97 protein-coding genes, 13 tRNA genes, 7 pseudogenes and 2 CRISPR repeat arrays (2 of these 119 only partly in view) are annotated in these 115,343 nt (G+C 41.7%); of the genes and pseudogenes, 87 read left to right on the top strand and 30 right to left on the bottom strand.

What is annotated here, in order from left to right; all coding sequences use genetic code 11:
* From bshB1 to GRQ40_RS11610, 15 genes are all read left to right on the top strand, one after another.
* Positions 1-550, top strand: partial view of a bacillithiol biosynthesis deacetylase BshB1 gene (bshB1, locus tag GRQ40_RS11680; RefSeq protein ID WP_159720050.1) — the 3' portion only. It extends 164 nt beyond the left edge of the window; the window shows 550 of its 714 coding nt (coding positions 165-714); the start codon falls outside the window, past its left edge; it ends in the stop codon at positions 548-550.
* Positions 547-1,683, top strand: a complete 1,137-nt coding sequence (gene bshA, locus GRQ40_RS11675; protein WP_159720049.1) for an N-acetyl-alpha-D-glucosaminyl L-malate synthase BshA — start codon at positions 547-549, stop codon at positions 1,681-1,683. Before bshB1 ends, bshA begins: the two co-directional genes overlap by 4 nt.
* The gene (locus tag GRQ40_RS11670; protein ID WP_159720048.1) at positions 1,680-2,897 is read left to right on the top strand and encodes a CCA tRNA nucleotidyltransferase; all 1,218 of its coding nucleotides are present in this window, start codon (positions 1,680-1,682) and stop codon (positions 2,895-2,897) included. The genes bshA and GRQ40_RS11670 overlap by 4 nt, the downstream gene beginning before the upstream one ends.
* On the top strand, positions 2,855-3,844 hold the full coding sequence (locus GRQ40_RS11665) for a biotin--[acetyl-CoA-carboxylase] ligase (protein ID WP_159720047.1): 990 nt from the start codon (positions 2,855-2,857) through the stop codon (positions 3,842-3,844). The genes GRQ40_RS11670 and GRQ40_RS11665 overlap by 43 nt, the downstream gene beginning before the upstream one ends.
* Before the next feature lie 241 nt (positions 3,845-4,085).
* Entirely contained in the window at positions 4,086-4,922 is an 837-nt protein-coding gene (panB, locus tag GRQ40_RS11660; RefSeq protein WP_066145391.1) for a 3-methyl-2-oxobutanoate hydroxymethyltransferase, read from the top strand.
* The gene (gene panC, locus GRQ40_RS11655; protein ID WP_066145387.1) at positions 4,922-5,773 is read left to right on the top strand and encodes a pantoate--beta-alanine ligase; all 852 of its coding nucleotides are present in this window, start codon (positions 4,922-4,924) and stop codon (positions 5,771-5,773) included. The genes panB and panC overlap by 1 nt, the downstream gene beginning before the upstream one ends.
* 16 nt (positions 5,774-5,789) lie before the next feature.
* Positions 5,790-6,173 (top strand): aspartate 1-decarboxylase, encoded by a 384-nt coding sequence (gene panD, locus GRQ40_RS11650; protein ID WP_044742285.1) that lies wholly within the window; start codon positions 5,790-5,792, stop codon positions 6,171-6,173.
* 229 nt (positions 6,174-6,402) lie between these two features.
* Entirely contained in the window at positions 6,403-9,117 is a 2,715-nt protein-coding gene (gene dinG, locus GRQ40_RS11645; RefSeq protein ID WP_159720046.1) for an ATP-dependent DNA helicase DinG, read from the top strand.
* Between the two features lie 575 nt (positions 9,118-9,692).
* A complete protein-coding gene (locus tag GRQ40_RS11640) occupies positions 9,693-9,863 on the top strand; it encodes a YpmA family protein (protein WP_080862420.1) in 171 nt (56 codons plus the stop codon).
* 14 nt (positions 9,864-9,877) lie between these two features.
* Complete coding sequence (locus GRQ40_RS11635) at positions 9,878-10,357, top strand: cell wall elongation regulator TseB-like domain-containing protein (RefSeq protein ID WP_080862421.1); 480 nt, start codon at positions 9,878-9,880, stop codon at positions 10,355-10,357.
* Between the two features lie 15 nt (positions 10,358-10,372).
* Positions 10,373-11,563 (top strand): pyridoxal phosphate-dependent aminotransferase, encoded by a 1,191-nt coding sequence (locus tag GRQ40_RS11630; RefSeq protein WP_066145378.1) that lies wholly within the window; start codon positions 10,373-10,375, stop codon positions 11,561-11,563.
* Between the two features lie 121 nt (positions 11,564-11,684).
* Positions 11,685-12,977 (top strand): asparagine--tRNA ligase, encoded by a 1,293-nt coding sequence (gene asnS / locus GRQ40_RS11625; RefSeq protein WP_159720045.1) that lies wholly within the window; start codon positions 11,685-11,687, stop codon positions 12,975-12,977.
* Positions 12,978-13,451: 474 nt separating this feature from the next.
* Positions 13,452-14,150: a DnaD domain-containing protein gene (locus GRQ40_RS11620; protein ID WP_066145373.1), complete on the top strand. Its 699-nt coding sequence runs from the start codon at positions 13,452-13,454 to the stop codon at positions 14,148-14,150.
* A gap of 210 nt (positions 14,151-14,360) precedes the next feature.
* Positions 14,361-15,029 (top strand): endonuclease III, encoded by a 669-nt coding sequence (gene nth / locus GRQ40_RS11615; RefSeq protein WP_066145370.1) that lies wholly within the window; start codon positions 14,361-14,363, stop codon positions 15,027-15,029.
* Entirely contained in the window at positions 15,019-15,522 is a 504-nt protein-coding gene (locus GRQ40_RS11610) for a YpoC family protein (RefSeq protein ID WP_236546302.1), read from the top strand. Before nth ends, GRQ40_RS11610 begins: the two co-directional genes overlap by 11 nt.
* A gap of 30 nt (positions 15,523-15,552) precedes the next feature.
* On the opposite strand, the gene GRQ40_RS11605 is transcribed toward GRQ40_RS11610, so the two are convergent.
* Positions 15,553-18,243, bottom strand: a complete 2,691-nt coding sequence (locus GRQ40_RS11605; protein ID WP_159720044.1) for a PBP1A family penicillin-binding protein — start codon at positions 18,241-18,243, stop codon at positions 15,553-15,555.
* 51 nt (positions 18,244-18,294) lie between these two features.
* The gene (gene recU / locus GRQ40_RS11600) at positions 18,295-18,891 is read right to left on the bottom strand and encodes a Holliday junction resolvase RecU (protein WP_066145361.1); all 597 of its coding nucleotides are present in this window, start codon (positions 18,889-18,891) and stop codon (positions 18,295-18,297) included.
* Positions 18,892-19,094: 203 nt separating this feature from the next.
* On the opposite strand from recU, the gene GRQ40_RS11595 reads away from it, so the two are divergent.
* A complete protein-coding gene (locus GRQ40_RS11595) occupies positions 19,095-19,328 on the top strand; it encodes a hypothetical protein (RefSeq protein WP_044742295.1) in 234 nt (77 codons plus the stop codon).
* Between the two features lie 27 nt (positions 19,329-19,355).
* Positions 19,356-19,724, top strand: coding sequence for a YppE family protein (locus GRQ40_RS11590; RefSeq protein ID WP_044742296.1), 369 nt, complete (start codon positions 19,356-19,358; stop codon positions 19,722-19,724).
* Positions 19,725-20,146: 422 nt separating this feature from the next.
* Here the strand turns inward: GRQ40_RS11590 and GRQ40_RS11585 are convergent, their stop codons facing one another.
* The gene (locus GRQ40_RS11585) at positions 20,147-20,323 is read right to left on the bottom strand and encodes a YppF family protein (RefSeq protein WP_082063547.1); all 177 of its coding nucleotides are present in this window, start codon (positions 20,321-20,323) and stop codon (positions 20,147-20,149) included.
* Between the two features lie 413 nt (positions 20,324-20,736).
* Between GRQ40_RS11585 and GRQ40_RS11580 the strand changes: the two genes are divergently transcribed.
* Positions 20,737-21,144: a YppG family protein gene (locus tag GRQ40_RS11580; RefSeq protein WP_044742298.1), complete on the top strand. Its 408-nt coding sequence runs from the start codon at positions 20,737-20,739 to the stop codon at positions 21,142-21,144.
* A 254-nt stretch (positions 21,145-21,398) separates the two neighbouring features.
* Here GRQ40_RS11580 and GRQ40_RS11575 read toward each other — a convergent pair whose 3' ends face one another.
* Together GRQ40_RS11575 and GRQ40_RS11570 are read right to left on the bottom strand one after the other, a co-directional pair.
* Positions 21,399-21,653: a sigma-G-dependent sporulation-specific acid-soluble spore protein CsgA gene (locus GRQ40_RS11575; RefSeq protein WP_159720043.1), complete on the bottom strand. Its 255-nt coding sequence runs from the start codon at positions 21,651-21,653 to the stop codon at positions 21,399-21,401.
* A gap of 260 nt (positions 21,654-21,913) precedes the next feature.
* Positions 21,914-22,381: an Hsp20/alpha crystallin family protein gene (locus tag GRQ40_RS11570; RefSeq protein ID WP_080862429.1), complete on the bottom strand. Its 468-nt coding sequence runs from the start codon at positions 22,379-22,381 to the stop codon at positions 21,914-21,916.
* 925 nt (positions 22,382-23,306) lie between these two features.
* Between GRQ40_RS11570 and GRQ40_RS11565 the strand changes: the two genes are divergently transcribed.
* From GRQ40_RS11565 to GRQ40_RS11550, 5 genes are all read left to right on the top strand, one after another.
* The gene (locus GRQ40_RS11565; protein WP_159720042.1) at positions 23,307-23,981 is read left to right on the top strand and encodes a response regulator transcription factor; all 675 of its coding nucleotides are present in this window, start codon (positions 23,307-23,309) and stop codon (positions 23,979-23,981) included.
* Positions 23,978-25,378 (top strand): HAMP domain-containing sensor histidine kinase, encoded by a 1,401-nt coding sequence (locus GRQ40_RS11560; protein ID WP_044742302.1) that lies wholly within the window; start codon positions 23,978-23,980, stop codon positions 25,376-25,378. Before GRQ40_RS11565 ends, GRQ40_RS11560 begins: the two co-directional genes overlap by 4 nt.
* 35 nt (positions 25,379-25,413) lie before the next feature.
* Positions 25,414-25,581: a hypothetical protein gene (locus GRQ40_RS18330; protein ID WP_172798628.1), complete on the top strand. Its 168-nt coding sequence runs from the start codon at positions 25,414-25,416 to the stop codon at positions 25,579-25,581.
* Between the two features lie 18 nt (positions 25,582-25,599).
* The gene (locus tag GRQ40_RS11555) at positions 25,600-26,178 is read left to right on the top strand and encodes a glycerol-3-phosphate responsive antiterminator (protein ID WP_066145347.1); all 579 of its coding nucleotides are present in this window, start codon (positions 25,600-25,602) and stop codon (positions 26,176-26,178) included.
* A gap of 368 nt (positions 26,179-26,546) precedes the next feature.
* On the top strand, positions 26,547-28,751 hold the full coding sequence (locus tag GRQ40_RS11550) for an alpha-galactosidase (RefSeq protein WP_159720041.1): 2,205 nt from the start codon (positions 26,547-26,549) through the stop codon (positions 28,749-28,751).
* Between the two features lie 5 nt (positions 28,752-28,756).
* On the opposite strand, the gene GRQ40_RS11545 is transcribed toward GRQ40_RS11550, so the two are convergent.
* On the bottom strand, positions 28,757-29,539 hold the full coding sequence (locus tag GRQ40_RS11545) for an EcsC family protein (RefSeq protein ID WP_066145340.1): 783 nt from the start codon (positions 29,537-29,539) through the stop codon (positions 28,757-28,759).
* A 294-nt stretch (positions 29,540-29,833) separates the two neighbouring features.
* On the opposite strand from GRQ40_RS11545, the gene GRQ40_RS11540 reads away from it, so the two are divergent.
* Genes GRQ40_RS11540 through GRQ40_RS11525 form a run of 4 tightly spaced genes read left to right on the top strand, consistent with a single transcriptional unit; the run spans position 29,834 to position 34,562 of the window.
* Positions 29,834-31,015 (top strand): galactokinase, encoded by a 1,182-nt coding sequence (locus GRQ40_RS11540; RefSeq protein WP_159720040.1) that lies wholly within the window; start codon positions 29,834-29,836, stop codon positions 31,013-31,015.
* A complete protein-coding gene (galE, locus tag GRQ40_RS11535; RefSeq protein WP_159720039.1) occupies positions 31,015-32,001 on the top strand; it encodes a UDP-glucose 4-epimerase GalE in 987 nt (328 codons plus the stop codon). Before GRQ40_RS11540 ends, galE begins: the two co-directional genes overlap by 1 nt.
* Before the next feature lie 2 nt (positions 32,002-32,003).
* Positions 32,004-33,530 (top strand): UDP-glucose--hexose-1-phosphate uridylyltransferase, encoded by a 1,527-nt coding sequence (galT, locus tag GRQ40_RS11530; RefSeq protein ID WP_159720038.1) that lies wholly within the window; start codon positions 32,004-32,006, stop codon positions 33,528-33,530.
* Between the two features lie 12 nt (positions 33,531-33,542).
* A complete protein-coding gene (locus GRQ40_RS11525; RefSeq protein ID WP_159720037.1) occupies positions 33,543-34,562 on the top strand; it encodes a LacI family DNA-binding transcriptional regulator in 1,020 nt (339 codons plus the stop codon).
* Between the two features lie 65 nt (positions 34,563-34,627).
* Here the strand turns inward: GRQ40_RS11525 and GRQ40_RS11520 are convergent, their stop codons facing one another.
* Positions 34,628-35,065: an Hsp20/alpha crystallin family protein gene (locus tag GRQ40_RS11520; RefSeq protein ID WP_066145326.1), complete on the bottom strand. Its 438-nt coding sequence runs from the start codon at positions 35,063-35,065 to the stop codon at positions 34,628-34,630.
* A 132-nt stretch (positions 35,066-35,197) separates the two neighbouring features.
* On the opposite strand from GRQ40_RS11520, the gene GRQ40_RS11515 reads away from it, so the two are divergent.
* Entirely contained in the window at positions 35,198-37,501 is a 2,304-nt protein-coding gene (locus GRQ40_RS11515) for a putative bifunctional diguanylate cyclase/phosphodiesterase (RefSeq protein WP_159720036.1), read from the top strand.
* Positions 37,502-37,545: 44 nt separating this feature from the next.
* Here the strand turns inward: GRQ40_RS11515 and GRQ40_RS11510 are convergent, their stop codons facing one another.
* On the bottom strand, positions 37,546-37,827 hold the full coding sequence (locus GRQ40_RS11510; protein WP_066145315.1) for a hypothetical protein: 282 nt from the start codon (positions 37,825-37,827) through the stop codon (positions 37,546-37,548).
* Positions 37,828-38,121: 294 nt separating this feature from the next.
* Between GRQ40_RS11510 and GRQ40_RS11505 the strand changes: the two genes are divergently transcribed.
* From GRQ40_RS11505 to GRQ40_RS11445, 13 genes are all read left to right on the top strand, one after another.
* A tRNA-Gly gene (locus tag GRQ40_RS11505) sits at positions 38,122-38,193 on the top strand.
* A 50-nt stretch (positions 38,194-38,243) separates the two neighbouring features.
* Positions 38,244-38,320 (top strand) — tRNA-Pro (locus GRQ40_RS11500).
* Positions 38,321-38,331: 11 nt separating this feature from the next.
* Positions 38,332-38,404, top strand: a tRNA-Ala gene (locus tag GRQ40_RS11495).
* 6 nt (positions 38,405-38,410) lie between these two features.
* Positions 38,411-38,500, top strand: a tRNA-Ser gene (locus GRQ40_RS11490).
* Positions 38,501-38,792: 292 nt separating this feature from the next.
* Positions 38,793-38,865 (top strand) — tRNA-Phe (locus tag GRQ40_RS11485).
* 12 nt (positions 38,866-38,877) lie between these two features.
* Positions 38,878-38,962 (top strand) — tRNA-Tyr (locus GRQ40_RS11480).
* Between the two features lie 3 nt (positions 38,963-38,965).
* Positions 38,966-39,039 (top strand) — tRNA-Trp (locus GRQ40_RS11475).
* Between the two features lie 12 nt (positions 39,040-39,051).
* A tRNA-His gene (locus GRQ40_RS11470) sits at positions 39,052-39,124 on the top strand.
* Between the two features lie 21 nt (positions 39,125-39,145).
* Positions 39,146-39,220: transfer RNA gene (locus tag GRQ40_RS11465), tRNA-Gln, on the top strand.
* A 3-nt stretch (positions 39,221-39,223) separates the two neighbouring features.
* A tRNA-Gly gene (locus tag GRQ40_RS11460) sits at positions 39,224-39,295 on the top strand.
* Positions 39,296-39,300: 5 nt separating this feature from the next.
* Positions 39,301-39,371 (top strand) — tRNA-Cys (locus GRQ40_RS11455).
* Between the two features lie 5 nt (positions 39,372-39,376).
* Positions 39,377-39,474, top strand: a tRNA-Arg gene (locus GRQ40_RS11450).
* A 99-nt stretch (positions 39,475-39,573) separates the two neighbouring features.
* A tRNA-Arg gene (locus tag GRQ40_RS11445) sits at positions 39,574-39,647 on the top strand.
* Between the two features lie 219 nt (positions 39,648-39,866).
* On the opposite strand, the gene GRQ40_RS11440 is transcribed toward GRQ40_RS11445, so the two are convergent.
* Positions 39,867-41,372 (bottom strand): flavin monoamine oxidase family protein, encoded by a 1,506-nt coding sequence (locus tag GRQ40_RS11440; RefSeq protein ID WP_159720035.1) that lies wholly within the window; start codon positions 41,370-41,372, stop codon positions 39,867-39,869.
* 712 nt (positions 41,373-42,084) lie between these two features.
* Here GRQ40_RS11440 and cspD point away from each other — a divergent pair.
* Both cspD and GRQ40_RS11430 read left to right on the top strand, forming a co-directional pair.
* Positions 42,085-42,285, top strand: coding sequence for a cold-shock protein CspD (cspD, locus tag GRQ40_RS11435; RefSeq protein ID WP_080862438.1), 201 nt, complete (start codon positions 42,085-42,087; stop codon positions 42,283-42,285).
* A 249-nt stretch (positions 42,286-42,534) separates the two neighbouring features.
* A complete protein-coding gene (locus tag GRQ40_RS11430; RefSeq protein ID WP_080862439.1) occupies positions 42,535-42,807 on the top strand; it encodes a hypothetical protein in 273 nt (90 codons plus the stop codon).
* Positions 42,808-43,004: 197 nt separating this feature from the next.
* Here the strand turns inward: GRQ40_RS11430 and GRQ40_RS11425 are convergent, their stop codons facing one another.
* On the bottom strand, positions 43,005-44,246 hold the full coding sequence (locus tag GRQ40_RS11425; RefSeq protein WP_159720034.1) for an aminopeptidase: 1,242 nt from the start codon (positions 44,244-44,246) through the stop codon (positions 43,005-43,007).
* A 58-nt stretch (positions 44,247-44,304) separates the two neighbouring features.
* A complete protein-coding gene (locus GRQ40_RS11420) occupies positions 44,305-44,577 on the bottom strand; it encodes a winged helix-turn-helix transcriptional regulator (RefSeq protein WP_044745828.1) in 273 nt (90 codons plus the stop codon).
* A gap of 358 nt (positions 44,578-44,935) precedes the next feature.
* Between GRQ40_RS11420 and GRQ40_RS11415 the strand changes: the two genes are divergently transcribed.
* From GRQ40_RS11415 to GRQ40_RS11405, 3 genes are read left to right on the top strand one after another with little or no spacing between them, the layout of a single operon-like run.
* On the top strand, positions 44,936-45,214 hold the full coding sequence (locus tag GRQ40_RS11415) for an autorepressor SdpR family transcription factor (protein WP_044745815.1): 279 nt from the start codon (positions 44,936-44,938) through the stop codon (positions 45,212-45,214).
* On the top strand, positions 45,211-45,852 hold the full coding sequence (locus GRQ40_RS11410) for an SdpI family protein (RefSeq protein WP_159720033.1): 642 nt from the start codon (positions 45,211-45,213) through the stop codon (positions 45,850-45,852). The genes GRQ40_RS11415 and GRQ40_RS11410 overlap by 4 nt, the downstream gene beginning before the upstream one ends.
* 35 nt (positions 45,853-45,887) lie before the next feature.
* The gene (locus tag GRQ40_RS11405; protein ID WP_159720032.1) at positions 45,888-46,676 is read left to right on the top strand and encodes a YhfC family intramembrane metalloprotease; all 789 of its coding nucleotides are present in this window, start codon (positions 45,888-45,890) and stop codon (positions 46,674-46,676) included.
* Positions 46,677-47,231: 555 nt separating this feature from the next.
* On the opposite strand, the gene GRQ40_RS11400 is transcribed toward GRQ40_RS11405, so the two are convergent.
* Positions 47,232-47,705, bottom strand: a complete 474-nt coding sequence (locus GRQ40_RS11400) for a CBO0543 family protein (RefSeq protein ID WP_159720031.1) — start codon at positions 47,703-47,705, stop codon at positions 47,232-47,234.
* Positions 47,706-48,123: 418 nt separating this feature from the next.
* Complete coding sequence (locus GRQ40_RS18590; protein ID WP_236546300.1) at positions 48,124-48,498, bottom strand: hypothetical protein; 375 nt, start codon at positions 48,496-48,498, stop codon at positions 48,124-48,126.
* A 245-nt stretch (positions 48,499-48,743) separates the two neighbouring features.
* On the opposite strand from GRQ40_RS18590, the gene GRQ40_RS11390 reads away from it, so the two are divergent.
* The 3 genes from GRQ40_RS11390 (at position 48,744) to GRQ40_RS11380 (ending at position 51,607) form a co-directional block, all read left to right on the top strand.
* Positions 48,744-50,591, top strand: a complete 1,848-nt coding sequence (locus tag GRQ40_RS11390) for a monovalent cation:proton antiporter family protein (protein WP_066150295.1) — start codon at positions 48,744-48,746, stop codon at positions 50,589-50,591.
* A 184-nt stretch (positions 50,592-50,775) separates the two neighbouring features.
* Positions 50,776-50,928, top strand: coding sequence for a hypothetical protein (locus GRQ40_RS11385; protein ID WP_159720030.1), 153 nt, complete (start codon positions 50,776-50,778; stop codon positions 50,926-50,928).
* A gap of 16 nt (positions 50,929-50,944) precedes the next feature.
* Complete coding sequence (locus GRQ40_RS11380) at positions 50,945-51,607, top strand: DUF975 family protein (protein ID WP_066150298.1); 663 nt, start codon at positions 50,945-50,947, stop codon at positions 51,605-51,607.
* Positions 51,608-51,940: 333 nt separating this feature from the next.
* On the opposite strand, the gene GRQ40_RS11375 is transcribed toward GRQ40_RS11380, so the two are convergent.
* Positions 51,941-54,031 carry a glycosyltransferase family 39 protein gene (locus GRQ40_RS11375; RefSeq protein WP_159720029.1) on the bottom strand — a complete coding sequence of 697 codons (2,091 nt, stop codon included), beginning with the start codon at positions 54,029-54,031 and terminating at the stop codon, positions 51,941-51,943.
* Positions 54,032-54,425: 394 nt separating this feature from the next.
* Here GRQ40_RS11375 and GRQ40_RS11370 point away from each other — a divergent pair, with 394 nt between their 5' ends.
* Complete coding sequence (locus GRQ40_RS11370) at positions 54,426-55,397, top strand: glycosyltransferase family 2 protein (protein ID WP_159720028.1); 972 nt, start codon at positions 54,426-54,428, stop codon at positions 55,395-55,397.
* Entirely contained in the window at positions 55,378-55,794 is a 417-nt protein-coding gene (locus tag GRQ40_RS11365) for a GtrA family protein (protein WP_236546298.1), read from the top strand. The genes GRQ40_RS11370 and GRQ40_RS11365 overlap by 20 nt, the downstream gene beginning before the upstream one ends.
* A 307-nt stretch (positions 55,795-56,101) precedes the next feature.
* Here GRQ40_RS11365 and GRQ40_RS11360 read toward each other — a convergent pair whose 3' ends face one another.
* Entirely contained in the window at positions 56,102-57,292 is a 1,191-nt protein-coding gene (locus tag GRQ40_RS11360; RefSeq protein ID WP_159720027.1) for an MFS transporter, read from the bottom strand.
* A 123-nt stretch (positions 57,293-57,415) separates the two neighbouring features.
* Here GRQ40_RS11360 and GRQ40_RS11355 point away from each other — a divergent pair, with 123 nt between their 5' ends.
* Positions 57,416-58,300 carry a LysR family transcriptional regulator gene (locus tag GRQ40_RS11355; protein ID WP_159720026.1) on the top strand — a complete coding sequence of 295 codons (885 nt, stop codon included), beginning with the start codon at positions 57,416-57,418 and terminating at the stop codon, positions 58,298-58,300.
* Between the two features lie 291 nt (positions 58,301-58,591).
* On the opposite strand, the pseudogene GRQ40_RS19045 reads toward GRQ40_RS11355, so the two are convergent.
* Positions 58,592-58,998, bottom strand: a pseudogene (locus GRQ40_RS19045) (zinc-ribbon domain-containing protein).
* 365 nt (positions 58,999-59,363) lie between these two features.
* Between GRQ40_RS19045 and GRQ40_RS11345 the strand changes: the two are divergent.
* Positions 59,364-59,567, top strand: a complete 204-nt coding sequence (locus GRQ40_RS11345; protein ID WP_159720025.1) for a hypothetical protein — start codon at positions 59,364-59,366, stop codon at positions 59,565-59,567.
* Positions 59,568-59,858: 291 nt separating this feature from the next.
* On the opposite strand, the pseudogene GRQ40_RS11340 reads toward GRQ40_RS11345, so the two are convergent.
* A pseudogene (locus GRQ40_RS11340) lies at positions 59,859-61,028 on the bottom strand (ISL3 family transposase).
* A gap of 336 nt (positions 61,029-61,364) precedes the next feature.
* Here GRQ40_RS11340 and GRQ40_RS11335 point away from each other — a divergent pair.
* Positions 61,365-61,790: an NUDIX domain-containing protein gene (locus tag GRQ40_RS11335; protein WP_159720024.1), complete on the top strand. Its 426-nt coding sequence runs from the start codon at positions 61,365-61,367 to the stop codon at positions 61,788-61,790.
* 595 nt (positions 61,791-62,385) lie between these two features.
* A CRISPR array of direct repeats spans positions 62,386-66,286; the repeat unit is 30 nt; unit sequence GTTTTTATCTTAACTATGAGGAATTGAAAC.
* A 92-nt stretch (positions 66,287-66,378) separates the two neighbouring features.
* Here the strand turns inward: GRQ40_RS11335 and GRQ40_RS18575 are convergent.
* The 4 genes and pseudogenes from GRQ40_RS18575 to GRQ40_RS18795 all read right to left on the bottom strand — a co-directional run.
* Positions 66,379-66,519 (bottom strand): annotated as a pseudogene (locus GRQ40_RS18575) (IS256 family transposase); the annotation flags it as partial.
* A gap of 41 nt (positions 66,520-66,560) precedes the next feature.
* A protein-coding gene (locus tag GRQ40_RS11330; protein ID WP_201295956.1) for an IS3 family transposase occupies positions 66,561-67,711 on the bottom strand; the annotation gives its coding sequence in 2 pieces (ribosomal slippage) (positions 66,561-67,456 and positions 67,456-67,711; 1,152 coding nt in all).
* Positions 67,712-67,783: 72 nt separating this feature from the next.
* Positions 67,784-68,623, bottom strand: a pseudogene (locus GRQ40_RS11325) (IS256 family transposase).
* Between the two features lie 65 nt (positions 68,624-68,688).
* Entirely contained in the window at positions 68,689-68,823 is a 135-nt protein-coding gene (locus GRQ40_RS18795) for a hypothetical protein (RefSeq protein WP_255458137.1), read from the bottom strand.
* A 556-nt stretch (positions 68,824-69,379) separates the two neighbouring features.
* Here GRQ40_RS18795 and GRQ40_RS11320 point away from each other — a divergent pair.
* The 6 genes and pseudogenes from GRQ40_RS11320 to GRQ40_RS11295 all read left to right on the top strand — a co-directional run bounded on the left by GRQ40_RS11320 (position 69,380) and on the right by GRQ40_RS11295 (position 75,398).
* Positions 69,380-70,216 carry a D-alanine--D-alanine ligase family protein gene (locus tag GRQ40_RS11320; protein ID WP_159720023.1) on the top strand — a complete coding sequence of 279 codons (837 nt, stop codon included), beginning with the start codon at positions 69,380-69,382 and terminating at the stop codon, positions 70,214-70,216.
* Positions 70,213-71,436, top strand: a complete 1,224-nt coding sequence (locus GRQ40_RS11315) for an MFS transporter (protein ID WP_159720022.1) — start codon at positions 70,213-70,215, stop codon at positions 71,434-71,436. Before GRQ40_RS11320 ends, GRQ40_RS11315 begins: the two co-directional genes overlap by 4 nt.
* A gap of 4 nt (positions 71,437-71,440) precedes the next feature.
* Positions 71,441-72,709 carry an ATP-grasp domain-containing protein gene (locus tag GRQ40_RS11310; protein ID WP_159720021.1) on the top strand — a complete coding sequence of 423 codons (1,269 nt, stop codon included), beginning with the start codon at positions 71,441-71,443 and terminating at the stop codon, positions 72,707-72,709.
* Positions 72,678-73,340, top strand: coding sequence for a cysteine peptidase family C39 domain-containing protein (locus GRQ40_RS11305; protein ID WP_159720020.1), 663 nt, complete (start codon positions 72,678-72,680; stop codon positions 73,338-73,340). Before GRQ40_RS11310 ends, GRQ40_RS11305 begins: the two co-directional genes overlap by 32 nt.
* Before the next feature lie 146 nt (positions 73,341-73,486).
* Positions 73,487-74,678 (top strand): annotated as a pseudogene (locus GRQ40_RS11300) (IS1182 family transposase).
* Positions 74,679-74,969: 291 nt separating this feature from the next.
* Positions 74,970-75,398: a restriction endonuclease gene (locus GRQ40_RS11295; RefSeq protein WP_236546295.1), complete on the top strand. Its 429-nt coding sequence runs from the start codon at positions 74,970-74,972 to the stop codon at positions 75,396-75,398.
* Between the two features lie 269 nt (positions 75,399-75,667).
* Here GRQ40_RS11295 and GRQ40_RS11290 read toward each other — a convergent pair whose 3' ends face one another.
* From GRQ40_RS11290 to GRQ40_RS18850, 5 genes are all read right to left on the bottom strand, one after another.
* Positions 75,668-75,904 (bottom strand): hypothetical protein, encoded by a 237-nt coding sequence (locus GRQ40_RS11290; protein WP_159720019.1) that lies wholly within the window; start codon positions 75,902-75,904, stop codon positions 75,668-75,670.
* Positions 75,905-76,011: 107 nt separating this feature from the next.
* Positions 76,012-76,212 carry a hypothetical protein gene (locus tag GRQ40_RS11285; RefSeq protein ID WP_044746314.1) on the bottom strand — a complete coding sequence of 67 codons (201 nt, stop codon included), beginning with the start codon at positions 76,210-76,212 and terminating at the stop codon, positions 76,012-76,014.
* 18 nt (positions 76,213-76,230) lie between these two features.
* Positions 76,231-76,776 carry a type II toxin-antitoxin system death-on-curing family toxin gene (locus tag GRQ40_RS11280; RefSeq protein WP_255363070.1) on the bottom strand — a complete coding sequence of 182 codons (546 nt, stop codon included), beginning with the start codon at positions 76,774-76,776 and terminating at the stop codon, positions 76,231-76,233.
* Between the two features lie 11 nt (positions 76,777-76,787).
* Positions 76,788-76,931 carry a hypothetical protein gene (locus tag GRQ40_RS11275; protein WP_156487491.1) on the bottom strand — a complete coding sequence of 48 codons (144 nt, stop codon included), beginning with the start codon at positions 76,929-76,931 and terminating at the stop codon, positions 76,788-76,790.
* A 128-nt stretch (positions 76,932-77,059) separates the two neighbouring features.
* Positions 77,060-77,269, bottom strand: coding sequence for an ATP-binding protein (locus GRQ40_RS18850; RefSeq protein WP_269465543.1), 210 nt, complete (start codon positions 77,267-77,269; stop codon positions 77,060-77,062).
* 256 nt (positions 77,270-77,525) lie between these two features.
* Between GRQ40_RS18850 and GRQ40_RS11270 the strand changes: the two genes are divergently transcribed.
* The 4 genes and pseudogenes from GRQ40_RS11270 to GRQ40_RS18560 form a co-directional block, all read left to right on the top strand.
* A protein-coding gene (locus tag GRQ40_RS11270) for an IS3 family transposase (RefSeq protein WP_201295955.1) occupies positions 77,526-78,676 on the top strand; the annotation gives its coding sequence in 2 pieces (ribosomal slippage) (positions 77,526-77,781 and positions 77,781-78,676; 1,152 coding nt in all).
* Positions 78,677-79,067: 391 nt separating this feature from the next.
* Positions 79,068-81,236 (top strand): Z1 domain-containing protein, encoded by a 2,169-nt coding sequence (locus GRQ40_RS11265; protein WP_236546293.1) that lies wholly within the window; start codon positions 79,068-79,070, stop codon positions 81,234-81,236.
* 323 nt (positions 81,237-81,559) lie between these two features.
* Positions 81,560-81,730, top strand: coding sequence for an N-6 DNA methylase (locus GRQ40_RS18565; protein WP_311975604.1), 171 nt, complete (start codon positions 81,560-81,562; stop codon positions 81,728-81,730).
* A gap of 300 nt (positions 81,731-82,030) precedes the next feature.
* A pseudogene (locus tag GRQ40_RS18560) lies at positions 82,031-82,432 on the top strand (transposase); the annotation flags it as partial.
* Between the two features lie 227 nt (positions 82,433-82,659).
* Here GRQ40_RS18560 and GRQ40_RS11255 read toward each other — a convergent pair.
* Positions 82,660-83,810 (bottom strand): IS3 family transposase gene (locus GRQ40_RS11255; RefSeq protein WP_201295951.1). Its coding sequence is split into 2 segments (ribosomal slippage): positions 82,660-83,555 and positions 83,555-83,810, totalling 1,152 coding nucleotides; the frame shifts between segments, so codons are not numbered across the junction.
* 306 nt (positions 83,811-84,116) lie between these two features.
* Here GRQ40_RS11255 and GRQ40_RS11250 point away from each other — a divergent pair.
* The 13 genes from GRQ40_RS11250 to GRQ40_RS11195 all read left to right on the top strand — a co-directional run bounded on the left by GRQ40_RS11250 (position 84,117) and on the right by GRQ40_RS11195 (position 100,027).
* A complete protein-coding gene (locus GRQ40_RS11250) occupies positions 84,117-86,129 on the top strand; it encodes a hypothetical protein (RefSeq protein WP_159720018.1) in 2,013 nt (670 codons plus the stop codon).
* A complete protein-coding gene (locus GRQ40_RS11245; RefSeq protein WP_201295954.1) occupies positions 86,119-87,078 on the top strand; it encodes a CRISPR-associated protein in 960 nt (319 codons plus the stop codon). Before GRQ40_RS11250 ends, GRQ40_RS11245 begins: the two co-directional genes overlap by 11 nt.
* Before the next feature lie 9 nt (positions 87,079-87,087).
* Positions 87,088-87,768 (top strand): type I-B CRISPR-associated protein Cas5b, encoded by a 681-nt coding sequence (gene cas5b / locus GRQ40_RS11240; RefSeq protein ID WP_159720017.1) that lies wholly within the window; start codon positions 87,088-87,090, stop codon positions 87,766-87,768.
* A complete protein-coding gene (cas3, locus tag GRQ40_RS11235; protein ID WP_159720016.1) occupies positions 87,756-90,074 on the top strand; it encodes a CRISPR-associated helicase Cas3' in 2,319 nt (772 codons plus the stop codon). The genes cas5b and cas3 overlap by 13 nt, the downstream gene beginning before the upstream one ends.
* Positions 90,075-91,157: 1,083 nt before the next feature.
* Positions 91,158-92,480, top strand: coding sequence for a DUF7281 domain-containing protein (locus tag GRQ40_RS11230; RefSeq protein WP_159720015.1), 1,323 nt, complete (start codon positions 91,158-91,160; stop codon positions 92,478-92,480).
* Positions 92,465-93,880 carry a hypothetical protein gene (locus tag GRQ40_RS11225; protein ID WP_201295994.1) on the top strand — a complete coding sequence of 472 codons (1,416 nt, stop codon included), beginning with the start codon at positions 92,465-92,467 and terminating at the stop codon, positions 93,878-93,880. Before GRQ40_RS11230 ends, GRQ40_RS11225 begins: the two co-directional genes overlap by 16 nt.
* Positions 93,881-93,884: 4 nt before the next feature.
* Positions 93,885-94,559 (top strand): hypothetical protein, encoded by a 675-nt coding sequence (locus tag GRQ40_RS11220; RefSeq protein ID WP_111646432.1) that lies wholly within the window; start codon positions 93,885-93,887, stop codon positions 94,557-94,559.
* The gene (locus tag GRQ40_RS11215) at positions 94,556-97,759 is read left to right on the top strand and encodes an AAA family ATPase (protein WP_159720013.1); all 3,204 of its coding nucleotides are present in this window, start codon (positions 94,556-94,558) and stop codon (positions 97,757-97,759) included. The genes GRQ40_RS11220 and GRQ40_RS11215 overlap by 4 nt, the downstream gene beginning before the upstream one ends.
* A gap of 601 nt (positions 97,760-98,360) precedes the next feature.
* Positions 98,361-98,687, top strand: a complete 327-nt coding sequence (locus GRQ40_RS11210) for an ImmA/IrrE family metallo-endopeptidase (RefSeq protein ID WP_236546284.1) — start codon at positions 98,361-98,363, stop codon at positions 98,685-98,687.
* A gap of 104 nt (positions 98,688-98,791) precedes the next feature.
* Complete coding sequence (locus GRQ40_RS18790; RefSeq protein WP_255458135.1) at positions 98,792-98,977, top strand: DUF4411 family protein; 186 nt, start codon at positions 98,792-98,794, stop codon at positions 98,975-98,977.
* Positions 98,978-99,068: 91 nt separating this feature from the next.
* Positions 99,069-99,287, top strand: coding sequence for a DUF4411 family protein (locus tag GRQ40_RS18785; RefSeq protein WP_338079027.1), 219 nt, complete (start codon positions 99,069-99,071; stop codon positions 99,285-99,287).
* A gap of 295 nt (positions 99,288-99,582) precedes the next feature.
* Positions 99,583-99,735 (top strand): hypothetical protein, encoded by a 153-nt coding sequence (locus GRQ40_RS11200; protein ID WP_159720012.1) that lies wholly within the window; start codon positions 99,583-99,585, stop codon positions 99,733-99,735.
* On the top strand, positions 99,722-100,027 hold the full coding sequence (locus GRQ40_RS11195) for a hypothetical protein (protein ID WP_159720011.1): 306 nt from the start codon (positions 99,722-99,724) through the stop codon (positions 100,025-100,027). Before GRQ40_RS11200 ends, GRQ40_RS11195 begins: the two co-directional genes overlap by 14 nt.
* 419 nt (positions 100,028-100,446) lie before the next feature.
* Here GRQ40_RS11195 and GRQ40_RS11190 read toward each other — a convergent pair whose 3' ends face one another.
* The gene (locus GRQ40_RS11190; RefSeq protein ID WP_159720010.1) at positions 100,447-102,144 is read right to left on the bottom strand and encodes a sigma-54 interaction domain-containing protein; all 1,698 of its coding nucleotides are present in this window, start codon (positions 102,142-102,144) and stop codon (positions 100,447-100,449) included.
* A 320-nt stretch (positions 102,145-102,464) separates the two neighbouring features.
* Here GRQ40_RS11190 and GRQ40_RS11185 point away from each other — a divergent pair, with 320 nt between their 5' ends.
* Both GRQ40_RS11185 and GRQ40_RS11180 read left to right on the top strand, forming a co-directional pair.
* Complete coding sequence (locus GRQ40_RS11185) at positions 102,465-103,313, top strand: AhlS family quorum-quenching N-acyl homoserine lactonase (RefSeq protein ID WP_159720009.1); 849 nt, start codon at positions 102,465-102,467, stop codon at positions 103,311-103,313.
* A 17-nt stretch (positions 103,314-103,330) separates the two neighbouring features.
* Positions 103,331-104,530, top strand: a complete 1,200-nt coding sequence (locus GRQ40_RS11180) for an iron-containing alcohol dehydrogenase (RefSeq protein ID WP_159720008.1) — start codon at positions 103,331-103,333, stop codon at positions 104,528-104,530.
* A 333-nt stretch (positions 104,531-104,863) separates the two neighbouring features.
* Here GRQ40_RS11180 and GRQ40_RS11175 read toward each other — a convergent pair whose 3' ends face one another.
* Positions 104,864-105,001 (bottom strand): hypothetical protein, encoded by a 138-nt coding sequence (locus tag GRQ40_RS11175; protein WP_159720007.1) that lies wholly within the window; start codon positions 104,999-105,001, stop codon positions 104,864-104,866.
* Positions 105,002-105,689: 688 nt separating this feature from the next.
* A CRISPR array of direct repeats spans positions 105,690-105,989; the repeat unit is 30 nt; unit sequence GTTTTTATCTTAACTATGAGGGATTGAAAC.
* Between the two features lie 19 nt (positions 105,990-106,008).
* Between GRQ40_RS11175 and GRQ40_RS11170 the strand changes: the two genes are divergently transcribed.
* From GRQ40_RS11170 to GRQ40_RS11160, 3 genes and pseudogenes are all read left to right on the top strand, one after another.
* The gene (locus GRQ40_RS11170; protein ID WP_080862449.1) at positions 106,009-106,599 is read left to right on the top strand and encodes a hypothetical protein; all 591 of its coding nucleotides are present in this window, start codon (positions 106,009-106,011) and stop codon (positions 106,597-106,599) included.
* Positions 106,600-107,132: 533 nt separating this feature from the next.
* Positions 107,133-107,303, top strand: coding sequence for a nucleotidyltransferase substrate binding protein (locus GRQ40_RS18555; protein WP_311975603.1), 171 nt, complete (start codon positions 107,133-107,135; stop codon positions 107,301-107,303).
* A pseudogene (locus GRQ40_RS11160) lies at positions 107,284-107,567 on the top strand (nucleotidyltransferase domain-containing protein). Before GRQ40_RS18555 ends, GRQ40_RS11160 begins: the two are co-directional and overlap by 20 nt.
* A gap of 934 nt (positions 107,568-108,501) precedes the next feature.
* On the opposite strand, the gene GRQ40_RS11155 reads toward GRQ40_RS11160, so the two are convergent.
* Positions 108,502-108,855 carry a DUF4395 family protein gene (locus tag GRQ40_RS11155; RefSeq protein ID WP_311975602.1) on the bottom strand — a complete coding sequence of 118 codons (354 nt, stop codon included), beginning with the start codon at positions 108,853-108,855 and terminating at the stop codon, positions 108,502-108,504.
* Between the two features lie 697 nt (positions 108,856-109,552).
* Between GRQ40_RS11155 and GRQ40_RS11150 the strand changes: the two genes are divergently transcribed.
* The 5 genes from GRQ40_RS11150 to GRQ40_RS11130 form a co-directional block, all read left to right on the top strand.
* Positions 109,553-110,887 (top strand): APC family permease, encoded by a 1,335-nt coding sequence (locus GRQ40_RS11150; protein WP_159720006.1) that lies wholly within the window; start codon positions 109,553-109,555, stop codon positions 110,885-110,887.
* Positions 110,888-111,111: 224 nt separating this feature from the next.
* Positions 111,112-111,561, top strand: coding sequence for a PH domain-containing protein (locus GRQ40_RS11145; RefSeq protein WP_159720005.1), 450 nt, complete (start codon positions 111,112-111,114; stop codon positions 111,559-111,561).
* Positions 111,562-111,924: 363 nt separating this feature from the next.
* Positions 111,925-112,977 carry an inositol 2-dehydrogenase gene (iolG, locus tag GRQ40_RS11140; RefSeq protein WP_159720004.1) on the top strand — a complete coding sequence of 351 codons (1,053 nt, stop codon included), beginning with the start codon at positions 111,925-111,927 and terminating at the stop codon, positions 112,975-112,977.
* 340 nt (positions 112,978-113,317) lie between these two features.
* Positions 113,318-114,826: a sugar ABC transporter ATP-binding protein gene (locus GRQ40_RS11135; RefSeq protein WP_159720003.1), complete on the top strand. Its 1,509-nt coding sequence runs from the start codon at positions 113,318-113,320 to the stop codon at positions 114,824-114,826.
* Between the two features lie 8 nt (positions 114,827-114,834).
* Positions 114,835-115,343, top strand: partial view of an ABC transporter permease gene (locus tag GRQ40_RS11130; protein WP_159720002.1) — the 5' portion only. Its footprint extends 487 nt past the window's final position; only the first 509 of its 996 coding nucleotides appear in the window; its start codon is at positions 114,835-114,837; its stop codon lies off the right edge, out of view.

The following is a 115,343-nucleotide window of genomic DNA, read 5'->3' as shown; positions in this document are numbered from 1 at the left end:
GCAAAAAGAAGCGCAAAAAGCAGCTGAGCTGCTCGGAGTTGCGGCAAGAATCAATCTTCATCTGCCCGATCGGGGCTTATATAAAACAGAAGAGGCTATTCGCTGTATTGCCGCTGTTATTCGCCAGTATCGTCCACGAGTCATCTTTGCACCGTATTGGGTAGATCGTCATCCCGATCATGGAAATTGTGCTTTTCTTGTCGAAGAAGCGATGTTTTCAGCTGGGATTCGCCGTTATGAGGCAGGAGGGCTGCCGGCACATCGTGTGTTATCGCTTTATTACTACATGATTAATAGTTATGAACGGCCACATTTTGTTGTTGATATTAGCCATACGATGGAAACAAAGCTGGCGAGTCTGAGAGCTTATGCAAGTCAATTTCAAAAAACAGCTCAGTCGGTTGATACGCCGTTAACCAATGGCTATATCGAAACCGTTGAAAGCCGCGAGCGGTTATGGGGAAAGCAAGTCGGAGTGCTGTTTGCCGAAGGATTTATGACGAAACAGCCGCTCGTCATTTCAAATGATTTGCTAGGAGAGAAACAATGAAGCTAAAAATAGGAATTGTCTGTTACCCAACGGTTGGCGGATCCGGTGTTGTCGCCACAGAATTGGGAAAATTGCTGGCGGAAAAAGGACATGAAATTCATTTTATTTCTTCAAGCATGCCCTTTCGCCTAAATAAAGTATATTGCAATATTTATTATCATGAAGTAACAGTCAATCAGTATTCCGTGTTTCAGTATCCGCCATATGATTTGGCATTAGCAAGTAAAATTGCTGAAGTAGCCAAACGGGAAAAGCTGGATGTGCTGCATGTTCATTATGCGATTCCACATGCGGTTTGTGCGGTATTAGCCAAGCAAATGGTTGGATACGATGTGAAAATTGTGACGACGCTTCACGGGACGGATATTACTGTTCTCGGATATGATCCGTCGTTAAGCGATATGATAAAATTTGGAATTGAACAATCCGATTTGGTTACGGCTGTGTCAAATGCGCTTGTTAAGCAAACTTACGAGCTACTTGATGTTCAAAAGGATATTCATACCATTTATAATTTTGTTGATGAACGCGTGTATCATAAAAAAGATGTTAAGCATTTAAAACAACAATATGGAATAACAGAACAAGAAAAGGTCATTATCCATGTGTCCAATTTTCGCAAGGTGAAGCGTGTTCAAGATGTTGTGCATGCCTTTCTGCATGTTCGCAGCCAAATTTCTGCTAAACTACTGCTCGTTGGTGATGGACCAGAAATGACCGTTGTGTGCAGATTAGTGCGGCAACTAGGATTAACAGAAGACGTTCTTTTCTTAGGAAAACAAGAAAATTTAGAAGAACTTTATTCGATGAGTGATGTCAAATGGCTTTTATCGGAAAAAGAAAGCTTTGGACTTGTTTTGCTTGAAGCAATGGCTTGCGGAGTTCCGTGTGTGGGCACAAACATTGGCGGCATTCCTGAAGTGATTGAAGATGGCAAGACAGGGTTTCTATGCGAGCTTGGCAATATCGAAGAAGTAGCTGAAAAAACGCTACAAATGCTGACAAACGAAGATTTGCATACATATATGGCTGAACAAGCGCTTAAAGCTGTTTATGAAAAATTTCATTCGCAGCACATCTTACAGCAATACGAAGATGTTTATTTTTCGTTGATAAAAGAGGTGAAGCGATGAAAGAACCGTTTCAACGCGCGCTTGGCATTATTCGTAAACTGAAGCAACATGGATATGAAGCTTATTTCGTAGGCGGTGCGGTTCGCGACTATTTGCTAAATCGTCCGCTTGGCGACATTGATATTGCCACATCCGCTCTTCCCGAAGAAGTGATCAAGCTTTTCCCAAAAACGATTCCCGTTGGTTTAAAGCATGGAACCGTTGTTGTGTTAAACGACGGTATTCCATATGAAGTGACAACCTTTCGAACGGAAGGTACGTATGAAAATTATCGTCGTCCCGAGTCTGTGACATTTGTCCGTTCCCTGCGCGAAGACTTGCAAAGGCGCGACTTTACGATGAATGCCATTGCGATGGACGATCATGGAACACTATACGATCCGTTTCATGGGCAGCGGGCGATTTCTGCTAAAATCATTTGTACCGTTGGAAAGGCGAGCGAGCGTTTTTCTGAAGATGCTCTTCGCATGATGCGGGCGATTCGGTTTGTCAGTCAGCTCGGTTTTGCGTTAGAAATGGAGACGAAGCAGGCGATTATTGAACATGCTTCGCTGTTGGCGCATATTTCGGTGGAAAGAATAACAGCCGAGTTTGAGAAATTGATGGCGGGCCCATTTGCAGAGAAGGCTTTCTCACTGTTAGAGGAAACAGGATTATATGTGTATTTGCCGGGACTTCGTGAAAAAAAAGAGCCGTTAAAAAAGTTGGCGCAATATGATTGGAAAGCGTTGTCCTCTTCGATGGAGCGCTGGGGATTTTTGTGCTATTTGCTGTTAAGCGATCAAGAATCTTCCGCTTTTTTGCGACTTTGGAAGCTGCCTAACCGGCTAATGAAGGATGTGCAACATATTTTGCGCATTCTGCCCCTCATTCGCTCACATGATGATTGGAAAAAAGAGCAGTTGTATGAGTTTGGGCTTGATTATGCTTTAGCGGCAGAAACCATTCGTTCCCTTATTGATATGGAAGATGCTTATAGCAATCGCCAACGGCTCGTCGCTCTCTTTGCTCAATTGCCCATTAAAAGCAGAAGTGATTTAGCTATTACCGGAAAAGATATCATGGGATGGATGGGACGTCCGGGCGGTCCGTGGCTGGCAAATATTCTGAAGAAAGTGGAGCAGGCGGTGATTCAAGGAAAAGTAGAAAATGACAAAGAGCGGATAAAGGAGTGGCTCATTTCATGCAATCTGACACAAGAAAAAAATTGCTAGAATTATTTTCTGAGGCCAATGGCGATTTTATTTCCGGACAAAAAATCAGCGATATTCTCGGCTGTTCGAGAACCGCCGTTTGGAAGCATATTGAAGATTTGCGGAAGGAAGGATTTGAGCTTGAAGCGGTGCGCCGCCTTGGATACAGAATTGTGAGTACGCCTGACAAAATTACAGCCAATGAAATCCGCCTTGGTTTAAAAACAGAGGTGTTTGGACAAACGATTTATTTTGAAGAAGAAGTGACCTCTACACAAAAAATGGCTCATCAGTTGGCACATGAAGGAGCAAAAGAGGGGACGATTGTTGTCGCTGAATTGCAGACGGCAGGGCGCGGCCGAATGGATCGAAAATGGTTTTCGCCAAAAGGGACAGGAATTTGGATGAGTTTAATTTTAAGACCGCCGATTCCGCCGCAAAAGACGCCACAGCTGACGTTGCTGACAGCTGTCGCTATTGTTCAAGCTATTCAGGAAGTGGCGGGGCTTGTTCCTGATATTAAATGGCCGAATGATATTTTAATCAACGGCAAAAAATGTGTCGGCATTTTAACGGAGCTGCAGGCTGATCCTGATCGCGTTCATTCTGTTACGATTGGAATGGGAGTGAACGTCAATCATGAACGCGATCAATTTCCTGAAGATCTTCGCGGCATTGCCACATCATTGGCGATTGAAAAGGGAGAAAAAATAAAACGAGCTCGTCTCATCCAGGAAGTACTATTAAAAATGGAAACATTGTATCGGCAATATTTGCAGCATGGTTTTTTGCCGATCAAGCTGCTATGGGAAGGATACGCTATAAGCATTGGTAAAGAAATTACCGCTCGCACCTTGAACGGAACGATCCGTGGTTTCGCGCGCGGCATTACAGATGAAGGCGTATTAATCCTGGAAGACCATGATGGAACGATTCATTACATTCATTCCGCCGATATTTCATTGTAGCAAAAGTGTTCGAATTTTGTTAAAATATAGATGGATGTACAAGGGCAGTATCTTTTAGCGAAGAACTGCACCATGAAAAATGTGTCAGTGTTGTCAATGTGATCTGCCTTGATCCGCTAAAGGACTGGGACAGAGGGATGAACTCGGCCGATACAATCAACATCCTTCTTCTCAAGGTGGGGAAGAAGGTTTTTTTATTCGGAGATTCATCTCCTCTGCAAACAAGGAGGAGGGATATGCCATGAAAACAACCAGTGATTTTTTGAAGATGAAGAAGACAAACGAGCCGATTGTGATGCTGACAGCGTATGATTTTCCGTCAGCAAAGCTTGCGGAAGCTGCTGGAGTAGACATGATTCTTGTCGGCGATTCGCTTGGGATGGTTGTGCTCGGATATGATTCCACCATTCCGGTAACAGTGGAGGACATGATTCATCATACGAAGGCAGTGCGGCGTGGAGCCATGAACACGTTCATTGTCACGGACATGCCGTTTATGTCTTACCATCTGTCGAGGGAAGAAGCACTTCGCAATGCTCAGCGCATCATGCAGCAGTCTGGAGCTCATGCCGTAAAAGTTGAAGGGGCCGGCGAAGTCATAGAGGTCATTCGTGCCCTGACTGAAGCAGGTGTTCCAGTTGTTGCCCATTTAGGTTTAACTCCGCAATCTGTCGGGGTGCTTGGTGGATATAAAGTGCAAGCGAAAGACGCTGAAAGCGCTCGCAAACTTTTACAAGATGCAAAATGGTGCGAGGAGGCCGGAGCGGTCGCTTTAGTTCTCGAATGCGTGCCAAAGCAGATTGCCGCCGAAATTACTAAGCAATTAACCATTCCCACTATTGGAATAGGAGCAGGTAATGAAGTAGATGGACAGGTGCTTGTCTATCATGATGTGCTCGGATATGGAGTAGAACGGGTACCTAAGTTTGTTAAAAAATATGCCAATATTGAAGAAACGATGCAGCATGCCTTGACAAGCTATGTGACGGAGGTAAAGCTTCGGCAGTTTCCTGAACGTGAGCATATGTTTACGATGAAAGAAGAAGAATGGATTGCACTATATGGAGGAAAGCAGTAATGATGATCATTCAAACGATCCAAGAAATGCAGCAAAAAACAGCCCAATACCGTCAGCAAGGAAAGTCCATTGGCTTTGTACCGACAATGGGGTATTTGCATGAAGGCCATGCTGCCTTGCTGAAAAAAGCGCGAGAGGAAAATGATATTGTTGTATTAAGCGTGTTTGTTAATCCATTGCAGTTTGGGCCAAATGAAGATTTCGACCGATATCCGCGCGATATGGAGAGAGATGAAAAGATCGCCAAAGCGTCAGGGGTGGATCTATTGTTTTATCCATCCGTGACAGAAATGTATCCGCGGCCATTAAGCGTGCAGGTGGCCGTCAAGGAGCGCGTTGATGTATTATGCGGAAAATCAAGACCGGGGCATTTTGATGGCGTGGCTACGGTATTAACGAAACTATTTCATATTGTCATGCCGACCCGTGCTTACTTCGGGATGAAAGATGCGCAGCAGGTAGCAGTGGTTGATGGACTTATTCGCGATTTCCATTTTCCGATCGAGCTTGTTCCAGTTCCGACTGTTCGCGAAGCGGACGGGCTAGCGAAAAGCTCGCGCAATGTGTATTTATCTCCGGAAGAGCGAAAAGAAGCTCCTGCCCTGTACGCGGCATTGCAAAAAGCGAAGCGGGCGATTGAAAATGGCGAGCGCAATCCATCGGCTATTTGTGCTCTTGTTGAAGATTATATTCAAACTTATACACATGGTATCATTGATTATGTTGAAGTATATTCTTATCCAGATTTGCAACCGCTTCAGAAAATATCTGGAAAAATCATCATTGCGCTTGCTGTCAGGTTTACAAATGCGCGACTCATTGATAATATAACTCTTGATGTGGAATCGTAATGTTGGGGGGACAATCATGTTTCGTACATTAATGAATGCAAAAATCCACCGTGCGCGTGTGACGGAAGCGAATTTAAATTATGTTGGAAGCATCACGATTGATGAAGATATTTTGGACGCGGTTGGCATGGTAGCAAATGAGAAAGTACAAATTGTTAATAACAATAACGGCGCACGTTTTGAAACATATATTATTCCAGGAGAACGGGGAAGCGGTGTATTTTGCTTAAATGGAGCGGCTGCTCGTCTTGTGCAAAAGGATGATGTCATCATCGTCATTTCCTATGCCCTTATCCCAGAGGAGAAAATTGCGGCGCATCGTCCGAAAATCGCGATTATGGACGAGCATAATCGAATTCAGCAATTAATGGTAGCCGAACCAGCTCATACAGTGATGTAAGATGAAGCTCAAGCTCAAGCTCAAGCTTTCTAAAGACAGAACCTCTCATGTTTAGGGAGAAAAGTAATGGTTCTGGCTTATTATAAATGTTTGGCCAGGATAGAGATTCGATCCGTTTGTATGGATATAAAAGCAGGGAGACGGGGATGCTACCGCTTTTCCTGTCATAAAAAAGGGGGCTGTTTCTCAGTAGAGAACGCCCCTATTATTGCGCGATTGAGGTGAAACGATGGATGAACGGTTTGTAGTCATAGACCTAGAAACAACAGGGAATTCAGTGAAAAAAGGGGATCGAATTATTCAAATCGGGCTCGTCGTTATTGAAAATAGACAAATAGTCAAACGGTTCTCCAGTTTTGTTAACCCGGAATGCAGCATTCCACCTTTTATCCAGCAATTGACGCAAATTGGTGAGCAAATGGTGCGCCATGCGCCGCTTTTTTCTGAACTTGCCCCGACAGTTGCTGCACTATTGAAGCAATCGTATTTTGTTGCCCATAATGTTGCATTTGATTGGCCGTTTTTGCAGGAGGAATTGAACAGAGCGGGAGTTTTTTTGCCGGAGCCGCCGATGATTGATACGGTTGAACTTTCTCGAATTTTATACCCGAGCATGGAAAGCTATAAATTAAGTGATATGGCGAAGGCATTGCATATTCCCCATCAGCATCCTCATCAGGCGGATAGCGATGCGGAGGTTACAGCCCAATTATGGCTCGCTTTACTTGATAAATTGGAGGCGCTGCCGGTCGCGACATTGCGGCAATTGTGCCGTTTATCGCGCGATATGAAAAGCGATGTCCATTCGATTATGGATGCGATGCTGGCCCAAAAAATAACATCCTTGCATGATGACCAATATAGTTACTACCAAGGAATCGCATTGCGAAAACCGTCTCCTCTTCCTCAAAAAATTGGAGAGTGTCCCGTTTCCTTTCGAGAATGGTTCACCCATACGGAGACGCTTCCTTTCCGTGATTACGAACATCGACAAGGACAATGGGACATGATGGAAATGGTTTATGAGGCCCTCGATACATCACAACATGCTTTAATTGAAGCAGGAACTGGAATTGGGAAATCGTTGGCCTATCTTATTCCGAGTCTTTACTTTGCTCGGCAATATCAAAAGCCTGTTGTGATTAGTACATATACGCTCCAGCTAGGCCAGCAGCTGATGGAGCGCGATATTCCATTGCTCCAAAGTATCGCGTCGTTTCCATTTCATGTCGCGCAATTAAAAGGGAAACGAAATTATCTTTCACTTGAAAAATTTGTTCACTTTTTGCATAAACCAAACAAAAACTACGATGAAGTGCTAACCAAATGCCAGCTGCTCGTTTGGTTAACAGAAACGGAGACAGGCGATGTTGATGAGCTTCAGCTATCTTCGGGCGGCCAACTGCTTTGGACCATGCTGCATATGGATGAGGAAAAAGAAGAAGCGGAGTATGATTTTTTCCAGAGGGCGCGCCAGCGAGCCAGTAAGGCCGACCTGATTATTACCAATCATGCGTTTTTATTGCAGGATCTGAATTCTGATAAGCCGCTGTTTCCGCCATATGAGCAGCTCATTGTTGATGAAGCACACCATCTTGAGGATGTTGCTTCTCAATACTTTGGCCAGAGCGTTGATTATGTAGCTGTTCGATTATTATTAACTCGCATCGGAAATGGTCATGATGAAGGATCCTTCTTTCAGCTTCGAAAACGGCTTGAACAACAAGCCTATTTTATGTATTTTCAGTCTGTGTTAAGCGACATTGAATTGGAATGTGATGAATGGTTTCGCATGATCCGGCAATACGTGCTGCGAAAACAAACGAATTCCAATGCCGTGCGGCTGCGCTATCGCTTTCATCCAAGCGAAGAGAAAGGGAGACATTGGAACGCTATTCGTGAGTTGCTTTGGCGGCTCTGTCATCACACCTCCGAGCTGGCAGAGAAGGCGGAACAGCTGAAAATGCTCGACCCTTCGCTTTCCTCCCTTTCGTTCTTTACAGATGTGACGGTACTGAACGACATGATTCATGGTCTGCGCTTTTTGCTTGAAGATACGGATTCGAAGGTGGTTCGCTGGATGGAGGCGGATGTGAAAGGGGCCGCTAATGCCACTGCTATTTATGCACAGCCGATTGAGCTTGAAGAATTTTTTGCTGAGCGGTTGTTTACAAGAAAGAAAAGTGTTATTTTGACATCGGCAACCTTAACAACGGACCATTCATTTGCTTATGCAATCTCACAGCTTGGGTTAGAGGATTTTTATCCCATTTGTCGCATGATTCCATCTCCATTTGATTATAAGCGCCAAGCAAAAATTATGATTCCAAGCGACTTACCGTCTATTGTAGATGTGTCGCTTCCAGAGTATGCCCATGCTGTAGCTGAACAATTGCTAGAAATTGAAAAGCAGGTCAAAGAGAAAATACTGGTATTGTTCACATCATATGAGCTTCTGCGAATGACGGCTGCCATTGTGAAAGAAAAAAATGAGGACGAAACACTGGTGTTGCTTGCTCAAGGAATTCAAGGAGGAAATGCGGCAAAGCTCACAAAGGCCTTTTTACAATTTGACCGTGCCATTTTATTTGGAACGAGCAGCTTTTGGGAAGGGATTGATTTACCTAGGGAGCAGCTATCTTTTATTGTCATGGTCCGCTTGCCATTTGCTCCGCCAGATGACCCTGTGATAGAAGCGAAAAGTGAGCGCATTCGCGCCAAAGGCGGACGGCCGTTTTATGATCTGTCGCTGCCTCAGGCGATCATTCGTTTTAAGCAAGGCTTTGGCCGCCTCATTCGTACAGCAACTGATTCCGGAGTGCTATTTGTATTGGATCGCCGTTTAACCACTGCTTCTTATGGAAAATATTTTGTAGGTTCGCTTCCCCCCGTATCTATTTATGAAGCACCGCTAGAGCAGCTTTTGCAAAGCTTGAAAAAATGACAATGCTAGATATGGGGTTCGGTTTATTTTCGCTCGTCAAATGGTTAAACAAGGTTGTTTAGGCCTGCGTTACATGGATACATCACGAAAAAATTTGAATGGTGATGGCCGTTAAAATAGTATACAGATAATGGATGAGTGTTGATCGTGTAAATAGAGAGCAAATGAGCAATCTATAGGTAGGATAGCGGAATAGAGCAGCGTCGCTGGATCTTGTCGCATGTAAGATGAAGAGGGCTTTTATAAAGATATGGTGAGGAACCATTGAAAGTTTTTTGATCGTTTGCTTTTCGATCATCAGATAACGAACACGGATGAAAGAGCATTTCCTTTGCCCAAAAAGATCGGGTAGCTTTAATGAGAGGAAGCCTAATTGTCATTTAAATCCCGCATCGTATATATACACGATGCGGGATCCATAAGATGTAGGTGGGGGAATTTTTTTATGAAATTGTCCAACGAACCTGTTATAATTATGGAAAGGTACAACACAAATTTGTTGTATGTATAGTGTAGCCACGCCGCTCTGTTCCTATGAGTAACAAAATTTGTGGCATGGAGGAGGAAAATGTGAAATGGAAAGTAAAATCGAGGTGTTAGCCACTGTCAAAATTCAGCACTCACCCGATTTATATAAAGTTGTTGACTGCTTGAATCGAACGCTGAAAAGGCAGAACTTAATGTTTGGATTGGCGCTTGATGAAAAAGATCAAAATAAAGCGGTTTTTACGATTTACCGTACATAGAGAAGTGGTTTGTTATGAAAAAGTGGGGTATTTTATGCTTTGTTGTGCTATGTATTTTCTTTTGGCAAGCTGCAAGCGTTTATCACACAGCGATCGGACAGAAGCAATCGCTGATGGAAACAGCAAGAAAGCGAGCGATTGAGAGAGTGGCCTTTGCGCGTATCGATCAAGTTTATACATATTACGGTGAAAAGACCTATATTGTATTTATGGGTGATGATCGTAAAGGAGCTCGCAAAATTGTTTGGGTTCCGGAGAAAAGTGGAAGCATCGTGGTGAAAGACGCCAAGAGCGGAATTACACAGGAAGAAGCCATCAAAAAGTTAACAGCGGAACGAAATCCGAAAAAGATTGTTTCCGCAAAGCTTGGCATGGAAAAAGGAGTGCCTCTTTGGGAGCTGACATATATTGATCAAAACAATCGTTATTCTTTTTACTACCTCAGCTTTAAAGACGGTGCTTTTTTGAAAAGATATAGCTTTCAACAATCATGAAGGGGGACATGGATCATGAAATTAGCAAAACGAGTGGCATCGCTCACGCCTTCTGCGACATTGGCGATTACGGCTAAAGCGAAAGAGCTGAAAGCAGCTGGATATGATGTCATCGGTTTAGGAGCAGGAGAGCCGGATTTTAATACACCGCAGCACATTATGGATGCGGCCGTTCAGGCGATGAATGAGGGACATACAAAATATACGCCTTCCGGTGGACTAGCGGGCTTAAAAACGGAAATTGTGAAAAAGTTTGAACGAGACCAAGGGCTTCGCTACGAGCCATCTGAAATAATCGTTTGCGTGGGAGCCAAACATGCGCTCTATACCTTATTTCAAGTCATTTTAGACGAAGGTGATGAGGTCGTTATTCCAACGCCATATTGGGTCAGCTATCCGGAACAAGTAAAGCTTGCTGGAGGAGTGCCTGTTTATGTCGAGGGGCTTGAGGAAAACGAATTTAAAATTACGCCTGAGCAATTAAAATCGGTTATTACTGATCGCACAAAGGCGGTTATTATTAATTCACCAAGTAACCCGACAGGAATGATTTATACGGAAGAAGAACTAAGAGCGCTTGGTGAAATTTGCTTGGAGCATGATGTATTCATTGTCTCGGACGAAATTTACGAAAAGCTGGTCTATGATGGACATCGCCATGTGTCCATTGCTCAATTGTCGCCAGAGTTAAAGGCGCAAACGGTAATCATTAATGGCTTGTCTAAATCGCATTCGATGACTGGCTGGCGGATTGGATATGCTGCAGGAAATAAAGAGATCATTCGGGCGATGACGGATCTTGCAAGCCACAGCACTTCAAATCCGACTTCCATCGCTCAATATGCCGCTATTGCTGCATACAGTGGGCCACAAGAGCCAGTGGAACAAATGCGGCAAGCCTTTGAACAACGGTTAAATATTATTTATGAAAAACTCATTCAAATTCCAGGATTTACGTGCGTTAAACCGCAAGGCGCATTTTATTTGTTCCCGAATGCGCGGCAGGCGGCCGCAATGGCTGGATATCACCATGTAGACGAATTTGTCACAGCTCTCTTAGAAGAAGCAAAGGTGGCGCTTGTTCCGGGTTCTGGCTTTGGTGCTCCCGATAATGTTCGCTTGTCTTATGCGACATCGCTTGATGTGCTAGAAACGGCGATGGAGCGCATTCAGCAATTTATGGAGCAACGCGCAAATCGTGTATAAGCTTCAAAAGCGGCTTTGTCGATGACAGAGCCGCTTCGTGTATTGCTTACATTTTGGCTGAAAGGTATAATATAAGTTATGCATACATAGTTTTTTGAACAAATGTTGGAGGGAATTTTCGGTGAAAGCAACAATTGCAGAAGTAAGCAAATATGTAGGACAAGAGGTGACGATCGGCGCATGGCTGGCAAATAAGCGTTCAAGCGGAAAAATCGCTTTTTTGCAGCTGCGCGATGGCACTGGTTTTATTCAAGGAGTAGTTGAAAAATCGCAAGTAGCGGAAGACGTCTTTAAAGCGGCAAAATCCATTACGCAAGAAACATCTTTATATGTGACAGGGATTGTTCGCGTGGATGAGCGCTCGCCATTTGGCTATGAATTATCGGTGACAAACATACAAACCATTCATGAAGCGGTTGATTATCCGATTACGCCAAAAGAGCATGGTGTCGAGTTTTTAATGGATCATCGCCATTTATGGCTGCGTTCAAAACGCCAGCATGCGATTATGAAAATTCGCAATGAAATCATCCGGGCAACCTATGAATTTTTTAATAACAACGGATTTGTCAAGGTAGATCCGCCGATTTTAACAGGAAGTGCACCAGAGGGAACAACGGAGTTATTCCATACAAAATATTTTGATGAAGATGCCTATCTTTCTCAAAGCGGTCAGCTTTATATGGAAGCAGCCGCAATGGCGCTTGGAAAAGTGTTCTCATTTGGTCCGACGTTCCGTGCGGAAAAATCGAAAACACGCCGCCATCTCATTGAGTTTTGGATGATCGAGCCGGAGATGGCCTTCTACGAATTTGAAGATAACTTAAAGATACAAGAAGAATATGTATCGTATATCGTTCAAGCGGTGTTGAAAAATTCCCAGCTTGAATTAAAAACTTTGGGACGTGACACATCAAAGCTTGAGCAGATTCAAGCTCCATTTCCGCGCATTACATATGATGAGGCGATTAAACTTCTCCATGACAAAGGATTTGATGATATTCAATGGGGAGATGATTTTGGAGCGCCGCATGAAACAGCGATTGCGGAGAGCTTTGACAAGCCAGTGTTCATTACCCACTATCCAACTGCGTTAAAGCCGTTTTACATGCAGCCTGATCCGAACCGTCCAGATGTGGTGCTTTGTGCGGATTTAATTGCACCGGAAGGGTACGGCGAAATTATTGGTGGGTCTGAACGGATTCACGACTACCATCTGCTTAAAGAGCGCTTAGAAGAGCATCATTTGCCAATTGAAGCGTATCAATGGTATTTAGAATTGCGTCAATACGGCTCTGTACCTCATTCAGGTTTCGGTTTAGGGTTAGAGCGTACAGTGGCTTGGATTTGCGGAGTCGAACATGTGCGTGAAACGATTCCGTTCCCACGGCTATTGAACCGATTATATCCATAATCGCACCAGTATTTTTATTGAATCCATGTTTTGTTTATCGTGTTGAATTAGCCCCCAAGCTTTTAGGGGGCTTTCTTATCTTCCTAATACGCAATGGCTTGATGATCGTGCTTATTACATGATTTAGACAAGTCGTGAGATTCTTTCGAATGTAGGTTTTGACAGACACCCGTTTTCAGTTGTATTTATATGCATAGATACAACGAGAATATTGAACTGATTATTTATTCAAAAGCAAACTTCTATTTTTTGACGGTCCAAGAAAAGTCAATAACTTTTCTGCTTATGCCTTAGCGTGGCACAGCACCGAACAACAGGCGGCTTACAGACCGATTGATGGGTCTGTAAGCCGTATTGTTCAGTCACACGACCGTCGACTTTATATCGACGCAACTGTTAAAGTGTCAAGTTATATCGATATAGATTATCTAATACTTAGCATCCATGTTATACTTATAGTTGAGGTGTATTCCAATGGACAAAGAAAAAATGGCGGAATGGCTGGCCCAAGGCAGCATTGCAATTCCAAAGCTGCTTTTGCAGCATTATAAACGTTTAGGTTTAACGGAAGTAGAATTTATGCTGCTTTTGCATTTGCATGCATTTATGGGAGAAGGGGTATGGTTTCCAACTCCAGATGAGCTGGCAGAAAGGATGACGTTAACGCCGGCACAATGTATGGAAGCATTACGGAAGCTTTTGCAAAAAGGATTTGTTTCTATTGAAGAACAGGTGGATGGAGCCATTTTGGGCGAAAAATACTCGCTTAAGCCGCTATGGGAAAAGTTAGTGCATCATTTAATTTCCGAGTCGATGAACGAACAAAAGAAAGAGCGCCAGGAAGAGGAACAAAGCTTGTATACGATGTTTGAACAAGAGTTTGGCCGACCGCTTTCGCCGTTTGAATGCGAGACGCTGGCGATGTGGATGGATCAAGACGGGCATGATCCAGCTATCATAAAAGCCGCGCTTCGCGAAGCGGTATTGTCCGGGAAATTAAATTTCCGTTATATTGATCGAATTTTGTTTGAGTGGAAAAAGAATGGGGTGCGTACGATTGAACAGGCGAAAGATTATGGCCAAAAATTTCGCAAGCATCAATCGAAAGCCAAGCCTGTATCACAGGAAGAGCATCGACAAACCGTTACATTTTATAATTGGCTAGAATCGTAAGCGAGAGGCCCCCCGTCTCTCGTTTTTCTATGATTGAGGCAGCCACTTTTTTAACATCATCCGCCGAGAAGTCTCCCACCTCTTAATGGAATGGAGATGGGGAAGGTTCATATAGGCCTATGTGACGAAACGTAATAGGACAAGCTTTGATGTGAGAAAGAATGGAATCGCTGCTACTGTTAGCGGCTGTAAAACGAAAGGAGAATTCTTATGCTGAATCGGCAACAAATTCGCATTTGTTTGGATCGAATGGGAGAGATGTTTCCGGACGCTCACTGCGAATTGATACACCGCAACCCTTTTGAATTGCTAATTGCGGTAGTTTTGTCGGCGCAATGCACGGATGCGCTCGTAAATAAAGTAACAAAACATTTATTTGCAAAATATCAAACGCCTGAAGATTATATATCGGTTCCGTTGGAAGAGCTTCAGCAAGATATCCGATCGATTGGACTGTATCGGAACAAAGCGAAAAATATTCAAAAGCTGTGCACCATGCTGCTCGAACAATATGGAGGAGAAGTGCCTTGTGATCGCGACGAATTGATGAAGCTGCCGGGGGTTGGGCGCAAGACGGCGAATGTGGTGGTTTCGGTCGCTTTTGGCGTCCCAGCGATCGCAGTGGATACACATGTGGAGAGAGTTAGCAAACGGCTTGGTTTTTGCCGTTGGAAGGACTCTGTGCTTGAAGTAGAAGAAACCCTGATGAGAAAGGTACCAAAAGAAGAGTGGTCGATTACCCATCACCGGATGATTTTTTTCGGGCGTTATCATTGCAAAGCCCAATCACCAAAATGCGAAATCTGTCCCCTGCTTGAACTATGTCGAGAAGGAAAGAAAAGAATGAAGGGCAGGGAGAAAATTGCAAGTGCCGATTGACTTTGTTCATCCGTTGTTTTTCCAAGAAGAAGAGATGATTGAGAAACAAGAAGAGGCTCCGTTCCCTTATGCACTTAAAACAGTGTATTTCTATTATGATATCGTAGATAGCGCTTATGTGCCTTGGGAAAAAGCAGAACAATCGATCCCTGCTTTACTGAAGCTGTGGAATGAGGAAAAAGCGCAGCTTCAGGCACTTTTTGCGGAAAGAAACCGAACGCTTGTCCAGAAGCCGATGATTCGCGGGTTATCTTATTTTATAATGCTTTTATTTTGGATGAATCAAAGCAAAGTCACCCAGCTTCGTATGTGGCAAAAAGCAGTGGAATCGCTGCCGCTTAAACCGATGAACTGTATGGAGCGCTTGCAATTCATTTTTCAGCGATGTGATACGTATCCTTCATTTGTTCAATTAAATGAATTGTTTGAGGAAGCGGCGAAGCTTTTTTATAAGAAGCGGGCGATTGTAAAAAAAGGGATGCCTCCATGTTGAGGCATCCTTTTTTCTAGCGGCATTAGGCCGTTAATGGGTTTGAGTTGAGTTATTAGGGCTGGTATTTTGGGTTGTTGGCGGTGTGCTTCCGCCAGAGCTGCCACCGTTGTTATTTTGTCCGCCGCTTCCACCATTTTCTGTATTGCCGCCAGTTCCGTTATTATTGTTGCCAGAATTGCCGCTGCCGTCATTCCCAGAATTATTATTGTTTCCATTCCCATTGTTCCCGTTATTGCCAGGAATTCCGTTATTGTTTCCATTTCCGTTGTTCCCGTTATTGCCAGGAATTCCGTTGTTGTTTCCATTCCCATTGTTTCCGTTGTTATTATTGTTGCCGTTTGGTTCCTCCTGTTCGTTGCCCGGAACATTGACAGTCGCCACGGCTGGATTGCTTCTGATTTGTCCGTCCTTGCTTACCGCATATACTTCAAACGTATAAACGGCTCCTGGAGTCGGATGATTAATGGTTAAAGAAGAGTTGGACGTTGGAATCACACTTGAGTCGCCTTTATCATTTTTGATACGCACTTCAAATGCCATGTCTCCATTTGAACCGTTGTCATATTTCCAAGAAAGGGAAATGGCATCTGTGGCAGCATCATAGACGGCTTGCAAATTCGCTGGTGCTGCTGGCGGCTCATCTTTTGCTGTTTCCGTCGGCTCTGTTCCTTTTATAAAGCATTCATACGTAATTTCGCTGGCTGGCGTATATTTGCTTGCCAGCTTCGGCGGATTGGAGCCTTTTTTAATTGGCAGCTTCTCTACGCTATTTGGCATTGGGAAATCTTTGCCGCCTTTATCTACATGGGCGATGACCTTTTTGAATAACAAGCGCGGCAGCTTTTGTTCATATGTCGATAAATCCGCTGTGCTGCTTCGTTTGCTAAAGCCGGTCCATACAGCCGCCGTATAATTTGGCGTATAGCCGACAAACCAGCTATCTGGGACCGCGCTGCTAGACAAGCCGTATTTACGGGCCGTATCTTTATCATAGTTGGTGGTTCCCGTCTTCCCAGCGATATGAAGACCCGGCACGTTCGCAAGCGTACCTGTTCCGGATTGCACGACTGATTTGAGCATGTCGGTAATCATATAAGCGGTATAATCCTTCATCGCTGTTTTCGGTTTTGGCGTCAAATTCATCTCTGTATTATCAGGAAAGACAATTTTAGTGACCGCATGCGGCTTGATATAGACCCCATTATTGCCAAAAGCGCTGTAAGCCCCAGCCATTTGCAGCGGCGATACGCCTTTTTCAAGACCGCCGATAGAATATGATTCATAAACGGTGTCAAATCCCATGCCAAGCTTATTGGCAAACTGTTTCGCACGTTCTCGACCAACAGCTTGAAATGCCTTCAAAGCAGGAATGTTGCGTGATTTGGCAAGAGCCGTCCGCATCGTCATCGCGCCTTCATAACTGCCATTCCAGTTTTTAATCGGCGTGCCATCTGAATATTGATATGGTTCATCAACAAGCTGATGGGCTGTCGACCATTTTAAATATTCAATGGCTGGACCGTAATCTAAAATTGGTTTAATGGTTGAACCAGGCTGCCCAACTGGCTGAATCGCGTAGTTGAAGCCGAATGTAACGTTCTCTGGATCGCGTCCGCCGCCAAGTGCACGGATTTCGCCAGTTTTTGTATCAATTAAAGCAATGGATGATTGTAAATCCTTTTTCTTTGTAAATAACTCATTAGAATTAAGCAAGTCTTCTACATAATCTTGGGCATTTGGATCGAGCGTCGTGTAAATTTTTAATCCATCTTCATATACGTTCACGTTCGCTTGATCTGTTACTTCTCTAATCACTTCGTCGATAAACGAATCATATGGAAGCGAGGCCGTGCCGCTGTTCTTTTTCCGATCGACGAGCATGGAGGAAATCGGCACTTTCTTCGCTTTTTCCGCTTCTTCTTTTGTAATAAATCCATGCTTGGCCATAAGCGATAACACGACGTCGCGCCGCTTTTTCGCCGCTTCCGGATGTTCGTACGGATTATAGTTGTTTGGGCTTTGCGGCAAGCCTGCGAGCAGGGCCGCTTCAGGGAGCGTTAAGTCTTTCAAATTGGTTTTGCCAAAATAAAACTCTGCCGCTTTAGCCACCCCATAAATACTGTTCGAATAATAAATTTTGTTTAAATACATCTCTAAAATTTCGTGTTTAGAATATTTTTGCTCAAGACGAAGGGCCAGCCACAGCTCTTGTGATTTGCGTTTGAGCGTTTTTTCGGATGAAAGGAAGGAGAGTTTAACCACTTGTTGAGTGATGGTGCTTCCTCCCTCCGCTCCAAACCCTTCTTTCACATTCGCCAGCACCGCGCCGCCAAGCCGGATAAAATCGACGCCGTGATGCTGATAGAACCGGGCATCCTCTGTTGCCAGCACCGCGTTTTCCAAGACTTTCGGAATGTCAGAATAGGAAACGTACGTTCGTTTTTGGCCATTCGCGCTGAGCTCAGCGATTTTATGACCATTCATATCGTAGACAGTCGATGATAAAGGGTCTTTAATTTTGGCTTCATCAAGCGGCGGTGTGCCCTTGACGAAATAGGCAAATGTCGCAATCCCTCCGACTAATCCGATTATGATTAACAACATAAGCGAGAGTGCGATTGTTTTCAATAACGAGTTGGCTTTTCGCTTTTTTTTCTTTTTTTGCTTTGGTTGTTTTGCTGCTTGCTTCCGTTCTGCACGAGAACGATATTCACCAGACATAAGCAAATCCTACCTTTCTAATCATTGTAAGAAATTGATTTGATTTCTTACTTAAAAGTAGATGTTTTCTACTACTCTAATATAATCAATTCGAGGTTGATAGCCAAGTGAAATGTGATGGCCATACTGTTCAATTTCTTGTTTGGTTAGCGATTTTCTACCGCCAGATTGCTGTCTTTCCCAAAAGGAAAGCAAATGCGAAGCATCCAGCAGGTACACTTCACCCAAGGAAGCGAAACGCAAAATAACGAAGCAAATGGCTCCATGCTGAAGCACCTGCCTCATGTGCTGAATTTGATGCTCGTGAAAATTTTTTAAAGGGAAAGAGGTTGTATTTCTCGTTTCCTTTGCCTCAAAATCAATATATTTACCGCGATAAACACCGTTATAGTCCGTTGTTGATGCTTGTTTAAAATAGGCCTCTTTAATGACAGCAGCGCTGCGCTTTGGATAGTCAACACGGACAATTTGAATCGGTGTCGGCTTTTTATGAATGATGGCAATGCCATGCTCGCGGTAATACTCATTGGTGGAATTTAAATCCTCTTCTAACGTCATCCCGCGGTTTCCATAATTTTGATGAAGGGGTTGAACGGCTTCTTCTGTTTCCTTCACTTTATATTGTCTGCCACCGGGATATTTGAACATCTTCTCCTCATCTCCTTTGAATGTTTTTTATTATACCATAGGAGAGCTGGAATAGGGGGAATAAAGAAAATGTCGAAATTGCACGAAGAAATAAAAAAGACGACTTTCTTTGCCGAAACGCTTCTAGTTTTGTCAAGTGTGAAGGGAGCACGCGGAAAACGGCGAATGTTTAAAAGCAAACGGGTAAGGGGGAGGATTCGCATATGCGGTGGGTGAGAAAAGAGGAAGTGGAAAAACAACTGGAAGAAATTTTGGAGTTGATGCAGCAAATTGATCAAAAAATGGATGAAATGATGGATGATCTCGTGAAAGAACAGCAGCGAAATCAGCAGTCGCAAATCAACGAGTTAGCTGCGCAGCTTGACCATGTAGAGAAGCAGCTGGATCACGAGGCTGAGAAGAAAGTGTTTGTCGCATCGAAGCTTCATTTTGTATAATGGTTTTCAAAAGGAGAGAAATGCGACATGTATGAACAGCTTAGACGTTTGACAAACGAGTTGCTCAAATATAATGATGAAATTTTACAAATAGCTGAAAAAGCCGTTAATAGCCATGAACAGCCTGATTTTTTCCAGCAGGTAAAGCCGTTTGCTGATGCTGTCAGTCAAACGGTAGAGAAATGGAGGCAGGAGGCGCTCGCTTGGATCCGCACAGAGCGGCCGCAGCATGTTCATTCGCAGCAAATCGAAGCAACAAGCGAAAATATCGAAAAAATTGTAGTCGAGGCGTTTTATCCTGCGGTCAAGCTTCGACGCTTGAAGCAATTTCATCAATCCATTGACTATACTCTTACTCTTGTCAGCGAACGATTGGAAATGAGATCAAATCAATAAAAGGCTATCCATCTGTTAAGGGATAGCCTTATTTATATTTGAGATGAAAGGAAAAGCCTGACCTCCTTTGTATTTGGGGGCATTTTTTCGTATATATCCGCTGTTTGCTTGAAAGGAGGGAGGCTGATCAGCATAGATTAGATGTTGAGTGTTCACTTTTTTTTCAAAAAAATAGGCCTGCTTTTTTCTGGCCTTCCTTTGCAAAGCCAGAAAGAAAAGCGGGCGCTTCAACATGCTTATCCATGGAACCCATCATTCAGTTTTCTAAGTAGAACATCTACAGAAAGAGGAATTAGTTCACTCGGCTTATGTTCAGGTTATACAGCTTAACCGATAACCGCGAACAGTGGATGTTTCGACCGGGTCGGATGAAATCATGAAAAAGCAGCGAGCCCGTCCTGTCTTCATGAATGATCCATCGGTTATTCAGGCTTATGAGCGCCTGCTAGCTCCAGCTGTCGGGTGAGATCGCGATATTCAGAAATCGTAAGCTCCCCGCGCAGGTATACTTGACGGGCAAAATCAAGCAGCTCGTTGATGCTGGCCGGTTCATAGTTTCTTTTCGCTATAAATTTCCCCTTTAATTCTGTCGTATTCATGATCGATGCCCCCTTTATCCATCTCCTCTTTTTGTTCATCTTATCATAAAAAATAATGGTTGATGTAAATTCGAAAAATTGAAACTTCCGACAACATATGACAATTCGTAAGGATGAAAATAGCCCGTTGCTGAACTTTTCCGTTCGCGCACATGGATAAATGAAGGATTTTCAGGATGGATGATGTACGGCTCCATTTTCACTTTTCGCCCATTCTATACATATAATGGTGTCAGCCTATAGAAATGTACTTAGCTTTTTTACAGGTGGAACTTTAGATGAAGTGCGTGTGGCTTTTCGGCGGCGGATGAATCGAATAACGGACTGCGTCATCGATCCATGAATTTTTGTTGTCTTGCCTTCGACCGTTGATTTTCAAGTTGCACGTATATCGAAAAGTGGGGGAGGATGTTATGTATCAATATCCGTATCGTGTTCCGCTTCCGCCGTCATCTCCGCAGTGGCCCTATCCAACAGGGGGATGGCATATGCCCTATTCTCAAGCGTTTTCGCATTGGCCAATCCATCAAGGATACCCAGTGGGAAATTCTATGAATCAGCAGCCTTATTTTATGCACGGCACTAATCCGCCTTATCCAGTAGGAAAAAACGCGGGAGCTCCGTATCCTGTGCCATACGCACCATCTGGTCCGGTGCTAAAGCCGCCTGCTTCAGGCCTTCCGTCGATTATGTCCCAATTTAAAAATTCCGATGGCACATACGATATCAATAAAATGATGAATACAATGGGACAAATGATTCAGACCGTCAATCAAATCGGTGGAGTGCTGAAAGGATTGGTCGGGGCATTTAAAGCATAATAAACGCCATCCTCCTATCTGTGTGAGGATGGCCGATGTTTAGCGATTCATCGTTTGTTTTTACTGTGAAGATAATATGAGCAAGAATCGTCTCATGAAAGCTTTTGGCGGAGTCCCTTTATGATGAAGAACGCCATTTTCTTAACCTTTCTCCAATGGAGAGACAAGACTCCTGATAGGATGCGGTGTTTCCTTATCACCATAAGGAAACGGCGCCGCATAAAGGCTTATTTTGGATCGCATGCTTTTTTCGGCTAAAGTAGCTGCTCGTATACTTCATTGAGTTGGTGAGCGCGCTTCATGTCTTGTTCGTTCATCGCATAATGAATTTCATACGGCAAAACATGGTTTAAAAAAGCGGCTTCTTTTTGCGATAAATGACGGACAAACTCTTCTTCGTCCGCGTAAGGCTTTTCCAGCAGTTTATGATAAATGTGACTTGGAATATCGTTATGGTAGTCCAGATAATTGGATAGCGCTTCCCGCAGATAAGCTAAGGTGGTTTCCATCTTCTTCATCTCCTTATCGTAAAAATTTTGGGGATTCCGCTGTTGACAGCAATGGGATATGATTAAGAACGGCGCTTCTCTCCTTTTTTCATAGAAAGTCCTTTCATTCATAGAGTCCGTCAGAACGTTAAAAAGTATGTATGGGCGCACACAAGTGTTGATGATTCCTTATTTTACATGAGCTTCTCCCACCTCCACTTCACATAGGGGTGGGAGACTTCTCGGTCGATGTGTTTAAGAAGGTGCTTTTTCTGCACCTTTTAGTTGATATCAATATATTTTTTCTTTTGTGGCAGGCGAATGACCAACTCTCCGTTTTCAAAGGAGGCTTGAATCTCTTTTTCGGTCACAGGATAAGGAAGTGGGATAGAACGGGTAGTACGGTGTTGCATGCGTCGTTTTTTGTAAATCTGCTTTTGTTCGTCTGTTGTCTCCAGTGTTTCATCACTATAGACGGTAAGCTGCAATACCTTTTCATGGAATTCTAATTGAATTTGCTGGCGGTTGACATTTGGGAGATAGGCGGTAATCACATATTCCGCAGCTGTTTCATGGATGTCGATTGGAATATAAGAGCGAGAGAAGGTTTCATGGAAGTATTCATCTAGTGTTTCAAACATTTTTCTGATCGGCTTTTCATCAAAAAATTGATCCACCATTTCACGGAGGCGTTGGAACGGTTCGTCGTCTCGTTTTTTTCGCATAGGTGGTTGAAAATGCTCGTTCATCATGTAGCTCTCCTTTCGCGTTAAAATTCTCTTCTTTAAATGTATTCTCGTTTCGCCAAAAAGGTCACTCCCCATTTTTTTAATGAAATTTCATTTGTTTTTAAGATTGATCCTTTATGATGGAAATGGATGATAAAAAATGCTAATAAAGCCGGAATAAGAGCAGCATTTCTTGAAATGAATCCACACATGAATCGAATGCTCATCCTTTCAACACAACGAACCCGGCATCACGAAGGAGGAGAGCATGTGAGAATGCTGATTACGCTTTTTTTCTCAGGAACGGCTTTATCGTTGCTTATGTATCAGCTTGTTGAAATCGTTCAAGCGTTTATGGATTTATTTGATCACCACTCTTGATAAAAAGACGACAGAATATCACTGGAAAATTGAACGGCCGGTTTTGGATAAGGGAGAGGTACCTTCGTTACACGAATGTAAAAAGCTTTATATAAAGATCCGCAGGTTGTGCAAAACTAAGCTCAGCTACATCATCGTTGCTGACCGTTTGAAGCGGTTGGCATTTCTTTTTGATATGATATATATGAAGTAACTCGTGGTGTCAAGTCCCATCGACTCACTGGCTGTCTTTGGGCTGTCATCATGATGGCGAATGAACGGCATCTGTCAACATTCATGTTCAGGCGGCCATTGAAAGCGGCTCATCGCCTGTTCACATAGCGGAGAAATATGGAGGGAGCAAGTTCAATCATCTATAAGCGTTGCATGCGATGCTCAGCTAGCATCACGGATATCAATGCCATTTTTTAATGGAGTGAATCACCGCTGGAAAATCCATGCGGCGGCCGGAGACAAGTTGTAGATTTTTAGTTAGGCTTAGCAAAGATCCAGCCACCGCCGCTTCTAGGCTCTTGACTGAGGCCTTGATCAAATAGAATGCGCTGATAGTAGGAGGGAGCAAAAAATGAACAAGCGGATTTTAATTATTGAAGATGAAACCAACCTGGCTCGTTTTATTGAACTAGACTTGCTCCATGAAGGATATGAAGTATGTGTATGTAATGATGGAAGGAAAGGCCTTGATCTTGCTTTATCGGAAGAGTGGGGGCTTATTTTGCTCGATTTGATGCTGCCGAGCCTCAATGGGATGGAAGTATGCCGGCGTTTAAGAGCGGTTAAGCAAACCCCAGTGATTATGATTACCGCAAGAGACAGTGTATTCGATCGCGTGATGGGGTTAGATAACGGTGCTGATGATTATATTGTCAAGCCATTTGCGATCGAGGAATTGCTTGCCCGTATTCGGGCGCTGTTCCGCCGCATTCAGCCTGCTTCTGAGCAGGAGTGCTTAGCATTTAAGGATCTGATTGTTGATGTCAAAGCGCGCATCGTGAAAAAAGAAGGGCAAATCATCGACTTGACAAAACGGGAATATGATTTACTTGTTACCTTTTTACAAAATATTGATATTGTCTTGACACGGGATATGCTTCTTGACAAAGTGTGGGGATTTGATACGGAGGTCGAAACGAACGTGGTCGATGTGTATGTTCGTTATTTGCGTCATAAACTGGATGAAAAAGATAAGGAGCGCTATATTCAAACAGTACGAGGTTCTGGATATGTGATGCGGTCATGAAACCTTTTCGTCTTGGAAACGTCTCATTAAAATGGAAGCTCACTTTTCTTTCAGGGTCCGTGATTTTTGTGATGTACTTTTTATTTACATGCCTGCAATATGAAGTTGTGAAGCAGTGGCTCCTGAATGAAGAAGAAAAAACAATGAAAAAAACAATTGAAGAAATTGAAACTTATTACGAGGAAAAACGTAATATATCTCGAGAGAGCATTCGTGAAGGTCAGCCGTTGCTTGAAAAATTGAACGAAAAATATCAGGTGATTCGCATTCTTGATGACAAAGGAAATGTGATGGTGTCCGTTTCTAATCATGCATCTGTTTCGTTGCTTCCTGCAGCGCAACCGAAACGATTAGAGATTGAATATCATTTGGTAAATGATGAACGCTCCATTGTGCTGCGCAAGCCGTTTCATTTCGGAACGGCGAGCGGGACCATTGAAATTATTCGTCATCTGGTCAAAGTCCAGCATATGACGAATATGCTGTTCATCATGATGACATGCATCGGCATTATTGCCATGGTCATGAGCGCATTGATTGGAATGTTCATTGCCCAGCATTTTGTCGGACGTCTGCAATCGGTAACGAAAACGATGATGGACATCAAAAATAAGGGATTTGAGCAGCGGATGGATGTCCCTGCTTCAAACGACGAGATGACCCAATTAATGATCATGTTTAATAAAATGATGGATGAGATTCAGGATTCGTTTGAACAGCAAAAGCAATTTGTTGAAGATGCTTCCCATGAATTGCGCACCCCTATCGCCATTTTGGAAGGACATCTTTCCTTATTAAATCGCTGGGGGAAAAATAATCGCGACATTTTAGAGGAATCGCTGCAAGCAGCATCTCAAGAAGTCGTGCGTTTGAAAAAGCTTGTGCTTGAGCTATTAGATTTATCAAAGGCGGAAGCGATTGCTGTTCCTCTTGATCTTCAGCCGATTTCGCCGAGCGAGGCGGCGGAGCAAGTTGTGAAAAACTTTCGTGTTCTTCATCCAAGTTTTCATTTTATCATTGATAACGAGCTTGAGGAAACGGTTCATGTTCGAATGGCCAAGCATCATTTAGAACAACTGTTGCTCATTTTAATGGATAACGCCGTAAAATATTCACAACAAAATAAGAAAATTATGGTTTGTTTAAAAGAAGAAGGAAAATATGTATCAATTTCGGTTGTAGATAAAGGAATTGGAATTCCCCGTGACGAATTAGAAAAGGTGTTTTTGCGTTTCTATCGTGTCGATAAGGTAAGAAGCCGCGAGAAAGGCGGAGCAGGGCTTGGCCTCGCGATCGCAAAGGAAATTGTGGATAAATATAGCGGACAGATTTCGATTCAAAGCGAGGTGGGCGCAGGAACAACAGTGGAACTGTTTATTCCTAAAGCTGTTTTATGAAAAATGACAGATCGAGGAAGAAAGGTGAGAAGAGAATGGAAGACCACTTGCATGGAGGAATCAATCACCAAAAGAAAGCCATTCAACATGTGATTGAAAAGTTTCAAAAGCGAGGCATTAAAATAAGTGCCTGCAAACCAAGAACGATGCTTTCGCTATCCTGCCTAACGATCATGGAGCCGGCAAAAAGCCACGAATCATAAAGAAAGCAGAAGAGAGGGATGATTTTGAATATCGAACAGCAAAAGATCATTCCTGCCATGAAAACAATGAAAGATTTTGATCGCTTTTTAAGCAGCCCATATCGGTATGGGGTGTTGCTGGAATTGCATATTTCGCAGTTGAAAAGCGTGTTTCGTTATGCGTGCCAGCATAAAAAAAGCTTAATCATTCATGCTGATTTAATTCAAGGGCTAAGCCATGACGAGTATGCGGCTGAATATTTGTGCCAAGAATTTAAGCCGTACGGATTGATTTCAACAAGGGGAAGCGTGATTATGAAGGCAAGACAAAAAAAGGTGCTGGCTATCCAACGCATTTTTCTGCTTGATTCTCACGCTTTGGAAAAAAGCTATCAGCTCATTGAAAAAACGAAGCCGGATTTTATCGAGGTGATGCCTGGGGCCATGCCTCATGTCATTCGCGAGGTGAAAGAGCGGACAGGCATTCCGATTTTTGCCGGGGGGCTGGTACGCACGATAGAGGATGTCGAACGTGCATTGAATGCAGGGGCATCAGCGATTACAACTTCCAATCAAGAACTGTTGGAATATTATAAAAAATATAACGAAATTCAATAGGCAGATCGGGTTTGTTTAAAAATAACGTGAATAAGGCGCCAGGAGATTAGGAGAGACCGCGCATGCATGATAAGCAGAACGCTTGTCGTGTTTGGTGTGGTCTCTTTTGTTTTTTACACGAGGAAAAGGGATGTATGTAGCGCCTGTGTTCGAGTATCCAACGCGATAAAGATGTGAAAAAGAAGAGAGGAGCGAAATATGATGTTAATGAGTAATCAACGAAAGATCTCCTGCTCACAAGGGACAGATGTTGACGCATCCGGTTTATTTATAATGTATAGCATGGCGTACCATCCCTATAGCACAACGAGTGCGTTCATTTTGGTTTGCACATTTTTTCGAATATATCATACGGAGGAGGAAAGCGGATGGCCATTTCATTTGATCCTGCGACAAGCCAGTTTCATTTGCAAACAAGCAAGGCAAGCTATGTCATGCAAATTGTTAAATCAGGCTACCTAGCTCATTTATATTGGGGAAAGCGGATTCGCAAAGCTTCTCTCTCAAGAAAGCTGCGGTTTCGGGGACGCGCCTTTTCTCCTAATCCTTTGCCGAACGATCGGTCGTTTTCTTTAGACACGCTGCCGCAAGAATATCCAGCATACGGCAATACCGATTTCCGCACTCCAGCCTATCAAGTGCAGCTTGAAAACGGATCGACGATTTCTGATTTGCGCTATCACATGCATCGAATTTATAAAGGAAAACCAACGATCAAAGGATTACCAGCAACATATGTAGAGAGCGAGGAGGAAGCAGAGACGCTTGAAATCGTCTTGGAGGATCGGCAAACGGGATTGCGAGCGATTTTATTATACACCGCATACGAGGAATTCGGCGCTATCACTCGTTCGGTTCGTTTGGAAAATCAAGGGACAGAGCGGATTAAACTATTACGGGCATTAAGCATGAATGTCGACTTTCACGACGCGGATTATGAGTGGATCCAGTTGTCGGGAGCTTGGGCGAGGGAACGGTCAGTGGTTCGAAGCAAACTGAGGGAGGGGATCCAATCGGTTGAGAGCCGTCGTGGAGCAAGCAGCCATCAGCATCATCCGTTTATCGCTTTATTGCGGGAAGCTGCAACTGAGGATCGTGGAGAAGTGTATGGACTGAGCTTTGTATATAGCGGAAATTTTCTTGCCCAAATAGAGGTTGACCAGTTTCGTACCGCCCGTGTCGCGATGGGCATCAATCCGTTCGATTTTGCCTGGTTATTGGAGTCGGGCGAATCGTTCCAAACGCCGGAAGTCGTCATGGTCTACTCTGATCAGGGACTGAACGGGATGTCGCAAACGTTCCACGAATTATATCGTGCCCGGCTTGCTCGCGGCGCGTTTCGAGACTGCGAACGTCCGATTTTGATCAATAGCTGGGAAGCTACGCACTTTGATTTTAATGAAGAAAGGATCATCCACATTGCAAAAACGGCTGCGGAGCTTGGCATTGAGTTGTTTGTGCTCGATGATGGCTGGTTTGGACATCGCGATAATGATAAAAGCTCATTAGGGGATTGGATCGTTGATAAACGCAAGCTTCCGAATGGATTAGAGGGACTGGCGAAGCAAATCCATGGAATGGGGCTGAGCTTTGGAATATGGATAGAACCGGAAATGGTTTCCGCTGATAGCGACCTGTATCGGAAGCATCCTGACTGGTGTCTGCATGTTCCCAATCGGCCTCGTTCGGAAGGAAGAAATCAGCTTGTTCTCGATTATGCCCGCAAGGAAGTATGTGATTATATGATTGAAGCGATCACATATGTGCTTGCCAACGCTCCTATTTCGTATGTAAAGTGGGATATGAACCGACATATGACAGAAATTGGCTCTCCTTCCTTGCCTCCGGAGCGACAGCGGGAAACAGCGCACCGATATATGCTCGGTCTATATCGAGTAATGGAAGAAATCATATCGCGATTTCCACAGATTTTGTTTGAAAGCTGTTCAGGAGGAGGGGGGCGCTTTGATCCGGGGATGCTTTATTACATGCCGCAAGCATGGACCAGTGACAATACAGATGCGGTTTCCCGCTTAGCCATTCAATACGGAACGAGCTTTGTGTATCCGGTTATATCGATGGGAGCGCACGTATCGGCCGTTCCGAATCGCCAAGTCCATCGAATCACCTCTTTGGATATGCGCGGCCATGTAGCGATGTCAGGAAATTTTGGCTATGAGCTCGATGTCACAAAATTGAGCGGCAAAGAGCGGGCAAAGATAAAGGAACAAGTCGCTTTTTACAAACAAATTCGCCGTCTTGTCCAGTTCGGAACGTTTTATCGCATTTTAAGCCCATTTGAAGGGAATGAAGCGGCTTGGATGTTCGTATCTGAAGATCAAACGGAAGCGTTCGTTGCTTACTTCAGGGTGCTAGCAGAAGCCAATCCGCCGCTCGCTTTTATTCGTCTGAAAGGGCTTGATCCACATAAAAATTACCGCATCATGGATAGCGGCGAAACATACGGAGGGGATGAGTTAATGTATGCTGGACTGAATGTGCCGGAACGATCGGGAGATTTTGTAAGTGTCATATGGCTGTTAAAAGCAAATCAAATAGAATCCACTGTCTAGTCAGGTTAGACAGCGGATTCTATTTGATGAATCTTTTCCAAAATTCTTCGTTTTCGATACAGCATTTTTCCTGTTTCTGCAATATCTTCGATAAACATTTTGTTAAACATGGATCCAAAAATAATTCCAACGATCGGAACGATCTGAAATAGTTTTTTCCATCCATATTGATCACGGAAGGTCATTAATACCTCGCGCCATCCTTGCAGCTGTGAAAAGACTTGCTGATGGTCGTTGGAAAATGAGGACAGCTGGTCAATAATCGCTTTTTTGCCAACGATATCGGCCGAAGTGAATTGCAGGCACTTGACAATGAAAATGCGTTCCTTTTTTTCTTTTGGATCATACCCATACGTGAGCGCGATTTCCTGTAAGGTTTTTAAAGCGAGCCCAAGAAGGACAGGGATATCAATAGCCAGTGTAAAAACGCCACCGATCCCGGTTGTTGCTCCTTGATATTGTGCAAAAGCGATTCGTGATTCAATGAACTCATCGCAAACGCGATCCATTTTTTCAAGCGGCAGATGAGATACTTCCTCAATCGATGACGCGGGAAATCTTTCAAGAACTTTTTCATTTTGCACAAGGTATTGCCCGCCTGTTTGGATATAGCTTCCAAGCTCATCTAAGAGCTGGCCCAGCTTTTTATGGATGATGGCTGGCGTGATCTTGTCCAACAGCTTGAACGGCAGGCGGCCTAGCTTTTCCCAAAACCATAAATCTTTTTGGTCTTTTTCCCATTGTTCGATTTTATGTAGTTCTCTTTCAAGATCAAATTTATTTTCCATGAACGAGCCCCCTTTATTCATAAGGTGGATATGTTTATGATTTGTTATACGTTCAAAGCGAAAAAATGTTTCAAAGCGCAAAATTTATCATTGTGATTAAGTAAAAACGATAGTAAAATTTTTAGTAAACATTAATATATATTTTACTGAAGGTTCTATTTGATAGATAGATACATCAACATTTGTTCTAAAGCGAGCAGATGATGATCCGACTTCGCTCAACTGTGGGGCTAAAGATTCGATTCGTTCTAGCAATAAAGATGGGAATAAAGCTAACCGGCAGGAGGCATGTAAATGATGAAAGAGTTAATGGATGATTTTGTTTCTTTATTTGGTAAGGGCAAAGGAGATATTCGCGTGTTTTTTGCGCCGGGACGCGTCAATTTGATCGGTGAGCATACGGATTATAACGGCGGACATGTCCTGCCGTGTGCGCTACATATCGGGACATATGCGCTTGCCCGAAAAAACGGCAGTTCATGGATTCGCCTGTTTTCGAAAAATTTTTTCGAACATGGAGTAGTGACTGTTTCGCTTGATGATTTAGCTTATCATCGAGAACATGGATGGGCGAATTATCCAAAAGGAATGATCGCTACCATGCAGTTAGCATGCTCAATAGACACCGGATTTGACGTTCTTTATTATGGAAATATTCCAAATGGAGCTGGTTTATCCTCTTCCGCTTCGATTGAACTGGCCACAGCTGTCCTGATCAATACGCTATTTGCTGGAAACATCGATATGCTTGAGCTTGTCAAATGGAGCCAACAGGTAGAAAATCAATATATCGGCGTGAATTGTGGCATCATGGATCCGTTCGCTATTGGAATGGCGAAGTTTAACCATGCGCTTCTATTAAACTGCCAAACACTAGCGTATCGCTATTTGCCATTAAGCTTTCAGGATTGTTCGATTGTGATCGCCAACACCAATAAACAACGGGGATTGGCCGATTCAGCGTATAATGAGCGGCGAGCGGCGTGTGAAGCCGCGCTTGCAAAGTTGCAGAAGGAGATCGACGTTCATTCCCTTGGAGAGATGACAAGCGAGCAGTTTGAGCGGTATGAACATCTTCTTTCTCCTAGCGAACAAAAACGAGTTCGCCATGCCGTTACCGAAAACGAGCGAACGATGGAGGCGGCGGAGGCGTTAGAACGAGGCGATCTAGCGCGCTTTGGCGAACTGATGCGGCAATCGCATGTCTCATTGCGTGACGATTATGAAGTGACATGTATAGAACTTGATACTCTTGTAGAAACAGCGTGGAAGCACGAAGGAACCATTGGCGCTCGCATGACGGGAGCCGGTTTTGGCGGCTGTACAGTGAATATTGTGAAAGACAAATATATCGCTTCATTCATTGAACGGGTCGGATGTGAATATAAGCAAAAAATTGGCTATGAAGCGAGCTTTTATGTGGCAAAAATCGGCGGCGGAGCGAGAGAAATAAAAGAAGAAAAGGAGATGGTATAATGATTCTTGTTTGCGGAGGAGCTGGCTATATTGGGAGCCATGCGGTGTATCGGTTCATTGAAAAAGGTGAAAAAGTCGTAGTCGTGGACAATTTGCAAACGGGACATCGTGAAGCGATCCATCCAGAAGCGATCTTTTGTCATGGAGACATTCGTGACCGCCGTTTCTTGCGGCATGTGTTTAGCAGCTATGACATTGATACGGTGATCCATTTCGCGGCTCATTCTCTTGTGGGCGAAAGCATGCAGGAGCCGCTAAAGTATTATGATAACAATGTGTATGGGACGCAAGTGCTGCTAGAGACGATGAATGAGTTTGATGTCAAACGCATCGTCTTTTCGTCGACGGCTGCCGTATATGGGGAACCGACGCAAATACCGATCTCTGAAACCAACCCAACAGTGCCGGAAAGCGCATATGGCGAAACGAAGCTAGCGATGGAACAAATGATGAAATGGGCCGACAAGGCTTACGGTATCCGTTATATTTCGCTGCGGTATTTTAATGTGGCTGGGGCATATGGCGCTTATTTAGGAGAGGATCATCATCCAGAAACGCATTTAATTCCGCTTATATTAAAAGTGGCGTTAGGACAGCGAAGCGAGATACAAATTTTTGGCGAAGACTACGACACGCATGATGGAACATGCATCCGTGACTACATCCATGTTCTTGACTTAGTCGATGCTCACCTATTAGCAGTAGAAAAATTGAGAAACGGTGGCACAAGCGACGTGTTCAACCTCGGAAATGGAAGCGGATTTTCTGTGAAGGAAGTGATTGAAGCCGCTCGTCGCGTGACGGGTCGCGACATTCCAGCGCTTGTAGCGCCAAGGCGTGCCGGCGATCCAGCGAGATTGGTCGCTTCTGCGGAAAAAGCGAAGCGGGAGCTTGGTTGGAAGCCAACGTATACGAACATCGATGACATCGTGGCCTCTGCTTGGGAGTGGCATCATGCAAAACCGAACGGGTACCGAGGTGTGTGAATGTGAACATTTATGAAGCAATTGAGCAGCTTGTTCAGTACGGGGTTGCCAAAGGGCTGATTCAGCGGGAAGATGTCATTTATGTGCGCAATCGGCTGCTTGCCACACTTGGGCTAGAAGAGTGGCACCCCTCTGAAGAGCTTCCGCCGCTTCCGTCCTCCCCCTCCCCGATTTTAGCAGCGATTCTCGATTGGGCATACGAGCAAAGGCGATTGCAAACCAACACGGTAACGGAGCGGGATATATGGGAAGCGAAGCTGATGAATTGTCTCATGCCGCGACCGTCAGAAGTCATTCGCGAGTTTTTGGCCAAATATCGAAACAGCCCGATGGAGGCGACCGGCTGGTTTTATTCATTGAGCTGCGCTTCTAACTATATTCAAATGGATCGGATTGCAAAAAATTGTAAGTGGAAGGTGAAAACGGAGTACGGGGATATTGATATTACCATTAATTTATCAAAACCGGAAAAAGATCCAAAGGATATTGCTCAATTAAAAGCGAAGCCGCCTTCGTCGTACCCGAAATGTGTGCTCTGTGCGGAAAATGAAGGATATGCGGGAACTTGGCATCATCCGGCGCGCGCCAATCATCGCATGATTCCGCTTTCGCTATTAGATGAACAGTGGTATTTTCAATATTCTCCTTATGTATACTACAACGAGCATTGCATCGTTCTTAGCGGTAAACATGTACCGATGAAAATGGAACGGAAGACATTTGCCCGCTTGCTCGATTTTATCGAACAATTTCCGCATTATTTCATCGGATCGAATGCTGATTTGCCAATTGTCGGCGGCTCCATTTTAGCGCATGACCATTTTCAAGGCGGGCGTTATGGATTCGCCATGGAGAAAGCGGCCATCGAGGAATCGATCCAGCTGCCATCTTATCCGTCATTAACCGTCGGCATGGTTCGCTGGCCGATGTCAGTCATCCGTTTGCGCGGCCAAAAATCCGAGGTGCTCAATGCGGCCGATCTGATTTACCAAACATGGCGAACCTATAGCGATGAAAGCGTCGGGATTCTCCATGAAACCGGCGGCACACCGCACAACACCGTGACACCCATTGCGCGTCGGCGTGGCGATTTATTTGAGATGGATATCGTTTTGCGCAACAATCGGACATCTGAAGAGCATCCGTACGGCATTTTCCACCCGCACGAAGAGTTGCATCATATTAAAAAGGAGAACATTGGACTGATTGAAGTAATGGGGCTTGCGGTTCTTCCGGGACGGCTCGCGGCCGAATTGGATGCGCTCAAGCAGTACCTTGTGCGCGATATTCCAACGGAACATTGGGCTGCGCCGCTGCGGAAGCACGCCGGTTGGATCGAACGGATGCGCGGTCGATACAACCGTTTTAGCGAGGAAAATGTGGAAGAGATGTTGCGCTATGAAGTCGGACAACGCTTTATTGTCGTGCTTGAACATGCGGGCGTGTTTAAACGGACGGAAGAAGGAAAGCGGGCGTTCCGGATGTTTTTGCGAAGGGTAGCAGAACAGGCGCATGTGGAAAGGAAGTGACATGTTTCATCCATGGCGACATTAAAAGAAATCGCAGAAAAAGCGGGAGTGTCGGTAGCGACAGTGTCACGCGTATTAAATTATGATCCAACGCTCTCTGTGTCAGAAGAAACGAGAAAGCGAATTTTTGAAATCGCACAAGAGCTAAATTATAAAACGATGCGTGAGCGCAGCCAACAAACGGCGAAAGAACGGTTGCGATTCGGCCTTGTCCATTGGTACTCTGAAGCTCAGGAATTAGGTGATCCTTATTATATGGCGATTCGCTTAGGGGTGGAAAAAGAATGTTTTCATCGCCAAATTGAACTTGTGAAATTGTTTAAGCAGGACGGTTCCTATGAGTCCGAATGGCTCTCAGGGCTCGATGGCATCATCGCGATCGGAAAATTCGGCCCAAAAGATATTGAGGTGTTTTCATCAAGCGCGGAACAAATAGTGTTTGTCGATTTTGCGCCTGATGAAAAGCGGTTTGATTCCGTTGTCGTCGATTTTCGCCAATCGATGATTGGCGTGCTCGATTACCTTCTCTCTCTCGGTCATAAACGTATTGGCTACATCGGCGGCCGGGAGTATATCGATGGAAAGACACCGATTAACGATGAACGGGAAGCGACGTTTTATGAATATTTATATGTAAAAGGAATCTATCGTCCGGATTATGTATTCACTGGACGCTTTACGGCGGAAGATGGATATATACTGATGAAACAAGCGCTAACGAGAAATGATCGTCCGACTGCTTTTTTCATTGCTAGCGACTCGATGGCGATCGGCGCCTTGCGAGCACTGCATGAAGCGGGTGTTCGTGTTCCAAAAGATATGTCACTGGTCGGATTTAATGACATTCCCACATCAGCGTTTGTCCAGCCGCCGCTGACAACCGTTAAAGTGCATACGGAGTTTATGGGGGAAACCGCCGTTGAACTGTTGGTTGAAAGGCTTTCCACCAAGCGGCATTTGTCAAAAAAAGTCGTCATCCCTACAGCCTTAGTTGTCCGTGAAAGCAGCGGTGTTTGTATAAAAAAGGATTAATTTTATGTATATGGAAAAACAGGGTGTTCTTGATTCAGGACACCCTGTTTTTATAGACAAACGGTTCAATGAAATTGAATATCGATCGATTTTCGTTGCTGATTATTTGTTTTCGGAACATGGATATTGAGGACGCCGTTTTTATAGGTTGCCCGAATTTGTTCAGCATCTGCGTCAGAAGGAAGCGGAATAGAACGATGAAAGCGGCCGAAAAAACGCTCGCGCCGATGCATTTGTTCTTCCTTGACGGATTCGTCTCGTTGAATGGTTCCGCTGATGTGAAGAGTTTGCTGATGAACATTGATATGAACATCTTCTTTGCGTTCGAGCCCCGGAAGATCGCAGGAAATCATATACTCCTTATCGGTTTCATGCATATCAACGCGCGGCATCATCGCTTCGCTATCGGGGAATAATGATGAAAAATCACGAGCAAATAAACGATTGAAATCGCGCCGCATCGTTTCTAAATGCCGAAATGGATCATAAGGCACTAACGGCATTAGTAATTCCTCCTTTTTTCTTCATGTCGACATATAGTATTTTTCTCTGCTTATTTTTTATGCGATGTGATCATTCATCCAGCTGCTTTTCTAGAAGCGGCATATGATAGAAAAGAAAGGAGGATGAAATAGATGGAAAATAAATGGAGATGGGTGTCCTTTAGCTTGATCTATCTTGCTCTATACTATTGCTGTCTTTTTTTCATTCGCCATCCCATTGTTCATATCTTGGTTGCTATATGTGGCACATCTGTCGTTTTGGTATGGATATGGCTAGCATATCGGCGTTTGCGGCCGAAACAGCGGCTGTTTTGGTTGCTGCTGTTGATCAGTCTGTCGACTTATTGGATTCGTGAAAGCATCTTGTTGTATGAAACGGCCGTTAAACAGACGGAATGGTTTTTATGGCAAACTAATGGATTGGATGAAATTTCTATGATTTTGTATTTTATCGCGCTTCTATCTTTGGCGGCGAAAGAAACTAGAGTCCATTTATTTCAGCAACTGCTCGATGTGTTGATTATCGTTTCCGTTGGGGCGTTAGTAGGCTCGATTGGTTTGAATCGGCTGTTCTCTCTTTCGTATTTATCCGTTTTCCACCTTTTTATGTTCTCTAGTATTTTTCTGTTAGAATTAGCGACTGCATATGTATTGGGCATTTTCTTTTTTTCTTCTAGTTCAGCGGCAAAACCTGTTTTGGCCTGGCATATAGCAGGGGCTATCCTTTTGATAGCAGCGGATGGGACGGATCGAGCAAGGACGCTGTTATTCGATTATTCCTCTCCAAGCCATTCTTTGGATTTTCTTATTTTTGCCGGTTTATTGATGATGGGGCTGTCAGCTGTATTTGCTGATAGGGAGATCTTTCTGTGCTTAAAAAATCAGAAAAGTCTCTTGTCATTTAAAGTTCTGTTCTTATATATGGCGTTCATTCCTTCGATTTTTTTCTTCATTTTGCATGAAGAAGCGCGTGAGGCTAGAGAGATTGCTGTGATTTTTATGGCTATTGGCGTCTTTGTTATAATGCGGCAGGCTGTTGCTTTGTATGAGAGTACGCGATTATTTAGGAGCATGCAGCTTTTAAATAGAGGATTGGAGCAAAAGCTGGTCAATCAGACAACGGAATCAGAAAGAAAGACCGAGGAATTGCTTTATTTGGCGAGGCATGATTGTTTAACACGTCTGCTCAATCGAAGTGCGTTTATTGCGGCGCTTGAGCAGGCGCTTCAGGAAGCGAAGCAACAGCATCATTTGCTCGCTGTTATATTCATTGATTTAGATCGTTTTAAGCAGGTAAATCATTATTTTGGCCATCGAGCGGGGGATGCTCTTATGGTGAAAATGACAGAATGGTTAAAGCAGTCACTTCGACCAACAGATGTCATCGGGCGACAGGGAGGCGATGAATTCGCCTTAATTGTTTCGCCGGTGTATAAGCTCCAACAGCTTCGTTCGATCGTTGAATCGATTTTATCTGTTTCTAAACAGCCTTTGCCGGTTAACGATCTGGAAATGCGTGTTTCTATGAGTATGGGAATCGCTGTTTTTCCATATGATGGAGAAACAGGAGAATCTCTGATGAAAAAGGCAGACATTGCGTTATCTCGCGCTAAAGAACAAGGAAAGAACCAATATCAATTTTTTAATGGCAAAATGGATCAAGGAATCATGCAAAAAACAATAATTGAAACAGCGATCTATCAGGCAATTGAACAGAGGGAATTTACTCTTTTTTATCAACCGCAACTTGATATCGCTACAGGTCAAATGATAGGCATGGAGGCGCTGATTCGTTGGCATCATCCGCAAATGGGCTTGATTCCTCCGCATATGTTTATTCCTGTTGCAGAAGAAACAGGGCAGATTATCGCCATTGGCGAGTGGGTGATGGAAGAAGCGTGCCGGCAAGTGAAGCAATGGAATGAGCAGACAGGACGAGCGCTCAGAATCAGTGTCAATATCTCGCCTAAGCAGTTTTTACAGGAAAAGCTGGTTGAACAGATTACGGCCATTTTGAAGAAAACAAATTTGACAGCAGACAGCGTGGATCTGGAAATCACAGAAGGAGTGGCCATTTTTAATGAGCAACACACGATTCAAAAGCTTAAACAGCTGAAAGCGTTAGGAGTTCATATTTCCATTGATGATTTTGGAACAGGTTATAGCTCTCTTAGCTATTTGCGTAAATTTCCGATTCATCGTTTAAAGATCGCCAAAGTATTTATTGATGGAATTGCGCAAACGGAGGAAGATCAAGCGATTGTCGCTTCCGTTATCGGTTTAGCGAAAAATTTGAAGCTGCGCGTGATTGCTGAAGGCGTGGAAACATTTCAACAGCTGCAAATTCTTCGTTCTCTTCATTGTGATGAAATTCAAGGATATGTTCTGGGAAAACCGTTAGCAAAGGAAGAATTTGAAAAAGTGTATTTAAAATAGCCTCCCCAAACAAAGGAAAGAGGGAGGCGATAGGGTGTCCAAGGCTATCGCTGAACGTATTCCATCACGTCTAAATGGAGTTCAATAAGCGCCAATTTTGTTTCATTGGCTAACGGCGAAGCCATAATGCGTTTAACAGCATAATGAAATTTCACCTCTGGAGCTTGACGAACGCGTGGATGAGTCATTTCATCTCTCAGCTCTTTTTCAATCGCTTCATGAATGAGCGCCTTACATCTTTCCTCTGTCAGCTCTTCCTCTTTGTTAAGCGAGCGATTGGACCAAAGTGATCGATAAGCTTCAAACAAATGCATAAATGCAGCCATAGAGATCCCCCTTTGTTGCGCAAAAGTACAAAATTCATTATACAACGATTGTATGATAAAATCATAAAAACAGATTATTCCGAATGTGAATGGCTCTAAGGCGTTAATTTAGGCAAAGGCTAGTGACGGTTGTTTTTGGCCGTTTTTCCTTAAAAAATATATTGACAAATTATTTGTATCGATATAAAATAAAAATCGTCGCTATTTAAATATAGATAGTGACGGCTTGAAAAAAATCATATTGACAATCTCACTTGTTTTATTATAATAATACTTGCTTACGTTTTTAAGCATGCGGAAGTAGTTCAGTGGTAGAACACCACCTTGCCAAGGTGGGGGTCGCGGGTTCGAGTCCCGTCTTCCGCTTCAAAAGGATCTTTGTAATCAGTGCTCATATGTGAACGGTTGCTTTAGAGCGGGAAGTAGCTCAGCTTGGTAGAGCACATGGTTCGGGTCCATGAGGTCGCAGGTTCAAATCCTGTCTTCCCGACCAGTTTCATTTTTGGGGCCTTAGCTCAGCTGGGAGAGCGCCTGCTTTGCACGCAGGAGGTCATCGGTTCGATCCCGATAGGCTCCATCGAATGGAGGAGTACCCAAGTCTGGCTGAAGGGGTCGGTTTCGAAAACCGATAGGGGTGTCACAGCCCGCGGGGGTTCGAATCCCTCCTCCTCCGTCCTATACATATCGCATGATTAGATGTCATACATATAAGTGATAGCGGAATCATAGAAGTTTTATTGCAATAATTTTAAAGACATACATATGTTTAACTGTTTTCGGTGAATTCGCTTTGTTGTATAGGAAAGTAAAGGGGATTTATGGTTAACTTATCTGGAATGTTTGATCAATGACCCGTCGCTGATGTCATATTGACAAAATAGCTGTTCTGCACCATGTTTTAATGTACGGATGCGAATGGAAAGAGAAAGGCGATATAAACATAGGACCAATATACATCGTATCATGGCTCGATAGCTCAGTCGGTAGAGCAAAGGACTGAAAATCCTTGTGTCGGCGGTTCGATTCCGTCTCGAGCCATTTTTTATAGCTGGAGGGGTAGCGAAGTGGCCAAACGCGGCGGACTGTAAATCCGCTCCCTGTGGGTTCGGCGGTTCGAATCCGTCCCCCTCCACCAGTTAGGGGCATAGTTTAATGGTAGAACAGAGGTCTCCAAAACCTCCGGTGTGGGTTCGATTCCTACTGCCCCTGCCATTTTCCAGCATGGCGGCTATGGCGAAGTGGTTAACGCACCAGATTGTGGCTCTGGCATTCGTGGGTTCGATTCCCACTAGTCGCCCCTTTTGAATATGAAGAGGATTGGGGTATAGCCAAGCGGTAAGGCAACGGACTTTGACTCCGTGATGCGTTGGTTCGAATCCAGCTACCCCAGCCAAATGCGGAAGTAGTTCAGTGGTAGAACACCACCTTGCCAAGGTGGGGGTCGCGGGTTCGAGTCCCGTCTTCCGCTTTGATGGCGGCATAGCCAAGTGGTAAGGCAGAGGTCTGCAAAACCTTTACCCCCGGTTCGAATCCGGGTGCCGCCTTTGTTGCGAGTGCAGTTTAGTGGCAAAACTTCAGCCACGAGCGATACGTCATTGAATATGTGACGAGTTGCTGATGTCGTGGGTTCGAGTCCCGTCACCCGCTTGTGGCGGTCCAATGGATCGACGAACCGTCTCATTACTCTGTTTTTCGAACAAATGAAAGAGGCATAGCAAATTGCTTGTGACAGAAGCTTAAGATGATGTCCCAGTAGCTCAGCAGGATAGAGCAGCGGCCTTCTAAGCCGTCGGTCGGGAGTTCGAATCTCTCCTGGGACGCTGAAAAAAGGGGTTTCCTATAAAAGGAACCCCCTTTTTTAATGAGCAAAAGCAGCTCTTTTGCTTCAGGTTAGTTCGATTGGTCTTTTGTAGTTGTTGCTTTAGATAGCTCTGAGTTCTGAAATCGTAACATGTTGAGCGATTTGAAGGGAAGTCGTATTTTTATTGAAGCTGCAGTTTGCGCGTTGGATCATTGGTTGCTTCTATATGGCCCCCTGATTATTTTAGCGTGGTTTGCGCTTCAAGGTAGGATTTTGGCACTTTATGGACTTCGTATGCTGTACAAATTCCCGACTCAATCGCCCCTTGGATCCACCCGTGAACCGTTGAAGCGTGTTCTCCTGCAAAATAGACTCTTCCTTCGGGAGAACCAATATATGGCGAAAGCTCAGTGACTTGCTCGGGCTTAAACATCGTAAACGCCCCTCCAGAATACGGATAACGAACCCAACTATGGCTAATTCCTGTTTCGAACTCATGATAAACCTGCTGTCCATGAATAACAGCCAAGTTTTTAAGGGTATACTCTAGCCGATTTTCATCACTTAAACTATCCCATGGTATCGTATCGTCTTCCCATGTGTAGCTGGCCAGTACAACTCCTGGACCAGAGCTTCCCAGTCCGTGGCTTGGATATTGCGTATAAGTAATTGGAAGATCAGAGATGGTTCGACCGCCAAACATTCCTTCTTTTTCCCAGAAACGATGTTTAAATTGAATACCAGTTTTCGTGGAACCGACATAGTGAAGCTCGCGAATCGCTTTCCACTTGTTTTGGGAAAAAGAGTTTCTTGGCTCGATCTCTACAAATTGTAAAATCGAAAATGGAATGGTCACAATGACGAGATCGCCTGTAATTTGAAATGGCTCTAAAATTTTGGTATGCACGGAATGGACGGTAACCTGATTTTGATTTTGTTCAATTTTTCGAACCTTTTGTCCATATAAAATATCATTTTGCAATTGTGGGACAAACGCTTTAGGAAGCTGATCGTTTCCGCCAGTAATCTCATAAAATTTAATGTTTGGGGTAAATAGCACCATTAATTCGCGCAGCATTTCCAAAAAAGAAAGCTCTGGAAATCCTTCTACTGTCTGAATGGATTTAATCATATCAATAGCGCCGCGGGACAGCCTCATTCCAAAAGGATTGTATCGCAAGTAAGTATCCAGTGAATATTTATCCAATTCACGAATGGCAATCGGCCAATTTTTGATTGGATTTTTCTGAATAAAATCGATGACGGGTTTAATAGCCATTTGCAACAGTTCAGTAGCAGTTTTTCCTCGCTCTTGTGGCCAAACAGGAAATCCGAAGATGCTTGGATCTTTTTCGTATGCTTTTAAACGAGCCTGCGTTCCCCGCAAGTAAAGCCAATCGTTAGGTGTGCTATTGATGAACGGATTGACAGGGAGCTTAAATTTTTTAATATATTCAAGCGTTAAATAATGAGTGTGCGGAATGCGCATGGCGCCTGCTTCGAGATATTGATCCTCTCCGCGAAAATTAGAGCGGATCGTGTATATTCTTCCGCCGACTCGTTCCGAGGCTTCAAGAATGGTGACCTGATGTCCAGCCTGCTTCAGCAAAGAAGCAGAAACAAGCCCCGCCATGCCCGCGCCGATCACAATGACTTTTTTAGGATCGTCCGTTTTTTTTAATCCGTTCCTAATAATGGAAATCATTTTTTCTGTGGATAGCTTTGGAAACACATAACTATACATACTTTCCCCCCTTTTTTATGGGAAATTCTCGCGCTGTTCATGAAGAAAAGCTTTATTACTTATCGTATTCGGAAGGAAAGTACATATATGATAAAAAAATGCACATGCCTATGCTCATCTTTGCTCAGGGATCGTGCGATTAACTCGTATTTTCAAACGGCGTTCCGTGTGTCTTCAATTGCTGGAAAGCGCATGGTTTTGCTGTTTGGGGGCAGAAGCGATTCAGTTAAAAGTATACAAGGAAGGATAGTGTGTCTGCATGGAATGACATATTCTTGCTATGTTAACATGGGCAGCAAAGGGAAGCTTGGGATGTTTTTAGCCGTCGGACGGTTGAACAACACCGCTTCACCGAAACATGAATGGAACTGAAAGCGGCGTTGTTTCATGTGTGAAAAACGCAGGCTTTATAGACGCCATTTATTCGGTCTTTAAGTGATAGAGGAGAGGGGGATGCTCGCTGCTTGAAGGAAACAGCAGTCATCAAGTGAAAAAGTTGGTAAAATGTTTTGCTTTTATATAAAAAGTGTGCTATATTAGTTTTAAGCCATTTTACTTTTAATACAATAGGGATTTAAACATGCTGTAGCTTCAAAGGGGATGGCAAGGTTAAATCTCCTCAGAGGTTGCAGTTTTTAATGTCTTTTTATTACTTGTGAAATGGTTAAAAATGGATATGTGCATTAAGGTACATTTTAGGAGGATTTTTTTTATGCAAAATGGTAAAGTAAAATGGTTTAACGCTGACAAAGGTTTTGGATTCATCGAGGTTGAAGGCGGTTCGGACGTATTTGTCCATTTCTCAGCGATCCAAGGCGAAGGCTTTAAATCTTTAGAGGAAGGCCAAGAAGTTACTTTTGAAGTGGAGCAAGGTAACCGTGGCCCTCAAGCGACGAACGTAAGAAAAAGCTAATTGAGATGCGAAAGGGTGGGCTGCTTTTTCTTTTTTTACAGCCCTCCTTTTTTATTTTCTTAAGTTTTACGTATTTGTTTGATAGGAACCGCCTTTCGGATCTGATGAAGAACAAGCGCGTTCAGCCAGCATTGACCAAAATCGGAAACAGCCATGACGGATATTGGTATAGTCTGTTGGATACGGATTTCCATCAGAAATGATGGAATGGGACCATAGCGAAGAAGGGCCAATTTTGGAGGTGGAGAGTTGAATAACAAAGCGGACGATGCGAAAAGTATGTTGATTAAGATGATGCGGGCTTATAAAACAAAAACAGTAAGAGAGACGGGACAAAAGCTTGTGACCATGAGGGAAGAAGTGAAGCAAGCGCTAAGAACGGGAAAAAGCCTAGAAGGAAAAGTGGTCACGCCGAGCCAGACGAAGGAGCTGCGAAAGCGTCTATTGCATTATCGGGAAGAACTAGAGAGGCTAAAGCTTTATCATAAAACTTACAAAGAAGAGAAACAAAACGGCAAATAAAAAGTGGCTGAATCATGACAGGGACTGCTTGGGGAAAGAAGCTCCCTTTTTATTTTGTATCTGTTAAAACGAGGAAAGAATCATTCGCCGCATAACATATAGACAGCCGCGACCTTTCGTATGAAAGGGCCGCGGCTTATATTTTTAGAGGAAGACAGAAATAAAAGCGTCATCCTATTTTGTATGGTATGGATTTTTTATTCTGGATTAAACGCCCAATTGCCGTTGCGGAAAATCGGTTCGCGCTTGCCATCTTTGGTGATGCCGTCGATGTTCAATTCGGCGGAGCCGATCATGAAATCTTCATGGATGAGGCTGTCATTGATGCCATGCACGGTCAGTTCTTCTCTCGCCATGGATGTTCCGCCTTGAATATTAGTCGGATAGGCTTTCCCGAGAGCGAGGTGGCAGGCCGCGTTTTCATCAAATAGTGTGTTATAAAAAATGAGATGAGAATCTGAAATCGGTGAACGGTGTGGAACGAGAGCCACTTCTCCGAGATGTCGTGCCCCGTCATCCGTCTCGAGCAAATGCTTTAATGTTTCATAGCCCGTTTCTGCTGAAAAATCGACGACTTTTCCATCTTTAAATGTAAGGGTAAATCCGTCAATGACGTTACCGCCGTAGTTCAACGGTTTTGTGTTTCGGACCGTTCCGTTTACGCCGTCTCTGTGCGGCATTGTAAATACTTCTTCAGTTGGGATGTTTGGATTAAAGCGAATGCCGCTTTCACTGGTTGACGCTCCGCCGTGCCAGATGTGGTTTTCGACAAGCTCAATCGTTAAATCCGTGCCTGGAGCTGTGTAGATCAGCTGTTTGTATTGCTTCTGATTTAAATAATCCACCATTTTGGCCAGCTTTTGATTATGCTTTTCCCAAGCTTGGATTGGATCTTCTTCGTGCACGCGTGTTACTTGAAAAATAACCTCCCACAGCTTGTCGATCGCCGCTTGCTCCGATAAATCAGGAAATATTTTTTTCGCCCAAGCTGCCGTTGGGACGGAGATAATGGACCAGCAGTTTTGGTCGGACATCAAAGCGCTGCGGTAATTTTGCAGTGCTTGGGAAGATGTTCTCGCAAATGTCGCGATGCGCTTCGGATCGACATCCTTTAATAGATCGGGATTAGGAGAATAAATGGAAAGAAAGGCTGCTCCTTCTCTCGCCATCTCTTCCATGCCTTGCGCCCGCCACATCGGATATTCGGAAAACGCTTCATCTGGTGCATGCTTATATTTAATATATTGCAATTCTTCGTCGCTCCATTCGACATATACGTGCTTGGCTCCGGCTTCATAGGCTTTTTTGGCGATTTTGCGAACAAGCGCGGCAGCATCGAGCGGAGCGTTAACAACGAGCGTTTGTCCTTTTTGAATATTGACGCCAATATGAACAGCAAGTGCCGCATATTTATCAAGAGATTGTTCCAAATGTTCCATAATCAAATCCTCCTCTTCACTTTAACAACAGATCGCAAGTTTGTATTACAATCCATCTTTAGTCTTTCTCCCAAGCTTGCGCCCACTGCTCGATAGCCTCAATGACGGGCTGCAACGCTTGTCCTTTTGCTGTCAATACATATTCAATGCGCACCGGAGTCTCGGGATAGACGTTGCGCTCGACAATACCGGCCTCTTCTAATTCTTTAAGCCGTTCCGATAGCAGCTTGCCGCTAATCGGCATAGCGGCTTCGATTTCCGAAAATCTTGTTTTCCCTTCTAATAATTGGCTAATAATTAAGCCAATCCACCGTTTGCTTAGTAACGTCATCGCGGCTTCAAACTTAGGGCAAAGGTTTGATGAGTGGCATGAACCCGTTTTCTTTTTAAGCCCTTTCAAAACTTTCACCTTCTATCCGTGCAAACGTTCTGCTTCTTCGTAGTATTTTCTCATAAATAGAGGATCTTATCAACTGAAAACAAGGGAAAAACATGGGAGAACGCTTTTGATTCCCCTCCGTTTATTCTTCGTTTAGAGACAGGAGGTTCCAGCTAAAAATGGTTCTTTACAAATATATACAAAATAGAATATAATTAAAATTAGAAGAATATCTAAATATTTTTTTTGTTTTATATTTAGATGTTTTTCTAAATATTGAATTACATCATATCGAAAGGTGATGTAACCATTGTCTTTTAACGAAGCATTTAAAGCAATCGCTGATCCGACGAGAAGACAAATTCTTACTTTGTTAAGAAAGGGGGACTTAACAGCTGGGGAGATTGCTTCTCATTTCGAAATGCAAAAGCCCAGCGTATCACATCATTTAAAAATTTTGAAGCAGGCCGATCTCGTTCAAGATAGACGGGTTGGGCAGCATATTTATTATTCTTTGAACACCACTGTGTTTCAAGATTTGATGAGCTGGTTTTACGATTTTTTTGATAAAGGAGGGAAGGGCTCATGAGGTCGAACCGGATTGCGGTCATCTTAACCGTTTTAAGTTATGTATTGAGCATTGCCGCTATTTTTTATTTACCTGACCAAGTCGCTATCCATTGGAACGCAGAGGGAGAAGTGGATGGCTACAGCAGCAAATGGTTTGGCGCCTTTCTGTCGCCGGTATTGATCACTGCTATTGTCATCTTAATGAACGTAATGCCAAAGATGGATCCAAAACGTAAAAATTATGAGAGTTTTAAAGGAAGCTACCAAGTGATTCTTGTTGTGCTTGTTCTTTTCTTTTTCGCTCTTCATGTTGTAACGCTTGCCTACAATCTCGGCTTCCCTGTCGATGTCAATTTGTTTGTGCCGCTTGGAATCGGCATGCTGTTTATTGTGCTAGGAAATTATATGCCGAAAATGAAGCCTAACTATTTTATTGGCATTCGGACACCTTGGACGTTAGCAAATGAAACTGTATGGAATAAAACCCATCGTTTAGGCGGGAAAGTATTTGTGCTGCTCGGCATGATTCTGACGATGACGGTGTTTATCGAAGGAGCGTGGCGCTCTTTCACGTTTATCATCGCGGTGATGGCTGGCGTCCTCTATTTGGTCATTCAGTCGTATTTGTATTTCCGAAAAGAACAAAGCGGCCATTGATGGTGGAAAAATAAGAGCAGGGAAGAGAGAGGAGTATGATCGTGGCAGGAAGTATAGCAGGGATTATTGTTCAATTTATTATTTCGGTGTTTATTCCAATTGGTCTAGTGATTTATGGGAGAAGAAAAGGCTGGCTGTCCTGGAAGCCTTTAGGTATAGGGATTCTCATCTTCATTTTGTTTTCGCAAATTCTAGAAAAATTGCTTCATGTTGCGGTGCTTGACCCTACTGGCCCATCGCTCAAATGGACGGACAATCCGTTTTTATTTGTAGTATACGCAACGTTGGCTGCCGGAATATTTGAAGAGATGGGGCGCTATCTCGGCTTTCGCTGGCTGTTGAAGAGACATCACGATTATCAGGATGGACTATCGTTTGGTATCGGACATGGCGGCATTGAAGCGATTCTTATTGGCGGAATAGGCGCAGTCAATGCTTGGATTTTGACCAACTTAATTCAATCAGGGGCCTTCGAGCAAGTGATCGCTGCTTCTTTATCAGCAGATCAGGCAGCGCTGCTGAAGCAGCAAGTACAGCAGACGACATTTGCTATGTATATGCTTGGCGGTTTTGAACGGCTTTTTGCTCTTTCCTTTCATATTGCGATGTCGCTTCTTGTGCTGTTCGGGGTGCGCAGACGTCAGTTTCGCTATGTGATTTATGCGATTTTGCTTCACGCACTGATGGATGTCGCTCCGGCACTGTATCAAGTGAAAGCTGTTACGAACATTTGGCTTGTTGAAGGTGTCGCGTTTATATTCGCTATCATTGCCCTGATCTGGACGAGAAGGGTGAAAACGCAGTTTGTAAAGGAACAAGGCTGATTGGAATTGAGGGAAGGCGATGATTGTGCTTAGTTTCTTGTGCCGCTGAAGCATGCTAATTTTAGCCGTGCTGCGCTTCCTCATAAGTTCGACGAATGAAAAACGGTGAAGAATATTTGCAAACACTTGTCAATCGAAGTAAAGCAGGATAAAACAAACGATAGGCAAAATATCCTGAAAATGGTGAAAGTGTGCAATTAATGGAGGTTAATAGTGGAGTATTTAGAATTTTGCGTGATTCGCTGCTGTTTTGAAATCGCGCTAAAACGGGCTGCAGACCAGACAAATGTTTGGAGCTCAGCCCATTTTATCAGGGAGAGGCAGAGAATCAGCGATGATATGGCAGGTGAAGTACTGTTTTTCTTTTCTATGCCTCTTCTTTAATACATGAAAAACGGTTGGTAGACGCTACTGTCTTCGCTCGTCCGCGTGTCTTGTCTGCCAAGGGCTTTCCAGACAGCGGAGGAAGTAGAAGCGAAATGACTGGAGCATTTATTGATTTCGCTCACAATCCCCCATACAGAACGATGGCTGGTATTCTCTCATCTTTTTCCTTTATTCCCTCGATAGTTTGTTATGGTCGACCCATAGCATAATGATTCGGACAAACATCGTTAATAAAAACATCGTCACAAATGAATACCACCATTTCCATGTGTAATATTCAATTAAATCCGTATATTTCTCACATAATACTTCAATCAAGGTCAAGGCTGTTGTATACAATAGGCTTTGACCGACCATTCCTAAAAATGATGAACGAAGCGATGTTTGATAAAAGTAAACACAAACAATAGGAAATAATACATATTCAAATAAAATGCTCGTATCGAAATACTCGGGTAAAAATCGGACAGGGTAGTCGAGAGTATGGGTTTCGACGACAATGACGCCAAAAAAGGTAGAAAAGTATGCTTTGATTAAAAAGGCAAGCAAAGAGTTTTTGATGAGCAAAGGTTTTCTGATAAAACTAAAGAGCAATAAGGCGATGCCAAGAAACAGCAATGCCCATAAAATCAGTTTGTCCATGGCATGCTTCTCTCCTAAAATCGTTTTGTCTTTGTTTAGTATGCCCGAGTTTGAAGAATTCATGAATATTTATAAACGATGGCTGCTATAGCCTTCGTATGATACGATCCATATACGAAATCTCCCTCCTCATTAACCGAGTGTCGGTTAAAGCAGGTTCATTGGAAATGGAGGAACGAATTAAAATATTGACGAAAAATATTTTTTGATATAATAAATTTTTAATTTGCTTAAAATTGATTTAAATATGATAAATCCTTATAGTGTAAGTACTTTTCATCATAAAAGAACAATTAGGAGGTTCATCTATGAGAGTAGAAAACGGGGTAGACATGCTGGAATTGACGGTTGAAGCTTTTAAAACTTGAAATGTGGTGGTCGACAAAGCCAAAACGGACATTGTCGATCACCATCATTTTTACTGGATATGAAAATGATGCTGCTGTAACGTAATTATCATTCGTTCTTTTGAAATTTTTTTGTCGTCGAATTCGACTTTGATTTCCCCATCAGCCGTATCGATTAATACTCTTTCAACGCCGTCAAGTGAGCTTAAAAGCTGTTCGATTTGCTGAATTGACTGCTGGGAAACTGCTTCTGTGACAAAAAAGGTTGCTTCAGACATACTCTTCTCCTTTAAATCCATAATTTCTTTTGTGGCATCCATACAAACTTGAAAATGGTTGAACCATTGCACCGCGGGAAGGCACGCCGCCGCCCCGTACTTCATGAAATCGTGCTGTGAAACGGCTGATCGGTTGTGAAGCACAACACAAATCCGGGATAAAGGCAAATGCCGCCACACACTAGTGTAACCAAACATTTGCAATTTTTATCCATAAAATGAACTCCGGCGTCTGACCAAGTCTAGGGTTTGAGCATTTTTTCGCAAAGAGTCAAGCGGAAAGGAAGCAAATGATAAAGAGCGAGCTTTTAGCTCAAAAAAGAGATCGTCCAATGGTTGGATAGGGACGGGAAAATTGTAAACTTCTTCGCGATTTTATATAATGGTGAAAACAAATGAAAGGAGGAACGATGATGGGGCAGCATTCATCGATTACATCTTTGCTCATTGTCATTGTTGTCGCATTTTTTACTCCGCTTTTCCTGCATCGTTTTCGCCTCCAAGTTATTCCGGTTGTTGTTGCTGAAACGGTTGTTGGAATTATGATCGGTAAAACGGGATTGAATATCGTTAAGTACGATATGTGGCTTGAAACATTGTCGACACTTGGTTTTCTCTTTCTGATGTTTTTAAGCGGATTGGAAATTGATTTTTCGGCATTTGCGCGTAAAACGAAAAAGAAGAAGGAGGACGAACCGAACACATTTGTTCTGGCCTCTACAGTGTTTGTCGGAATTTTTCTCGTATCACTTGGTCTGTCTTATTTATTTGTCTGGGCCGGCTACGTGGATAATGCCTTTTTAATGACGCTGATCATCTCGACGATCTCGCTTGGGGTGGTTGTGCCGACGTTGAAGGATGCCCAGCTGATGAAAACATCCGTTGGCCAGACGATTTTGCTGATTGCGGTCATTGCTGACTTAGTAACGATGGTGTTGTTGGCTGTTTTTGTTTCCGCAAATGAATCCAATAGCGGAAATACGTGGCTGCTTCTTGGCTTGTTTGTTGCTGGCGTTCTGTTTTATTTCGCCGGGAAACATTTTAAACGCCGTTCGTTTGTTGAAACGATGGCAAAGGGAACGATTCAAATCGGCACTCGCGCCGTCTTTACGCTTATTATTGTGCTGGTGGCTCTCTCGGAGTCGCTTGGAGCTGAAAATATTTTAGGCGCGTTTTTAGCTGGCGTTCTTGTTTCGTTGTTATCGCCCAATCCAGATTTTGTCCATAAGCTCGATTCCTTCGGCTATGGTTTTTTCATTCCGATCTTTTTTGTGATGGTTGGAGTGAACTTGGATTTGCGGCCGCTCTTTGCCGAACCGAAAATTTTATTGCTCATCCCGCTTCTCTTTCTCGCTCTTGTCATCTCGAAGGTGGTGCCTGTCTATTTGCTGCGTATTTGGTATGATTCCAGAACCACGCTTGCTTCGGGGTTTTTGCTCGTTTCCACACTGTCGCTTGTCATTGCCGCCGCGACCATTGCCGAACGTCTCGGGATGATTGATGAAAATATGAAAGGCGCGCTTATTTTAGTGGCCGTATTAACGAGCGTCGTTTCGCCGATCATGTTTAAGAAGCTATATAAGAAGCAGGTGGAGGAAACACCGAAAATGGCAGTGAAGCTGATTGGCACGAATCAGTTTACATTGGCGGCCGCCCGGGATTTAAACGCTCAGCAGTACGAGACGACCCTATACCATATTAAAGAAGAAAAGCTGGAGCTTTTGGCATTGGATCATGTGTTCCCGATTATTGATATTGAAGATTATTCATTTGCGGTATTAGAGGAAAACGGGGCATTTGCTGCGGATGTTGTAGTCGTTCTGACGGGCAATGAAGCAATTAATGCGCAAGTGGCTGCTTGGGCGAAGGAGCAGGGAGTTTCACGTGTCATCGCCTTTGTTGACTCGCCAAATACCGTTCAAGAATTGCAGGCAAAGGGAATTGAAACAGCTTCCATTGCTCTTTCGGCGGCTGCGGTCTTAAAGTCCTTCATTGTTTCGCCTCATATTGTCGATATGCTGACAGATAGCAACGCGGCGCTCCATGAAATCGAAATGAATCATTCCGCGTACCATGGGGTCTTGCTTCGTCAATTTCCATTCTTAGGAGATTGTATTATTGTCCGCATTTTCCGCGGCAACGAGTCGCTCATTCCTCATGGAGATACAGAATTGCGCATGGGCGACCGGCTGATTGTTACGGGCTCGGAAGAATATGTGTGGGAGCTAAAGGAACTGTTCGAATACGGGAAAGCATTGTGAAGCGAAAGAGCTGTTTTTTGCTTTTGATAGAAAAGAATCAGGTTTATCCATTAAATGAAATGATAGGTAATCCACACTAGTGAGAAAGAAGGAAGCGTTGTGCGAAAGAAGAACAACGCTTCTTTCTTTTGTATATAGAAGCCTGCCAAACGCAAGATGGTGAAGGAGTGAGGGGATTCGATCAATGTTGGAACGATTTTTGTTTTGCTTCATGACGACAAGCTTAAAAAAAGGTAATTTTTTACCATTATTTGTTATGAAAGGTGGAGATTTTATGAAATCTATGATAAATTGGAAACGAGCAGCGTATATTGGGACTGTAGGTGTTATTTTATGAACAAGGAGGAAGCATCATGAGTTTATCAGCATTGAAGCGTCAAGCAAGGCAGTCTCTTAAAGGAAAATGGGGCACAGCTGTTTTATTGATGATGATCTATTTTTTGGTGAGTGTGCTCATTCCGACGGTCATAGAGATCATCATAAGCGGGGGATGGGACGTATGGCTTGAGCAGGAGAACACGCCCGCTTCGGCCGATGTATTTAACATCCTGTACTCCCTTGCCGCGATTCCATTCAGTATCGTAGTATATTGGTTATTTTTAGAGGTATATAGAGGAAGCGATTTTAACATCGCCAACATCTTCACCATTTATGGAGAAGGGAAGCGTTCGCTTAAACTGATCGGCACCTCGATTTTGTTTGGCGTTTTCGTCTTGCTTTGGAGCCTATTGCTTATTATCCCTGGAATCATTAAATCATTGGCATATTCACAAACCTTCTTTTTATTGAAAGATCACCCGGAATACGGCGCTCTTCAAGCGATTACAGAAAGCCGCAAGCGGATGAAAGGGTATAAAGGGAAGCTGTTTTTATTATATTTGAGCTTTATCGGTTGGGGAATTTTAAGTATTTTCACCCTTGGCATCGGACTATTATGGCTTATTCCTTATGTTTATGCTTCACTTGCTGCCTTTTACGAAGAATTCATCCGCACGCAAGAAGAAAGCGTGGAATAATCAGGTACGATCGCTGCTCATCGCTGCATGCACCTCCCATCGCATGCGGAACAAGATAATGGCGGCCAGCGGATTGCCTCGTGATGGGCTTTCCGTTGCCGTCATTGCTTTTTGGACAAAAATTCCGATAGATTTTATGGGGAAAATCGGGATCAGTCAGATGCTTTGCTAGATTGAAAGGAAACGAACAATCGGCCTTGTGTTTGGATAAAGTGGATCGCAGGGAACCGGCCAAAAGCATTTGACAGGCCGGTTTCTCGATCGATGGATTGGATCGGCCAAAAGCAGCTAAAACTCCGATAGAAAGAGAGTATTGGCTGCTTTTTTGTTTGCTTATCCTTTGTATTCGTATAATGTTTGCTTGTTCATTCGGCCAAAGGCCCTTGGCTGATTCGTTGCAGAATCTTCAGCGGATTTCCATTCGCTGCTCGGCACCTCCACACAATTTTCTTGAATCCATTGGATGACTGAGTCATTTTCACCGGGTCCATCGCCGATCAAAAAGTATTTCACTTCTCCTTTTTTGGCCATGGCCGCTAGTTTTTCAGGAGTAAGAGCCGGATCTTGTCCGCCAAATCCGCCCATCGCCATTACCGCATAATTCGTATGCAGCATCATGGAGTAAGCGGACTGCGCGCGCTGTACCGCCAAAATCCACTTGGTTCCCTTAGCATGCTGTTCGAGGTAGGCAAGCAGTTTCGTATCAAGCTCTTCCTCGGGATCTCCGCTGCTTCGTCGTCCTCCCTGCTGCATGAATGACCGCTGAGGGGAAAACGTTCGGTCTGCGCCGTCCAATTGCTGTTGATCCGGGGCCTGCGCTTGCCGATTGGCTCCGGCCATTCCGCCAAATCCATTACTTGGCCCGGCAATCGGAGTCATGGCATTGCCTTCTTTATGAATGGTGATCCATGTCCAATACGCAGGAATCACAAGAAGGGCAAGCATTCCGGCGATTGCCAGTGAAAAGGAAATGGCTTCTTTCATTTTGATCGCCATGAGCGCGATAAAAAAGCCTAATCCTCCCGCGATGGCTCCAATGAACCAGCCTTGGGAAACCGCTTCTTTATTTTGATAAATAATCAAGGCTTCAAACAAAGAAGTGGCCAAAACAGAGATTGGAAGCAACCAGCTTCTCCAGCCCTTTTGTTCTTTATATTCGTTCCATAACACAGTCCAGCTGATTCCGACAAGAGCGGCAATGGCAGGTCCCATCATACTCAAATAGTATTGATGAAAAAACATGGCTACGCTAAAAAAGCCCATCATCGGAACAAGCCACGCCATCCAAAACAAAGTGAATGTTTGCTTCATGTCCCACTTCCGCTTTCTAACCCACTGCGCCACAAGCGGAATGATACCGAATAGAGCAAAAGGAAGCAAAAAGCTGATTTGCCCTGATAATTCTTTGGAAAAAAGGCGCAATCCCCCCGGCTCTCCTGTTCCGAACGCTCCTCCTGCATTCTGGTTTGATCGAAATCCGCCCGGCATGCCGTTCGAAGGGCCGTTTGACACAAACGGCGATGGGTCCCCCGCATTGACAGTTGGCGAGCCAGAAGGGGGATTTTCTTGCTGCTGCGCTCCCATTTGCGGCTCCCGCCATTGTCTTTCTCCCGGCTGGCCGCCTCCGCCAGGGCCGTTTTGTCCGGTTAAACGAGAGATACCGTTATAGCCAAGCGCCAGCTCAATCGCGGAATTGGTCTCGCTTCCCCCGATATAAGGGCGCTGATCCGCGGGCGTAAATTCCACGACAAGCGCCCATGAAAGGGAAACAGCAAGCAATACGCCGGTTGCCATGGCCAGATGGGCGATCCGTTTCGTCCATGCCGCTTTCATGGCTATCCAGTAAAATAAATAAAAAGCAGGCAGCACCATGTAAGCTTGCAGCATTTTGATATTAAAGCCCACGCCAATCAAGGCGGCACCCAGCATCAACCAGCCCGGCTTTTGTTTTTCTATGGATCGCATTAAAGCCCAAGTCGCGAGTAATAGGGCAAAAATGAGAATACTGTCCACATTATTGGTGCGGGCAACGGCCACAAAAATCGGCGAGCAGGCCAGCACGAGACTTGACAGCAAAGCAGCGGCGCGCCCGAATTTCGGCTTCACTAAAATATACATCAGCCAAACAGAGCCGACGCCTGCCAATGCTTCAGGCAAAAGAACGCTAAAATCGCTGAGGCCAAGCAAATACGCGCTGAGCGCTTGAATCCACAGCCCAACAGGAGGCTTATCGACGGTGATAAATCCGGCCGGATCAAACGAGGCGTAGAAAAAATTATGAAAGCTTGTCAGCATGCTTTTAACCGCCACCGTATAATAAGTGTTTGATCCTGCTTCCTTCAATTGATAAAAATGAAGAAAAAATGAAAGAATGATAATTCCTATTAAAAGGAAATCCACTTTTCGTTTGTTTTGCCTCTTCATCGTTTGTTTTTCCTCCCTTATGAACGAATGGGTATGATACAACCAACATAGCAAAGAATGATGAAAAATAGGTGAAAGAAAGGAATAGAATGGAAAACGGTGGCTCACCCTCATCCGTCCGTCATTTTGTGTATAAGCTGAAAAGGACAAGCCGCTGAACCGTCCTGATCTCTTTCCATAGAATTCGAGCTGCATTCTAAAAGAAAATAGGCGAATCATCACAAAAAAGCGGTGTTGCCATGTGATTTGGCCCGCCTTCGCCTGGCCGCATCCGCAAAAACCATGTAGCGAGGCGCTATTTTCGCTAGATTTTCACTATTGCTTTTTAAAATAAACATATCCATCCAGAAATCGGAGATCCATATTCCAAGCTAAAAAAGGGGAGGAAAGCAGAATGGTGAAATATTCGGTTATTATTCCGGTTTATAATGAAGAGCCTGTTATTCGCGAAACCTATAAACGGTTAAAAAAGGTAATGGAACAGGCGGACGGCCCGTATGAATTGTTGTTTGTCAATGATGGAAGCACCGACCGAACGATGACAATCATTAAGGAGCTGGCAGCGCAAGATCAGGCGGTCCATTTTTTGGATTTCTCGCGCAATTTTGGCCATCAAATTGCGATTACAGCCGGAATGGAGCATGCAGCGGGAGAAGCCATCGTCATTATCGATGCGGATTTGCAGGATCCTCCAGAGCTCATTTTAACGATGATTCGCAAATGGCAAGAAGGCTATGAAGTGGTCTATGCCAAACGGACGAAACGGAAAGGCGAAACCTTTTTTAAAAAACAAACCGCCCATTGGTTTTACCGGTTGTTGCGGGCAGTAACAGAGATTGAGATTCCGGTCGATACCGGAGATTTTCGCCTGATTGATCGAAAGGTGTGCGATGCGCTGATTCATATGAAGGAGCGAAATCGTTTTGTGCGGGGGCTTGTCAGCTGGGTTGGATTTAAACAAGCCGCGATAGAATATGAACGGGATGAACGTTTTGCGGGAGAAACGAAGTATCCGCTTAAAAAAATGCTTCGTTTTTCGATGGATGGCATTACGTCTTTTTCCTATAAGCCATTAAAACTAGCAAGCTTTTTAGGCCTCCTCCTTTCGATGGGAAGCGGGATCGGAATGCTGGTTGTGCTATACTTGAAGCTATTTACGGACTCAACTGTCGCCGGCTGGTCCTCTCTTTTATTAACAACGCTTTTCTTTAACGGGGTAATTCTGATTATATTGGGAGTCATCGGCGAATATATTGGCAGAATTTATGATGAAGCAAAAGGACGGCCGTTATATATTGTGCAAGAGAAGCATACAGCCGAGCGGGAGAAGGAAGCGTCAACCCATCATGCAAATGCAAGCTATTAAAGAACAAACGAAAACGGTGCTGCGGTTTTGTATCGTTGGAGCAGGGAACACCTTTATCGATTTCGAGGTGTTTTTTCTGCTTGCAACAGCAGGAGCCCCTTATCTTTTGGCGCAGGCTGTTTCTTATATGGCTGGCATGGCCAACAGCTATATATGGAATCGAATATGGACGTTTCAAGTGAAGAAAAAAGTGAATAGGCAAGAGATGTTTCGCTTTATCACGATAAATGCCGCTGCGGTCGGAGCCGCTTTTTTCCTTCTCTACCTGCTTAAAGAAACGGGACATGTTCCGCTCTTTTTGGGAAAAATCATGGCTACGCTTGGAGGAATGGCCATTACCTTTATCGGCAGCCGGCTTTGGGTCTTCCAAAACCCTATGGATCAAAAGGAGGCATGATCCATACGGCGCTGGCAGCGAAATGTTTGAAAACAGGGAAACAATGAAAAGCTATTGTCATGTTTGGCAAATGAACAACGATCAAAAGGATTCTTACCAATCGAAAAAACCCTATTTCCAATGAACGGGAATAGGGTTTTTTCGTGATAGCGAAATCTAGCTCAGAAGGAGGAGCGCCATCGCCTTGAGACGCTCCGTCCTACACTGCGGCGGCGACACGCTGAGTCCCATGGCCGCTGAGCGGTCTGCGCAGGGTCAAGCTTGGTTCGCGCGCTCTTCGGGGGCGCTTTTCTTATGGTTGGTACCATCAGCCTGTTTGGCGGACGGTTATGCCGGATTTGCCACCGCTTCGTTGGTCGAACCAATAATACAGCCCGATACCGGCAAGGATAAGAAACGTGCTGCCAAGATATAAAACGCTGTAGCCTGTTTTGGCAGCGACAAGCCCCACGAAAAAGGAACCCATGCCAAATCCGAAGTCGAAAATCGATAGAAACGTTGCCGTTGCCAAACCTCTGTTGGGCGGCGGAGCGACTTGAATCGCGATCGTTTGCAAACTCGGAAACGTCGTGCCCCAGCCAAGCCCAATGAGCCCGGCAGAAACAAGAAAAACAAGCGCGGTTGTCGCCGTGCTAAGCAAATAAGTGCCAAGCGCAAAGCAAACGATGGCCGGATAGATGATCACCTTCGCTCCGTAGCGGTCGAACCATTTTCCGGTGAACGGCCGTGAAATAAGGAGAACGGCTGCATAGATGATAAAAAAGTAGCTGGCTGCTCTTGAAAACCCTGCTTCCTTCGCGTAAATCGAAACAAAGGAAATGATTCCGGAATACGCCAGCCCAAAAAAAGCCGCCAAAAGGGAAACAGGAATGGCGGAGCGTTCCCAAAGCTTTCCGGCTGTTTTCTGCGCTTGGGCGGAGCGGCTGGCCGCGTTTTGCTTTGGCAAGCGGATGAATAGCCCGATGGCAATCGCTACGAGTGCGCATAAAGCGTTTATACTAAACATAGCGGCCGCCCCGTGCCGCATGACCGTTAAGCCGAGAAACGGGCCGATGACCATCGCGAGATTGACCGTTAAACCGAAATAGCCCATCCCTTCGCCTTTTCGCGAATCGGGAATTAGGTCAGCCACCATCGCGCCGTTAGCGGTCGTCGCCATGCCGAAACCGAGACCGTGAAAAAAGCGAAGCGCAAGCAAACCGACAAGCGAATGCGCGAAAAAATACAAAAGCGAAGCGGCGCCCATGATGCCCATCGCACTTAAAAAGATGACGTACTTCCCGGACTTTCCCATCCATTTTCCGGAAATTGGCCGCACCATAATGGCTGCGATGAGAAATATCGTCGTAATTAAGCCGATGGATGACGGGCTGCTATGTAGTTCTTGGACGGCATACACCGGCAGTGTGACAAGCAAATAATAAAAAATAAAAAATGTAAAAAAGTTCACAAAAGCGACGAGAATAAAATTTTTTGTCCATAGTGGCTGTTGCTGCATTTGTCTCTCCTTCCTGTTGGATCTTTGCGGTATTGCCTTCTCTAGCATATCATGTCTATAATTATATGTTAAATATCTATTAAATAGTTGAGATATACGTTTTACATATATAGGAGGATCGCCATGGACATTCGGCAATTGCGTTATTTTCTTGCGATTGTAGAAGAAGGACAAATCTCGCGGGCGGCTAAAAAGCTAAACATGGCCCAGCCGCCGCTAAGCCAGCAGCTGCGCCTAATGGAAGAAGAGCTTGGCGTAACGCTGCTTGAGAGACAGCGAAATAAAAAGAGCGTGGAATTGACGGAAGCCGGGAAAGTGTTGTATGAAAAAGCCCGGCACGTTTTACATGTGTTTGAAGAATCAATGCGGGAAGTCAAAGAAACAGGGGATGGAGTGCGGGGAGAACTGTCGCTCGGTGTCGCTTTATTGTGTGCATCTTATTTGCCGGAGAAGCTTCAGCGATTTCGCGAGCAATATCCGCATGTCTCATTTCGCTTGTGGGGAGGGGACCCGTTCAGCATTCGTGAGCGTTTAGAGCGGCGCGACATCGAATTGGCGATTGTCAGCCTTCCGATTGATGACAGCGGGCTTTCAATGGTTCGGCTTGGTACGGAGCCGTTTGTGTTGGTGGCTCCAACGTCTTGGGAAATGTTGAATGATCAAACCGCGGTGTCGATAACGGAATTGGCGGACGTTCCCCTTCTTCTCGTCCGACGCGAAAAGGGAGAAGGGCTATATGAGCAGCTGATGGCGGAATGGGAGCGTTTCGGTATTCGCCCTAATGTTGTATGCGAATGCCAAGATGTCCACATTGTGCTCTCGCTCGTCGCTTTCGGCATGGGGGCCAGCATCATGCCGCGGACGGCGATTCCGCCTTTCATTCGCAAGGAATTGCGAGTCCTTGAGATCATCGATACAGCATTATGCTCGGAGACGGCGTTAGTGTGGCTGAAAGACCGCTATTTATCAAAAGCGGCCCAGCGGTTGATAAAGATGTTGGCAGAATAGTGAGTTATTGTCATAGCGTTGAATCGTGAAAGAACGACGAGTTTTGGCGGCGAAAGAGAGAGGATTTCCGGCGGGGCTACCGATAAGTTTTTTTGTGTGGCCATCAGGCGCTCTTGCGGCTGATTCAATGGTACATGCGATAAATGAAACAAGATCGGCCCAAGCTCGCGGCTGAAGGGCAAGACGGCGGTATGTCCCAGCCTACCTAGAAGCGCTTTATCGCTATACAGTTTAGGAAGCGAGTAAAGCCCTCCTCGCCGCCGTAGCAGCCCGCAGGTGATGAAATACTCCCTAGGACTCACGCCAAGGGGGTAAAGCTTTCCCGCATCTCGGACAAAATTGAAAGTCGCGCTGCACTTGTTTTCCGCAATCGGGGCAATAGCGGCTCTCTTGCCGCTCCGGCCGCTGTTCATGGCCAAATCGAACGTTCAGCGGATCGGGTTCTTCGCGGCTGTCGACAATATCCAGCACGGACATGCGGTTTTTTCCCGTGGCGTTTTTGTAATGATAAACCGCTTGAAAAATACCAAGCCCGATAAAAATCAGGCCAAAAACGGAAAAAACCGGGTGGCTCCAAACGGTGAATCGCGCGTGATGGAAAACACCATCACCATCCAAAAAATTCCGAATACAACAGCGGCGATGCTCCCGACGAACCCTTGCAGCGAAGGTCCCCGGCCGGGTTTGATGCTTTTCATGCCAACCCCTCCCAATGAATGGATATAGAAATATTTAGGTGCTGTCATATTGAATTTAGAAACAAGTGCTGGAACGCAGTGGCTAGTTTGTAAGCCAAATATTTTCACGCTTCTTGCGGGGCCATCCCCGGCGAAGAGCATGCAAACGGAAGGAGGCAAGCAGCCAGGCATAAAGAATGGGAAGGGCGTTAAACAGGATAGCATCGTAACCGGGAGGGGGAGGCTGATTAAACCGCCACCTTCATCACTCAAAACGGCCAGCGCTTCCACAGAAAAACCAAGAGCATTTTTTTAGTGCCAAAACGGCTGTCTATTTTGTAAAATATGGGGGCGGGAGATCATAGAAAATTAGGAGCTTTACTTGCATGGTAGAAATGAAGCCTCTGAATATAAATTGGAGTTTAAAGCATATGTCAGCTTCTTTTATGGGGAGGGGGGGTGAGGACGGAATAAGAGAGCTTTTTTGGCAATACGAACCGTGTCTTGCCAAGATTGAGCGGACGACGATGACAAAAAGCTATAAAATGGTTGTATTGCAAGCGATGCTGGACCGCGGCCCGGTGCACTGACATGAGCCAATCATGCCAATTGAAGCCACGTCATTCTTTCATCAATTTTATGGATTATGGAAAAAGAATACCGACTGTGACTTATGTAGAGATAAACGTAGGGATTTTATTATTAACCTAGTAAAATTAAAGAAAGATTTGAAAAAAGGAATATAGTATTCATCACCTTTGTACCAAAAGACGATACACTTGAGAAGTTTTATGTATCCATAATCAATTAAAATAATGGTATTTAGAATGGATGTTTGATTAAATAGGGTTCATCACCAAAAGATGTACTTGATTTTTACATTAAAATGTGATTGATGTCTCTAAACGGACACGCAAAGTAAAACGTTGGATATTTCTGTAGCCATATCCTCGACGTTTCATCAGTTTGATTTTGTTGTTCGTCCCCTCCATCACCCCATTCGAGTAAGGAAAAACGATGCAAGAAAGCACCGCCTCTTTTCGGGTGATGAGTGCCTTGGCAATACTGCGTACGGCGGCACAGTTGCTAAAAAGGTACCGGTCAACCCATTGGGTCAAACGAGTTTTGGCTTGTTTTCTTGTTTGGCTTTTGGATACGTAACGGAAATGTTGAAGTGCTTGATAAACATCACGTAAATAAGCGCTTTCTTGGCACCATTGTCGAACTTCTTGTCTCTCTTCTTCTGTTCATTTTTCCGGATGTTGGCTTAACAATCGACATACGCGGCGAACGCTTCCGTGTTTGGTTCCGCCTTTGGCAAGGTATTGGCGACAACGTTCCAGTGCATTGGTGAATAACTGAATCACATGAAAGCGGTCGACAACGTGGATCGCTTTTGGGCATACCTTTTCAATGGCTTTTCTCATGGCAGGAGCCAGGTCGCTGACCACATACTTCACTTTGGAGGCGATGGGTTGAAGCACCTCCACAATGGCTTCTTCATTTTTTCCAGAAGCCATGGAAAGGACATTCCGAGTCTGTGCGTCCATCACCGCTACTCCATAATCATATCCTTTTCGGAAAGCGAATTCATCCACACATACTACGGTAGGATTCGATGTTGGTAAAAGAGTTGGGGCATGTTGATAAAACCAGCGTTCTACCGTTGTGTAGGCGAGTTGTAACAAGCGAGCGACTTCTTGAATCGTTTTTCCGATACATAACTGGGCAACCCAATATTGAAACGATTCCGTCGCGATACTGTGAGACGGAAACCCCGGATAGGAAACGGTAAATGTAAGGGAACAAGCTTGGCAGCGACGTCTTTCGATGGGAAGTTCAACCCAAAATAGACCGATGTGATTCGTATAGCCATGAATCCATTGTTTTCGTTTCGATGACATTTTTGTTGTTCGCCCGAAGCAAGTCGGGCAGATCGGACAATGAGGAGGGAGGGAAAGCTCAAAAATCCAGCGTTCTCCCTCTTTTCGTTCACCTTGAATAAGAAAGTCTGGTAAAGTGATCAATTCTTTGATAAACTGAGATGGCATGCGAAATTTCCTCCATGGTTGATGGTTTGGTCACCTTTACCATACAGGAATTTTCGCATTTTTTATACCCTTTGATCAGAAAACAACCTAATTGTCAAGTGCATTTTGTGGTGAAGATCCTTAAATAGATAAATATGTAAAATATTTACAGACGTAACATTAACTATTTTATAGTAGATGAACAAATTCGCTAACATAAAGAATTCACATCCCTTACTTTCAACAAAAACTTTTAGGAGTATGAAAGATTTTTTAAGGGATTCTATATTCGTGACAGCGCTGGTGAACCGGGGTGTATAATTGGATGAAGATCATAAAGACAAGAGGAGAAATTCAATGAGAATTCGTAAATGTTCTAGAGCAGTGATAATAAATGAATTTAATAGAGTTCTTCTTCAGAAGTTTGAATTTAAAGATGTTATAGGAAACAAAGTGTTATGGGTAACTCCTGGCGGTGGCATTCAGGAGAATAAAACTCCAGTAGAGGCATTAAAAAGAGAATTAAGCGAAGAGCTTGGCATTGTTGTTGATATTCATGACAAACCAATATTTGAAATGGATATATTAATTGAAGGAAAAAAAGATTCGTTTATAAGTCGTGAGATTTATTATAAAATTGCTATTCAATCTGACAACATATTGTCTATCGAAAATATGACTAAAAATGAGAAAGATACATTTATAGAGTTAAGGTGGTGGAGCAAGGAAGAGTTGAAGAGAATAGACAACTTTGCACCTCGTGAAATATTGAACTATTTTTAGTAAATGAGAAATGCTGTAAGAAAATGGTTGCGCAGGGAGTCTCCATCATAACAAAGACAGGATCAATAAGCTCTTACATATCTGCTCTATATGCTGCTTTTTTTGTATAATTAATGCAAACAACGATTAAAAATGCAAAACATAACCATCCGGTTCATTAAGATGTTGGGCTCAGACATCTATTATAAGTATTGTTTACAAACAGAAGGAGAGTTTATGTATTAAAGAGAGCAGGGGAAGTCACGTTCTCGGGAAAATAAAAATGGGCTATAACTAACTATTCACATATCTTTTTCTTTTAATCGACTCGTAGTTGAGAACGCTGTTTTACTGGATGAGTTATGAGGGAATAGGCTATTATCTTCATTTTTTATATGCTTTATTTCCTAATAATTGCTAATTATTGAAGATCGTACTGGATAAAATTTGTCGTCGACCTCCAATCGTGTAAAAATCCCGGGGGATCGACGACAAATTTCTAACAGCTAAAATTCCCACTGTGATAAGGAAAAGAAGATGTTGCTCGAATTTTAAGATAAGTTTATAATGACATTGTATCCATTTTCCAAATGCTGATTTCATCATCACTTTTGGGGTTTTTATCTTAACTATGAGGAATTGAAACTTTGGCGACATTTAAGCCAAATGATGAAAGCACATGGGTTTTTATCTTAACTATGAGGAATTGAAACAGGAGTTGGAGCAACGTGAAGGCGAATCAATCGCCATGTTTTTATCTTAACTATGAGGAATTGAAACCTGGCTACTTCAATGACTTGCTTGAGGTTTCGATATGTTTTTATCTTAACTATGAGGAATTGAAACTGATATTCGTAGTGAGCTTGAGCAGTACACATGGCACGTTTTTATCTTAACTATGAGGAATTGAAACCTTGCCAGGCGTTCGAGCTTGCGTTTGACGGTCATGTGTTTTTATCTTAACTATGAGGAATTGAAACTTTTTCTCTCCACTCGTTCCATTTCTCAGCAAGAGGGTTTTTATCTTAACTATGAGGAATTGAAACGCTTTTCCTCGATTGACAATTTTACTTTTCTGCTCGTTTTTATCTTAACTATGAGGAATTGAAACTCCGTTCGGAAACACGCGGAGAAAAAACGCGAATTACGTTTTTATCTTAACTATGAGGAATTGAAACACCTATGCAGACATCTACATGGGCGATAAGAAGCCACGTCGTTTTTATCTTAACTATGAGGAATTGAAACAAATATAAATAAAAAAAAGATGGAGTTTGAGTTAGCGTTTTTATCTTAACTATGAGGAATTGAAACTTCCAATTTCCTTTCGAGGGAATCTTTGAAATTGGGGTGCGTTTTTATCTTAACTATGAGGAATTGAAACACGGCTATTCATCTTGATCCAGCTCACTCATAATGTTTGTTTTTATCTTAACTATGAGGAATTGAAACATGTGATCAAGATCAGTTGTTCCTGTCCCGATATCAGTTTTTATCTTAACTATGAGGAATTGAAACTTCGCGCAATGGCAAATACTTGACTGGAGGATTTTGTTTTTATCTTAACTATGAGGAATTGAAACTCTATACCATGCTGCTCGATGGTGAGGGAAATAGCGTGTTTTTATCTTAACTATGAGGAATTGAAACTTGATCAACACACCTCTGTCCGTTTTTGCCATTCTGTTTTTATCTTAACTATGAGGAATTGAAACTAACGTTTTATGGCGGAATCTAAAAATTCTTCAGTCACGTTTTTATCTTAACTATGAGGAATTGAAACGTATCTATGGTGGTGGGAAATGCTCTAGGCGGCATTCGGTTTTTATCTTAACTATGAGGAATTGAAACCTCCAAAACTACACAAAAATCATAGATTTTTCAATTTGTTTTTATCTTAACTATGAGGAATTGAAACATCAAAGAGAAGGTGCCAATGTGCGGCGCCCCAAAGTTTTTATCTTAACTATGAGGAATTGAAACAAATGATCGCAAACACTTTTTTGCCATACTTCCAGATGTTTTTATCTTAACTATGAGGAATTGAAACCATTTGCTGCAATTGTTGCTGAAGCTGTTCATCACGTTTTTATCTTAACTATGAGGAATTGAAACATGTCTATCAGCAAGATTCTCCGAACGCGGACAAGGTTTTTATCTTAACTATGAGGAATTGAAACGTTTTGGCTTCGGCTTTTTTGGTTTCCTTCGCCATTGTTTTTATCTTAACTATGAGGAATTGAAACCTGTACGATCCGCGCGTATCAGTGTGGCGATACTTGGTTTTTATCTTAACTATGAGGAATTGAAACTTTCATCGCCATTTGTTGTTCCATTTTCATCTGCTCCGTTTTTATCTTAACTATGAGGAATTGAAACCAAAGGAGGACTACGAATCTATCATTGATCTGGCTTTGGGTTTTTATCTTAACTATGAGGAATTGAAACTGGCGAAAGATGTTTGCGACGTTCTTGACATCATTAGTTTTTATCTTAACTATGAGGAATTGAAACGGCTTTTCGTGTATTCTGATTGGAATTTCCCTTCTGAGTTTTTATCTTAACTATGAGGAATTGAAACGCCACCCTCCGCACGTTCCCAGACTCTCGTATCCGGTTTTTATCTTAACTATGAGGAATTGAAACGATACTCTGTAACGTCTTCTCTCATCCATTTCATAGGTTTTTATCTTAACTATGAGGAATTGAAACATGAATGGCTCTCCATATACACTGATAACATCGGCTAGTTTTTATCTTAACTATGAGGAATTGAAACCAATATAGCGGGCATAGTTGTAGCCTTGCGGATCAAGTTTTTATCTTAACTATGAGGAATTGAAACTAGGTAGTGTTCCCGTATACAATATATTATCATCCCCGTTTTTATCTTAACTATGAGGAATTGAAACATTTTCTTTTTGCCCTTGGTTCTCTAGCAATCTTATTTTGTTTTTATCTTAACTATGAGGAATTGAAACCGCGGAAAGGTATGTGATTTCAACGATGCTTGATTGTTTTTATCTTAACTATGAGGAATTGAAACCGAGAAAAACAAGCAACTGAAGGTGGATTATCATTGGTTTTTATCTTAACTATGAGGAATTGAAACTTTCACGGCTGGCGGCAAACCTTCATCAAATGATTGTTTTTATCTTAACTATGAGGAATTGAAACATTGGCGCTGAAGCGCAAATGGCACAGGAATTTTTGTTTTTATCTTAACTATGAGGAATTGAAACACGACATGATGATCGAAAATCACCTCAACCGACTGGTTTTTATCTTAACTATGAGGAATTGAAACCTATTAAAACCGCCGCCCCAACGACATCATGGGATACCGTTTTTATCTTAACTATGAGGAATTGAAACGTAAACAACGATCAAGAATATGGCATGATTGCGGACCCGTTTTTATCTTAACTATGAGGAATTGAAACACGCGAGGTTCGACCGATAAAATCCTCGCGAACAATTGTTTTTATCTTAACTATGAGGAATTGAAACCAACCAAGCGACAGAAGGATTGACGCGTGATATCGCGGCCAGTTTTTATCTTAACTATGAGGAATTGAAACGCTGGATCACATGGTTCATTCCTTTTCCCACAATGGTTTTTATCTTAACTATGAGGAATTGAAACGTCGTGAGGATGGGGAGTTTTCCGTCTTTGTATAGAGGTTTTTATCTTAACTATGAGGAATTGAAACTTTTTATAAAAACAATGGTTTCTCTTTCACGACAGACCGTTTTTATCTTAACTATGAGGAATTGAAACAGTTATGCAAGCTAGGAAAATTTCTAGACATTTTCGTTTTTATCTTAACTATGAGGAATTGAAACTGTGATTGGCTTGGGCCAGAACCTCTTGAGAGACTTTGTTTTTATCTTAACTATGAGGAATTGAAACGTCGGTGCGCAGGGCGTGATTCGCCTCTACCGTGAGGCGTTTTTATCTTAACTATGAGGAATTGAAACCTCTAAAGTAGCAAAGGTAGGTATTGTACGTTGCTGTTTTTATCTTAACTATGAGGAATTGAAACCCGGAATGGAAGGCAACAGGTGTAGAACCCCCGCAAAGTTTTTATCTTAACTATGAGGAATTGAAACGATTGCCCGCGGGATATGCAAGTATGGTGGCTATTGGTTTTTATCTTAACTATGAGGAATTGAAACAAAAGAATCTAGAAGAAGAGAAAAACAGATATGCATCGCGTTTTTATCTTAACTATGAGGAATTGAAACACTAAATTCATTTTATTTACTCCTCTTTATAGTTCTTTGTTTTTATCTTAACTATGAGGAATTGAAACCAGAATACACAGAACATCTATATGATTTTATTTTAGTTTTTATCTTAACTATGAGGAATTGAAACTGCAGCACAGAGAAAATTTCCCCAACTTCCTCAAAAGAGTTTTTATCTTAACTATGAGGAATTGAAACAACCGAAACGGTATTCGAAAATCGTTTTATGCATGTAGGTTTTTATCTTAACTATGAGGAATGGAAACTCGTAGAATCGAATTTGCAAACGGCTTGATGCATCACCCATTTTGTTAGTGTCAAATATAGTTCGCAAAAAACATCAGTACCTCAAATAGGTTTATGCAGCAAGTAATCGTTTTTCTTGAATCTGTTGAATCATCTTAGGCTGAATGTAGGAACGTGCACAAGACTATTCCTCGCTATACTCCATGAGATAGCTTGTGACTAAGCGAATGTAGGAATCCTGGTTGGGGAATACTGGACCTCTGTCAATAGATTGGACAGCCAGAATCGAGAAAATTACGCAATTTGACCGTATATTTGTTCGTATTGAAAAGGTGTAAGATACCCGATAGCGGAATGTACGCGTTTCCGGTTGTAGAAAAACTCGATGTATTCAAAAATCCGACTTTGGGCTTCCTTGCGGGTTCTGAACTTCTCCAGATAGACGAGTTCCTTTTTGAGCACGCTGTGGAACGATTCGATGCAGGCATTGTCATAGCAGTTGCCCTTGCGGCTCATGCTGCATTTCATCCCGTATTTCAAGAGCCGTTTTTGGTACTCATGAGATGCGTATTGGCTGCCGCGATCGGAATGATGCAGGACTTCGCCTTTCGGCCGTTGACGGTTGTAAGCCTGATCCAGAGCTTGCAGGACCAATTCCTTGGTCATTCGCTCATCGGCGTGCCAGCCTACGATTTTGCGCGTGTACAAGTCCATCACGCTCGCGACATAGAGCCATCCCTCGTCTGTCGGAACGTAAGTGATGTCCGCCATCCAGACTTGATTGGGAGCTTGTGCCCTGAACTGCTGGTTCAGCACATTGTCATGCACTGGCAGATTGTGGTTCGAGTTCGTCGTCGCCTTGTATGTCTTGACGGTGCGCGACTTAAGCCCCAGTTCCTTCATGATGCGGGCGACCGTTTTTTCGGATACCCGAACACCTTGCTGGCGCAAGACTTGAGCGATCTTCGGGCTGCCGTACAGGCGACGCGAGTCCACAAAGATACGGCTAATCTGTTGTTCCAGTTCTCGGCGACGTTTCTTTTGCTCGCTTTCCTGGCGCCTGGTCCATTGATAATAACCACTCCGGGATACGTTCAAAACCTTGCACATCTCCGATACCGGATACTTGGAGCGGTGTTTGTGGATAAACGCAAAGATCCGTTCCGGTCTTTTGCGAAGATGTGCATCGCCTTTTTTAAAATTTCGTTCTCCATCTCGAGTTGGCGGATTCGTTTCTGCCTTTCGAGAAGGGTTTTTTCCTCGATTTTCAGGTTGCCGCTGCCGCGAAACGCATTGACCGGATCCTGTTTGAATTCGTTGATCCAGCGGTACAGAGTATTGTCGGATACGCCCAATTCTCGGGCGACCTGCGCCACCGGCTTCCCCTGTTCCTGAATCATTTTTACGGTTTGGATTTTGAACTCTTTGTCATATTTCTGACTCATCTTCGGACACCTCGATTTTGCTAGGTTTATTGTCGCATTCTCGATTCTCGGTGTCCACTATTTAGTCTAGCATCATACACCTACCACACGAGTACGTCTTCGTATCTCTTTGTTTAAGCGTTCAAGTAAGTTCGTAGAAGATATTTTACGACTGTCCATTTCTTCAAAATGGAAGAATTGTAGGTGTATCCTCGAGTCCTTCCTCTAACGTTTGAATTGCAGCAGAATCCTGTTTTCCTCCGTATCCATGAGATGTTCAGCATAAGATAACGCAGTTTGGTCATCGGGTTGTAACCAGATTTGTTTGAGTCTGACAGCAAATCTTTCTTTGTCACGGCTAGGAATATGTGACAGGACATTTCGCATCATATGAACTTTACAACGTTGCCAGGAACAACCAATGAACGACTCGCGAATGGCTTTAGAGAGCCCTTTGTGAGCATCACTCACGACAAGCCAAACGTCTTGTAGCCCTCTAGCTTTTAGTCCTTCAAAAAGCGTTTTATAGGTCGCTTCAGACTCTTCAAGCATGGGCTCAATCGCTAGAATATCACGCTTACCTTCAAGATCGATACCAATCACAACTTGTACAGCCATGTTCACAACACGGTGCCCATCACGAATCTTTTCGTATAAAGCATCCACCCACAGCACAGGATAGATATCGGCTAATGGACGGTTACGGAGGGCTTCTACCTGCTCGTTAAGCTCTTTCGTGATATGAGAAACTTGACTAGCTGAGATGGATTCAATTCCTAATGAGCTGGCTAGTTTCTTGATTTTTCGAGTCGATACACCTTGAATGTAGGCTTCTTGAATCACTTGAAGCAAAGCAGTTTCGGAGCGTGATTTCTTCGTAACAAAGAAAGGCACATAGCCCCCTTTCCGTAACTTCGGTACAAAGAGATACATCGTACCCATACGTGTGTCAAAGCGACGCACACGGTAGCCTGAACGGTACGCTCTGATTTTTTAGCCTATACTTTAGCAGTGACTTCCGCTTTCATCAGTTGCTCACATAGCCACTGTAACATCGACAGCATGGGGTCCTGTTCAGACATAAATTGCAATAGCATTTGTTCTAAGTTTCCATTAAAATGAGTGTAGGTCATCAGTTATCTCTCCTTCTGGTTTGCTCGTCACTTACCAATTCGGAGGTACTGATGACTTTTCCTTTTATATTTGCGAACTTTATTGTACGTTATAGTCATATTCACAAAAAAGCGTTACTGTCGAGTGATAAAAAAATGTTTAAAAATGAACTTATTCATCCATATTATACCATTTTTTACAACTTTATGTTCAAGGTAAGCGTCATGTAGGGAAAAATGAATTTTTAATAATATTTTACAAGGGAAATATTTACATATATATTTATTTCTATTATACTATTAATTGTTAATATTATAAAAAATAACAAAAATTAAAAAATAATCATATGAAGGAGGAAGACCATGAATATAAGTAGTTGGTGGAAGTATGAACCACATGCCTTACGCGAATTAATTGATTCAGCCCTAAGGGAAGTGACCAATTGGCGAGTAGCAGTAATATATGGCCCTACATCGGCAGAGGATAGACTATACATATCGAATAAGCCTCAATCTGAGTGGTCGGTATATGATGTGTTAAATGGACTTGCTGATCTAGGTGTTGAGGCAGAGTGGCTTGATCCCACAAAACCCGACTTTGTTGATACGGGATTTCGATGCAGCATTTATTAATGTTCATGGAGAGTTCGGAGAAGATGGAAATCTTCAAGGTCTGTTGGCTTACTTAGGAATTCCATATACGGGTAGTGGTGTCTCAACGAGTGCTATTGGTGCAGATAAGCGCTTGACCAAATTGGTTTTGTCCCAAAGTGGAATTATGTTACCACCATATCTTAGACTGTCATTTCCAAAATCAGAAGATTTTAATAATTTGGGTTTCCCGTTAATTCTAAAGGCTGTAAATGGTGGAAGTAGTGTTGGTATGGAACTTGTGAACGATTCCAGCAATTTAATCAATGCTTTAGAGCGAATCCGAGCAGAGGGTTTTTTGGATGTTATTGCTGAATCTTTTATACAAGGCACATCCGTGACAGTCCCTGCAATCCGAATAAATAATGATGCAATCCTTTTACCACCAGTGGAATGTATTACTGATAATCAATATTATGATCAAGAAAGTAAGCTGAGAGGGGATCAAGAAGGGATTGTTAGATACAATATATTTACAGATGTACTAGACGAACGTCTTCATCGTCTTCATGATGCAGTTCGAAAAGTTCTAGACGTTCTCGATTTTGAAGGGGCGTTTCGGGTGGATTTTATACTTGGACATAATAATCAACCAATTCTCTTAGAATTAAATACTATTCCTGGAGTTCAACATGGCAGTAATCTTGTTTTATCAGCTAATGCTATTGGTATCAATTATCCATCGTTGCTTGGGATTATTTTAGCAAGTGCAAAAAATCTGGAGAAGATCGGACCTTGGGTGAGGAGGACGCTAGTTAAATGATACCGGAGTATAAGCGTTCCGAAATGAATAGTCGCCTCTCAATGTCAATTACGGGAAAGATCTGCATTGCAATATTTGCATCAAACCTGGTAGGAATGGTGAGTTATCTTGCACTAAGTGTATGGATTCTTCGTGAGACGAATTCATATGTGCTTTCTTCAGCACTATTTGGGTGTCAGTGGATTCTTCCATTAGTGTGGCCAACAGGTATTGCTCGATTGACAGAGAAGGTAAACGCCGGAATGGTTGCAGCCCGATCAGAATGGACTAGCGCTCTTCTTTCCGTAATTCTTATATTTACAGCGGAGTCAAAACTAGTCCCTTTAGTACTTATTCTAGTAGTTATACGTGGTTTTTGCGATTCCCTCACGCGTTCTTCAGCCTCTCTTGTGGTAAAGTTCAAGGAAACGGAACGCAATAAAGTTGAAAGAGACATTTCACGAATTGAGTTTTGGCGTATCGTTGGTACATCAGCTGCTGGTATGTTGTTTGGTCTCCTTGGCGAACAGAGTTCTGTCAAAACCTTTCTTATCTGCTCATCTTTAGTTTACGTACTAACTGGTATATTACTTTGGAACGTTCGTAATACTGTTACAATGTCCCCTATTGGTAACGAATTAGAACTCGACGGTTTACATGTATTGGTCAAAGCTTTACGTGCACAACGAATCGCTTCCGGATGGTTATGGCAACTTGGTATTGTTGCTGCATTCCAGGGATTGCACAATGCAATTCGTATAGCATACCCTGATCAACGGCTTGGGCAGGGAGTAGATGGTGTAGGAATAGTAAGTACTGTTAGTACTCTTGGTGTCTTATGTGGCGGTTGGGTTGCAAGTCGTAACAAAGCAATCAATATTTTAAAGTTATTTCCAGAATGGACTCTCGTAGCGATAGTAGGGTTGTTAGGGTCTTTAGCTGTATTTATTCCTGTTGCACTTCCAAGCTATGCAGTCTACTTTACCTTCATGGTACTTTTTGAGGCCACTTTTATGGTATTTAACTTGAATGTTGTTACTAATACTGAACAGCATTATGCTCCCGTCTTATTTGGATTTCGCACAACACTATTAGGTGCTAGTACTCTACTGGGATTAGCGATTACATCTGTTTTTCTTTTAATGTTTTCTGTAACTTGGAGCACTTTAGCTATGACTGTTTTGCTCAGTGCTTTTTCTATTTTACTATCATACCAGTACAGAATAAGGAGACAGGAGTGAGAACATGCTTTATAAAGGATACAATCAACAAGCTGTCGCCATAGTTGATGCTTTCTCTACGGGCCATTTTCTTGGTCCTGCATTTCGTTCGCGTGGAGTCCCAGTAATTCATATACGAAACAGAAATGCTGCTTGTGAATCACAAATTGCTACATTTCATTCTCATGATTACAATGCTTACTTTGATTTCACTGGAGATGTTATTGAAATAGCAGACAAGTTATCGTCATGGGGAGTTCGTCATGTTGTTGCAGGAATCGAAAGTGGTAGTGATGTTGCTGATTTACTATCTAATGCAATTAATTCACCTACTGCTAATACACCTGGATTTGACAAAGCAAGACGTGATAAACGTGTGATGCATCAATTACTATATAAAGCAGGTGTTTCCATCCCCTGGCAACAACATCTTGATATAAATGGAGATGTAATTTGGGAGACAGAGGGAACGGAGCCTAACAGTGTTGTTGTTAAACCTGCTGCTAGTGCAGGTACTGACAACGTTCGGATTTGCCATACCCCAATCGAGACCGAGATCGCAATCAAAAAGTGTTTAGAACAAACTAATGTTTATGGACAAAAAAATATCGGTGTCGTGGTGCAGGAATACCTCGAAGGTGAAGAATATATGGTTAACACTGTTTCGGTGAACGGTATTCATGTTGTTATAGAAGTCTGGCGGTCAGTAAAGAAACTTATTAACTCTAATCCTGTTTATGACTATCAGATCCTAGAAGATCCAACTAACCCTAAAATTAAAAAGATTATTGACTATGTAGCTGAGGTACTCACAGTGCTCGGAGTAAAGTGGGGACCTGGTCATACTGAAGTCATCGTTACCTCACGTGGTCCGCTTCTTTTAGAGACTGCAACCCGAATGCCAGGAGGCGTTGATCCGTCCCTAGGTCTTTTTACAATTGGTAGAAGTCTTATTGACGAAGTAGTGGAGGTGTACCTAGCACCGCATATCGTAGTTGAGAGGGGGCAAATTCGTCCATTAAGGAAAGCAGCGATGGGAATTAGTCTTATTTCACCATGCTCCGGTGTTTTAACCCGTCCATTGGATTTACGTCCAATAATGGAACTGCCCTCGTTCCATGGTGTTCGAATCCCTGTACAAGTTGGTGACTACATATCACAAACGATAGATCTATTTACTAAGCCGGGCGGTCTTTACCTATGTCATGAAGATCAAAATCAATTGAACAGGGACTATGAAGCTGTAAGGGAGTGGGAGAACATTGAATTCTCAAATGCGGTTAGGGGAGTATAACGAAGAATTAGAGAGTTATTCAGGGTTATTTCAGCTAGATGGAATGGATTACTGCTACAATGTTTCACGTTATTCTCAACGCTTTGAGCTAAGGGAATGGCCTAAAGGTAAACTCGTCGACGGGAAGGGAGCAGAATATTGGGGAGATCGAGCTTGTGGGCTCGCATGTCTTCGGATGATATTTTCTCATTATGGAAAAACAGTTCCATCACAGTATGAGTTACTCAATCAAGCATTGAAGCGGCGTGCTTATTCTCCAAAAGGATGGATTCATCAGGGACTTGCTGATCTTGGAGAAATATATGGATTGAGTGCCGCTTCGATTGCGATCGAGAATGCAACACAATTACAGCTTGTACTTCAAATAACAGGACCTCTGATTGTTTCAATCACTCATAAATTTCCTGAGGACGGTAGACGCGGAGGACATCTCGTTGTTGTATGTGGACGACACAAAGGACCTGAGCCAACTATTACTTTCCGTGATCCTTCTCGATGGGGAGCAAATAATAGCACCGTATCTGAAAAACGATTTTTTAGTAGTTTTTCCAAACGTGCTATCTGTTTTAACCCAGAAGCCCAAAAAGTGAAAAAAGCGATTTCCTGGCTCGAGAAATACAATAAGCAATGAAAAACAATGAAAAATCTATTTCTAAAATTGAATTTTTTAATTGTAAAGGTAAAGCTGACTCTTGAGTCAGCTTTCAGCTTGTCGACAAAGTCGACAAGCTGTTTTATTATAGTTGAGGAATAGTCAGGTGCATGGAGGTGAGAAAGATGCTTCAACGACAAAATACGGACAAACGTCATTCGATGATGGCTGTTACTCTCGATGAGTTAGTACCACAAGACCATCTTGTTCGAAAAATCGATGCAGCGATTGATTTTTCGTTTATTTATGATTTGGTGAAAGATTTGTATTCGGAAGATAAAGGTCGTCCAAGTATTGATCCTGTCGTTCTGATTAAAATTCCATTGATTCAGTACTTATTCGGGATTCGCTCCATGCGACAAACCATCAAAGAAATGGAAACCAACGTGGCGTATCGTTGGTTTTTGGGATTCGACTTTCATGATCCGATCCCTCACTTCTCCACATTTGGTAAGAATTACGAGCGTCGTTTCAAGAACTCGAATCGATTTGAACAGATTTTCTCCCATATTCTTTCTCAAGCCATTGAGCACGGATTTGTGAATACGGAATATATGGATGCGGACTCCACTCATGTCAAAGCGAATGCGAATAAGCGAAAATATAAGAAAGAAAGGATCCGAGTGGAAGCAAAAACCTATCAGTCTCAATTAGAGAAAGAAATCAACGAAGATCGAGTGGCACACGGAAAAAAGCCTCTACCTCCTGAATCTTCTCCAGAGGTTCGGGAGGTCAAAGTCAGTACGACGGACCCTGAGAGTGGATTATTTGTCAAAAATGAGAGGGAACGAGTCTTTGCTTATTCGTTTCATACGATGTGCGAGGATAACGGATTTATCCTGCACACGGTGGTAAAGGCAAGCAATGTCCATGACAGTCAAGTCCTTCATGAGCTCTTTTATCGAGTCAAAGAGAACGTGGGGAAACCCTCGGCTTTGGCGTTAGATGCGGGTTACAAAACTCCTGCGGTAGCGAAACTGCTTATCGATGAAGAGGTTCGTCCGGTTCTTCCTTATACTCGTCCGATGGCAAGGATATTATGAAGAAGGGGAACATTTAAGACATACCGAAGAAAACAAAAAAATCTACGCTCGGAGAAAAGAAACGATTGAACGAGTGTTTGCAGATATGAAAGAGAAGCATGGTCTGCGTTGGACAGTTTATCAAGGTCTGGAAAAAGTTTTAATGCAGGCGATGCTTGTTTGTGTTGCCATGAATTTGAAAAAACTAGCTACATGGCTATGGAGGGCCACCAAGGATCTTCCTGTTTTTTACATCCAGGCTCTTATTTTCATCGAAATAGGGTTCAGACACTGAGTCTGGAACCCTATTTTGTCTACAGTCTGTAGCCTACTCGTTTTGAGTAGGCTTTTATTTGCATCACTATACTCCTTTTTGCCTATCCTTTTAGATGAAGGAGTGAGATCATGATTGTATTTGAAATAGCGTTGGGAGTAGTCATACTTACAGCTGCTATCCATTTTTGAATTACGAAGCGTGGTTATGAGTATCAAACCTCATTCATTGCGAAGAAGATGGAACATAGTCTCGAAATGAAGAAAATACTGGAAATGGGACTATATTTTCGTTTTTGTAAGGAAAACAACAATGACGGAAAACAAAAGAGATATTCAAAAATCTATATCAAGCAAGAGCCATTACAATTTGAAAACTTCTGTGCTCAGGTCATGGAAAAGAAATATAGGGGGCACTACATGGGTAAGTCCAGCTATCGGGGATTTTGGTGTAGATTTTGAACATAGACGTGATGATGGTCTATATTTAGGACAAGTGAAATGTTACGAAGGTGATCTTTCATATGATCCAATCGCCCGGTTACATTCCAATATGGTGAAAAGTGGTGCCAATGGCGGATATGTCGTGACGACTGGATCGTTTGCAGAGAATGCTCGCAAGTTTGCAGAAGGATTGAATATAGAATTGATTGACGGTGTAAAGTTGGTGGAATATTGGCTTGATGGCCTGAAGCAATCGGAAAATATATTTAATAATTTTTTTCTTTTTTTGATTTTTTAAATAGAAATCCGAATACTAGGAAAACTAATATAACAGAAACTAAAATAATAAGAATTGAAGAAGTTTGAAAAACCAATTTTCATTTTTATCACTCCTGTTTTTTTGATTTAATTTACAATATTGTATAAATATTACAACATACTAAGTTTAATTAGTCATTAATTTGCTCGTTTATTTCTCAAAAATCATAAAATATTAATTTTATTCTCTATTTTTCGCACAAAAATATGTAACAATAAAAAGCTGCCACAACTTACGGTAACTTTTTATCAATATTCACCTGTTTCAATAAATTCAATTTGATTATGATCTAAATAATGAACCTTCCCTTGTAATACTCCGTTTTCATCATATCGATGAGTTTCCCATGGAGATGCAAGTAATTCGTATACATCTTTTTCTGTTTGGCCATCATCCCAAAATCCAAAAAGCTTGGCATCAAGTATGTATTCTTCTACTGCTACTTTTTTAGCTTGATCTGATAACTCTGAAAACTTATATAACATCCTCTATCCCTCCTTTTCTTAGGAAGTTAAACCTTAAAATTTTTTTCTGTCTCATTTTATAGAGTATTCTTGTGTATTGAGGCAGAAAAGAAAAAAGTGAAAGCCAATCAATGAGCTTTCATAATTTCGTATTCGTTTTTATTTAATACGATGTCACCGCCAAAAGACTCTTCATAAACGGTAACGGATTGGTCTTCCTTATCGTAGTATTTAACCTCATAAATCTTTCCAATCAAATGTTCAATCGGCAATTGTGCACCCGTTCTCGGTCTTGTATCAGGTTTATTTGCGATGACTTTTACTTTCATCTTTTCACTCTTTTATTCCTATTGCATGTCATCTAATAATTTTTGGAGTTCTTTTCGTTCTTCGACTTCTTCTTCTGTTAAAATTTCCTGAATCTCTAATTCATTTAATAAGTCTATGTATTCTTTATATAGCTGCAGCAAGGTTTCCTTGCTTGGTTCCATGTCTTCTGTATATTGAGATTCAGGTACGCTGTTGATTTCTAACCAACCCGCCAATGTTTCCAGGCTCCACTTTTTATTTGCAACGAGTTTGGAAGCAAAATACAATTCCCAATCTGATATCACGACGACATACCCATTTAGCTCCAAAAAAGAAGCTGCAGTAATATATGCTGTTCGTTTATTCCCATCCACAAAGTATTGATTGCTGGATAAGGTATGCATATATACTGCGGCTTTCATAAATAAACCTGGATAAGGTTCATACGTATGACCGCCAAAATTATAAATTTGAAATGGCTTATATGCAAGGCTGTCAATAAGACTTGGCTCATGCTCTCCGGGTAATCCTCCAAATTCTTTGAGAGCCATATCATGAAACATCCTAATGTGTTCAGGCCTCAATGATTCAATTTTCAATTTTTACTCAACCTCTTTAGACCTTTATAATTTCTTTTGATGACTTTGGCGGCAATCTTTTGTAACTTTGCATCTTTTCCATTTGATTTATTGATTTCTTTTCTCATTACATCCTCCAAAATTAAATCATTTTGAAACATATATATTCCCCCTTTCTTTGTATTATTACTTATCATATCATATATTTTCTCAAAATATATAGAAATCTGTTTTCTTCAACTAAAAAGTTAAGCGAAACGCAAGATTTTTTTCAACACCCCAAGTCTTTTTATAAGTTCATATAAGAATGTTTCAGACGATAACTAGTTCCTGTAAATGTTAAGAGATAGCTGTGATGAACAAGTCGGTCAATGATAGCCGTAGTCAATCGTTTATCATGGAATAGGCAACTGAATTCCAGGTTGTGGTCATTCCATCCTGCAATGCCTCGGAAAAGAAGCTGTGCCCTTCTTGGTTTACAGGAATGCAGCTCATTCATCATAAATCAATCGTTTTTTCTCACTGATTCACTAGCTGTTTTTCTTTTTCATTTAAAGATGGTATTGCGGTAATACAAGCTAATGATACCGGTGAGATCGTTAGCGTTGTTACCCGGTTAAAACCAAAAGAAGATTGGAGAGAGATTGATGGATGATTTATTGAGGTGCGTCAAAGGCTATTGATGCTAGACTAAAAAGTGGACACCGAGAATTGAGAATGCGACAATAAACCTAACAAAATCGAGGTGTCCGAAGATGAGTCAGAAATACGACAAAGAGTTCAAAATCCAAACCGTGAAAATGATTCAAGAACAGGGGAAGCCAGTGGCGCAGGTCGCCCGGGAATTGGGCGTATCCGACAATACCCTGTACCGCTGGATCAACGAATTCAAACAAGATCCGACCAATGCGTTTCGCGGCAGCGGCAACCTGAAAATCGAGGAAAAGACCTTTCTGGACATGCAGAAACGAATCCGCCAACTCGAGATGGAGAACGAGATTTTAAAAAAGGCGATGCACATCTTCGCAAAAGACCGGAACTGATCTTTGCGTTTATCCACAAACACCGCTCCAAGTATCCGGTATCGGAGATGTGCAGGGTTTTGAACGTATCTCGGAGTGGTTATTATCAATGGACCAGGCGTCAGGAAAGCGAGCGAAAGAAACGTCGCAGAGAACTGGAACAACAGATTAGCCGTATCTTTGTGGATTCGCGTCGCCTGTACGGCAGCCCGAAGATCGCTCAAGTCCTGCGCCAGCAAGGTGTTCGGGTATCCGAGAAAACGGTCGCCCGCATCATGAAGCAACTGGGACTCAAGTCGCGCACCGTCAAGAAATACAAGGCGACGACGAACTCGAACCACAATCTGCCGGTGCATGACAATGTGCTGAACCAGCAGTTCACAGCACAAGCTCCCAATCAAGTCTGGATGGCGGATATCACTTATGTTTCGACAGACGAGGGATGGCTCTATGTCGCGAGCGTGATGGACTTGTACACGCGCAAAATCGTAGGCTGGCACGCCGATGAGCGAATGACCAAGGAATTGGTCCTGCAAGCTCTGGATCAGGCTTACAACCGTCAACGGCCGAAAGGCGAAGTCCTGCATCATTCCGATCGCGGCAGCCAATACGCATCTCATGAGTACCAAAAACGGCTCTTGAAATACGGGATGAAATGCAGCATGAGCCGCAAGGGCAACTGCTATGACAACGCCTGCATCGAATCGTTCCACAGCGCGCTCAAAAAGGAACTCGTCTATTTGGAGAAGTTCAGAACCCGCAAGGAAGCCCGAAGTCGGATTTTTGAATACATCGAGTTTTTCTACAACCGGAAACGCGTTCATTCCGCTATCGGGTATCTTACACCTTTTCAACACGAACAAATGTACGGCCAAATTGCGTAATTTTCTCGATTCTGGCTGTCCAATCTATTGACAGAGGTCCAGAACGAAAAACGTACTAAAATCAAACAAAAAGAAGAGTGCTTGCAAGGAAAAGATTTTTTAAAGATGCGGTCTCAAGTACTCAAATCAAGTACCTACACCATTGACGCTGACCACCTTGTTGGAAATTGAAGAAAACTCTTGACAAATTGTATGGCTAAGAAATATACTATTAACCAACTAACCAACCCATCAAGATATCTTAGCTAGAAGAGATTGAAACACTATCATTTGTTGTGTAGCAAGGTTTATCTTACCTATAAGGATTTAATATTTTTTTATTTTTTACCAAAATAATATTTAACTATAATTTGATGTGTAGAAAATATTTTGGATTGGGGAGGACCATTCAATGACAACAGTTCCAACAGAAATGGACTTAAATCTGAATGGCACATTCTATAAAGGATTAGATAAAAAGAACGGATATTCTAATGAAACGAAGGTTTGTATTGAAAATACAGTTAAAAAATTATTGCACAATGATACAAGTTTAAGTCGGCCGGGAATGTTGTTAGGAAAAATTCAGAGCGGCAAAACCCGTACTTTTATCGGTATTACAGCTTTAGCATTTGATAACGGATATGATGTTGCGGTTATTTTGACAAAAGGAACGAAAGCGTTAGCGCAACAAACGTATGAGCGTCTAAAAATGGAATTTGAAGATTTTAAGCATGATGATATTCTGCAAATTTTCGATATTATGTCTCTTCCCGATAACTTAACAAACTATGAACTAGAGCAAAAAATCATCTTCGTTGTCAAAAAAGAAAAAAACAATTTAAATCGCCTAAAAAGAGCGCTGTTTGAAACATATCCGTCTCTTACCAATAAAAAAATATTAATAATTGACGACGAGGCGGATTATGCGAGTGTTGGGTTTTCTAAAACGAAAAGTGAAATATACGAGATTAAGGTGATTGCAGGGCAAATCGATGACATTCGTCAAAGCTTGGAACAATGTGATTTTTTGCAGGTAACGGCGACGCCGTATTCATTATATTTACAACCTGATAATATCGAGTTTCGCGGCTTTGTGTTTAAACCAGTGAAGCCCGCTTTCACACAATTAGTTCCTGTCCCAAAAGAATATATAGGCGGTGATTACTATTTTCGGGAAAGCGAAGAAGAGAACACGATTGCCTATTATATTTATGAGCCGATTTCCCCTGAAGAACTCATTATATTAAAAAAGCCGGATCCCAGACGTTTTAAAATTGAGGAAGTATTGACTAGCCATAAAGTGCATTCATTGAGTGCAGCTGTGATGAATTTCATTGTTGGTGGAGTGATTCGGCGTATCCAAAGTAAAAAAATTGGAGAACGTCCTAAAAAATACAGCTTCATTATCCATACGGAACAAAAAAAGCAAGCTCATGAATGGCAAGAAGAAGTCGTAATTGAAATGAAACAACACCTTTCTGTTATTGTTCATGAAAATCCAGAACTACTCACAGATTTAATAAAAGAATCATACGATAACTTAAAAAAATCGCTTTTACTGTTGAATTGTGACGTTCCAGAGTTTCAAGAAGTGAAATACGAAGTCATTCAAGCTATCAGAAAAGACCATATTATGATTACAAAAGTCAATTCTGAAAAAGATGTCAATGAGTTATTAGATGACACCGGACAATTGAAGCTTCGTGTGCCATTAAATATTTTTATCGGTGGACAAATTTTAGACCGCGGAGTCACGATCGGAAACTTGATTGGTTTTTATTACGGTCGCAGTCCAAAAACATTTCAACAAGATACGGTGTTGCAGCACTCGCGTATGTTTGGCTATCGTCCGATACAGGATTTAGCTGTTACACGTTTTTATACTACCGAAGAAATTTACGATGTCATGCGTAAAATTCATGAGTTTGACTCAGCATTGCGTGCTGCTATTGAAAATGGAAATGATAACGGGGTCATCTTCATTCAAAAAGATACAAGTAATAAAATCATCCCTTGTTCACCAAATAAAATTCTGATGTCTAAAGTGACAACGTTAAAACCGTTAAAGCGTCTATTGCCTATTGGCTTTCAAACCGGGTATAAAACATATATTTCTAAAACCGTACAAGAAATTGATAAAATGGTAGACTCGTTCGTTCAAGGAAATGCCCCTGTACTGATTGATTTAAAGGATGCGGTTACGATTATAGAAAAAATCCATGAAACATTTGATCCGGAGGCAGGAGAGAGATGGGATGTCAAAGCATTTATCTCCAGCATGGAGTATTTGGCAAACAACGTGCCTGAACAACATATCGGTAAAGTTTGGTGTGTTGTACGTAAAGATAGAAACATTGCCCGTTTCCGTAAAAGCACAGGACGTTATGAAGATGCTCCAGATACAGCAAGCGGGGGCCAAAACGAATTAAATGTTGCGAAAAGAATTGCCAACGGAAAACCCTGTCCTCATTCTTACACGCCAGCAAGGCTTAGAAGAACAAGGATGGAGAGGTGCACCATTTTGGTGGCCTGTACTTGTCACGCCAGTGAAAACGCCAACGGTGGTATTTACGAGTGAAGTGCAAGAGTAAGTTGGAAAAGGAGAGGGTTTGGTTCTCATCTGATAAAATACACTATAGATTCAATTTCCAGTTGGTATAGGAGTTTTCATGATGAGTTGCATTCTTGTTTAGCGAAAACGGTTCAAATGAAGTAGATTGAAAAAAATGTAAGATGTAATAGAGTCGAGCATGAAACACTTGGATTTGAAGGGCGTTTTGGTGCAGGGTTACCGCTTGTATCCAATAGTTCATTATTATTCTTACAACACATAATATCAAAAATGAAGCCTGTGCATGAAGATGGCTCTCGCATGGCCATTGTATTTAACGATTCACCTTTATTTACAAGGGGAGAGGGGAGTCTGAAATACGAAAATGGATTATTGAAAATGACTTATTAGAGGCAATTGTTGCTTTGTCTGATCAACTTTTCTATAATACAGGCATTTCCACGTATATAAGCGTTGTAAAAAAATTAAGAGGAAAAAACGTAGAGGGAAAATTCAGCTGATCAATGCGATACATTATTTCAAAAAATGAGAAAGCCACTAGATAAAAAGCTCAATGAGCTTTTAGATGAACATATTAGCGAGATTACACGGCTATATGGAAATTTTGAGGAAGGAAAATATGTAAAAATCTTTGACGATTGGATATAGACGTATTATTGTAGAATGTCCATTAAAATTAAAAATATCAATTATTAGAGAAAAGATAGCTGTTTTAGAAGAAGCAAGTGCTTTTTAAAACTTATCAAAGTCGAGGAAAAAACGAGAAACAGCCAAAATTGAGATTGGAGAAGGGAAACGACGGGCTAGGTGTTGCGACAATTGTGAAACTGTTGTCGGAAATCGGGAGTTTTCATTAGTAACAAGATCAGCGACAACTCATGAAATTAGCAGGCTTGATGTTGAAAGAAAATTCGTCTAGGTAGCACAAAGGATAAAAGCGCATCTCGAAGAGAGAACAAAAACGGTTACGCGCCCTCCTCTTTCGGGTAATGATGCTTCTCATTTGTCATAACGCAACGTTTCGCTCCCTTCATGAATTATACGACACGTCCCGCCAATCCGTTGCGTCTGAAACAATCGATGGTTGTGTTATGTGAAAAGCTATCGAAGATTCTCTAAATCGTTTGTGTGAAACTACAAGCATTTGTGGGGAACGAATGATACAAGATATCTTCTCCCAAACTCAAGCACAAGCAGTCTAGAGCCACTACCTTTGAAAATAACGATTGTCTGAACAAACTGAAGACAAGGAAGAAGCAGGCATGATGAATCAATATATTAACATTTTTAGAGGGGGTAGAGAGTGAATTCCAACTTCAAGTAAACCAAAACAGTGAATTTGCTTTAGCATGAAACTGAGAGGGAATGATGAGAAGTTTAGAATAGATTGGACCTCTGTCAATAGATTGGACAGCCAGAATCGAGAAAATTACGCAATTTGACCGTACATTCGTTCGTATTGAAAAGGTGTAAGATACCCGATAGCGGAATGTACGCGTTTCCGGTTGTAGAAAAACTCGATGTATTCAAAAATCCGACTTTGGGCTTCCTTGCGGGTTCTGAACTTCTCCAGATAGACGAGTTCCTTTTTGAGCACGCTGTGGAACGATTCGATGCAGGCATTGTCATAGCAGTTGCCCTTGCGGCTCATGCTGCATTTCATCCCGTATTTCAAGAGCCGTTTTTGGTACTCATGAGATGCGTATTGGCTGCCGCGATCGGAATGATGCAGGACTTCGCCTTTCGGCCGTTGACGGTTGTAAGCCTGATCCAGAGCTTGCAGGACCAATTCCTTGGTCATTCGCTCATCGGCGTGCCAGCCTACGATTTTGCGCGTGTACAAGTCCATTACGCTCGCGACATAGAGCCATCCCTCGTCTGTCGGAACGTAAGTGATGTCCGCCATCCAGACTTGATTGGGAGCTTGTGCCCTGAACTGCTGGTTCAGCACATTGTCATGCACTGGCAGATTGTGGTTCGAGTTCGTCGTCGTCTTGTATGTCTTGACGGTGCGCGACTTAAGCCCCAGTTCCTTCATGATGCGGGCGACCGTTTTTTCGGATACCCGAACACCTTGCTGGCGCAAGACTTGAGCGATCTTCGGGCTGCCGTACAGGCGACGCGAGTCCACAAAGATACGGCTAATCTGTTGTTCTAGTTCTCGGCGACGTTTCTTTTGCTCGCTTTCCTGGCGCCTGGTCCATTGATAATAACCACTCCGGGATACGTTCAAAACCTTGCACATCTCCGATACCGGATACTTGGAGCGGTGTTTGTGGATAAACGCAAAGATCAGTTCCGGTCTTTTGCGAAGATGTGCATCGCCTTTTTTAAAATTTCGTTCTCCATCTCGAGTTGGCGGATTCGTTTCTGCATTTCGAGAAGGGTTTTTTCCTCGATTTTCAAGTTGCCGCTGCCGCGAAACGCATGGACCGGATCCTGTTTGAATTCGTTGATCCAGCGGTACAGAGTATTGTCGGATACGCCCAATTCTCGGGCGACCTGCGCCACCGGCTTCCCCTGTTCCTGAATCATTTTTACGGTTTGGATTTTGAACTCTTTGTCATATTTCTGACTCATCTTCGGACACCTCGATTTTGCTAGGTTTATTGTCGCATTCTCGATTCTCGGTGTCCACTATTTAGTCTAGCATCAGATTGTTTAGCCGCATTTGTTACAAGGATCTTTATACAAAAATAAGATAGTTATAAATAATCAAACGAACACAATTTGAATAGTGTTTGCGAATCGATTGGTGCTATCTCGATATTTGAAAATGCAACAGCGCTAATGTTGAGAAGAATCGGGGAAGATCCAGAGTGTTGAAAGTTGACCTACAGAAAGCAAGGAGTCTTTCATTCAAATAAGGGTGGTGAATTAAAATAAATGTTGTCAGAAGATATTATTCGAATTGGCCGTCCCATTGTTTCTGGAGATCTCTCAAATGAACAGAGAATTCGCTGGTTGACAGATGTCGACAATGAGGTTTGTAAAAATTTCTTTCAACATGTTTTTTTAATAGAGATATTTGCTGATCATGCAGATTTTCATTTTTTAGAAATCGGAAATGATGAGGGAGAAGATTTTCAAGTCGATAAAACGAGGAATGCAGCTTTTCCTATTATTTATCCAAACGGCGGGAATCCGTTACATGCGCAAGGAATTTATCCTGTGCCAGTGTTTTTGATGTACGAGAAGCATATTAATGACATGAACAAGGAAAAAGAATTTGCCTCCAAGGTTGTTTTGCCAAGACTGAAAAAGACAGTGATATATAAAAATGAATCAGATGAAAGGCTTGAGTGCATCGCTCAACAAGTTGCGGCTTTATTAAAAGAAAACTATGATTCTTTTATTGAAGATGAAAAACAATTGGGAATCTTATATATTTGTGATTTGAATTCACCTTCTTTTAAAAGTCTCTCAGGAAATAATTTGGATAAGAAGCTATTAAGAATTACGGAAAGCAAACTTTTTCCTAGCTCACACCTTTATTTAGATGGTGATATTGCCCTTGAAGGGATTATTGAGGCCAGATTTTCCGAAGCTAAAGAATTGGGTTATAAAAAGAAGGCAATTTCTACGATTACCAATAAACAGGAAGAGGAAGTTGTTTCTATCTATAACAAATCATGGCTTTGGTTATCGCCGACTTGGGAAATGCCGAAACCGATTCATTGGGAGAAAAATGATTGGATAAATGGTATAAAAGTAGATAAAAAATCATATGAAGCTTTTCTTTATGGTGCTCAATTTTTGAAGCAAATAACGGCGCCGATATCTAATGCGATTTTAAAAGAAATGTTTGCCCCATATATGAATGTCGAAGCGAAAAGGAAAATGAAGAGTACAAGCTTTGAACAGATATATGGAGTTCCTTTAGTCGTTCCTTTACTGGACGGGGACTCGCAGCAACTTTATAAGAAATATAGTAGAATTTTAAACCAAGAAAATCTAACGGACGCAGATCTTCATTTAGAAATATTAGCAGGAATTAATCGTATTATTCCACGCTTTAGTGATGAACATAGGTTAAATTTATTATATTATTCGGGCGACTTGTCACGTGGGAATATGCATGTCCGATTAATGTTGACAGATATTATCCCAAGCGTCGCAGAAAAATTGCAAACGTTAATTAAAGAGATTAATACCATTGACTTATTTGATATACGTGCCTTTTTCAACTTAAGTCAAGATAGAACATTTTATAGAGTTCAATCTTTACCATCAATCATTAGTAATGCATTTGGGCAAGGTTATACTTGGAGTACATTACAATCTATCTTCCATCAACAACCTTTAGGCATTAATCGAGTTTATGAAGCCACTGCAAGAAAACTGGCTGAATTAGCAAATAAAGAAGATTATTGGGGGATGATGGATGAACTTGTTTTCCATTTTGTTTTTCTAGCATTTTACAATAAATATAGTTTGCGAATTGCCCAAAATAAGGAGAGGGTGAAGACATTGAATGGTTGGAATTTATTATTAGATAAGTATCGTGAAGGCAAGATCTTTTTAGAAGATTTATTAGAAGTGGAACAACTTGGTTTTGTTACAGGTCTTTTATTAAAGCAATTTTCGCATTCCTATCATTTCAAAACAGGTCATGATGACTTTCTCAAACATCGAGTGATCAAATTTGGTTCTAAAATAACTCCGGAAATGATTTGGAAATCTGGTATATTAATTTGTGAACCATTAAAGTTACAGTGGAACATGAATTTAGCTTCAAATTTTGAAAAAGTGCTTCCATATGTTCTTCAAGCTTTTATTGAGGCAGATAATAAAAAACTTTTAATAAATGAGAAAGATAAATTTATGACGGCGTTTTGGTCTGGTTATTTAGTGTATAAAAAAGAGCAAAAAGAGGAGGGAAATGAAAGTGGCAATTAATAATGGAGAAATTGTTTTTATCAAATCAGTGAAAGATGGAATTCCGAATCGGGACCCATTGCAAGATAGTGATGCGAGAAGACTTTTTCCGGAAGAGGACGGAAGAATTTCCCTTAGTGATGTTAGTATAAAGCGCGATGTAAGAGATTATGTGTTGAGCGCTGAAACAAATGGTGGGACAAGCAAAAAGAATTTTATCTTTGTTCAAGAGAAAGTGAATGAAAAAGGTAAATTGTTAGGAAGGGGGAGTTTGGCCGAATCCATTGCCGAACAAGTGGGTAAAAAACAAGAAGCGAAAACGGATATGAAGTCAATTTTGGTGGAGCATTGTTTTGATGTAAGAACTTTTGGAATTGTTTATTCTGTAAAACCAAAATTTAATTTAACAGGACCCGTTCAATTTGGGTGGGCACATTCTTTACACCCAGTTGATAGCCAATATATCCAAGGAACAGTGGTTATGCCTAGTTCAGATGTAAAGGATGATGGCGGCGAAGGGAAAACTCAAGGAACTATTTGGACAAGTTATATTGTACCCTTCGCAGTATTTGCCATGTCAGGGGTGATCAACGCTAAAATTGCGGAACAGACGAAAATGACAAAAGATGATCAAGAGCTGCTATTAAAAGCTTTATGGCAAGGGACCCAATACCGCCAAGCAAGAGGCCGTGGGCAACAGCAACCGCTTTTCTTATTGCATGTAGAATACAATAATCCGTTTTTCCGGATTGGGTATTTGGAAGACTTGATTGAATTAGTGCCTGGGGAAGAAGTATGGAGAAACGGCGGAAAACGACCGTCATCCGTAAAAGATATTACATTAAATGTATCACCGTTATTGGAAAAATTAAATGAATATAAAGATAAAATCGCGAATGTTCGTATTTGGGTGCATCCTTCTGTTGCTGTTGATGGAAATATAGAGATTTATAAACAACCACTATGGTAGGCGATGATGATGAAAGTTGTCATTTTTGATGTAAAAGGGAAAATTGCCCATTTTCGCCGTCCGGATACAACAGCGACCCATTTAACATATCCTTTTATAACACCAACTGCAGCGAAGGGGTTGGTTGGTTCGATATTAGGAATTACCGATTTTGTAACGAAAGATAAAGTCGGCATTCAATTATTGAATCCTGTCCGAACATCAGCGCAACAATTATCTATGTTGGGAAAAGATAGCGGTAATTCCTTTAATCGCCCAACAACAATCGAATTACTAGTGAATCCAGCTTATCGGATTTATTATGCTGGCGATGAATATACTGATGAATTAATTAACCGATTAAAGATGGAACAGTCAGTCTATATTCCATATTTAGGTGTTGCTTACGCTTTAACAAAACCAGAATTAAGAGATGTGAGCGATGCAGTGGAAATCAGTTCCCCGGAAACGATAACGTTATCGACAGTGATTCCGACTTCCATCATTGAAAAAGTTGAACTAGAGGCCGGGCGTTATTATCGGCGGGCTGGTGGTTTTATGCTCGAGTATAAAGGAAGGCGTATTTTTGAGAAGTCGGTTTCATTTCTCTATGAACGAGATGGAAAGCCGATTACAATCAAATTAAGGAAAAATATATCCGATGATTTTACGCTGGTGAAAGTAAAGGATGATGCTGTATGTCTCGTATAGTCCCTTTTGAAACATGTATAGCGAGACCTGGTGTGAGCCTAATCGAACATTCGGTTTTCGTTAAACGATCGATGGAATATTTTTTGCGGGAGTTTGATAATACAACGGTCCGATTAGCTGGTTTATCCGGCGTATGCCATGATGTGGCCAAAGCGCATCTCGAATGGCAAGCATATATACAATCTTCCGCAATTAAAAAAAGGCCCAATCATTCCGCTTGTGGGGCCTTTCTGTTTTCTTACCTAGGTTATCATTTTTTGAAACATATAGATTTATGGGAGAAATATAAAATTCTATGGTTGTGGTTGATACAGGATATCCGTAGTCACCATGGAAAGTTAAGTGATTTAAATGATGATAGTTGGTTAAAAAAATATGAATGGTCAAAAATTGATTTAGAAGGCATCGAAATGTTTTTTAAAAAGCAATATAAAGAATCGGAAAATGTGAAATTGAGCGAGTCGTCGCTTATTCATTGGATTCATGAGTGTGCAAGACTATTGGAAGACATATATGATGAGCTTGATTTAGAATATGAAGAGTGGGAAGCGCTTCCGGTTATGAAAAGGTTGCAAGTTTGGAGACAGATGACGACAAGTTTAATTTCTGGTGACCGTTTTCATGTAAAAGAAGTCAGCACACAATGGTTAGCAAAGCAAGATTTTAAACGATTCCATAAAGCTGTCAATGACTTTAGTAAAAAACATGCTGATGAACCATTGTCAGTTATGAGAATAGAAGCCCAACAAGAAATGATGCGCCAGTTGGAAGAAGAACCGGATCATACTTTTTATACATTGAAAATGCCGACTGGTTATGGAAAAACGATAACTTCTTTGAAAATGGCCACTTGGTTTGGAGAACACCAAGGCTTTCAAAAAATTATCTACGTCGCGCCTTATTTATCAATATTAGAACAAAACGCTTCCGAGATTGAACAGTTATTTGACACAGTAGTTTTACAGCATCATTCATTGGCCATTTTAGATGACGATCCTGAGCAGAGAACGAGTTTTAGTCAGCTGGCAATGGAGTCATGGGCTCATTCCCTTGTCTGCACGAGTTTCCAACAACTATGTAAGGCGATCTTTCCAAGTCGAGCTCAAGATACACTAAGAAGAGCGTTTTTGAAAAATAGTGTCATTATTATTGATGAACCGCAAATCTTTAGTCCGGAAGTTTGGAATTTGTTTTTGTGTGGAATAGAAGCATTGGCCGAGATCGTCCGCCTAAAAGTAATTTTTTTGTCTGCGACGATGCCGCCTTTTCGATATGGCTTGTCGAATGAACCGAAGAAGCTGGTTATCAAAAGTTCTGCGGAACATAACCGCTATCAAGTCGTAATTGAAACAGAGGTGCAATCTGAAGAAACAGTCGTTGGTTTTATGGAAAAAAATGAAAGGGAAACACAAGCGCTTATCGTAAATACAGTGAAAGATGCGATACTTTCTTTTGATAATTTGAAAAAGAGAGGAAAAAATGCGTATCTTGTGCACGGTTTAATGACACCGATTCATAAAAAAGCGCAAATCAAAAAGATTGACGATCTTTTAAAAGAGAAGCAAACCCGTCCTCTTTATGTGGTATCAACACAAATTTTTGAAACGGGAGTAAATCTAAGCTTTCAACATATTGCCCGTGCGCTATCCTTACTTCCGTCCATCTTTCAAACGGGTGGTAGAGTCAATCGGCATATGGAAAATGGAGAAAAAGCTGGTTTATTAACCATTTTTCCTTTCTATCAGAATGGGAATATTGACACCCGGTCCATGATTTATCCCAAAAATCTACAAAAAATAACCGACCGTATCCTGAAAGAAAAAACATTATACACAGAACTGGAAATGGTAGATTTGGTAAATCAGTATTATTCGGAAATGTTCCGCCAAAACACTTATGAAGCAGCATTGATGAAAATTAAAGATGCCTATGAGGGTGGATGGAATAAATTGTCATCCGTCCAGCCTTTTCATATGAATGACCCAAGATTGCCGATCTTTGTCCCGTACGAACCTGAGGTGGAAGAAATAGACGAAAAAATTCTCAAACTAAAAAAGAAATTTCAAGTATCCGATCCTGAACAAATTTACAACAAATATTCGGATAGACAATTTATGGCGAACTTGTCATTTGAAGAACGCAAGCTTTTTATGATTTTATTCAACTACTATGTACTTGATGTTCTTGCCCAAAAGGCGTTGTCTATCATAAGTCAAGAGGAGTATCTGCAAAAAAAGATACCGATTTTACAGGACAAGAAAATTTATGATGAACTATACGGTTTGAAAATCGATGTTTATGATTAATTTTAAACATTTTGTTAAATGATTGAATAGAAGCTGTTATGTAGAAGCAAATACTTAGTGGCTTGTAGCATGCAAACCGAAACATGCAAATAACCCTAAACAAATTCTCGACTATCAAGGAAAAACATGATACTCAAACGTCTGGAGTAAGGGTTAGAGTAGAGAGGGCTCACATTGGCCCTTCTCTTCTGAAAAATACAAAAGGAAAAAATCTAAAAATATTAATAAAGAGAATAAAGAGTTAAGAGGAAGACTTCCGATACTAACGTATCAGTGCTTTTTACACCATGCTTCTAACAAAAGAAGATTTCTCTATCGTTTTTTGAAGAAAACTACTAAGTTGTCTTATCAAGCATTTATTTCAATAGGAATCCTTATTTCACTAGGGAAAAAGCCTACCATATGTAAAGTCCGTGTTTCGGAATGATATGTTGTGAGAAAACTGGCTTGTTATGTTTCCAATTTAGTGCTTAATTTTTATTTTGTGTTTTACTAAAGTTTTATTTTTCCTTAAACAAGGTGATTGTCATGCTAGGGCAACCCGCCTTAGAAGCATTAAAAGAAATTGAACCACATTCGCTAGTTTTAAATAAAAATGTAGCAATATTTTCAAAGTGGAATGGCCAATTCGTCTATCCACTCTATTACCCAAGTCCCCAAGCAATAAAGACTGGTATTAGACCATTTGAACAACAAAGAACGGATTTTAAACAATAGGGGTATAATCATGGTTTTAGAATTTCAAAAGGGTTAGAACTGATAAAATTTAAAAGTAAATGGCCTAGTAACACCCCGGAAAAATTTTGGTAAAGTGAATTTTAACATTTTCCGAGAATTCTCCCTCCCGTCTCTAAACGGAGTGTAGGTGAAAGAGGTTCATTAGTAATCTGCCTGTGTTGTCTCATTATTCAAATAACCATAAAGGTTTTGTGTAAAGTCCAATATTATAAATCCAAATTTGATTTTTCCTGTATTAATATGAAGAGCAAAAGCATGTCACAGCTTATTGCCAATATGGTAATAGAATGTTTTAAAGTTCTTATATGATCGACAATAAATTCAAGGAAAAAGAGGAGAATAGCTTTGATTGATCAGGCAACGGTTAACTATATCCAAAAATATATTTTAAAAAAGGGTGAGGAACTTGAAACATTAGGCATTGACCAAACATCTTCTCCATTTATAGATGTAAAAATTGTTAAACGCACGGAAAGAACTTACCGGGTTGTAGGATTACTCACCCTGTCTCCTTACAAAAAAGAAACAGTAAAGATAGATGATTCTTTAAAGGATTTAAATTTCACACCTCGAAAAAAAGTGAAACTCGACGATCATGCTCAAAGAACATTAAGATGGCTTGAGCAAGGATGGATTATGAAAGAGATTCGCTTTGAAAAAGATGAAAAAACAATCAAGACGATGTATTATCGAATGGGATATCGGTTGTATCAATACCAGCAGGAGTGTATTCAGCAAAAGAAAGATGCCATCGATCGGGAGTTTCGTGAATGGAAGAATACGACAAAATTGATTCAAATAAATGATGACCAGATAGAGTTGTTTTCTTACCAAAGAAAGAGGGGATTCAATTCCTTAATAGAAGTTATAAATAAAGTGCTTGATTTAGACTTTTATGAAATAGAAGAATCATATTTATTTCCAGAAAAATGGTCATTGCAAAAAAAATTGAAGTTTCTTCATTTTGTAGTTGCTTTTTTACAATTGTGTCTTCAAAAAACAAATTTTGACTGGAAAGAAATCGGAGCGAGCTATTTTAAAGAAATTGGCGGTTCAAAGAAATTTGATTCAAATAAGCAAGAATTTATTACACATTTAGAAGAATGGACAAAATGTCCGGCAGCTCTCCTCGGTCTTTCTAGCTTAGGAAATATTACTCCTTTTTATTTTTCTGGACAACTCATTGGAAACTATTCGTCATATCAATTTGGTCCCGTTCACGCATTAACGGATTTATCCATTTCAGCAGATGATTATTCTACGAAGGCAACGACTTTATGGTTAGTTGAAAATAGAGGAATATTAACAAGAATGAATGCAGAAGGAGATTTTATTAAAGAAACAAACTCCCTTGTCATGTGTGTAGATGGACATCTGAGAACATCTCATAAACATTGTATTCATCAACTGTTAAAGAACAGTCCGATACAACAGACCATGATTTGGACAGATTATGACTCGGATGGTTTTCAAATTGCAAAAGAATTGTATACCGTTATTTCACCGCATCGTTCTCTTAAACTAAAATGGATTACCCATGACCATAGAATCATGGAACAATGGGAAATGTACGAGAAATACATGACAGCATTCTTAAAAGATCATAAATTGGAACAAGAACAAATATTAGGGGATGTAGAAAGTTGGAAAAGATGGATCAATCATTAATCTCGATTTTTCAAGCAAATGAATCAGCCCCTGAAGTGCTGCAAACAATGAGGGATATTGCCTCACTATCAGGAGTTTTAAGTGATTTAGGCTCACAAAACGCTTTCCAATCACCTAGTGAAATTCTTCGATTTTTAAGAGTGATTCAATTAATCTATGAGGAAGCGCTTGGTTTAGATGATCCGATTGAAAATGCGGAAACCGTTTATTATCGTTATCGCAACCGATATAATGATCCAGAACCTCCAACTAAGGAGAAAGTCGAAAAGGTTGTCAATGTTCTTGTTAAATATAACTGGATTTCTAAACAATCTCGTCAGTTGAAGATGAGAGATACAGGGAAACGAATGATGGATGCATTGATTCGGTTAGCTAACGATTCGTTAGCCTATTATATGCATGATGATATTGGAAGATCCTTGTTTCAGGCTAGGCGTGATGCTGAATTGAGTGAAGCATATGATGATCAAGGAATCTCCGGTGGAAATAAAATTGCCAGTATGATCCGGAATGTCGAAAATGCCATTCAATTAATGAAAGAGCGAGAACTCGAGATGCTTGCTGATCGTCATGCGCTTCCTCAGCTCGAACTTATTCATCATTTAATGCAAGATTTAGAATTGAAGCTTCAAGAGCGTTTTCGTCAGTTTCAAACATTGGAGGATAGTCTCGTTCTAGCGGATTTAATGCAAAAAGGGACAGCCGCTCTTGCAGAAGGAACAAACTTGAGCTTAGGTATGATTAATAAATATTTGAAATTTACCCATATGCAAAAAACACCGTTATCCTCTACTATTCGACCGGAAAAAGTGCGCGAATTTATTATTCAAATGTTCGATCCTCCCCTCGATTCGGATGTGCCGAACGCCCATCAATTATTAAGTTTTATGGAGCAGGGCCAGTATGAAGAAGAGCAGATTGACGGCTTATGGATTCCAATTAAATTTCCCGTCCCCCTGTCGCCATATGCTATTGGTGAAGCGGTTGAATTTTTGGAAAACTATGAACCTATAGTGGAATCAAGCGATGAGATAGAGGAAGAAATCCTTTATTCATCAGAGGAAATATCTCAGGATAAAATAGAAGAACTGATGAGAGAATCAAGCTGGTTGTTAACGAAAACGATGATAAAGACCGAGGCGATTGAAACCTATCTCGAAGAATATGAAGAAGTCCCGATAGAACAAGTCATTATTGAGGCAACTTCTTCTGAATGGAGTGATGTAATCAATGGAATGACAGCGATTTCTGCTCTAGTCGGTACTAAAAAAATTATCATGTTAAAGCCAGACCAAAAAAAAGATTTTCCAAAGTACGAGAGAAAATGGGAGTGGATGAACCATGAGGATGGATCCTATATCATCCGAAAACGAAATCATCGGAGAGAACAAGAAGAATGATTCAATGAACAAATACAATGATGATGTGAATGTCAATCCATTAAATGCTATGCAATCGTTGAAAGGGATTTTATCGGAGCAAGAGGAGTTAGCATTCATGAACATACTTTTTTCGTCTTCTGCCTCCATTCGTTCGGGGAACTTTGGCCTTTCCAGAAAAGAAGTAGAAAAATTGCTTCATATCCAAGGGGATAATGACAAATTTTTTTCATTTTTAACGAGGGTCAATCAAGCTGTAAGCCGTTATTTTAAAGTGATTTATGATGAACGTCGTGATCAAGTAGTCGCGTTAATGAGAGTACCGGCTCGGGCAGCCCGAAATACGTTAACGAAAGAAAGCCTTGCGATTCTTTTGTACATGTTTTACCACCAGGAAGTTTTACAGCATGAATTTACGCTGTTTGACCAATTACTGAACGCTTTTGGACATGAAACAACGAAAGCTAATCAACGTATTTTGGCCAACATCGATCCGCTTAAAAAGATTGGGGCGATTGAAGAATATGATACGAATTCCCAAGAGAAGGCATATCAACTTACTGCTATTGGTGTTCATATGTTTTCCGATTCTTTTCTGCGTCGAGCAACGGAATTTAGTCAATCGAACCAATTAAGCAAAGAAGAGGTTTTGAAATTTTTCAAGCGGTATAACCTTTACCAGAAGGGAGAAGGAGAATGATTCCGTGGCGACTTACTTTTTCAGGAATTCGCGACTATCCGCCGACCTTATTGGATTTATCGGGAATTGACGAACACGTCATTATAACAGGTCCGAATGGTGCTGGAAAATCAACGATTACGTTTTGTATGGGTGCTGTGTTATATTCGTCCAAAGTTGATATGGAAGGATTGAAATCCCGAAATCTCTCATCCGATCAAACATGGAAAGCGCGTATTTCATTTCTTTTTAAGAATGACGGTTTAATGAAAATAGATGCTCCAACGTTTATTGAGTTTTCATTAAAAATAGTCCAAGAACCGGGACAGCCGATAAAAAAAGAATTTTCGATTTCAACCGGCGAAGCAATCGACAAGTGGGAAGAAACGATTAAATATACATCCGGTGATCGTTATTATAATTTTTCCACTTATAAAAAAGATTTACAGTACAAATATAAAATTGATCCTGATCTCTTTTATCTCATTTGGTACCAACAGGAAGTCAATCAATTTGCTGTGATGAATCCAGAGGAACGTTTTCGCATTTTCAGTGAAATGCACGGCATTGACAAAATCCAGAAAGACTGGGAAGAGAGCATGGAAAAAATGAAGGAAACAGCAGAAACATTGAGAGTAGCTGAATGGAACGTAAAAGGGATGAAAGCAGAGGTGGCAATGAAAAAAGCAGCATTAGACCGCTTTTTAGATAACCAAAAACGGTTGCATAATGGAGCTAAGCTGTATATCGAATCCCTTTTACAGTTAGAGGTTCACTATAAAAAAGAGAAAGAAACGCTCGAGGAGCTTGTTCAGCAACTGATGGGAGAAATTGAAGACGCAAAAGCGGAGCAAGCTTTTCAAAAAAGCGAAAAGGAGCAGAAAAAAGAGTATTTAACAGCTTTAAGGAGCAACGAAGAACAACTGAATTTACTAATGAACGAAAAATACGAGAAGTCTCGAGAAATCAGTCAATCTATTAAAAAGATTGAAGAACGGATTGAAAACCTTGAAAACGAATTAGAAGAAATTACTTTGAAGAAAAATCAAATTACCCGTTCCGAAGAGGAAGTAAAAGCAGCGTTACGGCAACTCACGGAAGAACAAACCAAAACAAACAACGAATTCGAAAATACCTCATTAAAATTGGAAGAGTTAAGTAACACTTGGCAAGAAAAAGTGCAGATCATTGCGGACTTGAACCAACAAATCGAAACAGATGAAAAATTAGAAGCGAAACATGCCGAAAGATTGCGCGAATATAAGAGCAGCTACTCCGTGCAGGAAAAGATTGATTCATTGGAAAAAGAAGTAGAAAATCGAAAAGATAAAAAGCTTAAGATGACGCGCACGTTACAAGAGTTACAAGATGAACTTCGATTGCTTGAAGAAAATCGTGACTTGTCCGCACGGCAAATGGAGTCGTTGAAATTTTTCCGTGCCCGACAAATTAAAGCATATCCTCTTCGTGAATTGATTGAACTGGATGAAAGTGCAAAATTAAAAGATGAACAGATTTTTAATACGATTAAATATACAATCTTTTTTAATGAGAAACATATTGAGCCGCCAAATGATTTGTACCATGTTCCTCTTATGAAAGTGATTCCCGACCGTCCTGTTATGGAATTACCGCATCTTCATTTGCGCATAAAAAAGGGGCTTTCTGAGGCAGAGATACCGCATGCAATGAAGGCTCTTTGGTGGGTAGAGCAGTTTTTTAAAGGCGGAACGTTTACGATAAAAAATGGCATGTTGGTCGATCCAATGGGGATTCGCGGTCCACAAGAAAAAGAACGGTTTATTTTAAGCGCAAGGGCAATAGCCGTCCGAAAGCAGGAGGTAAAGCAGCAAATTGATAAAATGAATCAGCAAATTTTGCAAATAGAGCATGAAATTGAAAATGGTACAAAAATGATTCAGCAGCTAAACGGGATAATACAGCAAATTCGCGAATCAGAGGCGTTTATGACGAACGAGCTTGAGCGGACCATGCGCAAAAAGAAATATCAAGAGGAAGTAGAAAATCGAAACAAAATAGAAAGAGAAAAACAAGCATTAGAAAAGAAAAAAGAGGGGTTAATACGTCTGCAAATCCAACAAGATGAGTTTAAGAAAAAATTGCAGGAAGAAGCGGCTATATACGAAGAGCTTGGAAAAATGAAAGAAAAATATGAAGAATTAAATGAACATAAGAGTCAATTGGCTTTTCAAAAAAAACTTTTAAAAACACATAAAAATACGGTTGCAGAACTGGAAAATGATTTAGAACAGACACGGTATAAAATTAAAGAAACTGACCGAGCGATCCAAGATTTAGATGACATGATTGAAGCTGATGAACGAAAGATTCATTCAATCACAAAGCAAAAAGATAATTATAGCGACCGGATTGAAACAATAAAACAAGAACTTGTCCAAATCATTCAAGAGTTAAATGACTTACAAAATTTAATTCCAGCTGTTTATCAGGAAGTTGTCGCTATGGAAATAACAGAAAACGTTTTATCTGTTCACCAGTTAAAGCAAAATTGTGAAAATGGAAAAGTTATATTTAACCAAGCGCGGAACGAAGAAAATATTGATATTGCCGCGCCAGAAAATTATAAAACAGCCAAGCAGGAATATGATCGTTTAGAAGACGAATATAAACGGACAAAAATTTTACTCGAACAAGATATTGAACGTACTGAACAATTGAGAGATAAACTTGAAACAACTATTAATATGCGGGTTCTTGAGCTGCAACAACGTTTTAAGTCATACATGAGCCAATTTCAATTTGAAGGTGAAATTAGCTGGCAGACGTTTGAAGATCGAAAGCAGCGAACTCACTTTAATTTGTATATTAAAGCAAGAAAAGAAGGTCATCGCGGCACGATGGAAGACGTCAGTACAAAAGCACGTGGTGGAAAAGTCGGAAAAGGTGTATCAGGTGGCGAAGAGTCGCTCAGTTCTCTTCTGTTTGCCCTTGCGTTATTACAAAATTTAAGAACTGCTCCAGGATTCATTGTCTTAGACGAATTTGACAGCGCATTGGACGAGAACCGTAAGATAAAAGTATTCGATCTATATGCGCAGGAGTTAAAAAGGAAACTTATTATCCTTACTCCTAAATCTCATGAAGAAACATATTTAAATCGATTTTCCAAAGCTTTTATCGTTCGGCATAATCCAACCATACCAGAAAGCCGAGTAGTTGGAGTTGTAAAAAAGGATTAACTGATGAGTAAAAGCTTTTTATCAAAATCAAAGCTTTTTCACCTCCAACATAAATCATAAAGTCAAAATAAAAATTTGAACCTTCCTACCTATATGAATGTTAATATCTGAATTATTGTAGCTGTTATGAAGAAGCCGAAAAAACATTTTTTGATATGTTTTCTAACAGTATTTTTTTAATCTGTGTATAATGAATACAGTTTGAATTTCCAGCATATATAAAACAGTGCAACTGCTCTTTTCCCTAACTTAAACGCTTTATTGATGTCGATTTTTCACTCTGAACTTGTATAGCTTAAAAAAACAACACGTTTTGAAAAATGTATAAGATTGGAAGAATTACAAACACAGGAGTCTTGTAATAAGCTAAAGGCAATAAGACTCCTTTTCTTTTTGTGATAAAACCGCGTCTGCCATCTTCATTTTCATTTCGTCGATGTGCAATACGGAAAGCACCGAGCTTCCGAAAAAGAGACGAAAGATAGAAAAATAAGTAAGATGGATGTGTTTGTGTTTACAGACCTTGGCGAGTTTTCCGCCAATGCTTCATATACAGCTTCCTCAGTCACATCCTTTATGGATGCGTGGATGAAATATATTTGTGAATGGAAGAGATGGGAAAGCCGCGCAAATGTTTATATTGGCTCGCGAGTTTGCCCATGTTTGGTATGGGGCGAGCGCTGTGTTCGATTTAGCCAATCTTCAACCTGCTGATATTGAAATTGAAAGTGTGTGCAATCAAGCCGCGGCGGAGTTTCTTGCCCCTGAAGACGAAGTGCTTCAAGCGTGTCCGGTACATTGTACGAAATTGCCCGCTATTTTAAACTCAGTGAAATCGGGGGCCGCTCGCAGAACGCTGGACTTAAACCTCATTACAAAAGAAGAGTTCTTTTCGTTTTATGAGGCGTATGTCAAACCGCTTCGATAAGAAGTGGAAGAAATGAAAATGAAAGGCGAAAGCAACTTTTACGCCACTCCCAATATGCGCATTGTCCGCCGTTTTGCCGAATATGTCGGTGCGGGGAGATCTGTATGAGCTCTAGCCATAAGTTTGTGATCGATACAAACGTTTTTATTGAAGCTTATACAAGGTATTATTCTTTTGATATCGCTCCTTCCTTTTGGAACACCGTGATTCAACACGCCGAAAACGGCCATGTCATTAGCATTGACCGCGTGAAACAGGAAATGAATCGTTTGCATAAAGAGGACGAATGAAGCAAGTGGGCTAATGAACATTTTGCCGAATGGTTCGAGCCGACTCATAAGCCGAAGGTTATTAACACATATTGAGACATGGTAACGTGGGCTGTTCAGCAAGACCAATCTTGATACAGCAAAAAACGAGTTTGCAAGCGCGGCGGATAGCTGGCTCATCGCGTTCGCCAAAACATATCATTTTACAATCGTGACTGATCGCAATTCCAAAAGGAGAATTCTCTTTCCCAATGTTTGCCGTGCCTTCAACATATCCTATACGAATACCTTTGGTATGCCGCAGCGCTTAGGTGTTAAATTTTTAGTTTAATGCTGATCTTTTCTCCATATGTGGGTATTTGTAAAAATAATAACATGATTGATCCGCTCCTTTTTATTCTATGTACAAACATTTTCCCAAAATTTATACATGTCTACTTTTAAAGGCTCGATCCACAGGCATGCCCCAAAATGTAGCAATGCGTTTGATGGGGATTAACTTCTCCCTTCGTTTATAAAACAAAAAACCTTCGAAAATTAAGAAATATATGGTGTAATTCTATTAGGATTCGCATACAATACATCTCTAGGGAGGTGTATGTATGTGTAGAGGGGAGGAAAACAAAATGAATGCTACTACTATAAAAAAAATCGATAAATCTAAAAATAAAGGATTAACCAAAAATAAAAAAGAATTACTAAAGAAGCATATGGGCAGCGCTTCTTCAAAAATAGATATGAATGATGTTCACCATTGGTGGAAGTATGAGAATCATTGATTTTAATCATCCAGAATTTCAAGGGTTTTCAGAAGGAGAAGATATTCTTATTGATACAGGAGTATGGCTCGCTTTTTATAATCAATATGATGCTTATCATTCAACTGTAAAACGATTGTTTGATAAGTATGCATTACATAATGAAAAAAATTTATTTTTATACATTAATCCAACTATAGTAAATGAAATAACATATTTAGCATCTACTCCTCTAAAAAAATACCTTGATTTTTCCGGAGAAAAAAATATTTTTACAAATTCAGATATGAAAAAACCATTACTATGGTATTAAAGAGCTAATAGAAAAGGAAGTTATTTCAATATTAGATGGAAATAAAGAAAGTGTTATTAAACAAATTTCATTATATAAAGAATTAGGTTCAGCAGATGCCGTTAATTCCTCCATTGCTAATTTATACGGTATAAGTTTTTTAACTGTAGATAAAAGGTTGGCTGAAAATATATTTAATCAAAGATCACAACTTTCCAATATTGCAAATGTTTACTATACAACAGGAAAAAATAGAGATTATTAAGGTCATCTTAATGGTGGCTTTTTATTTTTGTCTCCCTCCCCTTTTTTTGGCTAATAGGTTATCATGGTGGAAATGTTTCCAAAGAGAGGTGGGAGCATAAGTAAAAAGAACCAATTAAACTTTCAAATAAAAGCTTATTTTTTATTGATGTTAAACATGGCACCTGGCACGGTTTTTATTGATGGAGGTTCATATTCCACTTTTTTAATTTTTTTACAAGAGTCGAATGATCTACTCCTAATTGTTCCGCTGCTTTTCGAATGGAAGGGTGCTTTTGAATTGCTTCGCCAATGATTCGTTTTTCAAACTGTTCGACCCGTTGTTTCAGTGTGAGAGAAGTCTCTGTATGTGGTCGCTCATCAATATGCGGCGGCAGGTCGTGCGGTTCGATTGACTGTGATGGTACGGAAACGATCATGCTTTCGATCAAGTTTTTTAATTCTCTCACATTCCCCGGCCAATGATAATGCTTTAAAATGCTTTTTGTATCAGGGGATAAGGATTTGTTTATGCGATATAGCTTGCAATAGAAAGAGAAAAAATGATCCAAGAGCGGCTCGATATCTTCTGGGCGCTCAGCCAATGGCGGAATATGAATTTCGACGACTTGCAGCCGATAGTATAAATCTTCGCGAAATGTTCCTTGGGAAATTAGCTTCCTTACATCTTGATTGGTGGCCGAAATAATTCGAATATCTAGGTTTTTCACTTGATGGCTGCCGATTCTTTGAATTTGTTTTTCTTGCAAAACGCGAAGCAGCTTTACCTGCAAAGATAATGGCATTTCGCCTATTTCATCAAGCATAATGGTTCCTTGGTCTGCTAATTCTAATAAACCGATTTTTCCTTCTTTTCGCGCCCCTGTAAACGCTCCTTTCTCATAGCCAAATAGTTCTGATTCTAGCAGCGGCTCCGGAATCGCCCCGCAGTTTATCTTGATAAACGGTTTGTCTTTCCGATCGCTTAAATGATGGATAAGATTGGCGATTACTTCCTTTCCGACACCAGATGGGCCCGTTAACAGAACGCTCGTAGGATAGGGGGCGACCTGTTTTACTTTTTCGAAAATTCCCTTCATAGAATCGCTTAGAAACACCATTTTTTCTTCTGAACCATCGATCGAGAACGTATACCGATGATGCCCCATTTTAAAAAAGCTTTTGGCTTTTTTCAATTCGGCTTTCATTTGAATAAGATGGGAGATGTCTCTGACGCTTGTTACCACCATCTCGATCTCGCCTTGTTGATCAAATACAGGATTTCCCGTGACGATGACATCCTTTTTTCCACCTATTTTTTGCAAAATCGAGATGCGCTTTTTCTCTCTTAACACAAGAAGAGAGACAGACTGATCAAAATATCCTTTCTTAACAAGGTCCTCCATATGATTGCCTATCAGTTCTTCTCTACGGAAGCCTGTGATTTCCTCATAGGCGGAGTTGACCATTAATGTTCTTCCTTCCTTATCCACCACATAGATTCCATCTGTTGAAAATTCAATAATGGTTTCCATTTGCTTAAAAAGAGAATGGTAGTGCTCTATTTCGGATATATCTTGGAGGACGCTGATGGCTCCGGCCAATTCGCCATTTTGGTACACAGGAGTTCGATTGACAAGGCATTGGCGGCCCGCTATGTTCATTTTTACTCCAATTGAGCTTGTTTCGCTCTCTAACACATAGGGAAGCCGTGTGGTTGGGATGAGCTCCCGAATATCTTTCCCTTCCCAATGTTGGTTTTCGATCTGGAGAAGTTTTTTCGCAGAGGAGTTGATAAGCAAAATTTTCTTGTGGCGATCAACAACAATGACCCCGTTATGGATAGATGAAAAAATGCTTTCCCATATATGAGAATCTATGATTTTTTGTTTCATATAAGCCCTCCATATTTTTATAGATGGTGAATTCATTCACCATGTGGTGAAAAATATCATAATTCCTTTATTCGGTTCATATTTAAGCTTCTCCTTTTTATTGGTGATTTTTTTCACCTTTTCCTCATTTCTATTTCCATCCCGTTTGCCTTTTCGCTATCTTTTCTAGCTTTGGCACGATATTTGCTTGTAATAAAAATGAGTAAGAGAGGAGGGAAGCAAATGCCATGAACGATGCCTCTTTCCATAGAAAGTAAGCGCTGGTTTGAAAAATCGCTCATTTAATTCGAGAGAATCAAAAAGATGAAGGAGGAATTTTGATGGCGAATATGGTGAAAGCGCATCCTAAATTGTATGTGATGGATAACGGAAGGATGAGAATGGATAAAAACTGGATGATCGCCATGCATAATCCAGCGACGATTCACAATCCTCACGCGCCAACAGAATTTGTGGAATTTCCCATTTATACGGTGTTAATCGATCATCCAGAAGGCAAAATTCTTTTTGATACCGCTTGCAATCCCAATTCAATGGGACCTCAAGGGCGTTGGGCGGAATCGACGCAGCAAATGTTTCCATGGACGGCGAGCGAAGAGTGCCATCTTCATAATCGGCTAGAGCAATTAAAAGTGAGGCCGGAAGATATTAAGTTTGTAGTTGCCTCACATCTTCATCTTGATCATGCCGGATGTTTAGAAATGTTTACGAACGCGACGATTATTGTGCATGAGGATGAGCTAAATGGTACACTCCAATGTTATGCGCGCAATCAGAAAGAAGGGGCATACATTTGGGCTGATATTGATGCTTGGATTAAAAATCATCTGCAATGGCACACCATAAAGCGGCATGAAGATCATCTTTTACTGGCGGAAGGGATCAGGGTGCTTAATTTTGAGAGCGGACATGCATGGGGGATGCTTGGGTTGCATGTAGAATTGCCGGAAACAGGCGGCATTATTCTTGCTTCTGATGCTGTTTATACGGCGGAAAGTTATGGTCCGCCGATTAAGCCGCCTGGCATTATTTACGATTCTCTCGGTTATATGAATACCGTTGAAAAAATCCGGCGAATAGCGAAGGAAACCCATTCACAAGTTTGGTTTGGACATGACTCTGAGCAATTTAAACAATTTCGTAAATCCACTGAGGGATTCTACGAATAAAGAAGGGGAAGAAGATCATGAGTGTTGCTAGGCTGGCTTTTGCATCCCTTAGTTATGTCGGATGGGGAGCGTTGGAGCAATTGCTTCCGGAGGTCAGGCGTTTTTCGCCGAAGAGGATTCTTGTCGTCACAGATCCTGCACTTGAGAAAATCGGCTTCATTCAACGAGTAACAGGTCCTTTGATCCAACAAGGATACGAGGTGGAGCGATACACAGATGTCGTTCCAGAGCCGCCGTTAGAAGTAGGAGAGAAGCTCGTTTCTATGACGCGCCAAGGCAAGTTTGATATGGTGATCGGAATCGGCGGGGGAAGCTCATTAGATTTAGCAAAATTAGCGGCTGTTTTGGCTGTACACGAGGGGACTGTTGCTGATTATTTAAACTTGACCGGCACCAAAACCGTCCAGCAAAAAGGGTTGCCGAAAATTTTGATTCCGACTACCTCAGGGACCGGTTCGGAGGTGACCAATATTTCCGTTCTTTCTTTGGAAACGACGAAAGATGTAGTGACGCATGATTATCTTTTAGCGGATGTAGCCATTGTCGATCCAGCATTGACCGTTACTGTGCCTCCTCGCGTCACAGCGGCTACCGGTATTGATGCACTAACCCATGCGGTGGAGGCTTATGTGTCTGTCCATGCCAGTCCAACAACAGATGGCTTGGCTCTTCAAGCGATACGATTGATTGGACGGTCTTTGCGAAAAGCGGTCGCAGACGGAAACGATAAACAAGCTCGGATCGACATGAGCAATGGCAGCTATTTAGCAGGACTCGCTTTCTTTCATGCGGGGGTGGCCGGTGTCCATGCCCTTGCCTATCCTTTAGGCGGACAATTTCATATTTCGCATGGAGAATCCAACGCTGTGTTATTGCCGTATGTAATGGGATACATTCGCCAAAGCTGCACAAAACGAATGGCCGATATTTTGAATGCTTTAGGAGGGAATTCCGCTTATCTCTCTGAGGAGGAAGCTTCTTATCGCTGTGTGGAAGAGCTTGAGAGACTAGTGAAAGAGGTAGGCATTCCGAATACGCTGGGCGGTTTTCATATACCTGAAACAGCGTTGGAAAGCTTAACTCAAGATGCCATTCAGCAAAAAAGACTATTAGCGCGAAGTCCTTTGCCGCTGCTGGAAGAAGATATTAGAAACATTTATCAATCCGCTTTTATTGGTAGAGTGACGGAGCCAAAACGAAAAATGGAAAAATCATGAATATAGAACGTTTTCTAGGATCTCTAGCTGCAAGAGCCCGTAGAGAGGTCCCGCTTAACGTTCTACCATATCTCAAAAAAAGTTCAGACTCAGCGTCTGGACTTTTTTGCAGAATTTATATCTTATCCTTTCATAAAGAAATTAAGGGGCTGTCTAGTTCCTAGCGCTATCCACTCCGTTTCTGTTTATCTCGCTTTTGGGAAGAGGGAAACGGCTTTCTTTGTCACCCAGAAGCGCTCGGTCATATAGATGTTCAGTCCTTGGAGCTCGTACGTTTTATTGCCGATCGTCATCATGTTTTGGTTGGCTGGCAATTTGGCCGTTTTGTTTCCATTACCATAATGGTGCCGTTTTTGACAGGTGCCTTTTCTTGCTTTTTTCCTCGTCACGTGCCGCAACTGCAACCGATTCTACGGCCAGCGAGCCGACAAGCACAATGCTCACCATCTTTTGACTTAGCACAACACTCACGCTTCTCTCCCCCTAATATAAGATTTATCGTTATTATAGGAAGCTTTCATTAATCGTACATCAATAGATTGTAAATGTTTTGTTAAAGAGGAATTTGTTAGTGTATAATGAGGATGCAACTTCCGTGGCTCATGATCAGGATATCCTTTGTTTTTATGAACAAAATGCCCAAAATTCATTTTATGTTCAAAAACGTATCATTTAGAAAACTACTAATATAATTGGTTTATGTAAACGATATTACAAGAAACAGGGGGGAATGATGGGGCGAAAGCGGTTGTGTAGCATGGTTGATAGTGAAAGAATGATTATAAATGGTTTGTAAACTCTCCACCGATTATTAACCATTATCTAGTATTTGCTCGAAATCATGTTTTCACAAACTTCATTTTCAGGAAGGAAATTCGAAAATCGGAAAGCGATTAAATAGGATGGAAAAGCGGTTGAAAAGTGTGGAAAGCGGGCGAGGGGAACTAGTAATAACTATTTACTAAGAAAATCGGCTTAAGGAGAGAAACTAATGTCGTCGACCTCCAATCGTGCAAAAATCCCGGGGGATCGACGACACTCTCCCATCACCAGCGACCATGCCCATCAAAGGATTGAAAACACATAGTCCTTGAGCTAAAATAAAAATAACCTAGTAACCATTTTAAACCAAATACTTATGTAACAACGATTTTTTGGGGTTTTTATCTTAACTATGAGGGATTGAAACAATGTGAGGTATGCGGTCACTCAATGGAGCGAAATTATGTTTTTATCTTAACTATGAGGGATTGAAACTCAGTTGGCAGTCATATAATTTGCTTTCCTCTATGTGTTTTTATCTTAACTATGAGGGATTGAAACTCCTCTTCCGCAAACATCTTCACCATTTCACCAATCATGTTTTTATCTTAACTATGAGGGATTGAAACCCGTCTAATCCTGTGTCACTCACCTCAAGAACGAACTCGTTTTTATCTTAACTATACGGAATTAAAACAAAATAAGGAGGGGAGAATGTGGTTCCGGAGATCATCGTTGCGTTGTTTTGTACGCTATATATTGTGATTTTTTTAAACCTTTTGATTCGCTTTGTAGAAACCGAGCGAAAAAAAGGAAAGGTTCTCTTGCCTACGATGGAAGATACCGCTTCAAGAAATCGGTATCGCATCAGAACTTTAAGTTTTGCTCAAAAAAATATGAAGGGCCTATTTTTTATGTTAGGAATCGTTCTTCCTTTGGTCGTGATGATGCTCATCTTTCATACGGGAAATGTTTCCTCCGTTTTCCCATTTTTATATTGGGCATTGATGCCTTTTATTTATTTGAACTTATTTGATTCTTTTGAGATTTGTGAGAATGGAATTTGTGGAGATAAGCTGTACCGTTGGGATGTAATTAAACAAGTTTCATTTGAACCTATCGATATTTTTCATCGTTATTATGGTTTGTTAGAGACGAATGAAACCACTTATGCGATGTGGCTGTACGATAGGGAAGGGAAAAAATTGATGCATCGTGTTACGATCGTGAATGGCCAAGAAAGGCAAGACATCACCGAGTTATTGGAAGCTCGTTCTGTTGAAGTAACATGCTTGCAAAAATCATAATCATAAAGAGCTCTCTCTCGTCGCCTGTGCGCCCCTTTGCTCTCAAAAATTTGTAATATGCTATCATTTTGTTTTTAAGGAAATAGATGGAATAAGGGAATACAGACAATGCGTGTTAGCCCCCCTATTTGCTCAAAACAATGGTTTTTGTGAACTCGGTAAAGTCTGTTAAATGATGATCGAGTACTCGTGATGCTAGTTGAGTGTTAAAACTCAACTAGCACCACGGGTGAAATATAATGCTATAAAAGGAGGTCCTTGATGAGCGACTTATTTGACAAGGATCGTTCTATCATATCAATATGCGTTTCGCTTATTGCTGCATTTAAAGAACGTCATTTCCGCTTCCCAACAAGTGGCAGCGGAAGATGAATTAATGAAAGAAGTATATCGAGATTCAATCGTAAAAAATATGAAATTCTCGAAGATCAGCTTTGGAAGCTGCTGTCGAAAATTTTCAAGGCGTCCGGTTTGGAGTTACACAGCCCAAGAGCGTGCTATCGGCAAGCTTTCAAGGAAGGCTGGATTGAAATATCGATATATGGAACGATATATTAAGTTCGCGCAATGTAACGGCTCATGTATATAATGAAGAGGATGATGAACAGATCAAACAAAAAATTGTTGATGAGTACGTTCAGCAAATCGAAGCATTGTTGCAAAACATTAAAGAAGAAGTGATCGATCGTGACGCATGGAATTAACAAAAATGTTTTTGAGCGTCTGATCGCGTATGTTCAAAGCGAGAAAGAGATATTTTATTTGGCTCGCGCGCAAAAAATACGGCGCGGCATCATTCCGATATCGATCTGTGCATTGATTATACGGGAAAGCAAAAGTGGAAAGTGATCAGTGATATTGACGACATTGTTGGCATATATTCGTGCGACGTGCTGTCTTGTGATTCATTGAACCAAGAAATCGAGCGGCAAATCGAACGCGATGGAATGGTGATTTATGAAAAATGAAAGGTGTGTTAAGCAGACGGATTGCCACCGGCTGCCCATTCTCTTTTTACCGCCAATGGCATTGGTGTCGGCAAGCTGCTTCCAACCGTTCACATGCCTGACGCACTGTTGAGCGAGCACAAAACAAACTTTTGTCCGCGATCGGCTTTCATAAAGGAGAGTGGCGACAACGAGTGCTCACCGTATTTGGCGGATTCCGCTTTAAATCTCGATAGGTTTCACCATCTCCAGACCAATTCGCTAAAAGCGGGTTACAATTAATTTTACAGCCGGCGTACTTTCATAAAGGATGGCTGTTTTCTAAGAAATCTATAACATGTCTAATAGCTATGTGCTGATCACCTGCTAAGTATGATACCGAATTAAGTTCTTTCCAAATAATAATTGAACTGTAACCCTTTGTCCTCTCCTGATGACTGGACAGTATGTGACCCTGTGGTAAAATAAACCTATGTCGTTCTTTCATAACTGGATATAGGAGGTTGCATGGAGAAAATAAAATGCGAAAACCAAGCGGATCCTTCCATGCGTAAAATATCCAAGGTACAAAAGAACTCCGAATTGTCGGACATCTAGGGTTGGAACGACCCGAAGTCACGCTCAGGGAGACGAAAGGCGGCTTTCGTCGTGGAACTGAGAAGCTCCCACTTCAAGCTTTAGCTAAGTGGTGAGTAGTTCACTCTTATGGTAATATATCTTGCATAAAATCTCTGTAATTCAGGTTGCTTTATCTATACCCGCTTCCTCTTTCATTTCTCGTAATACAGCACTAGATCAATCACGGTCACAAGATTCAAATGTTCCTCCAAGTATTTGAATCCCTGCCTCAGGAATATTTTGATGTTCAAATACTAAAAGCTCCCAAGTATGATGAACGTTTCTGATGATATAAGCCAAAACCTTTTTTACATGGATATTGATGTATGATTCCCCTTTATTTAGACAATCTAGCTTTGCTTGGATCTTTTTTACGATAAAGCAGCCAATGCAAAAACCAAGAATGGCCGCAAAGGCTGCCAGAGCCACTAGGAGCGTAAATAGTAAATACGTAAGCGATCTTTGTCCATCCTGCTAAAAATGACACATAACCGATCGATAAGCAAATGACCGCAATGATTTGATTGAATGACTGCTGTGCATCATCCTCAGGAATGTATTCGCTTGGTTCCTTTCGTAAAAAGAACTTTGCTGCTCTCATCACGAGATGGAAATGAAAGAATAATCCTAAAAGGCTGGAGATCAATGGAAATAGCAGCGGCCATTCTTGATAGGTCATCCAAGTGAACAGAACCGAAAGAACGATAAACCATTGATTTACACGTACGAATGGACGAGGAACGGAGGAAGGGGCTTTTGGTCTCCTAATGCCAGTATTTCTTATATGTTTAATTATATTTATGATATTTTACAGTAGACGTCATGATTTGTGAAGAAAATTTGCAGAGGAGGAGTTTTAGATTGCTTATGGGCTGACGTAAGCGATGATACGGATAATCATTTTGTGTTCTATCCCCAGCATTCAGTATAGGAATAAAAACGAGTCTCAGCCAGCCGCTAACAAATTGTGCATAAAAATCCTAAAAAGCTTTCATCCCGCGTCACGATCCTCACCCGCTCCTCTGTACATCACATCTTCACTTGTCTGTCCAGCGTTTTCGGTCTTTCATGCTTCAGATGGTTGGGCATTAGCTTTACCTCCAACTTCGAAGCTCTTAAAAGGCTTTTTGGTTTTGCGTAGAACAAAAGACAGACGAAATATCATTAATTTTTAGAATATAATAAAAAATAAAATTTTATATAGTATTATTTTTTTTGTTTGTTTGATAAAAGCTTATTATACAAAGGATTTTAGATAAGATACGAATGAGAAGTATTGAAAAAATAATAATAAAATAATTCGGAAAAATTATTTTGTGCTGTTTAGTATGATATAATCCTTGCAACTATATAATTATACATTTGTACTTCTGAGGGGGACAGGAGAAATGGAAAAGGAAATGAAATTAAAGCGCAACATCGGTTTTTTTGTTTCTACGTCTTTAGTGATTGGAACTGTAATAGGTTCCGGAATCTTTATGAAGCCGGGGGTCGTCCTGTCTGCGACCGGTAATTCCAATATGGCGCTTTTGGCGTGGATTATCGGCGGCATTATTACATTGGCAAGCGGCCTAACCATTGCTGAAGTCAGTGTGAAGATTCCTAAAACTGGCGGATTATACGCTTATATTGAAGAAGTTTATGGGAAAACATGGGGGTTTTTGTGCGGCTGGGTGCAAACAATTGTCTATGGACCGGCTGTTATTGGTGCTCTTGCTCTATATTTCGGTACATTAATGGCTGACTTTTTTCATTTTCCAAAAGGAAGCAGCCTGATCATCGGAATTGTAACGACGATTTTACTTGCAGGTTTGAATTTATTGGGAACAAAGTTTGGCGGATTTATTCAAACGGCTTCCACAATCGGAAAGCTGATTCCGATTATCTTGATTGCCGTATTTGGAATGTTTAAAGGCGATGCCGCTGTTTTTAATGTAGAAAGTGGAAATATTCAAAATTTAAGTATGGGGGCTGCTATTTTAGCCACGCTCTGGGCCTACGATGGTTGGATGAATGTTGGATTTATGGCGGGAGAAATGAAAAACCCTGCAAAAGATCTTCCAAGAGCCATCATTTCTGGACTTTTAGTTGTTATTATTGCTTATTTATCGGTTAATATTGCTATGCTGCATGTGCTTCCTGCTGATCAGATTGTTGAGTTAGGACCAAATGCGGCATCAACAGCAGCAACATTATTGTTTGGCGAAATCGGCGGAAAAATTTTAGCGATCGGTATTTTAATCTCGATTTTTGGATGCTTAAATGGAAAAATTCTTACATTCCCGCGAATTCCTTACGCTATGGCAGTAAGAGGGCTTCTTCCAGGATCGAAATTCCTTTCCGGCATTCACCCTAAATTTAATACGCCGGTAGGGTCCACTGTTGCACAAGCTGTGATCGCGATCGTGATGATGATCTTTTGGAATCCTGACAGGCTGACGGATATGGCGATTTTCGCTGTCTTGCTATTTTATGGATTGTCTTTTAATGCGGTTTTCTTGCTTCGCAAAAAAGATAAAAATGAATCGCATTTATATAAAGTTCCGTTCTATCCGATTACGCCGCTTGTGGCGATTGGGGGTACGGCATACATTATTATCAGTACGTTGATGAATGCTCCTGCCGACACGCTTTTCTCGATTGGTATTACGTTAATTGGTTTGCCGATCTATTGGAAACTGAAAGCAAAAAATAAAAACACTTCAAATTTAAAAGCGAGCTAATGCCAACAAACGCGAACAGTGATTATGCTGTTCGCGTTTTTAATTAAATCGGATTTTTTAATGGGGATGTCCTGCCATTCAGATTTTGAAAGCCGATGCTTCGATCATTGTCACCGATTTGCCGAGATGACGCATCTGACTGATTCAGGAGGAGAAATATGGAGTCATCTTGCTCTGTATTGTAAAATATAACATATAAAGATAAAAATGAAAGGAGGGTTAAGTTGGTCTTTTACTCGAAAAAAGGACCCATTAGTTCCATCCTGACATGGCTATTAATCGTTGGAAGTATTGCGTTGCCAACAGCTGTCCACTTAGAGTTAGGTACTATAGCGGAGGATCTAGCTGTTACTGACAAAATTTTATTAACCGTCATTTGCAGTTTGTTTACGTTATTTTTGCTTTCAGGATGGTTTCACACCCTTTATATTGTAACGGACAAAGCGTTAAAAATTCGGGGAGGCCTTTTCAGCTGGACAATTCCTCTTGAAGAAATCGAAGCGATCACCGAGTCTAAAAATCCCCTGTCAGCACCGGCTTTATCCCTTGACCGCTTGCAAATCACATATGGAAAGTCTGGGAAGTCGAAGTTCATCTTAATTTCTCCTAAAGACAAATCGTTATTTTTAAAGTCAATAAAGAAAATAAGACCGGACGTCCTTATTGAGGGGTAATTTTCCCATCTGCCGAAATATGGTCGGGAGCGGTTCTTTTTTGCTCATCAAAAGCGCTAGACATCGCCAAAGGGAATGGATTACGCGTTTGCCAGACCATTTTCAACATAAGTCAGCTTCTTATCATTTTTTTGTAAAAAACATATTATATGGATCTTTATGGATTTAAACAAACAAAAAATTTTTTGTGTTAAATCTATTGACTTCTGAATATTCCGACAAGTATAATAGCAACTAAGGAAAGCGTTTACCTTTAAAAATGATCAAGTTTGATTTCTTGGACATTTTTATTTTTTTACGTCTATAAAGGAAAGCGCTTAACCACGCATGTGATATTGAAAGGGCAGGGGTGAATGGAAACGGATGGAGAAAGTAAAAGTAGGGATTGTCGGGCTTGGAAGGTTAGGTAGGCAGCATGCGGAAAATTTAGCCTTTCGCATTTCGGGCTGCGAGTTATTGGCTGTTTGCAGTGTAGCAGCAGAGGAAGTCGAGCAGGCTCAGAAGGATTGGGGCATCCAATACGGTTATACCCAATTTGACGAGATGTTACAGAATCAAGAGCTGGATGCTATTTTTATTTCGTCGCCTTCCAATTTCCATTGCGAACAAATCGTAAAAGCATTAAATGCAGGGTTCCATGTGTTTTGCGAAAAACCGCTTGGGCTATATTTAGAAGAAGCTTTGCGTGTTCAAGAGGCCGTGAATCAACAGAAGGATAAGATTTTTATGCTCGGTTTTATGAGAAGATATGACAAGTCTTACCAATATGCCAAAAAGAAAATCGAGGAAGGAAAAATAGGTGAGCCGATTTTCATCCGCTGCTATGGTCTTGATCCTGCGAAAGCAATGGATGAATTTATACAATTTGCCAAAAGCAATTACAGCGGAGGATTGTTCTTGGACATGGCGATCCATGATTTTGATTTGGCACGCTGGTATTTGGGAGTCGAGGCGAAACAAGTATGGGCGATCGGAGGAGCCTATGCTTATCCGGAATTTAGCGAAATGAATGATGCGGAAACAGGGGCGGCGTTAGTCAAGTTTGAGAATAACAAAATCGGAATTTTTGTTGCCGGACGAAATTGTGCACACGGATATCATATTGAAACAGAAATTATCGGGACGAAGGGGACATTAAGAATCGGCACCATTCCTGAAAAGAATAGGGTGACGGTCTTTGATGAAAAAGGGGCCATTAAAGAATGTTCAGATGGATTTTTAGAAAGGTTTGAACAAGCCTACTTAAGTGAAGCGGAAGAATTCATTGCGTGTATAAGAGAAAATAGACAGCCAGCCGTTACTGTCGAAGATGGGGTGATTTCAACGGCTATTGGCTATGCATGCAAAGAATCGTTTGAAACAGGAAAGCTTGTTACGGTTCAGTCACTTATTCAAACGCCGGCTTCACCGATATAAAAGCCAGTTTGAAAATGGAATCGCCCATCCATTATGAAAGCACGGCGACTTGTCTGTAGCTTGCAAATGGTAGAACAGAATACGAACTGCCCAACAGGCCAACGAGCCTGTTCGATCACCTATAGAATCCATAAAAAGGTAATGGCGGATGTTAAGGAGTCATCATCCTGCATGAATATCTGATTGATTAGGAGTTCAATCACATAGTGCCCCTTTATCTATAGAAACTTGATTCCAATATTATCTCCACCATCATAAATGGTGATAAGGTCTATATAGATCTAATTTTAAAAAGTTAAAGTGCGGTGTGCTTAATAACCAATTAGAAAGGGGTCCTTAGATGGCAGGGCATGCTGAAAATCTCTTGGAAATGAAAGGTATTAAAAAAAGCTTTAATCAAAACCATGTGCTTAAAGGAATTGATCTTGATATTAAAGCTGGTGAGGTTCATGTGTTGCTTGGTGAAAATGGAGCGGGGAAGTCGACCCTTATCAAAATTTTAACAGGCGCTTATCAAAAGGATGCCGGTGAAATCTATTGGGAAGGGAGGGCTGTTCATCTCCAAACGCCAGCTGATGCTATGAGATTAGGGATTGCCACCATTTATCAAGAATTAAATGTGATTCCCCAGCTCAAGGTTTATGAAAATATTTTCTTGGGCAGGGAATTAAAGCGAGGTGGCAAGATGTCGATGCTTGACCATAAAACCATGCGCGAAGAGGCAAAGAGATGTTTAGAAATGCTTGGTCAAAGCCCAGATCTTGCTGATATGCAGCTTGGGAAGCTCGGCATAGGACAGCAGCAACTCGTCGAAATAGCGAAAGCGCTTACTCTTGATGCGAAGTTGATTATTATGGATGAACCTACCTCCAGTCTGAGTGTACAGGAAGTCCATCAGCTCTATAAGTGTGTCGAGCAATTAAAAGAGAAGGGAATAGCCATTTTATTTATTTCTCATAAGCTTGAAGAGATTAAGAGATTAGGAGATCGGATTACGATTCTACGGGATGGGTTCAAAATTGAAACCTTGCCTGTTAAAACGACAGACACCGATGATTGGATTGAATTAATGGTTGGACGATCTTTGGATGAGAAGTTTCCAAAGCAAACCTTTACACTTGGCCGAGAAGGTTTTAGAGTAGAAAATTTAGAAGTTGCAGGCGCCTCAGAGCCGGTTAGCTTTCGTGTGAGATATGGGGAGATCGTTGGTATTTCCGGGCTGGTTGGCGCTGGGCGCACCGAGCTTGCTAGGGCTATATTTGGAGCCGATCCGCGCCGAAATGGAAAAATTTTTATTGATGGCAAGGAAGTAAAGATCAAGTCTCCGCGAGATGCCATTGATGCTGGAATTGCTTTCATCACCGAGGACCGAAAAGGCGAGGGGCTTTTGCTTGATCAAAAGCTAGATTTTAATATTACGATGGCCAATATGAAAAAATTTACGAAGAAATCACGGCTTATTAATTTAAATGAGATCCGGGAAGAAGCCAAGCGATTTATTCGAGAATTAAAGATTCGTCCTGATCATATCGAGCTTAAAGCTCGCAATTTGAGCGGTGGGAATCAGCAAAAAGTAGTGATCGCCAAGTGGTTATGCACAAAGGCAAAGGTGTTTATTTTTGACGAACCGACAAGAGGAATTGATGTCGGGGCGAAAGTAGAGGTTTATCGCTTGATGAATCAATTAGTTGAAAATGGCGCCATTGTCATTATGATCTCTTCAGAGCTTCCGGAAATTCTCGGGATGTGTGACAGAGTTCTTGTGATGAGAGAAGGAAGAATAACAGCGGATTTGCCAATTAAGGAAGCGACACAAGAACGAATTATGAAAGCGGCTACAGGAGGGTGAAAATCAATATGAGTCAAGTAGCAGTGCAAACGAAAAACGAGGCAGTGGAAAAGAACCGTGCATTTAAAAGGATTATCAGCAAGTTCGGGCCTCTGATCGGTCTTATTCTATTAACAGCAGTCCTGACGATTCTGTCTCCTAAGTTTTTAACGATCAATAATGTTATGAATATCGCTCGGCAATCTTCGATCAACGCCTTGCTGGCAATCGGGATGCTTTTGCCGATTCTAACGGCAGGAATCGATTTGTCTGTCGGTTCCTTGTTGGCGCTTTCGATTATGATGATGGGAATTGTGACGGTCGATATGGGAATGCATCCGCTTTTGGGAATTTTCGTATGTCTTGCAGTAGGCGCAGGATTCGGTTGGTTAAACGGGGTTTTATTAACGAAGTTGCGTTTGCCGCATCCATTTATCTCCACTCTCGGCACGATGAACATTGCTCGCGGCATCGCTTTAATCGTTACAGGTGCGGCTCCGATCGCCGGCTTTCCTTACATGATTCAATTTATGGGCCG

This window comes from Anoxybacillus sp. PDR2 (assembly GCF_009834045.1).
GTDB lineage: Bacteria > Bacillota > Bacilli > Bacillales > Anoxybacillaceae > Anoxybacteroides > Anoxybacteroides rupiense.
Note: the sequence above shows the minus strand (reverse complement) of the source record. Positions and strands in the feature narration are given on the sequence as shown.

Bases quoted from the DNA above. Each gene is read 5' to 3' on its own strand.
- bshA (WP_159720049.1), top strand. From the start codon at position 547: ATGAAGCTAAAAATAGGAATTGTCTGTTACCCAACGGTTGGCGGATCC.
- GRQ40_RS11670 (WP_159720048.1), top strand. From the start codon at position 1,680: ATGAAAGAACCGTTTCAACGCGCGCTTGGCATTATTCGTAAACTGAAG.
- panB (WP_066145391.1), top strand. From the start codon at position 4,086: ATGAAAACAACCAGTGATTTTTTGAAGATGAAGAAGACAAACGAGCCG.
- panC (WP_066145387.1), top strand. From the start codon at position 4,922: ATGATGATCATTCAAACGATCCAAGAAATGCAGCAAAAAACAGCCCAA.
- panD (WP_044742285.1), top strand. From the start codon at position 5,790: ATGTTTCGTACATTAATGAATGCAAAAATCCACCGTGCGCGTGTGACG.
- dinG (WP_159720046.1), top strand. From the start codon at position 6,403: ATGGATGAACGGTTTGTAGTCATAGACCTAGAAACAACAGGGAATTCA.
- GRQ40_RS11640 (WP_080862420.1), top strand. From the start codon at position 9,693: ATGGAAAGTAAAATCGAGGTGTTAGCCACTGTCAAAATTCAGCACTCA.
- GRQ40_RS11635 (WP_080862421.1), top strand. From the start codon at position 9,878: ATGAAAAAGTGGGGTATTTTATGCTTTGTTGTGCTATGTATTTTCTTT.
- GRQ40_RS11630 (WP_066145378.1), top strand. From the start codon at position 10,373: ATGAAATTAGCAAAACGAGTGGCATCGCTCACGCCTTCTGCGACATTG.
- GRQ40_RS11620 (WP_066145373.1), top strand. From the start codon at position 13,452: ATGGACAAAGAAAAAATGGCGGAATGGCTGGCCCAAGGCAGCATTGCA.
- nth (WP_066145370.1), top strand. From the start codon at position 14,361: ATGCTGAATCGGCAACAAATTCGCATTTGTTTGGATCGAATGGGAGAG.
- GRQ40_RS11605 (WP_159720044.1), bottom strand. From the start codon at position 18,243: ATGTCTGGTGAATATCGTTCTCGTGCAGAACGGAAGCAAGCAGCAAAA.
- recU (WP_066145361.1), bottom strand. From the start codon at position 18,891: ATGTTCAAATATCCCGGTGGCAGACAATATAAAGTGAAGGAAACAGAA.
- GRQ40_RS11595 (WP_044742295.1), top strand. From the start codon at position 19,095: ATGCGGTGGGTGAGAAAAGAGGAAGTGGAAAAACAACTGGAAGAAATT.
- GRQ40_RS11590 (WP_044742296.1), top strand. From the start codon at position 19,356: ATGTATGAACAGCTTAGACGTTTGACAAACGAGTTGCTCAAATATAAT.
- GRQ40_RS11585 (WP_082063547.1), bottom strand. From the start codon at position 20,323: ATGAATACGACAGAATTAAAGGGGAAATTTATAGCGAAAAGAAACTAT.
- GRQ40_RS11580 (WP_044742298.1), top strand. From the start codon at position 20,737: ATGTATCAATATCCGTATCGTGTTCCGCTTCCGCCGTCATCTCCGCAG.
- GRQ40_RS11575 (WP_159720043.1), bottom strand. From the start codon at position 21,653: ATGGAAACCACCTTAGCTTATCTGCGGGAAGCGCTATCCAATTATCTG.
- GRQ40_RS11570 (WP_080862429.1), bottom strand. From the start codon at position 22,381: ATGAACGAGCATTTTCAACCACCTATGCGAAAAAAACGAGACGACGAA.
- GRQ40_RS11565 (WP_159720042.1), top strand. From the start codon at position 23,307: ATGAACAAGCGGATTTTAATTATTGAAGATGAAACCAACCTGGCTCGT.
- GRQ40_RS11560 (WP_044742302.1), top strand. From the start codon at position 23,978: ATGAAACCTTTTCGTCTTGGAAACGTCTCATTAAAATGGAAGCTCACT.
- GRQ40_RS18330 (WP_172798628.1), top strand. From the start codon at position 25,414: ATGGAAGACCACTTGCATGGAGGAATCAATCACCAAAAGAAAGCCATT.
- GRQ40_RS11555 (WP_066145347.1), top strand. From the start codon at position 25,600: ATGATTTTGAATATCGAACAGCAAAAGATCATTCCTGCCATGAAAACA.
- GRQ40_RS11550 (WP_159720041.1), top strand. From the start codon at position 26,547: ATGGCCATTTCATTTGATCCTGCGACAAGCCAGTTTCATTTGCAAACA.
- GRQ40_RS11545 (WP_066145340.1), bottom strand. From the start codon at position 29,539: ATGGAAAATAAATTTGATCTTGAAAGAGAACTACATAAAATCGAACAA.
- GRQ40_RS11540 (WP_159720040.1), top strand. From the start codon at position 29,834: ATGATGAAAGAGTTAATGGATGATTTTGTTTCTTTATTTGGTAAGGGC.
- galE (WP_159720039.1), top strand. From the start codon at position 31,015: ATGATTCTTGTTTGCGGAGGAGCTGGCTATATTGGGAGCCATGCGGTG.
- GRQ40_RS11525 (WP_159720037.1), top strand. From the start codon at position 33,543: ATGGCGACATTAAAAGAAATCGCAGAAAAAGCGGGAGTGTCGGTAGCG.
- GRQ40_RS11520 (WP_066145326.1), bottom strand. From the start codon at position 35,065: ATGCCGTTAGTGCCTTATGATCCATTTCGGCATTTAGAAACGATGCGG.
- GRQ40_RS11515 (WP_159720036.1), top strand. From the start codon at position 35,198: ATGGAAAATAAATGGAGATGGGTGTCCTTTAGCTTGATCTATCTTGCT.
- GRQ40_RS11510 (WP_066145315.1), bottom strand. From the start codon at position 37,827: ATGGCTGCATTTATGCATTTGTTTGAAGCTTATCGATCACTTTGGTCC.
- GRQ40_RS11440 (WP_159720035.1), bottom strand. From the start codon at position 41,372: ATGTATAGTTATGTGTTTCCAAAGCTATCCACAGAAAAAATGATTTCC.
- cspD (WP_080862438.1), top strand. From the start codon at position 42,085: ATGCAAAATGGTAAAGTAAAATGGTTTAACGCTGACAAAGGTTTTGGA.
- GRQ40_RS11425 (WP_159720034.1), bottom strand. From the start codon at position 44,246: ATGGAACATTTGGAACAATCTCTTGATAAATATGCGGCACTTGCTGTT.
- GRQ40_RS11420 (WP_044745828.1), bottom strand. From the start codon at position 44,577: ATGACGTTACTAAGCAAACGGTGGATTGGCTTAATTATTAGCCAATTA.
- GRQ40_RS11410 (WP_159720033.1), top strand. From the start codon at position 45,211: ATGAGGTCGAACCGGATTGCGGTCATCTTAACCGTTTTAAGTTATGTA.
- GRQ40_RS11405 (WP_159720032.1), top strand. From the start codon at position 45,888: ATGATCGTGGCAGGAAGTATAGCAGGGATTATTGTTCAATTTATTATT.
- GRQ40_RS11400 (WP_159720031.1), bottom strand. From the start codon at position 47,705: ATGGACAAACTGATTTTATGGGCATTGCTGTTTCTTGGCATCGCCTTA.
- GRQ40_RS11390 (WP_066150295.1), top strand. From the start codon at position 48,744: ATGGGGCAGCATTCATCGATTACATCTTTGCTCATTGTCATTGTTGTC.
- GRQ40_RS11385 (WP_159720030.1), top strand. From the start codon at position 50,776: ATGTTGGAACGATTTTTGTTTTGCTTCATGACGACAAGCTTAAAAAAA.
- GRQ40_RS11380 (WP_066150298.1), top strand. From the start codon at position 50,945: ATGAGTTTATCAGCATTGAAGCGTCAAGCAAGGCAGTCTCTTAAAGGA.
- GRQ40_RS11375 (WP_159720029.1), bottom strand. From the start codon at position 54,031: ATGAAGAGGCAAAACAAACGAAAAGTGGATTTCCTTTTAATAGGAATT.
- GRQ40_RS11370 (WP_159720028.1), top strand. From the start codon at position 54,426: ATGGTGAAATATTCGGTTATTATTCCGGTTTATAATGAAGAGCCTGTT.
- GRQ40_RS11365 (WP_236546298.1), top strand. From the start codon at position 55,378: ATGCAAATGCAAGCTATTAAAGAACAAACGAAAACGGTGCTGCGGTTT.
- GRQ40_RS11360 (WP_159720027.1), bottom strand. From the start codon at position 57,292: ATGCAGCAACAGCCACTATGGACAAAAAATTTTATTCTCGTCGCTTTT.
- GRQ40_RS11355 (WP_159720026.1), top strand. From the start codon at position 57,416: ATGGACATTCGGCAATTGCGTTATTTTCTTGCGATTGTAGAAGAAGGA.
- GRQ40_RS11345 (WP_159720025.1), top strand. From the start codon at position 59,364: ATGGTAGAAATGAAGCCTCTGAATATAAATTGGAGTTTAAAGCATATG.
- GRQ40_RS11335 (WP_159720024.1), top strand. From the start codon at position 61,365: ATGAGAATTCGTAAATGTTCTAGAGCAGTGATAATAAATGAATTTAAT.
- GRQ40_RS18795 (WP_255458137.1), bottom strand. From the start codon at position 68,823: ATGACCTACACTCATTTTAATGGAAACTTAGAACAAATGCTATTGCAA.
- GRQ40_RS11315 (WP_159720022.1), top strand. From the start codon at position 70,213: ATGATACCGGAGTATAAGCGTTCCGAAATGAATAGTCGCCTCTCAATG.
- GRQ40_RS11310 (WP_159720021.1), top strand. From the start codon at position 71,441: ATGCTTTATAAAGGATACAATCAACAAGCTGTCGCCATAGTTGATGCT.
- GRQ40_RS11295 (WP_236546295.1), top strand. From the start codon at position 74,970: ATGACGGAAAACAAAAGAGATATTCAAAAATCTATATCAAGCAAGAGC.
- GRQ40_RS11290 (WP_159720019.1), bottom strand. From the start codon at position 75,904: ATGTTATATAAGTTTTCAGAGTTATCAGATCAAGCTAAAAAAGTAGCA.
- GRQ40_RS11285 (WP_044746314.1), bottom strand. From the start codon at position 76,212: ATGAAAGTAAAAGTCATCGCAAATAAACCTGATACAAGACCGAGAACG.
- GRQ40_RS11275 (WP_156487491.1), bottom strand. From the start codon at position 76,931: ATGTTTCAAAATGATTTAATTTTGGAGGATGTAATGAGAAAAGAAATC.
- GRQ40_RS18850 (WP_269465543.1), bottom strand. From the start codon at position 77,269: ATGAATGAGCTGCATTCCTGTAAACCAAGAAGGGCACAGCTTCTTTTC.
- GRQ40_RS11265 (WP_236546293.1), top strand. From the start codon at position 79,068: ATGACAACAGTTCCAACAGAAATGGACTTAAATCTGAATGGCACATTC.
- GRQ40_RS11250 (WP_159720018.1), top strand. From the start codon at position 84,117: ATGTTGTCAGAAGATATTATTCGAATTGGCCGTCCCATTGTTTCTGGA.
- cas5b (WP_159720017.1), top strand. From the start codon at position 87,088: ATGAAAGTTGTCATTTTTGATGTAAAAGGGAAAATTGCCCATTTTCGC.
- cas3 (WP_159720016.1), top strand. From the start codon at position 87,756: ATGTCTCGTATAGTCCCTTTTGAAACATGTATAGCGAGACCTGGTGTG.
- GRQ40_RS11225 (WP_201295994.1), top strand. From the start codon at position 92,465: ATGGATCAATCATTAATCTCGATTTTTCAAGCAAATGAATCAGCCCCT.
- GRQ40_RS11220 (WP_111646432.1), top strand. From the start codon at position 93,885: ATGAACAAATACAATGATGATGTGAATGTCAATCCATTAAATGCTATG.
- GRQ40_RS11215 (WP_159720013.1), top strand. From the start codon at position 94,556: ATGATTCCGTGGCGACTTACTTTTTCAGGAATTCGCGACTATCCGCCG.
- GRQ40_RS18790 (WP_255458135.1), top strand. From the start codon at position 98,792: ATGAGCTCTAGCCATAAGTTTGTGATCGATACAAACGTTTTTATTGAA.
- GRQ40_RS11200 (WP_159720012.1), top strand. From the start codon at position 99,583: ATGAATGCTACTACTATAAAAAAAATCGATAAATCTAAAAATAAAGGA.
- GRQ40_RS11195 (WP_159720011.1), top strand. From the start codon at position 99,722: ATGAGAATCATTGATTTTAATCATCCAGAATTTCAAGGGTTTTCAGAA.
- GRQ40_RS11190 (WP_159720010.1), bottom strand. From the start codon at position 102,144: ATGAAACAAAAAATCATAGATTCTCATATATGGGAAAGCATTTTTTCA.
- GRQ40_RS11185 (WP_159720009.1), top strand. From the start codon at position 102,465: ATGGCGAATATGGTGAAAGCGCATCCTAAATTGTATGTGATGGATAAC.
- GRQ40_RS11180 (WP_159720008.1), top strand. From the start codon at position 103,331: ATGAGTGTTGCTAGGCTGGCTTTTGCATCCCTTAGTTATGTCGGATGG.
- GRQ40_RS11150 (WP_159720006.1), top strand. From the start codon at position 109,553: ATGGAAAAGGAAATGAAATTAAAGCGCAACATCGGTTTTTTTGTTTCT.
- iolG (WP_159720004.1), top strand. From the start codon at position 111,925: ATGGAGAAAGTAAAAGTAGGGATTGTCGGGCTTGGAAGGTTAGGTAGG.
- GRQ40_RS11135 (WP_159720003.1), top strand. From the start codon at position 113,318: ATGGCAGGGCATGCTGAAAATCTCTTGGAAATGAAAGGTATTAAAAAA.